At 53.1% G+C, this 98,538-nt stretch carries 92 protein-coding genes and 1 riboswitch (1 of these 93 only partly in view); of the genes, 70 read left to right on the top strand and 22 right to left on the bottom strand.

Features of this window, described 5'->3' with window-relative positions; all coding sequences use genetic code 11:
* The 7 genes from ABE504_RS18395 to ABE504_RS18365 form a co-directional block, all read left to right on the top strand.
* On the top strand, window positions 1-1,006 hold a 1,006-nt coding region (locus ABE504_RS18395), incomplete at its 5' end, for a vWA domain-containing protein (protein WP_430091340.1).
* A gap of 156 nt (window positions 1,007-1,162) precedes the next feature.
* Complete coding sequence (purT, locus tag ABE504_RS18390) at window positions 1,163-2,341, top strand: formate-dependent phosphoribosylglycinamide formyltransferase (RefSeq protein WP_430091338.1); 1,179 nt, start codon at window positions 1,163-1,165, stop codon at window positions 2,339-2,341.
* Window positions 2,342-2,390: 49 nt separating this feature from the next.
* The gene (locus ABE504_RS18385; protein WP_430091336.1) at window positions 2,391-2,864 is read left to right on the top strand and encodes an acyl-CoA thioesterase; all 474 of its coding nucleotides are present in this window, start codon (window positions 2,391-2,393) and stop codon (window positions 2,862-2,864) included.
* 614 nt (window positions 2,865-3,478) lie between these two features.
* On the top strand, window positions 3,479-4,003 hold the full coding sequence (locus ABE504_RS18380; protein ID WP_430091334.1) for a hypothetical protein: 525 nt from the start codon (window positions 3,479-3,481) through the stop codon (window positions 4,001-4,003).
* A gap of 245 nt (window positions 4,004-4,248) precedes the next feature.
* The gene (locus ABE504_RS18375; protein ID WP_430091332.1) at window positions 4,249-4,662 is read left to right on the top strand and encodes a hypothetical protein; all 414 of its coding nucleotides are present in this window, start codon (window positions 4,249-4,251) and stop codon (window positions 4,660-4,662) included.
* A 42-nt stretch (window positions 4,663-4,704) separates the two neighbouring features.
* Window positions 4,705-5,475, top strand: a complete 771-nt coding sequence (locus tag ABE504_RS18370; protein WP_430091330.1) for a DUF817 domain-containing protein — start codon at window positions 4,705-4,707, stop codon at window positions 5,473-5,475.
* Between the two features lie 17 nt (window positions 5,476-5,492).
* Window positions 5,493-5,786, top strand: coding sequence for a hypothetical protein (locus ABE504_RS18365; RefSeq protein WP_430091329.1), 294 nt, complete (start codon window positions 5,493-5,495; stop codon window positions 5,784-5,786).
* A 36-nt stretch (window positions 5,787-5,822) separates the two neighbouring features.
* Here the strand turns inward: ABE504_RS18365 and ABE504_RS18360 are convergent, their stop codons facing one another.
* Genes ABE504_RS18360 through cysT form a run of 4 tightly spaced genes read right to left on the bottom strand, consistent with a single transcriptional unit; the run spans window position 5,823 to window position 9,682 of the window.
* Window positions 5,823-6,947, bottom strand: coding sequence for a sulfate ABC transporter substrate-binding protein (locus ABE504_RS18360; RefSeq protein WP_430091328.1), 1,125 nt, complete (start codon window positions 6,945-6,947; stop codon window positions 5,823-5,825).
* A 32-nt stretch (window positions 6,948-6,979) separates the two neighbouring features.
* A complete protein-coding gene (locus ABE504_RS18355; protein ID WP_430091326.1) occupies window positions 6,980-8,065 on the bottom strand; it encodes an ABC transporter ATP-binding protein in 1,086 nt (361 codons plus the stop codon).
* Window positions 8,055-8,882 (bottom strand): sulfate ABC transporter permease subunit, encoded by an 828-nt coding sequence (locus ABE504_RS18350; protein ID WP_430091324.1) that lies wholly within the window; start codon window positions 8,880-8,882, stop codon window positions 8,055-8,057. The genes ABE504_RS18355 and ABE504_RS18350 overlap by 11 nt, the downstream gene beginning before the upstream one ends.
* On the bottom strand, window positions 8,879-9,682 hold the full coding sequence (gene cysT / locus ABE504_RS18345) for a sulfate ABC transporter permease subunit CysT (protein ID WP_430091322.1): 804 nt from the start codon (window positions 9,680-9,682) through the stop codon (window positions 8,879-8,881). Before cysT ends, ABE504_RS18350 begins: the two co-directional genes overlap by 4 nt.
* A 332-nt stretch (window positions 9,683-10,014) precedes the next feature.
* Here cysT and ABE504_RS18340 point away from each other — a divergent pair, with 332 nt between their 5' ends.
* The 7 genes from ABE504_RS18340 to ABE504_RS18310 all read left to right on the top strand — a co-directional run bounded on the left by ABE504_RS18340 (window position 10,015) and on the right by ABE504_RS18310 (window position 15,786).
* Entirely contained in the window at window positions 10,015-10,803 is a 789-nt protein-coding gene (locus ABE504_RS18340) for an ABC transporter permease subunit (RefSeq protein ID WP_430091321.1), read from the top strand.
* A 12-nt stretch (window positions 10,804-10,815) separates the two neighbouring features.
* The gene (locus ABE504_RS18335) at window positions 10,816-11,592 is read left to right on the top strand and encodes an ATP-binding cassette domain-containing protein (RefSeq protein ID WP_430091319.1); all 777 of its coding nucleotides are present in this window, start codon (window positions 10,816-10,818) and stop codon (window positions 11,590-11,592) included.
* Window positions 11,593-11,604: 12 nt separating this feature from the next.
* Window positions 11,605-13,215 carry an FAD-dependent oxidoreductase gene (locus ABE504_RS18330; RefSeq protein WP_430091317.1) on the top strand — a complete coding sequence of 537 codons (1,611 nt, stop codon included), beginning with the start codon at window positions 11,605-11,607 and terminating at the stop codon, window positions 13,213-13,215.
* Complete coding sequence (locus ABE504_RS18325; RefSeq protein ID WP_430091315.1) at window positions 13,215-13,553, top strand: 4Fe-4S binding protein; 339 nt, start codon at window positions 13,215-13,217, stop codon at window positions 13,551-13,553. The genes ABE504_RS18330 and ABE504_RS18325 overlap by 1 nt, the downstream gene beginning before the upstream one ends.
* Before the next feature lie 24 nt (window positions 13,554-13,577).
* Window positions 13,578-14,621, top strand: a complete 1,044-nt coding sequence (locus ABE504_RS18320; protein WP_430091313.1) for an ABC transporter substrate-binding protein — start codon at window positions 13,578-13,580, stop codon at window positions 14,619-14,621.
* 105 nt (window positions 14,622-14,726) lie between these two features.
* Window positions 14,727-15,557 (top strand): alpha/beta hydrolase, encoded by an 831-nt coding sequence (locus ABE504_RS18315; RefSeq protein WP_430091311.1) that lies wholly within the window; start codon window positions 14,727-14,729, stop codon window positions 15,555-15,557.
* A 19-nt stretch (window positions 15,558-15,576) separates the two neighbouring features.
* Entirely contained in the window at window positions 15,577-15,786 is a 210-nt protein-coding gene (locus ABE504_RS18310; protein WP_430091309.1) for a YezD family protein, read from the top strand.
* A 68-nt stretch (window positions 15,787-15,854) separates the two neighbouring features.
* Here ABE504_RS18310 and ABE504_RS18305 read toward each other — a convergent pair whose 3' ends face one another.
* The gene (locus ABE504_RS18305; protein ID WP_430091307.1) at window positions 15,855-16,211 is read right to left on the bottom strand and encodes a MerR family transcriptional regulator; all 357 of its coding nucleotides are present in this window, start codon (window positions 16,209-16,211) and stop codon (window positions 15,855-15,857) included.
* A gap of 108 nt (window positions 16,212-16,319) precedes the next feature.
* Here ABE504_RS18305 and ABE504_RS18300 point away from each other — a divergent pair, with 108 nt between their 5' ends.
* The 3 genes from ABE504_RS18300 (at window position 16,320) to ABE504_RS18290 (ending at window position 18,504) form a co-directional block, all read left to right on the top strand.
* The gene (locus tag ABE504_RS18300; RefSeq protein ID WP_430091306.1) at window positions 16,320-17,174 is read left to right on the top strand and encodes an SDR family NAD(P)-dependent oxidoreductase; all 855 of its coding nucleotides are present in this window, start codon (window positions 16,320-16,322) and stop codon (window positions 17,172-17,174) included.
* Window positions 17,175-17,294: 120 nt separating this feature from the next.
* Window positions 17,295-18,257, top strand: a complete 963-nt coding sequence (locus ABE504_RS18295) for an alpha/beta fold hydrolase (RefSeq protein WP_430091304.1) — start codon at window positions 17,295-17,297, stop codon at window positions 18,255-18,257.
* 121 nt (window positions 18,258-18,378) lie between these two features.
* Window positions 18,379-18,504, top strand: coding sequence for a hypothetical protein (locus ABE504_RS18290; RefSeq protein ID WP_430091302.1), 126 nt, complete (start codon window positions 18,379-18,381; stop codon window positions 18,502-18,504).
* Between the two features lie 23 nt (window positions 18,505-18,527).
* On the opposite strand, the gene ABE504_RS18285 is transcribed toward ABE504_RS18290, so the two are convergent.
* The 4 genes from ABE504_RS18285 to ABE504_RS18270 all read right to left on the bottom strand — a co-directional run bounded on the left by ABE504_RS18285 (window position 18,528) and on the right by ABE504_RS18270 (window position 22,296).
* Window positions 18,528-18,956 (bottom strand): ester cyclase, encoded by a 429-nt coding sequence (locus ABE504_RS18285; RefSeq protein WP_430091300.1) that lies wholly within the window; start codon window positions 18,954-18,956, stop codon window positions 18,528-18,530.
* 937 nt (window positions 18,957-19,893) lie between these two features.
* The gene (locus tag ABE504_RS18280) at window positions 19,894-20,880 is read right to left on the bottom strand and encodes an electron transfer flavoprotein subunit alpha/FixB family protein (protein WP_430091299.1); all 987 of its coding nucleotides are present in this window, start codon (window positions 20,878-20,880) and stop codon (window positions 19,894-19,896) included.
* Window positions 20,881-20,895: 15 nt separating this feature from the next.
* The gene (locus tag ABE504_RS18275) at window positions 20,896-21,660 is read right to left on the bottom strand and encodes an electron transfer flavoprotein subunit beta/FixA family protein (RefSeq protein ID WP_430091297.1); all 765 of its coding nucleotides are present in this window, start codon (window positions 21,658-21,660) and stop codon (window positions 20,896-20,898) included.
* Window positions 21,661-21,711: 51 nt separating this feature from the next.
* Entirely contained in the window at window positions 21,712-22,296 is a 585-nt protein-coding gene (locus ABE504_RS18270) for a TetR/AcrR family transcriptional regulator (protein WP_430091296.1), read from the bottom strand.
* A 249-nt stretch (window positions 22,297-22,545) separates the two neighbouring features.
* Between ABE504_RS18270 and ABE504_RS18265 the strand changes: the two genes are divergently transcribed.
* From ABE504_RS18265 to ABE504_RS18220, 10 genes are all read left to right on the top strand, one after another.
* The gene (locus tag ABE504_RS18265) at window positions 22,546-24,579 is read left to right on the top strand and encodes a heterodisulfide reductase-related iron-sulfur binding cluster (protein WP_430091295.1); all 2,034 of its coding nucleotides are present in this window, start codon (window positions 22,546-22,548) and stop codon (window positions 24,577-24,579) included.
* Between the two features lie 31 nt (window positions 24,580-24,610).
* Window positions 24,611-27,004: a 3-hydroxyacyl-CoA dehydrogenase/enoyl-CoA hydratase family protein gene (locus ABE504_RS18260; RefSeq protein WP_430091293.1), complete on the top strand. Its 2,394-nt coding sequence runs from the start codon at window positions 24,611-24,613 to the stop codon at window positions 27,002-27,004.
* Between the two features lie 515 nt (window positions 27,005-27,519).
* Window positions 27,520-28,710 (top strand): acetyl-CoA C-acyltransferase, encoded by a 1,191-nt coding sequence (locus ABE504_RS18255; protein ID WP_430091291.1) that lies wholly within the window; start codon window positions 27,520-27,522, stop codon window positions 28,708-28,710.
* A gap of 64 nt (window positions 28,711-28,774) precedes the next feature.
* The gene (locus tag ABE504_RS18250; RefSeq protein ID WP_430091290.1) at window positions 28,775-30,559 is read left to right on the top strand and encodes an acyl-CoA dehydrogenase family protein; all 1,785 of its coding nucleotides are present in this window, start codon (window positions 28,775-28,777) and stop codon (window positions 30,557-30,559) included.
* Between the two features lie 23 nt (window positions 30,560-30,582).
* Window positions 30,583-32,253 carry a long-chain-fatty-acid--CoA ligase gene (locus ABE504_RS18245; RefSeq protein ID WP_430091288.1) on the top strand — a complete coding sequence of 557 codons (1,671 nt, stop codon included), beginning with the start codon at window positions 30,583-30,585 and terminating at the stop codon, window positions 32,251-32,253.
* A 51-nt stretch (window positions 32,254-32,304) separates the two neighbouring features.
* Window positions 32,305-32,721, top strand: a complete 417-nt coding sequence (locus ABE504_RS18240) for a PaaI family thioesterase (RefSeq protein ID WP_126143803.1) — start codon at window positions 32,305-32,307, stop codon at window positions 32,719-32,721.
* A 232-nt stretch (window positions 32,722-32,953) separates the two neighbouring features.
* The gene (locus tag ABE504_RS18235; RefSeq protein ID WP_430091287.1) at window positions 32,954-34,549 is read left to right on the top strand and encodes a PucR family transcriptional regulator; all 1,596 of its coding nucleotides are present in this window, start codon (window positions 32,954-32,956) and stop codon (window positions 34,547-34,549) included.
* A 149-nt stretch (window positions 34,550-34,698) separates the two neighbouring features.
* Window positions 34,699-35,151, top strand: coding sequence for a methyltransferase (locus ABE504_RS18230; protein ID WP_430091285.1), 453 nt, complete (start codon window positions 34,699-34,701; stop codon window positions 35,149-35,151).
* A 100-nt stretch (window positions 35,152-35,251) separates the two neighbouring features.
* Complete coding sequence (gene ytxJ / locus ABE504_RS18225) at window positions 35,252-35,593, top strand: bacillithiol system redox-active protein YtxJ (RefSeq protein WP_430091284.1); 342 nt, start codon at window positions 35,252-35,254, stop codon at window positions 35,591-35,593.
* A gap of 619 nt (window positions 35,594-36,212) precedes the next feature.
* Complete coding sequence (locus ABE504_RS18220) at window positions 36,213-37,094, top strand: DMT family transporter (RefSeq protein WP_430091283.1); 882 nt, start codon at window positions 36,213-36,215, stop codon at window positions 37,092-37,094.
* Window positions 37,095-37,122: 28 nt separating this feature from the next.
* On the opposite strand, the gene ABE504_RS18215 is transcribed toward ABE504_RS18220, so the two are convergent.
* The gene (locus ABE504_RS18215) at window positions 37,123-38,286 is read right to left on the bottom strand and encodes a M20 family metallopeptidase (protein ID WP_430091282.1); all 1,164 of its coding nucleotides are present in this window, start codon (window positions 38,284-38,286) and stop codon (window positions 37,123-37,125) included.
* Between the two features lie 93 nt (window positions 38,287-38,379).
* On the opposite strand from ABE504_RS18215, the gene ABE504_RS18210 reads away from it, so the two are divergent.
* The gene (locus ABE504_RS18210; protein WP_430091280.1) at window positions 38,380-38,664 is read left to right on the top strand and encodes a hypothetical protein; all 285 of its coding nucleotides are present in this window, start codon (window positions 38,380-38,382) and stop codon (window positions 38,662-38,664) included.
* A 93-nt stretch (window positions 38,665-38,757) separates the two neighbouring features.
* Window positions 38,758-39,411: a GDSL-type esterase/lipase family protein gene (locus tag ABE504_RS18205; RefSeq protein ID WP_430091279.1), complete on the top strand. Its 654-nt coding sequence runs from the start codon at window positions 38,758-38,760 to the stop codon at window positions 39,409-39,411.
* Between the two features lie 7 nt (window positions 39,412-39,418).
* Here the strand turns inward: ABE504_RS18205 and trhA are convergent, their stop codons facing one another.
* A complete protein-coding gene (trhA, locus tag ABE504_RS18200) occupies window positions 39,419-40,045 on the bottom strand; it encodes a PAQR family membrane homeostasis protein TrhA (protein WP_430091382.1) in 627 nt (208 codons plus the stop codon).
* Window positions 40,046-40,115: 70 nt separating this feature from the next.
* Here trhA and ABE504_RS18195 point away from each other — a divergent pair, with 70 nt between their 5' ends.
* The 3 genes from ABE504_RS18195 to ABE504_RS18185 all read left to right on the top strand — a co-directional run bounded on the left by ABE504_RS18195 (window position 40,116) and on the right by ABE504_RS18185 (window position 42,675).
* Window positions 40,116-40,886 (top strand): SDR family NAD(P)-dependent oxidoreductase, encoded by a 771-nt coding sequence (locus ABE504_RS18195; RefSeq protein WP_430091278.1) that lies wholly within the window; start codon window positions 40,116-40,118, stop codon window positions 40,884-40,886.
* A 79-nt stretch (window positions 40,887-40,965) separates the two neighbouring features.
* Complete coding sequence (locus ABE504_RS18190) at window positions 40,966-41,814, top strand: DegV family protein (RefSeq protein ID WP_430091276.1); 849 nt, start codon at window positions 40,966-40,968, stop codon at window positions 41,812-41,814.
* A gap of 18 nt (window positions 41,815-41,832) precedes the next feature.
* The gene (locus tag ABE504_RS18185) at window positions 41,833-42,675 is read left to right on the top strand and encodes a DegV family protein (protein ID WP_430091274.1); all 843 of its coding nucleotides are present in this window, start codon (window positions 41,833-41,835) and stop codon (window positions 42,673-42,675) included.
* 121 nt (window positions 42,676-42,796) lie between these two features.
* Here the strand turns inward: ABE504_RS18185 and ABE504_RS18180 are convergent, their stop codons facing one another.
* Window positions 42,797-44,935, bottom strand: coding sequence for a HelD family protein (locus tag ABE504_RS18180; RefSeq protein ID WP_430091272.1), 2,139 nt, complete (start codon window positions 44,933-44,935; stop codon window positions 42,797-42,799).
* Window positions 44,936-45,106: 171 nt separating this feature from the next.
* Here ABE504_RS18180 and ABE504_RS18175 point away from each other — a divergent pair, with 171 nt between their 5' ends.
* The 12 genes from ABE504_RS18175 to ABE504_RS18120 all read left to right on the top strand — a co-directional run bounded on the left by ABE504_RS18175 (window position 45,107) and on the right by ABE504_RS18120 (window position 65,548).
* Complete coding sequence (locus ABE504_RS18175) at window positions 45,107-45,586, top strand: glutathione peroxidase (protein ID WP_430091270.1); 480 nt, start codon at window positions 45,107-45,109, stop codon at window positions 45,584-45,586.
* A gap of 37 nt (window positions 45,587-45,623) precedes the next feature.
* Window positions 45,624-46,157, top strand: a complete 534-nt coding sequence (locus tag ABE504_RS18170) for an MOSC domain-containing protein (protein ID WP_430091268.1) — start codon at window positions 45,624-45,626, stop codon at window positions 46,155-46,157.
* A 137-nt stretch (window positions 46,158-46,294) separates the two neighbouring features.
* Entirely contained in the window at window positions 46,295-46,462 is a 168-nt protein-coding gene (locus tag ABE504_RS18165; RefSeq protein ID WP_430091266.1) for a hypothetical protein, read from the top strand.
* Window positions 46,463-46,475: 13 nt separating this feature from the next.
* Entirely contained in the window at window positions 46,476-46,802 is a 327-nt protein-coding gene (locus tag ABE504_RS18160; RefSeq protein WP_430091265.1) for a DUF1904 family protein, read from the top strand.
* 190 nt (window positions 46,803-46,992) lie between these two features.
* Complete coding sequence (locus ABE504_RS18155; RefSeq protein WP_430091263.1) at window positions 46,993-48,078, top strand: glycosyltransferase; 1,086 nt, start codon at window positions 46,993-46,995, stop codon at window positions 48,076-48,078.
* 187 nt (window positions 48,079-48,265) lie between these two features.
* On the top strand, window positions 48,266-50,353 hold the full coding sequence (locus tag ABE504_RS18150) for an RICIN domain-containing protein (protein WP_430091262.1): 2,088 nt from the start codon (window positions 48,266-48,268) through the stop codon (window positions 50,351-50,353).
* A gap of 305 nt (window positions 50,354-50,658) precedes the next feature.
* Window positions 50,659-52,896 carry a helix-turn-helix domain-containing protein gene (locus tag ABE504_RS18145; RefSeq protein WP_430091260.1) on the top strand — a complete coding sequence of 746 codons (2,238 nt, stop codon included), beginning with the start codon at window positions 50,659-50,661 and terminating at the stop codon, window positions 52,894-52,896.
* A 246-nt stretch (window positions 52,897-53,142) separates the two neighbouring features.
* Window positions 53,143-54,096 carry an ABC transporter permease gene (locus ABE504_RS18140; RefSeq protein ID WP_430091258.1) on the top strand — a complete coding sequence of 318 codons (954 nt, stop codon included), beginning with the start codon at window positions 53,143-53,145 and terminating at the stop codon, window positions 54,094-54,096.
* A 24-nt stretch (window positions 54,097-54,120) separates the two neighbouring features.
* Complete coding sequence (locus ABE504_RS18135; RefSeq protein ID WP_430091256.1) at window positions 54,121-54,984, top strand: carbohydrate ABC transporter permease; 864 nt, start codon at window positions 54,121-54,123, stop codon at window positions 54,982-54,984.
* A 90-nt stretch (window positions 54,985-55,074) separates the two neighbouring features.
* Window positions 55,075-56,655, top strand: a complete 1,581-nt coding sequence (locus tag ABE504_RS18130; RefSeq protein WP_430091255.1) for an extracellular solute-binding protein — start codon at window positions 55,075-55,077, stop codon at window positions 56,653-56,655.
* Between the two features lie 76 nt (window positions 56,656-56,731).
* Window positions 56,732-58,180, top strand: a complete 1,449-nt coding sequence (locus ABE504_RS18125; RefSeq protein ID WP_430091253.1) for a glycosyl hydrolase family 28 protein — start codon at window positions 56,732-56,734, stop codon at window positions 58,178-58,180.
* A gap of 60 nt (window positions 58,181-58,240) precedes the next feature.
* Window positions 58,241-65,548: an S-layer homology domain-containing protein gene (locus ABE504_RS18120; RefSeq protein ID WP_430091251.1), complete on the top strand. Its 7,308-nt coding sequence runs from the start codon at window positions 58,241-58,243 to the stop codon at window positions 65,546-65,548.
* 78 nt (window positions 65,549-65,626) lie between these two features.
* Here the strand turns inward: ABE504_RS18120 and ABE504_RS18115 are convergent, their stop codons facing one another.
* The gene (locus tag ABE504_RS18115; protein WP_430091249.1) at window positions 65,627-66,352 is read right to left on the bottom strand and encodes a hypothetical protein; all 726 of its coding nucleotides are present in this window, start codon (window positions 66,350-66,352) and stop codon (window positions 65,627-65,629) included.
* 86 nt (window positions 66,353-66,438) lie between these two features.
* On the opposite strand from ABE504_RS18115, the gene ABE504_RS18110 reads away from it, so the two are divergent.
* From ABE504_RS18110 to ABE504_RS18100, 3 genes are all read left to right on the top strand, one after another.
* Complete coding sequence (locus tag ABE504_RS18110) at window positions 66,439-67,233, top strand: class I SAM-dependent methyltransferase (RefSeq protein ID WP_430091247.1); 795 nt, start codon at window positions 66,439-66,441, stop codon at window positions 67,231-67,233.
* A gap of 90 nt (window positions 67,234-67,323) precedes the next feature.
* On the top strand, window positions 67,324-69,591 hold the full coding sequence (locus ABE504_RS18105; RefSeq protein ID WP_430091245.1) for a DNA topoisomerase 3: 2,268 nt from the start codon (window positions 67,324-67,326) through the stop codon (window positions 69,589-69,591).
* Window positions 69,592-69,605: 14 nt separating this feature from the next.
* On the top strand, window positions 69,606-70,277 hold the full coding sequence (locus ABE504_RS18100; RefSeq protein WP_430091244.1) for a uracil-DNA glycosylase: 672 nt from the start codon (window positions 69,606-69,608) through the stop codon (window positions 70,275-70,277).
* Between the two features lie 89 nt (window positions 70,278-70,366).
* On the opposite strand, the gene ABE504_RS18095 is transcribed toward ABE504_RS18100, so the two are convergent.
* Window positions 70,367-71,299: a zinc dependent phospholipase C family protein gene (locus ABE504_RS18095; protein WP_430091242.1), complete on the bottom strand. Its 933-nt coding sequence runs from the start codon at window positions 71,297-71,299 to the stop codon at window positions 70,367-70,369.
* Window positions 71,300-71,404: 105 nt separating this feature from the next.
* Here ABE504_RS18095 and ABE504_RS18090 point away from each other — a divergent pair, with 105 nt between their 5' ends.
* Entirely contained in the window at window positions 71,405-72,859 is a 1,455-nt protein-coding gene (locus ABE504_RS18090) for a PAS domain-containing sensor histidine kinase (protein ID WP_430091240.1), read from the top strand.
* Window positions 72,860-72,919: 60 nt separating this feature from the next.
* On the opposite strand, the gene ABE504_RS18085 is transcribed toward ABE504_RS18090, so the two are convergent.
* Window positions 72,920-73,147 carry a hypothetical protein gene (locus ABE504_RS18085; RefSeq protein ID WP_430091238.1) on the bottom strand — a complete coding sequence of 76 codons (228 nt, stop codon included), beginning with the start codon at window positions 73,145-73,147 and terminating at the stop codon, window positions 72,920-72,922.
* Between the two features lie 218 nt (window positions 73,148-73,365).
* Between ABE504_RS18085 and ABE504_RS18080 the strand changes: the two genes are divergently transcribed.
* The 3 genes from ABE504_RS18080 to ABE504_RS18070 all read left to right on the top strand — a co-directional run bounded on the left by ABE504_RS18080 (window position 73,366) and on the right by ABE504_RS18070 (window position 75,561).
* Window positions 73,366-74,022, top strand: a complete 657-nt coding sequence (locus tag ABE504_RS18080; protein ID WP_430091237.1) for a deoxynucleoside kinase — start codon at window positions 73,366-73,368, stop codon at window positions 74,020-74,022.
* Window positions 74,023-74,445: 423 nt separating this feature from the next.
* Window positions 74,446-75,156, top strand: a complete 711-nt coding sequence (locus ABE504_RS18075) for a copper homeostasis protein CutC (protein WP_430091235.1) — start codon at window positions 74,446-74,448, stop codon at window positions 75,154-75,156.
* A gap of 96 nt (window positions 75,157-75,252) precedes the next feature.
* On the top strand, window positions 75,253-75,561 hold the full coding sequence (locus ABE504_RS18070; protein ID WP_430091233.1) for a hypothetical protein: 309 nt from the start codon (window positions 75,253-75,255) through the stop codon (window positions 75,559-75,561).
* A 95-nt stretch (window positions 75,562-75,656) separates the two neighbouring features.
* Here ABE504_RS18070 and ABE504_RS18065 read toward each other — a convergent pair whose 3' ends face one another.
* On the bottom strand, window positions 75,657-76,406 hold the full coding sequence (locus ABE504_RS18065) for an MBL fold metallo-hydrolase (RefSeq protein ID WP_430091231.1): 750 nt from the start codon (window positions 76,404-76,406) through the stop codon (window positions 75,657-75,659).
* Window positions 76,407-76,670: 264 nt separating this feature from the next.
* Between ABE504_RS18065 and ABE504_RS18060 the strand changes: the two genes are divergently transcribed.
* The 6 genes from ABE504_RS18060 to ABE504_RS18035 all read left to right on the top strand — a co-directional run bounded on the left by ABE504_RS18060 (window position 76,671) and on the right by ABE504_RS18035 (window position 82,772).
* On the top strand, window positions 76,671-76,934 hold the full coding sequence (locus ABE504_RS18060; RefSeq protein ID WP_430091230.1) for a hypothetical protein: 264 nt from the start codon (window positions 76,671-76,673) through the stop codon (window positions 76,932-76,934).
* A 230-nt stretch (window positions 76,935-77,164) separates the two neighbouring features.
* A complete protein-coding gene (cyoA, locus tag ABE504_RS18055) occupies window positions 77,165-78,157 on the top strand; it encodes a ubiquinol oxidase subunit II (protein WP_430091229.1) in 993 nt (330 codons plus the stop codon).
* A gap of 34 nt (window positions 78,158-78,191) precedes the next feature.
* A complete protein-coding gene (locus ABE504_RS18050) occupies window positions 78,192-80,159 on the top strand; it encodes a cbb3-type cytochrome c oxidase subunit I (protein WP_430091227.1) in 1,968 nt (655 codons plus the stop codon).
* Complete coding sequence (gene cyoC, locus ABE504_RS18045) at window positions 80,159-80,782, top strand: cytochrome o ubiquinol oxidase subunit III (RefSeq protein ID WP_430091226.1); 624 nt, start codon at window positions 80,159-80,161, stop codon at window positions 80,780-80,782. Before ABE504_RS18050 ends, cyoC begins: the two co-directional genes overlap by 1 nt.
* Window position 80,783: 1 nt before the next feature.
* Window positions 80,784-81,113 (top strand): cytochrome o ubiquinol oxidase subunit IV, encoded by a 330-nt coding sequence (gene cyoD, locus ABE504_RS18040; RefSeq protein WP_126143774.1) that lies wholly within the window; start codon window positions 80,784-80,786, stop codon window positions 81,111-81,113.
* Between the two features lie 177 nt (window positions 81,114-81,290).
* The gene (locus ABE504_RS18035) at window positions 81,291-82,772 is read left to right on the top strand and encodes a L,D-transpeptidase family protein (RefSeq protein WP_430091224.1); all 1,482 of its coding nucleotides are present in this window, start codon (window positions 81,291-81,293) and stop codon (window positions 82,770-82,772) included.
* 62 nt (window positions 82,773-82,834) lie between these two features.
* Here ABE504_RS18035 and ABE504_RS18030 read toward each other — a convergent pair whose 3' ends face one another.
* A complete protein-coding gene (locus tag ABE504_RS18030) occupies window positions 82,835-83,950 on the bottom strand; it encodes an aminopeptidase (protein WP_430091222.1) in 1,116 nt (371 codons plus the stop codon).
* A gap of 185 nt (window positions 83,951-84,135) precedes the next feature.
* Between ABE504_RS18030 and ABE504_RS18025 the strand changes: the two genes are divergently transcribed.
* Entirely contained in the window at window positions 84,136-84,684 is a 549-nt protein-coding gene (locus ABE504_RS18025; protein WP_430091220.1) for a hypothetical protein, read from the top strand.
* A 60-nt stretch (window positions 84,685-84,744) separates the two neighbouring features.
* On the opposite strand, the gene udk is transcribed toward ABE504_RS18025, so the two are convergent.
* Both udk and ABE504_RS18015 read right to left on the bottom strand, forming a co-directional pair.
* Window positions 84,745-85,380, bottom strand: a complete 636-nt coding sequence (udk, locus tag ABE504_RS18020) for a uridine kinase (RefSeq protein WP_430091218.1) — start codon at window positions 85,378-85,380, stop codon at window positions 84,745-84,747.
* A 121-nt stretch (window positions 85,381-85,501) separates the two neighbouring features.
* Window positions 85,502-85,819, bottom strand: coding sequence for a hypothetical protein (locus ABE504_RS18015; RefSeq protein WP_430091216.1), 318 nt, complete (start codon window positions 85,817-85,819; stop codon window positions 85,502-85,504).
* Window positions 85,820-86,125: 306 nt separating this feature from the next.
* Here ABE504_RS18015 and ABE504_RS18010 point away from each other — a divergent pair, with 306 nt between their 5' ends.
* From ABE504_RS18010 to ABE504_RS17955, 12 genes are all read left to right on the top strand, one after another.
* Entirely contained in the window at window positions 86,126-86,506 is a 381-nt protein-coding gene (locus tag ABE504_RS18010; protein WP_430091215.1) for a hypothetical protein, read from the top strand.
* Window positions 86,507-86,518: 12 nt separating this feature from the next.
* Window positions 86,519-88,054: an ATP-binding protein gene (locus tag ABE504_RS18005; protein ID WP_430091213.1), complete on the top strand. Its 1,536-nt coding sequence runs from the start codon at window positions 86,519-86,521 to the stop codon at window positions 88,052-88,054.
* A complete protein-coding gene (locus ABE504_RS18000; protein ID WP_430091212.1) occupies window positions 88,051-89,607 on the top strand; it encodes a DUF3369 domain-containing protein in 1,557 nt (518 codons plus the stop codon). Before ABE504_RS18005 ends, ABE504_RS18000 begins: the two co-directional genes overlap by 4 nt.
* 79 nt (window positions 89,608-89,686) lie before the next feature.
* On the top strand, window positions 89,687-89,818 hold the full coding sequence (locus ABE504_RS17995) for a hypothetical protein (RefSeq protein ID WP_277600980.1): 132 nt from the start codon (window positions 89,687-89,689) through the stop codon (window positions 89,816-89,818).
* A 272-nt stretch (window positions 89,819-90,090) separates the two neighbouring features.
* Window positions 90,091-90,942: a patatin-like phospholipase family protein gene (locus ABE504_RS17990; protein ID WP_430091210.1), complete on the top strand. Its 852-nt coding sequence runs from the start codon at window positions 90,091-90,093 to the stop codon at window positions 90,940-90,942.
* A gap of 49 nt (window positions 90,943-90,991) precedes the next feature.
* A riboswitch (TPP riboswitch) is annotated at window positions 90,992-91,101 on the top strand.
* Window positions 91,102-91,223: 122 nt separating this feature from the next.
* Window positions 91,224-92,243 carry an ABC transporter substrate-binding protein gene (locus tag ABE504_RS17985; protein ID WP_430091209.1) on the top strand — a complete coding sequence of 340 codons (1,020 nt, stop codon included), beginning with the start codon at window positions 91,224-91,226 and terminating at the stop codon, window positions 92,241-92,243.
* A gap of 21 nt (window positions 92,244-92,264) precedes the next feature.
* Window positions 92,265-92,555, top strand: coding sequence for a thiamine-binding protein (locus ABE504_RS17980; protein ID WP_430091207.1), 291 nt, complete (start codon window positions 92,265-92,267; stop codon window positions 92,553-92,555).
* Window positions 92,555-93,322, top strand: coding sequence for an ABC transporter permease (locus ABE504_RS17975; protein ID WP_430091205.1), 768 nt, complete (start codon window positions 92,555-92,557; stop codon window positions 93,320-93,322). The genes ABE504_RS17980 and ABE504_RS17975 overlap by 1 nt, the downstream gene beginning before the upstream one ends.
* A gap of 13 nt (window positions 93,323-93,335) precedes the next feature.
* A complete protein-coding gene (locus tag ABE504_RS17970; protein ID WP_430091203.1) occupies window positions 93,336-94,103 on the top strand; it encodes an ABC transporter ATP-binding protein in 768 nt (255 codons plus the stop codon).
* The gene (locus ABE504_RS17965; RefSeq protein ID WP_430091201.1) at window positions 94,096-94,902 is read left to right on the top strand and encodes a TatD family hydrolase; all 807 of its coding nucleotides are present in this window, start codon (window positions 94,096-94,098) and stop codon (window positions 94,900-94,902) included. Before ABE504_RS17970 ends, ABE504_RS17965 begins: the two co-directional genes overlap by 8 nt.
* 75 nt (window positions 94,903-94,977) lie before the next feature.
* Window positions 94,978-95,529, top strand: a complete 552-nt coding sequence (locus ABE504_RS17960) for a DNA-3-methyladenine glycosylase I (RefSeq protein ID WP_430091200.1) — start codon at window positions 94,978-94,980, stop codon at window positions 95,527-95,529.
* A 109-nt stretch (window positions 95,530-95,638) separates the two neighbouring features.
* Complete coding sequence (locus ABE504_RS17955) at window positions 95,639-96,625, top strand: hypothetical protein (protein ID WP_430091198.1); 987 nt, start codon at window positions 95,639-95,641, stop codon at window positions 96,623-96,625.
* Window positions 96,626-96,792: 167 nt separating this feature from the next.
* Here ABE504_RS17955 and ABE504_RS17950 read toward each other — a convergent pair whose 3' ends face one another.
* From ABE504_RS17950 to ABE504_RS17940, 3 genes are all read right to left on the bottom strand, one after another.
* The gene (locus ABE504_RS17950) at window positions 96,793-97,338 is read right to left on the bottom strand and encodes a GNAT family N-acetyltransferase (protein ID WP_430091197.1); all 546 of its coding nucleotides are present in this window, start codon (window positions 97,336-97,338) and stop codon (window positions 96,793-96,795) included.
* A 70-nt stretch (window positions 97,339-97,408) separates the two neighbouring features.
* A complete protein-coding gene (locus ABE504_RS17945; RefSeq protein WP_430091195.1) occupies window positions 97,409-97,708 on the bottom strand; it encodes a hypothetical protein in 300 nt (99 codons plus the stop codon).
* Between the two features lie 155 nt (window positions 97,709-97,863).
* On the bottom strand, window positions 97,864-98,538 hold the 3' portion of the coding sequence (locus tag ABE504_RS17940; protein ID WP_430091193.1) for a YpdA family putative bacillithiol disulfide reductase. Its footprint extends 309 nt past the window's final position; only the last 675 of its 984 coding nucleotides appear in the window; its start codon lies beyond the right edge, outside the window; the stop codon is at window positions 97,864-97,866.

Raw genomic sequence — 98,538 nt, 5'->3', positions numbered from 1 at the left:
GGGTTCGGCGCCCCGCGAGGGCGATGCCGCCGATCAGGCGCTCTCCTTCGCCCAGGGGCGCTCGCAGCGCACCAAGCGCACCGGCGCCGCCCGCACGGCGCGGCGCGAAGCGGTCGTGCCCGCGAGCGGCGGGCACGGGGAGGCTGCGGCCGCCGCGTTCGCGACGGCGGCCTGGTTGGCGCCGGAACCGCCTACTGCTGCGCAGGAGGCGGGGTTCCGGCTTTTGCGCGAGCGCGCAGCGCCGCTCGCGAAGCCGTTAACGCGTGCGATTCGGCGCACGCTCGAAGTGAAGCGGATCGCGCCGAGCGGCGACCGCCTGTTTGGGCGGCTCGACAAGAAGCTTGTACGAGCCGTTACAGACGAGCAGCCGCGCTTGTTCTACAAGAAGCGCGGCCCGGACCCGCAGCTCGACGCGGCGTTCGCGCTGCTCGTCGACTGCTCGGCGTCCATGTACGACAAAATGGACGAAACAAAACTCGGTCTCGTGCTGTTCCACGAGACCCTCCGCAGCCTGCGAATCCCGCACGAGATCGTGGGATTCTGGGAGGACGCGGACCGCGTGACGGAGCAGGAGGCGCCGAACCTGTTTCAGGCGGCGATCGGGTTCGACACCTGCTTCGCGGTCGGCAGCGGCGCGGCGCTGATGGCGCTCGATCCGCAGCAGGACAATCGCGACGGCTTCGCGATTCGCGAGATGACCCGCCGGCTGCTGCGGCGGCAGGAGCGTCAGCGCATCCTGCTCGTATTCTCCGACGGCGAGCCGTCGGCGGCGAACTACCACGATGTCGGCATCCTCGACACGCATGAAGCGGTCGTCCAGGCTCGGAGGCAGGGTCTTGAGGTGATTTCCATTTTTCTGGCAAATGGAAAGGTTCACGAAACGCAGCGGCTGGCGATGAGCAACATTTACGGGCGCAGCTCGATTGTTGTGCCGAATGTGGAGGAGCTGCATGAGCAACTGGTTCCCATTTTGCGTAAACTATTGTTGAAGTCGATTCAAATGTAGGGACGGCCCATCCCTATCTTTTCCTGTCGAAATCCAGTACAATAGATGCGGAGATTTGACCTCGCATGACGCTTCTGTGGAGAGCGGACGTCAGGTGCGGATGTTTTTTACATAAGTTGAGTTAAATTTGGAAGAGGATTGAGGGGGAACCATCGCGTGTACGGAGCACCATTATCGAAAAAAGCGAAGAAAATCATGCTGCTAGGCTCAGGCGAGCTTGGCAAAGAGGTAGTTATTGAGGCGCAGCGCCTCGGAATCGAGACGATTGCGGTCGATCGGTACGAGGGAGCGCCAGCGATGCAAGTGGCTCATCGCAGCCATGTCATTCCCATGCTGGATGGCGACAAGCTTCGGGCGTTGATTGAGCAGGAGCGTCCGGATCTGATCGTTCCGGAGATTGAAGCGATCGCTACGCCGACGCTGGTTGAGCTTGAACAAGAAGGCTATCGCGTTATTCCGACGGCCACGGCTTCCCGCTTGACGATGGACCGTGAAGGTATCCGCCGTCTGGCTTCGGAAACGCTGGGCCTCCGCACAGCTGCGTATGAATTTGCCGACAGTCTGGAAGAGCTCCATGCGGCGGTGGCGAAGATCGGCACGCCTTGCGTGATCAAGCCGATCATGAGCTCGTCCGGCAAAGGCCAGAGCGTATGCCGCACGCCGGAAGATGTGGAGGCATCCTGGAACATTGCGATGGAAGGCGGACGTGCGAAGAAGGCACGTGTGATCGTCGAGGAGTTCATTCATTTTGAGTCGGAAATTACGCTGCTCACGGTACGTTCGGTATCGGGCACAACGTACTGCCAGCCGATCGGGCATATCCAAAAGGACGGCGATTATATCGAGTCCTGGCAGCCGCATGACATGACGGAAGCTCAGATTGCCGATGCGCAGCATATGGCTCGGACGATTACCGATGCCCTCGGCGGCTACGGCATTTATGGCGTAGAGCTGTTCTTAACGGCGAAAGGCGTCTATTTCAGCGAAGTTTCGCCACGGCCGCACGATACCGGCATGGTGACGATGGCGACGCAGGATCTGTCAGAGTTTGCGCTGCACGTTCGCGCGATTCTCGGACTGCCGATCACAGGCATCCGTCTTTTGACACCGGGAGCAAGTTATACGTTGAAGGCGGATCGTGAGCAAGTCGAGCACCAAATCGGCGGTTTGGCGGAAGCGTTGTCCGTGCCGAATACGCAAGTGCGCATTTTCGGCAAGCCGGAGACGAAGGTGGGCCGCCGGATGGCGGTTGCGCTGAGCAGCGGCGCGACGGTGGAAGAAGCGAGAGCGTTGGCGAAGGAAGCGGCGAGCAAGCTGACGATCTCGTACGAGTAAGAGGACCATGGCGTGGGTCGTGGGTAAGACATCTCAGGAGGCATACACAATGGACGCAAAACCTGCAAGACTCTCCCGAACCGTGTTGACCGAAATCATTTTGCCCGCAGACACGAACTATCATAACACCGTCTTTGGCGGCCGCGTGATGCAGTATATGGATAAAGTGGCGACCATCGCCTCGATGCGGCATTCCCGCAAAGCCGTCGTGACGGCGTCGAGCGACAGCTTGGATTTTTTTGCGCCGGTGAAGCTTGGTGAGGCCATTCAACTCGAGGCGTTCGTGACGTGGACGCATCGCAGCTCTATGGAGGTTTTCGTGAAAATCGAATCCGAGAACCTGCTGACCGGCGAGCGGAAACGCACGGCGACGGCTTTTCTGACGTTCGTGGCTTTGGATGAGCATGGCCAGCCGACGCCGGTACCGGGCATCATTCCCGAAACCGAGGAAGAGAAGAAGCTGTTCGAATCGGCGGAAGCCCGGTTCACAGCCCGCAAGCTGCGGAAGGATACTCGGTTATAAAGTAAAAAGCGCTGCATGGGAACGAGGTTCCGGTGCAGCGCTTTTTTGTAGGCATGGTGGGGAAGGAGAGGCAGCCTTGAAGCAGCGCCATGCCCTCAGTCAATGCTGACGCCATAGAGTGGCGGCGCGGCCAGGTATTTTTTTGCGTAACGGTTCCCACGGGGCTTATTTCCTCAAAAAGTGGGGGGATTTCGCTGTAACGGTTACAGCAGCGCCTATTTCCCTGAAAAGCTGCGTTTTCGGGCGGATTTTTGTGAGATAAGCTCTATGGCATCCGTTACCTTACGAAATTCCGGAAATCTGGGCGAATAGGCGCTGTGATAACCGTTACACGCAAATTCTGAGTCCCATCGGCAGAGTTAAGTAAGGGCGCAGAAGAGTTTTATTTATGAGTGGTGGCGCAAGCAAGCAGTTTGCTATGGTGCCGATGAATGAGTCACATGACAAGTGATTTACTTAGTCGGAAACTGGAGTTTTCAAATATGATCATTGATTTCATAGTACTTGGCAGAATTGCGGAATCTACAAATTTTGGATTTCACTTATATTGAATATTTTGGTAAAATATCATGGGTGTTCCAATATACCATGAATTTCGTTTAGGGGAGAAACAAATGAAGAAGAGGTTTGGATTTACAATATTATTTCTAATCGTTATAGGTTCTCTCTATTTCTGGGGTTCAATGAAATTGAATTTTTCTCCAAGATACTTCTACACGCTTGTTACAAAGGATACTAATTTGAGTAATGAAAATATTAATGGCTTAAAGTTACACCAAAGTATGAAGGATGATTGGTTTATTGTTAAGTACGGTACGGAATATGAAAGAAAAGAAAATGCACTGTTTGACTACTACGAATTAAATGATGGTTTGATGGTTGCTACTCAAAAAGGTAACGATAAAATTATCCGCATTAGTATGACAACTGTAAACACTCAACCACTTCGAACAAACAAAGGAATAGGCATTGGAGAATCAATTGACAAAGTGAAGCAATTATATGGCGGTAGCTATTATACAAGATGGGAACAAGGCTCAAGTATAATTGGGTATGTTGATGGGAAAGAAACTTTGGAATTTTGGTATGCTCAGAATGAGGTAGACCAAATACGATATGATGTTGCTTCTAAGAATTAGTATGGTAACCTGGTGTCTAGGCGACGCCTCCTTATAAATAAAATGGAGGCACTAAGGGATCCTCAGTGCCCCCGGTTGATCGGTCGATGCTTATAAATACAACTAAAACAATCGGATTATAAATATATGAATCATCCTTTTATCACTCCTTTGTCAATAAGAAATTTGGTGAAGCGATCTGTCATCCTATGGTAAGATGGGCAATATCTATCGAGGAGTCATCTTTTTTCAAAAGTGGAGGATGCATGCGACGTAAACTTAACCTTTTGGCCTTATGCTTCGTCTTATTGTTGGTTGCACTAGGCTGCAGCAAGGAGGAGATCAAGCCTAAGCCGAGTCCTACAACGCTTGCCGATCTCTACCCCGGAGACCTGCGGCAAGTAGACCGCATCGAAATACGCAGCGGCTCGACGGGAGAGCTTCACATTTACGATGACGCTGCAGCCGTACAGAAATGGCTGACGACGGTCAGTCAGATTACCCTAACGCCTGATCCGAACCAAGAAGGGCGAGTAGGATTTCTCTATGGCGTATCTTTGTACGAAAAAAAGACCATGAAGCTCGGCTTTACCAACAATTCAATCGCAAGCGTGTATTATTTGCACAACGAAGCGTGGGTGAGGGAGATGCAGGCGTTTTTTGATGCAGGGAAGCCTTAATCTTCGTCCCCAACTCCCTATCCCAATAACCAAGGAGCAAGCATGAAAACTTTCATCCGAGAACTATGGGCTTTTACGTGGGAAGAATCCCTGTGCTGCATTTTTCCCGTTATTATTTTCGCCACGTTAGCTCTATCCAAAGTGTTGCCGTTTCATGGCGCATATCGTTATGATTTCATTCTGATCGTTTGTGTGCTCGCCCAATGGGCGCTGGTCAAGTTCGGGTGGGAGAGCATTGACGAAGTTAAAGTAATCATGCTGTTTCACTTGATCGGCCTCGGCCTGGAGCTGTTTAAAGTCCATATGGGGTCCTGGGCATACCCAGAAGAGGCGCTGACCAAATGGTGGGGCGTTCCGCTGTACAGCGGCTTTATGTACTCGAGCGTTGCGAGTTATGTGTGTCAGGCGTGGAAAAGGCTGCATCTGCGATTTGTGCGTTGGCCGCGCACGTGGCTTGCGGTTGTGCTTTCGATTGCTATCTATGCGAATTTTTTTACGCATCATTATGTGATTGACCTGCGTTGGTTGCTGATTGCGGCGATCGTCGTCGTGTTTTATCGAACGAGAGTGGAATTTACGGTCACGACGCGCAGGTACAGCATGCCGATGATCCTTTCGTTTGTGCTAGTTGCCTTTTTTATTTGGCTGGCTGAAAATATTTCTACGTTCTTCGGCGCTTGGAAGTATCCGGACCAGATGCACGTCTGGCAGATGGTGCACTGGGGGAAAATGACGTCCTGGTTCATGCTTGTCATTATTTCCATCATTATTGTTGCGGAGCTGAAACGGGTGAAATATCCGGATCGCGTATAGAGGAAAGGGGAAAGTTCATGCGAGGCATATCTGTTTTTTTATGCGTGGTGACGCTGAATATTCTGGCTGCCGTGTTCTTCAAAATGGAAGGCATGGTGCTGTTCGATCTTACGCTGATCATCACGCTTCTTATTCTGATTAAAATGGATGCTCAAGCGCTTATTCTCAGGTTGAGTCGCCAAAAAATCCAACGGCACAATGAACAGCACCTCCGGCAAAGCTTGGATGAACAGAAAGCCTCCCAACTCGATGAGAAGGATTTGCCATCTGAGCGTGACGTCAAACGATTAATCGAAGAAGACCCCCTCTGAGCCTCATTGAAGGCCCGGAAGGGGTCTTTCCGCATCTTACTTCGCGCCGCCCTCAGCGAGGACTGTTTCCCAAATAGCGCCTTTGCCGTACAGCTCTTTGTTCACTTTATCCCAGCCGCCAAGGTAGTCGATGTTGAACAGGCCGGCAGGTGTTGTGTAGTTTTTCTCATATTTCTTCGCAACTTCCGGCAGAACAGAGCGGAAGCCTTTCTCTGCAAAAACAGTTTGCGCGTCTACAGAGAACAGGTAGTCATAGAACGCTTGAACGGCTTCACGGTTGCCGTGCTTGTCGACGTATTTATCGACGATCGCAACAGGGTTCTCGATGGATGTTGTGTAGTTCGGAACGACTTCAACGTATTTTTTACCGGATTGAATACGGGAGATGAGCTCGTTCTCATATGTGATGATTGCGTCGCCTACACCTTTATCGAAGGTCGCCAAGGAATCGGCGCCGCTCTTGTCGAGCACTTTGATGTTTTTGTACACTTTGGCGAGCAAATCTTTCGCAGCCGCAGGATCTTGCTTGCCGGTAGCCGCTTCAGACGCTTTCAGCCCGGCGCCGTAGAGGCCGTTAATATCCCATTTCGCGCCGCCGGATGTGCTCGGGTTCGGAATCAGTACTTCAACGCCTGGTTTTGTCAAATCGACCCAGTCCTTGATCCCTTTTGGATTGCCTTCTCGCACACCGATTGCGGTGATGGAGCCCGTGACGAAGCCTTTGAATTGATTGTTTTTCCAGTTGCTTGTAATAAGTCCTTTTTCTACGATTTTTTGGATGTCGCCCTCGAGGGACAAGGGAGCAATGTCCGCTTCAAACCCTTGTATAATCGCGGTAGCTTGCGAGCCGGATGCGACATAGGATTCGTTGAACTCTACGGTAACGCCGGTTTTTTGTTTATAAGCCTCTTTGAATTTAGGTAAGATGACATCAAAGGACTCTTTCAAAATGGAGTATGCGCCAATCGTAATGGTTACTTTGCCGCCGTTAGCTTTAGGCGTCGTGCTTGCTGCTGTTGATGCCGCCGGTGTGGAACCATTAGCAGTCGCGGATGCTGCGGGGGATGATTCTGTTTTGGAGCCAGTTCCGCAGCCTGTGAGCGCAATGCTGACGGATAAGAGTGCTGCAGATACAAGACCGAGTGATTTCAATTTTTTCATCGTAGTTCTCTCCCTTTTAAATCATATATGGTTTATATAAATACAGGCTGTGGATCCTGCATGGCCTGATTGTCGAGCCACGTGGTGCCTGATGTGGTGAAGACGGAAATCTGGTGTATGAGCACGTTGACTTCATCGCCGGGTTGATACACTTTGTCTTTAACCGTTTGGTAGGCAAAAAGCTTCAAATCCCCGATTTTCACTTCCAAGTACCACGAATCTCCGCGGAAATGCACATGCGTTACTTTGCCTTTTTCCCCGGCTGAGGCGAGATGGCGAACGTCGTGAAGTCGCACTTGAATGTTTTCCGGGCGAATGAGCACATGAACATCCGGCTGCCACTCGCCATCCTGCTGCAAGTCGGCCAAAGTGGGGAAACCGATCAGCGGCTTATAGCGTTGGAGCTTGTTGGACTCGCCGATGAAATCCGCGGCAAACGAGGATGCAGGCCGGGTATAAATTTCCCACGGCGTTCCTTGCTGTTCGATGCGACCGCCCTGGACGAGAATAATTTCATCCGCTACTTCGATCGCTTCATCCTGGTCATGGGTGACGAACAGTGTCGTCACTTTAAACTCATTGATGAGGTTGCGCAGCCAGAGCCGCAGCTCTTTACGGATTTTGGCATCGATCGCCGCAAAAGGTTCATCCAAAAGCAGCAACTTCGGTTCAGGCGCAAGCGCTCTGGCGAATGCAACACGCTGGCGCTGACCGCCGGACAGCTGATGAGGATATTTGCGCTCATTGCCGGCAAGACCCATCAATTTAAGTAAGTAGGTGACACGGTCATGAATCTCGGCTTTCGATTTTTTCAGTACTTTGAGTCCGTAAGCGACGTTATCGAATACGGTCATGTGCTTGAACAGTGCATAGCTTTGAAAAACAAACCCGATGCCGCGCTCCTGTACCGGCGTGTGGGTGGCCAGCTTGCCATCGAAATAAATGTCGCCGCCAGACGGAATTTCAAGGCCGGACAACATGCGGAGGATCGATGTCTTACCGCCGCCGCTGGGACCGATCAAACCGACGAGATGACCTTGCTCAACGCTGAAATTCACATCTTTAATGGCGTGAAACTGCCCGTAATGTTTGTTTAAATTTCTCACTTCAATGTGCATGGGGGGAGCCTCCTCCGTTATGTTTGGATTCCGATTGGCGTTTGAGCCACTCCAGCGCGAGCAGTATGGAAATGGAGATGAGTCCCAGCACGAACGCGACGCTGTTGGCAGCTACGAGTTGAAATTGTTCGGCATCTTGATAGACGAGCGTCGTTGCCGTCTGCGTTTGATTGATAATATTTCCGGATACGACGAGAATGGAGCCGAATTCGCCAAGCGATCTGGCGATCGTAAGAATTAGACCGTAGACAACACCCCAGCGGATACTCGGCCAGGTGACTTGAAAAAATGTTCGCAGCGAGCCTGCTCCCAAGGTAGCGGATGCTTCTTCGGATTGTGTGCCGATTTCTTCAAGAAGCGGCACGACTTCCCGCACCATCAAAGGAAAAGTGATAAACATCGTAGCGATGACCATGCCGGGAATCGCGTAGACGATTTTCATCGAATGTTCTTCCATGAAAGAGCCGAGCGCCGTATTCGGACCGAAAATGACGATGACCATGAGGCCGACAATGACCGGCGAAACCGCGAACGGAAGATCGATAATGGCGTTGATCAGCGGTTTGAGCCAGCGGGACAGCCAGGTGCCGCGCACGATTTGGAGGGAGAGATAGACCCCGACAATGGTGTTTAGCGCCGTGACAATCACGACGATGATGGCTGAAATTTTCAAAGCGTGCAAAGCTTCCGGTCTAGTCAAGGCATCAACGAAAGCGGAAGGACCTTCTTCAAAAGCGCCAAAGCCGATTCCGATGAAGGGCAGGATAATGAGCAGAAATACGATAAGAAAGGAGATTCCGATGAGCAGCTTTTTCATGCCAGGCGCCCCTTTCCGCGAGTTACGATGTGTACGAACCAAAGAATGAGCAGAGAGAGGGTCAGCAGGACGAGCGAAATCGCAGCCGCGCCTTCGGGATTGTAGTTCTGCGTTTCACCATATATATAAACGGAAGCGACCATCGTTTTGCCCGGCAAGTTGCCGGATATTAAGGAGATGGCGCCGAATTCAGCCAATGAGCGGGAAAAAGCCAACATGGAGCCTGCCACAATACCTGGTAAAATTGCAGGGAAAACGATTCGGCAAAACGTGTAGAACTTTGATGCGCCGAGCGTTGCGCTTGCTTGTTCTTCGCCGGGATCGAGCTGTTCCAGCAGTGGCTGCACGGCACGAACGACAAACGGGAACGTAACGAAGACAAGACCGATAACAATTGCGGTTTGGTTGTACAGCAGCTTGACGCCAATGTCTTCAAGCCACTTGCCGAGCGGGCTGGAAGGGCCCAGCAGCGTAAGAAACATTAGGCCGGCTACTGAGGTCGGCAATGAAAAAGGGAGATCGACCATGCTGTTCAGCAAGCTGCGTCCGCGGAAATGATACCTGACCAGAACGAATGCAATAAGCGTGCCGATAATCGCTTGTATCAGTGTGGACACGATACTGAGTTTGACTGTCAGCACGATGGATTTCCAGGCGAGAGGACCGGTCACTTCTTCCCAGAAGGGGGTCCAGCCCAGCGAAAAGCCTTTGACATAAATGGCAGCTATCGGGATAAGCAACAACACGATGAGATAGCCGACAAGCACGGATCGAACCGTCGCTCGCAATACAATACGCATGTAGCACCGCCTATTCGTATAAAACATACCGTTTTACTTGGTTTAATGACATGACTATATCAGGGTGTGGTTTTTTTTGTCAACAAAAATTTTTGGAATGGTGGACGGTATTTATCGAACTTTTCCCCTATATTTGAAGCAAAAAAAATCATTGACGCTGCTGGAACTCGGTGCTAACATGATATTCAATACCAAGTAATCAGGTGTGAATTATTAACTTAAATGATTGAGTCGACCAGATCAACTGGAGACTCCCGTTTCCGCCATCTAGATTTTTCATGGCGTGAATTGGGAGTCTTTTTACTTTACTTCATGAGAAGAGAGGGATTTCAATGAGACAGAACAAACAGCGTGACAACAAGACAGTATTGAATTGGCAGCCATGGGCGATTCCAATCTGTATCGTGGTTGTCTGGCAGCTGCTCGGCCTCAGCGGGTGGTTGTCCGATCGTATTTTGCCGACACCGCTCGAGGTTGTCAAAGCACTCATTCATGTGATTCAAGATGGTACGATTTTTGAATATGTCGCGGTCAGCACCAAGCGTGCCTTGCTTGGATTTCTTATAGGCGGCAGTATCGCCTTTGTGTTGGGGCTGCTCAATGGGGTGTTTCCGATTGCAGAAAAGTTTCTGGATTCCTCGCTGCAAATGGTCCGGACGATCCCGCATCTCGCGATGATCCCGTTAGTCATTATGTGGTTCGGCATCGGAGAGACGTCCAAATTGTTCCTCGTATCGTTAGGCGTTGCGTTTCCTATTTATCTGAATACGTTCCATGGCATTCGCAGCGTCGATCCGGGACTCATTGAAATGGGCAAAGTCTACGGGTTAAAAGGCTTTTCGCTGTTCGCCAAGGTGATTTTACCCGGCGCACTGGCGAATATTCTGCTCGGCATTCGTTTCTCGCTCGGGATTATGTGGCTGAGTCTCATTGTGGCGGAGACGATCACGGCCGATTCTGGCATCGGCTATATGGCGACGCATGCGAGAGAGTTCATGCAGATGGACGTTGTTGTCCTGTGCGTCATACTGTATGCGCTGCTTGGCAAATTGTCCGACGTGGTCGCCAAGTTCCTGGAGCAGCGCTGGCTGCAATGGCACCATAACTACTTGAAACGATAAGGAGAGGCGCGTATGAGTATCCATACTGGAGGCGTGCAGCTGCATGTGCGCCATGTCAATAAGGAGTTCGGCAGCACGCAAGTGCTGTCAGGCATCGATCTAAAGATCAAGCAAGGCGAGTTCGTGGCGATTGTTGGGCGAAGCGGCTGCGGTAAAAGTACGCTGCTGCGCCTGATCGCAGGGCTTGATGAGGCCAGCAGCGGCGCGATTATTTTGGATGCGCAGGCGGTCAGCGGCGTTCATGCTGATACGCGGGTGCTGTTTCAGGAGCACCGGCTGCTGCCGTGGAAAAAGAACATCGACAATGTACGCATTGGCGTCAAATCCGGTGACAAAGTGATCGCGGAGCGGGCGTTGGGGCAAGTTGGCTTAGCCCACAAAGCGAACGACTGGCCGGCTGTGTTATCCGGCGGCCAACGCCAGCGCGTCGCTTTGGCCCGCGCTTTAGCCGGCAACCCGAGGCTGCTGCTCCTGGATGAGCCGCTGGGCGCGCTCGATGCGCTGACTCGCATCGAGATGCAGCAGTTGATCGAGAAGCTGTGGCTCGAAAAGCAGTTTACCGTGCTGTTGGTGACGCACGATGTCAGCGAAGCGGTTGCTTTGGCAGACCGTGTTATCTTAATCGAAAGCGGCAAGGTCGGTCTGGATTTGAAAATTGCGCTAGCCAGACCAAGGGAAAGAGATAGTGGGTTTGCCTACTACGAGAAAACGATTCTGGATCGTTTGCTGGTCAAGCGGCCTCATGAGCAGTACGCTTTTGCAGCGACTGCGGATGCTTTTACAATATAGGGGGAATGAACGATGAGCGTATTGGATATTCGGCTTCATGCGGATGTATTGGTAATCGGCGGCGGTCCTTCCGGCGCTTGGGCGGCAATTACGGCGGCCAAAGGCGGCGCCAAGGTCGTACTGGTCGATAAGGGCTACTGCGGAACAAGCGGAGCTACGGCGCCTTCCGGCACAGGACTTTGGTACGTCAACCCGAATCCAAAGGATCGGGAGGAAGCGATGAAAAGCCGGGAAGCGCTGGGCGGCTACTTGGCGGACCGCGGCTGGATGCAGCGTGTGCTGAATCAAACGTACAGCAATACGAATCAGATTGCGGCCTGGGGGTATCCGTTCCCGCTCGATGAGACAGGAGTATCCCACCGGAAGAGCTTGCAGGGGCCGGAGTATATGAAGCTGATGCGTAAGCAGGTGAAGAAAGCGGGTGTGCGGATTCTGGATCACAGTCCCGCGCTGGAGCTTCTCGCTGACACGCACGGCGTAGCAGGGGCAACGGGCATTAATAATCAGACACAAGGCACTTGGCGTGTGGACGCTTCGGCGGTTGTCATTGCAACCGGAGGCTGTGCCTTCCTTAGTAAAGCTTTGGGAACGAATGTGCTGACCGGCGACGGCTATTTGCTGGCTGCTGAAGCAGGAGCTTCCTTGTCCGGCATGGAGTTCTCGACCGCCTATTCGCTCGCGCCGGCTTTCTCGCCGGTGACGAAATCAGCGTTCTACACATGGGCTACGTTCTATTATGAGGACGGCACTGTGATTGAAGGCGCCGGGTCGCAGCGCGGCCGTTCGGTCATTGCGCGAACGCTGTTAAAGCAGCCTGTCTACGCCCGACTGGATAAAGCCGACGATTTGCTGCAAAAAGCGATGCGCGCGGCGCAGCCGAATTTCTTCCTTTCTTTTGACCGGTTAGGCATCGATCCGTTTACGCAAAAGTTTCCGATCACGCTTCGCTTTGAAGGCACTGTGCGGGGAACGGGCGGCATCCATATTGTGGATGAGACCTGCGCAACGGAAGTTCCCGGTCTCTATGCGGCGGGCGACGCAGCTACACGCGAGCTGATCTGCGGCGGATTTACCGGCGGCGGCAGCCATAATGCAGCTTGGGCGATGTCTTCGGGGTATTTCGCCGGTGAAGCTTCGGCGGTGTATGCGAAGCGACTTGGGGTTGGCGCTTCCCAGCGCAATGCCAAAGGCCTGTCAGAGGCATCAGGTCTTCCGAAGCTGGCGACAACGCGGACAGGTACGCTGGACACCAATGACATCGTGAAGGCTGTACAGGACGAAGTGTTCCCATACGACAAAAACTGGTTCCGCACTGGTGCGGGGCTGGAGGCGGGACTCGGCCGATTGAACCGCGTGTGGGATGAACTGAAGCAAGGCGTTCAAGCTGGTGACGGTAACGTGGTCCGTGTACGGGAATCCATTGCGATGACGGCAACGGCACGCTGGATGTTCACCAGCGGTCTGGAGCGCAAGGAAACGCGGGGCATGCACCGCAGAGAGGATTTCCCGGCGATTGATCCAGCCCAGCATTATCGCATTGTGAGCGGCGGACTGGATACGCTGTGGGCGAAGCCGCTAGTTGAATCAACTGCTGTCCAACCTACCAAGGAGGCGATTGTGTAATGATCGAAATTTTAAGCAAAGACCGCTGCATTTCTTGCAACCAGTGTGTATCGGTGTGCCCGACCAACGTCTTTGATGCGGTGGCGGGCGGTATTCCTGTCGTTGCCCGCCAGTCGGATTGCCAGAGCTGCTTCATGTGCGAGCTGTACTGCCCGACGGATGCACTCTTCGTATCGCCGGTGGCGGAAGCGCGCCATCATGTGGAAGAGAAGGAACTGGCGGAGAAAGGGCTGATTGGCAGCTATAAGGCCGATCTTGGCTGGGGCAAAGGGCGCAAATCGACCGCTGAGGCGGACGGTTCTTATGTTATTTTTCAGCGGATGCATGCATCACACTAGGGTTATGAAGTGGAGGAGCTCAAGATGAAGAACAGAACATGGAAACAAAAAGTCGGCTTACGTTTCGCCGGAACACTGCTGCTCAGCGCTTTACTGATTGGCGTGACGGCTTGCGGAGCGAAGGGGAAGCAGACGAGTGCGCCTGCGGCAAACGCTTCGTCAACGACGGCGGCGCAAGGCGAAATCAAGCTGCCGGAGACGCTTCGCATCGGGTTTATTTCCGCGAATAACAATAAAACGATCACAGGGCCGGAAGGTTGGGCGCAGTCGAAAGGCTATTTGGAGAGCGAGTTGAAAAAATACGGGGTCAAGGAGTTTAAATATGTTAATTTCCCGAACGGGCCGAATTTGAATGAAGCGGTCACCGCGGGGACGCTCGATGTCGGCATTTACGGCGATACGCCGGCGATTAACGGTAGAGCGGCAGGGCTGAAGACGAAGCTGATTAACATTTCTCAAATCAACATGAACGTATGGCTTGTCGCGAAGCCGGACGGTCCGAAAACGCTGGCCGATTTGAAAGGCAAGAAGGTTGCAACCTCTCAAGGGTCCTATATGAGCCGATATTTGATCTCTCTTTTGAAGGAGCAGGGGCTGGAGAATGATGTGAAAGTATTGCATCTGCTGCCTGCGGACGCGGAAGCGGCTCTGGCGCGCGGGGATATTGCGGCTTATGCGTATCCGACAGGTTTTGGCCCGCTGATTCTGAAAAAAGGGTATGTTACGATTGACGAGGCATCGAAGCACCCGGATCTGCTAGGGACCAGCTTGACGGTGGTGACAGAGGATTATTTGAAAGCCAATCCGGCGTTTCCAAAGCTGTGGAACGATATTCGGGCGCGCGCTGTGAAAGAAATCAGAGCGAACAGCGAGGAATATTTCAAGCTCTATGCGGATGTTTCAGGCTACCCGGTTGATGTGGTAAAGGCATCGTTCAAGATCGATCAATGGCCGGAGGAAGCGTTCCCTGCGCAAGGCTTGACACTAGTGAATGCGACGAAAAAATTCCTGGTGGATCAAGGTTTGGCGAAAAAAGACTTCACGCAGGATGAATGGATTGTGAAATAAAAAAGTTGATTGACACCCGCAAGTGATGATGCTAAGATGAACTCATCTTTTAATTCCGACAAAACTCATGTGAATAATAAGAGTTAAAGAAAGGGAGCTATCATCATGGAACATGTCATAACGATCCGAACTGAAAAAACCGATCTTGCCGCAACGTTGCATTATCCGACCCAGCAGCCTGGCAAGGCGGAGAAAGATTGCGAGCGCTGGCCGCTTGTCATTATCTGTCACGGTTTTATCGGAAACCGGATCGGCGTTGACCGTTTGTTCGTGAAGGCAGCTCGCGCACTGAGCGCGCTTGGGTATTTGGTTCTTCGGTTCGATTACGGCGGCTGCGGCGAAAGCACAGGCGATTACGGTGCCGGCGGGCTGGATGTGTTGATCAATCAGACGCGCTGCGTGATTGATTACGGTGTTTCCATCGACTGTGTCGATCTGAGCCGAGTTATCGTGCTCGGTCACAGCCTTGGCGGGGCAACCGCCGTCTTGACGGCAGCCAGAGACTCCCGGGTGAAGACGCTCGTGCTCTGGTCGGCCGTCGCCCACCCGCACAACGACATCGTACGCATCGTCGGGAAGCAGGAGTACGAGAGATTGCCTCGAGGCGGAACGATTGAGCATCACGGGTATCAGCTGAGCAGCCGCTTTTTCGAGTCTTTGGCGCAGCATCAGCCTTTTGAACAACTGCGGAAGTTTGCCGGCGATGTGCTTGTGATTCACGGAACGTCGGATGACATCATCCCTGTGGATTACGCGTCGCTCTATCAGAAAATGTTTTGGCTTCGCTCGGAAGGCAGCTGCGAACTCGATTTGATTTATCAGGCGGATCATACGTTTTCTACGGCTGGCGCCCAAGCGGAGGCGATTGAGAAAACGGGAAATTGGTTGAATTTCATTCATAAACGGAGCCACGAGTGGAATGATTGGACGATTTAATGGGCTGGGAGGAATCGGAATGGCAAAACCGCTGGAGTTGGATGAAGTGTGGGTGCAACGTATTATTCAAGTATTGAATGGGCTCGAGTATGGCAACGTGCAGATAGTGGTTCATGACGGGCGTATTACGCAGATTGATAAAACAGAGAGAAAGCGGTTTGATACGGCTTCATCGCAGCAAGGGCAGCTGCAAGCAGTGAAAACCGTTAGGCAAGGCGGAAAAGGGTAGAACCATCGCAGGGGCAAACTAAAAAGCCAAATTCTCAGTAAAAGAGAGTTTGGCTTTTTAGTTTGATGCTATTCGAGCGTTTTTAGAAAATTGATTTTATCATCGAGTTTTACCAGCGTCTGCTCAAGTTTTTTTATTCGATCTTGCACGCTGTCGCGATACTTTTCAAGGTATTCTCTTCTTGCGCTTACATCTTCACTATTCGGCTGCTCAAGGAACTCCTGCATCTCCCGGATCGGCACGCCAAGCGTTCGTAAATGATGGATGATTTGAAGCCAGCCAATATCAGATTGCGTGTACTGACGGTAGCCGTTCTCGTCGCGCTGTATCCCTCGGATTAGCCCAATTTGCTCGTAATATCGAAGCGTGTGAATGCTCAGACCTGTCTCTTCGGCAACTTGTTTACTAGAAAATGTGTTCTCCATATCTTGATTATAGCATGAGCTCGCGACGTATTGCTATGGAGTATACTCTATACCTTATGATGTCTGAGAGAACGCAGGACAAGCATGTAAGAGGAGGCAGATGAGGTTATGCAGGAAGCAAGTATGGAGCTTAAAGATAAGGTGATTCTAGTCACGGGAGGTACATCCGGCGTCGGTAAGGCGATTGCCCAAGGTCTCGCTCGCCTAGGGGCTAAAACGGTTATAATCTCCAGGAGTCACGAGCGCGGACGGCAGGCGGTTCAGGAGATTGCCGCAGCGACAGGCAATGACCAAGGAGAGTATTTGACGGCCGATTTGTCGCTGCAATCTTCGATTCGGAACGTAAGCGACACGTTCAAACAAAAGTATGACCGCTTGCATGTGCTGGTCAATGCGGGAGGGGCCGTTTATTTTGACAGGCAGCGCACGTCCGAAGGGATAGATCGGATGTTTGCGGTGAACGTGCTCAGCCATTTTGTGCTGACGAATCAATTGGTGGACATGCTGACAGCGAGCGGTCCGGCAAGGGTGATTACGGTTGCAGGTAATCCGAGATTTCTCAAGAACGCCGCCATTGATGTAAACGATGTGCAGCTTGACAGCCATTACAGCAGCATGAGAGCATCGACGCAAACGATATTGGCAAGAACGCTGCTGACCTTTGAATTGGCGCGGCGTTTGCAGGGGACCGGCGTCACGGCCTCAGCCTTTCATCCGGGTTGGGTCAAGTCAAATTTGGCACAGAATGCACCTTGGTATGTAAGGGCGTTCGGGCCCCTGATGAATGCTTATGCCAAGGCGGATTGTGAAATCGGGGTTTATTTGGCGGCTGCGAAAGAAGTGGAGGGCGTTAGCGGGGTACTGTTCGATGACCGCAAACGGATCGTACCGATTCATGAAGCGTATGATGCTGGGCTAAAAAGTGGGCTATGGCGCGCGTGTGAGAAGCTTGTGACGGAGTAGGGAGAGAAGGGACAAGGATGGAAGAGGGGCGAATGCTTTTGTATCCAAGCAGGTGGCTATCCTTCCCGTAGTTCAGCGTATATAATGAAGGACAACAACTGATCGCGGAGGGATGATACGATGCGTGCGCAGCATTTTCGAATGGAATATGAGGGCCATTCGCATTACGTATACGCTTGGCTGCCGGCAGAAGCCGAGTCTGTGAAAGGCGTCGTGCAGATCGCGCATGGCATGGCGGAAACGGCGGCGAGGTACGCGCGGTTTGCGGCGTTTTTGTGCGAGCGGGGCTATGCCGTGTATGCGAACGACCATCTTGGCCACGGGCAAACGGCGGGTTCGCCGGAAGCGGTCGGCCGGTATGACAGAGGCGGATTTGAGGCGATGGCCAGTTTTATGGGGGCGCTTACATCACGCTTGCGCGAGCTCTATGACCGCGATGTCCCACTGTTCATTTTTGGTCACAGCATGGGGTCGTTTCTTACCCAGTACTACATGGGGACATACTTGGCGGAGCATCCGGAGCAAGTGCAGGGTATTGTGCTGTCTGGCTCCAATGGAAAAGAAGGTGCTGCCATTCATGTCGCCGTGCGCGTGGCCGCGGTTGAAGCGGCTTTACGCGGCGAGCATCATCGCAGCACGCTGCTGAACGGGCTCACATTCGGGGCGTTCAATCGCAAATGCAAGCCCGCGCGCACGCCTTTTGACTGGCTGAGCCACGATCCGGCGGAAGTGGACGCTTATATGCGCGATCCATACTGCGGCGGCGTGTTTACGTCGGGCTTTTTTCGGGATTTTTTCAGGGGATTACAGGAGATTCATCGTCCCCCGCATATAGATCGGGTGCCGAAAGATGTGCCTGTCTTCGTCTTTTCGGGGGATGAGGATCCAGTGGGGGCTTACGGAAAAGGTGTGCTGAGGCTAGTGGAAGCCTACAGACGGCATGGCCTTGAGCATGTGGAGATGAAGCTGTACCCGGGCGGCAGGCATGAGATGCTGAATGAAGTGAATCGCGATGAAGTGATGGGCGATGTGGCGGCTTGGTTGGAGTCCGTGGGGGGAAGATGGGGTGGCAAAGGGGCGTAAGCAAAGGTGAGCAACGGATTGTGTGATTTTTAAAAAAAGTCGGTCCTCCCAGTTAACTTGAAACATTTTCCATATGACATGCGTCTAATGGAAGTATCAGAGGAAACTGGGAGGTTTGACCATGAAAACGACGTTCATCTTGTTTGCGCTATTTATCATCTGCTTTTTCATCTCGGCAGAAATGCTTCCCGGCCTCCCTATCCGTGAAGACGCATCCTACGAGGAATGGGCTGACAGGCAGCTTTAATCATACTTGCGAGGGAAGTCAGTTTAAGTGTACTGATTGCGTTCCAGTTGTTTGCGAATGCCTTCTCGGTCAATCTGGATCCAGTACTCGGCAATTCTCCCGTCGGCTACGCGATACACGGCGCTGGCAATCTCGATGACGGGCTTGCCGGTCGGCGCGAAACCGTCGACTTCGCCGATATGCGTGCCGGTCTGTTTCCAGCGAACGTACACGCGGTCGTCCTGGCTAATCAGTTCTTGGATTTCGATTTGAAACTGACCGTAGGCGTCGATCATCTCCCGCACATGATCGGCGTAGTTATGCGGCGAGCGCTGAACGGTGGTCTCGTTTTCGGCCGTCACTTGATGGGCGAGGACGGTGTCGGCCATGTACTGCGCTGCTGCGTCGGGATTCGTGCCGGAGCGGACGTGTTGGAAAAAGGCAGAGACGATTTCTTGTGGTAGCTGTGACATAGGCGGGCCCTCCTGCGAGATCATGATTTGTTCCTTGAGTATAGGGGATAAAAGGGGTGGGGACAAGCGGGCGAGGGGGCTAGTCAATATTGTTTGGTTAGTCGCGATGGCGCTTGGACAAATATATTTGGAAAATCAAAGGGAACCAGTGGAAATAGATTATTCTAAGTAACCTATTTCGAAGAGACGCTGGTTTTCCGATGGGGAAACAGACATTTTGCACATATTTTGCCACCTTAACGTGATTCATGGGGCATGGGGCTTACTCGCCGCTGGCCGTTCATCGTTTAGCCGTTGTCGAGCTTGCTGCGTCCACTATTCAATCGTCGCTAGTGCTCGCCACCGCCACGTACCCGTCGTTCCTCCAATGAACTGGAATTTCTCCAGTAAAATTTCGCCTTTTCGCCCAAATTGGGGGCTGAACTGGAATTTCTCCTGTCTAATTGCCCGTTTGGCAGCCATTCTCCGAAAACGACTTAAATGAACTGGAGCTTTTCCAGCTCAGGTGGCACGGGGGCCGTTTGCAGCCGAAATGAGCTGGGGGTTTTCCAGTTCATGGACGAGCAAAGCGGCTTAAGTTGTCTGAAGTCGTCTGGCTCCCCTTGTTGTCGGTTTAAGCGTACAGCTTGCCGGCGTAACCTGACAAGATTGGGGGGACAGCATGGGGACAAGGGGACAAGGGGGCTGGTCCAGGACCAGGTCCAGGTCCTGGATGAAAGCCTGCAAAAGAGCAGGCTTTGTTTTGGTTTTTCTTGGATTGCAGGTGAAAGCCTGCGAATCGGCAGGAATTTTGGGGGAAATGTCCCGATTCGAATGAAATCGGGGGAAAAAGCTGCTTTTCTGCAGGCATTCCGCAGGGGAAGCACAGAACGCCAAAAAAGCCTGCTGTTTCGCAGGCTTTGGGTATGTTAGGGCATCGCAACGCGTGCACGGCACGCTATGCGAGCAGTTTCTTGAATTCCGCCGTCAGCAGCGGAACGACGTCGAACAGATCGCCGACGATCCCGTAGTCGGCGACTTTAAAGATCGGCGCCTCCGCGTCCTTGTTGATCGCGATGATAACGCGCGACGAGCTCATCCCCGCCAGATGCTGGATGGCGCCGCTAATGCCGCACGCGATGTAAATTTCCGGCGTCACGACCTTGCCGGTCTGGCCGATCTGCATCGCGTAATCGCAGTACCCCGCGTCGCACGCCCCGCGGGAAGCGCCGACAGCGCCGCCGAGCACGCCAGCCAGCTCTTCGAGCGGCTGGAAGCCTTCGGCGCTGCGCACGCCCCTGCCGCCGGAGACGACGATTTTGGCTTCCGCCAAATCGACGGCGCCGGCGGCTTTGCGCACGACCTCGCGCACCACGCTGCGCAGGGAGGGCGCCGGATAAGCGACGCTCACCACCGTCGCTTGCCTTGCAATCGGTGCGGCCGGCGCAATGTTGTTCGGCCGCACCGTCACGATCCACGGCGCGCCGCTACCGGCGCCGGTAAACGCTTTCGTCTCGACCGCTTTGCCCGCGTAGAGCGGTCGCGTAAACACCACGCTGTCGCCGGAGCGCCGGGCAGCGGTCACATCCGAAAGCTGCCCAGCGCCCAGCTTGGCAGCGGCATAAGGCGCAAGGTCACGGCCAATCGCCGTGTGCCCCAGAAGTATCCCAGCTGGCGAGGCTTCCGCCACGACCGCCGCCAGCGCAGCCCAATACGATTCAGGCTGGTACACCGCCAAATCGTCATGCTCCACCACATAGACGGCCTCCGCGCCGTACGCCGCCAACTCATCGGCCAGCGCCCCGATGCCGGCCCCGCCAATCAGGCACGCCTCGACCGTGTCGCCGTCCTCCGCGCACAGCGCCGCTGCACGCAGCGCCTCCCAAGCTACTTGCCGCAGCTTCCCGCCGCGGGCTTCCGCCACTACAAGGAATCGTTTGCTCATCGTCCGTTCCTCCCCCTAGATCACTTTGGATTCGTTGCGCAGCGCCTGCACGAGTTCGGTCACTTGCTGGCCAAGCTCGCCTTTCAAAATCCGGCCCGCTTTCCGCGCCGGCGGCAAACTCAGCGATAAGCGCTCCGTGCGTGCGATAATCGCATCGGCGCCATCAATATCGTCCAGCGTGAGGTGCTGGAACGGCTTTTTCTTCGCCTTCATAATGCCCGGCAGGGAAGGGTAACGGGGCTCGTTAAGCCCTTGCTGTGCCGTAAAAAGGGCAGGGAGCGGCACCTCGAGCACCTCGGTGTCGCCTTCCGCATCGCGGTGAACGACAGCCGACGAGCCGTCAATGTCCATTTTTGTAATGGAAGCGACGTGGGGAAGATCAAGCAGTGCCGCCAACCGAATCGCGACTTGGCCTGCGCCGTTATCGACGGAGAAGTTGCCGCCGAGCACAAGATCGACCGACTGTCCCCGTAGATACGCGGCCAAAATCTCTGCCACCTCATACTCATCCCCGCGAATGCGATCGTCCGAGATGAGGACAGCTTCGTCGGCGCCCATCGCAAGCGCGGTGCGCAGCGCCTCGGCCGTGCGTTCCGGGCCGACGGACAGCAGCGTCACTTTGCCGCCAACGTCATCCCGAATTTGAATCGCCTGCTCCACGGCGTACTCGTCGTAAGGATTGATCACGAATTTCACACCGTCCTCCTGAACGGCTCCGTCCACCACCACGACCTTCTCTTCCGTATCAAACGTTTGCTTCAGCAGCACAAAAATGTCCATAGTCAAGCTCCCTTCTGAATATACATGAAATGAGACACTTGAAATGCGGGTTTACTCGATGCCTTTCATGAAAAAATCCAGTGTTTTTCCAACCTGTGCAGAGAGCGAATACTTCTGGCCGGAAATCAGCCAGGACGTGACGACTTCATCCATGCCGCCAAAAATAAGCAGCCGCACCAGCTTCACATCCAGATCGGCGCGAAAGCTGCCGTCTGCCTTGCCTCTTTCTAATATATTTTCGATGAGGATAATATATCTCTTGAGGGCAAGGCCAATCTCCTGGCGGAGCGCCAAATCACTTTGCCGCAGCTCAATCTGCGTGAGGAAGGCGAGGTGGACGTTCTTTTCGAGCACACCGTAATGAATTTCGCACACCTTGTACAGCGCTTCTTTGGCGCTCATCTCGGGCGTGATCTCTTCATTGAATTTCGCGACGAGCTCGCCCAGCTTCTCTTGAAAGAGGCTCGTGAGAATGTCTTCTTTTTTCTTAAAATACAAATAAATCGTTCCGTCCGCGACGCCGGCCTCCTTGGCAATCCGGGACACCTGCGACTTATGAAAACCGTGCTCCGCGAACACCTTCATGGCGCCTTCGAGAATGGCGTAGTATTTGTCAGGCTTTTTGCTACTTGTCAAGGGATCACCTCGGTGCTAGAATAAGGTTGAACCTGAATGAATACTCATTCATTTTTCTTAAGCTCATCATAAAATACGATGTACGCCTTGTCAACGACTTATTCCAGCTTCATGAAGCGAGATAGGAGGTTTGCCGGCTTACGCTGACTTTGAAAAGCACGTTTCAACTTGGACAATACATACAAGTGAGATTTGCTTTTTTGCGAGGTCGTGGTGAAAGCGTTTGCATAATGACTAAGGAGGTCCCCTATGCTCGGTACTCTGATTCAGCTACTCCTGTTTGCAGCCGTGATGGGCTGTGCCTTGGCGCTTTTCTGGCGCGTCGTGTATCACCGCTATCTTTACATTCAATTAGGAAAACCCGTGCAATTGCAAAAACAACTGAAAGACCGTCTCCGCGTCTTCGCGATCCAGGTATTCGGGCAGAGCAAGCTGCTCAAGGATCCCAAAAGCGGCGTCATGCATATCGTCATTTTTTACGGCTTCATCATTCTGCAGTTAGGTGCACTTGATCTCATTTTAAAAGGTTTAATTGGCCATAGGTTAGATTTTTCAGGCTATGACATTTTCACAGTGATCCAGGAATACACGGTTGCCCTTATCCTCATTGCTATGGGCTACGCGACGTACCGCCGATACATTGAGAAGCTCAAACGGTTAAAAAGAGGCTGGAAACCAAGCATCGTCGTCTTCTTTATCTTTTTTCTGATGCTATCGGTGCTGATCTCCGGTGGTTTTGAACGGGCGCGCGAGGGGCTGGCGGCTTCGTTCTACGCACCGTTGTCCTCGGGGGTCGCAAGTCTGGTGGACGGCTGGTCCCACACGGCGCTGACGATCGGGTTCTATATGAGCTGGTGGGCGCATCTGCTAATTTTGTTAGCGTTTCTTATCTATGTGCCGCAGTCCAAGCATTTTCATCTCATTACGGCACCGATCAACATCCTGCTCCGGCGGACCGGCCCTACCGGCAAGCTGGCGTCGCTCGATTTGGAAGATGAGTCGGCGGAGACATTTGGCGTTGGCAAAATCGAAGAGTTTACGCAAAAGCAGATGCTCGACTTCTACGCCTGTGTGGAATGCGGTCGCTGCACCAACGTGTGCCCGGCCAATACCACCGGCAAAATGCTGTCCCCGATGCATCTGATCACGAAGCTGCGCGATCATTTGACCGATAAAGGGGCGGTCATTACGTCCAAATCCCCTTGGGTGCCGGCGTATGCTTTCGGCTTGCATGCAGACCCGACTCCGCTGGAGACGGAGCTGATCGGCGGCGTCATGACCGAGGAAGAGCTGTGGGCGTGCACGACGTGCCGCAACTGCGAGGATCAATGTCCGGTCGGCAACGAGCACGTGGACAAAATCATCGACATGCGCAGGCACCTGGTGCTGACGCAGGGCTCCATGCCGCACGACGGGCAGCGCGCACTGCAAAACATAGAGCGCCAAGGCAATCCGTGGGGCATCAATCGCAACGACCGAATCAAATGGGTCAAAGAAGTCGACCCCGAAGATACGCTGAAAATCCGCACCGTTAAGGAGCAGCCGGATTTTGAATACTTGTTTTTCCTCGGTTCGATGGGCGCTTACGACTTGCGGAGCCGCAAGGTAACGCATGCGTTCGTCAAGCTGATGCGCGAAGCGGGCATTTCGTTCGCCATCCTCGGCAACGAGGAGAAAAATTCCGGCGATACCCCTCGGCGTATGGGTAACGAGTTCTTGTTCCAGCAGCTTTGCGCGGACAATATTGCCACTTTTCAAAAATATAAAGTGAAGAAGATCGTGACGACGTGCCCGCATACGTATCATATTTTCAAAAATGAATACCCCGAATTCGGGCTCACGGCCGAAGTGTTCCACCATACGGAACTGCTTCATGCGTGGGTGAAGGAAGGGCGTCTGTGGCCGCAGCATGCGGTGCACGAGCGCATTACGTACCACGATTCCTGCTACTTGGGCAGGTATAACGAGGTGTATGAGGAACCGCGCGAAATCCTGAAGGCGATCCCCGGTGTCGAGCTGGTGGAGCAGGCGCGATCCCGGTCGAACAGCATGTGCTGCGGGGCGGGCGGGGGCATGATGTGGATGGAAGAGAAGGTGGGAACGCGGGTCAATGTGGCGAGAACCGAGCAGCTGCTCAGTGTTCAGCCGACCGTGATCTCCTCGGGCTGCCCGTACTGCCTGACGATGGTGGAGGACGGCACGAAGCTCAAGGAAGTCGAGGATCAGGTGAAAGCGCGCGATGTGGCGGAAGTGTTGGCCCTTTCCGTGTTTGGCGTCTCATAAATTCAAGTCGTGAAGGAGATGGTATGTTGCTATGACAACGATCCGAAAAGCAGCCGTCATCGGCTCGGGTGTAATGGGTTCAGGCATTGCCGCACATTTGGCGAACGCAGGGCTGTCTGTGGTACTGCTTGATCGCGTGCCGACACAGTTATTGCCGCAGGAAGAGTCGGCGGGGCTCACCCTTGCTCACCCGAAAGTTCGCAACCGCTTGGCGGTAAGCGCCTTGCAGGGGATGGCGAAAACGAATCCGGCTCCGCTTTTCCAAGTGTCGTTTGCTCAGCGTATCCAGCCGGGCAATCTGGAGGATGATCTGGGCAAACTGCGGGACGTCGATTGGATCATCGAAGTGATCATCGAGAATTTGGCGGCGAAGCAGGCGCTTTTTGCCCGAGTGGAAGAGGTGTGGAAGCCTGGTACGATCGTGACATCCAATACGTCGGGTGTTTCGATCAATGCGATGGTTGAAGGAAGGTCGGCGGCGTTTAGGGAGCATTTTCTGGGTACACACTTCTTTAATCCTCCGCGCTATATGAAATTGTTGGAAATCATTCCGAACGCAGACACCAAGCCTGAGATTGTGGCGTTTATGCAGGATTTTTGCGAGAAAAAGTTGGGCAAAGGCGTCGTCGTCGCCAAAGACACACCGAACTTCATTTCGAACCGCATCGGGACTTACGGGCTGCTCGTCACGCTGCAGGAAATGCTGGAGAAGGGCTATACCGTTGAAGAAGTGGATGCGGTGACCGGGCCGGCGATGGGCAGGCCGAAAAGCGCGACGTTCCGCACGCTGGACTTAGTCGGGCTAGATACCTTTGTGCACGTGGCCGGTAATGTGTTCTCGCAAGTGACGGATTCGGCGGAGAGGGCGGTATTCGACACCCCGGCGCTCATGAAGGACATGGTGGAGCGAGGCTGGATCGGCGAGAAGAGTGGTCTAGGGTTCTATAAAAAGGTGAAGTCCGCTGCCGGCTCGGAGATCCAGGCTTTACAGTTCGGCACGATGACCTACGAGCCTAGTAAACGTGTGAGCGGCGCTTCGCTGGAAGCCTCTAAACAGGCCAAAGGTGCGGCCGCCAAAATCAAAGCGCTAATCACCGCCAAAGACCGGTATGCCGAGCTGGCGTGGAACATTTTGAAGCCAGTCCTGCTATATTCCGCTGAGAGGCTGGATGAGATCGCCGATAGCATCGTGGACATCGACAACGCGCTCAAATGGGGCTTCAACTGGGAGCTTGGGCCGTTTGAGACGTGGGATGCCATCGGTTTACGGCGCTCGGTGGAGCGGATGGAAGCGGAGGGCAGTACGGTGCCTGCGTGGGTAAAAGCGTGGCTGGCGGCGGGGAACGAGAGCTTTTATCGCCGGTCGGAGGGGCAGACGTTCGCCTATCTGGGCGGAGCCAGCAGCGAGTTGGCGGTACGGCCTGAGGTGATCTCGCTCGCTTCGCTCAAGGAAATGAAGCGTACGATCCGCAGCAACAGCGGCGCGAGCTTGATCGACATCGGCGACGGCGTTGCGTGTCTGGAGTTTCATTCGCCGAACAATGCGATTGGCGCGGATATTTTGACGATGATTCAGCAAAGCGTTGACGAGGTGCGCAGCAACTATCGCGGGTTGGTCGTCGCGAACGAAGGGAAAAACTTTTGCGTCGGCGCCAACCTCATGCTGCTCCTGATGGAAGCGCAGGATGGGGAGTGGGATGAGGTCGATGGCATCATCCGGCTGTTCCAGAACGCGATGCTGAAGCTGAAAAGATTGGAGAAGCCGGTCGTCGCCGCCCCTCACAAAATGACGCTCGGCGGTGGCGTCGAAGCGTGCCTGCCGGCAGATATGACGATTTTCTCCGCCGAGACGTACTACGGCCTCGTCGAGGTCGGCGTGGGCCTTATCCCGGCCGGAGGCGGCTGCAAGGAGCTAGCCTTGCAGGCGAGCCAGTTGGTGCGGGACCCGGAGGTTGACCTGCAGCCGTGGATCAACGCCGCGTTCGAGACCGTCGCGATGGCCAAAGTGTCCACGAGCGGTCACGATACGAAGCGGCTCGGCTATATGCGTGCGCAGGACCGCGTTGTCATGAATCCGGATTACCGGATTTATGAGGCGAAGCAGGCGGTCCTGCGGCTGGATGCGGCGGGCTATGAGCTGCCCGCCGAAGAAACCATCCGCGTTGCCGGCGAGAACGGCAAAGCTGTCTTGCAAGCTGCCGCCAATTCCATGCGGCAGGGCGGCTACATCAGCGATCACGACGTGAAGATCGCTGGGAAGCTCGCGCACGTACTGACGGGCGGCAGCGTGCCGGCGGGCACGCTCGTGAGCGAGCAGTACTTGCTCGATCTCGAGCGCGAGGCGTTCCTCAGCCTCTGCGGCGAAGTGAAAACTCAGCAGCGCATGCAATACATGCTATCGAAAGGGAAAGCGCTGCGGAACTAAGGGTGAGAGCGGTTGTGTGAGGGGTTCTCCGGGTGCGGTGCTAACTGGTCGGAGAGAATTCTGAGGTATCCGCAATAGTAACTGGCTGGAGCAAGTTCTGAGGTATCTGCAATAGTAACTGGTTAGAGCAAATTCTGAGGTGTCTGCAATAATAGCTGGTTAGCACGAATTCTGAAATATCTACAACACTACATGGTCAGCGCGAACCCGGGGATGTCAAGCAAGCGTGAGTAGGTGGGGATGAAATGGCAGGTTTAGCAGGCAGCTAGTTTGTTATGCAACTTGCCCACTGTGCGGCCGCAGCCTAATTGTTGCAGATACCACAGAATGTTTGATTTGTCGGGATATGTGATCCAGACGCACTGCTTGAACTCGAATTGTTGAAGAATGCTGGGGTGGCAGAGTGGCTTTTCATTAGGTGGGGAGTCAGTTGTTGTAGATTTCACAGGAAGTGTAGTTTGCTCGGAATCCATGATCCAAATCGTTACATCACACTATCGACGAGGTGAAAAGCCATGAAGGAAGCGGTCATCGTATCGATCACGCGCACGGCAGTCGGGCGCGCGAAGAAAGGCAGCTTCGCCCAGACGCGGGCGGAGGATTTGGGGAAGGCCGTACTGGAGGAGGCGGTACGGCGGGTGCCGGGCCTCGACAAAGGCGATATCGAGGACATTATTATCGGCTGCGCCATGCCGGAAGGCGAGCAGGGGTTGAACTTCGCTCGCACGATGGCGCTGTATGCGGGCTTTCCCGTGACCGTGCCGGCGATTACGGTCAATCGGTTTTGCTCCTCCGGCCTGCAGGCGATCGCCTATGCGGCGGAGCGCATTATGCTGGGCCACGCGGAGGTGATCATCGCCGGAGGCGTCGAAAGCATGAGCCACGTCCCGATGACGGGCTTCAAGCTCTCGCCGCATCCGACGCTCGTGGAGACGATGCCCGAGGTGTACATGGGCATGGGCCACACAGCCGAAGCCGTTGCGCAGCGCTTCGGCATCACGCGCGAAGCGCAGGATGGCTTCGCGGTGCGCAGCCATCAAAAGGCAGCGGCGGCCATCGCAGCGGGCCGCTTCACAGATGAGATCGTGCCGGTGAGCACGAGCGTGAAAGGCATTGGCGAGAACGGCAAGCCGTTCGTTCGCGACGATGTGTTTGCCGCTGACGAGGGTGTCCGGCCGGACACGTCGATGGAAGGGCTCGCCAAGCTGAAGCCCGCGTTCAGCTTGAACGGGACGGTGACGGCGGGCAACGCCTCGCAGACGTCCGACGGGGCCGCCGCCGCCGTGCTCATGAGCCGCGAGCGGGCGGAGGCGCTCGGGCTGAAGCCGATGGCGACGTTCCTGTCTTTTGCCCTCTCCGGCGTCGAGCCGGAAATTATGGGCGTCGGGCCGGTGAAGGCGATCCCGAAAGCGCTCCAGATGGCGGGGATTACGCAGGATCAGGTGGATCTTTTTGAAATTAATGAGGCTTTCGCCTCCCAATGCGTGCAGATTATCCGGGAGCTGAACATTAACGAAGAGCTCGTGAATGTGAACGGCGGCGCGATTGCGCTCGGGCATCCGCTCGGGTGTACGGGCGCGAAGCTGACCACGAGCCTCATTTATGAGCTCCAGCGCCGAGGAGGCGGGTATGGTGTCGTGTCGATGTGCATCGGCGGTGGGATGGGGGCGGCCGGTGTCTTCCAAGTTCATGCACCCGACGCTTAACGAACTATCCGACCAGTAAGTGTCATCCAATTCCATGCACTACGAATCGAAGGAGAGATGAACGATGTCAGATAAAGTGATTGGCGGCAGTTTTGTCATTACGGATCAGGACGCATCGCAGATTTTGACGCCGGAGGATTTTACGGAAGAGCATCGCATGATTGCGGAGACGACGCGCGACTTTGTGTCGGGGGAAGTGCTGCCGCAGGATGAGCATTTGGAGAAGCTGGACTATGCGCTGACGGTGAAGCTGATGCGCAGCGCGGGCGATCTGGGGCTGCTCGGCGCGGATGTGCCAGAAATGTATGGCGGGCTCGGCCTCGATAAGGTTAGCTCGACGATCATCAGCGAAAATCTGGCGCGCGCCTCTTCGTTCGCGCTGTCCATCGGCGCGCACGTGGGGATCGGCACGCTGCCGATCGTATTTTTCGGCACGCCGGAGCAGAAGCGCAAATATTTGCCGGACCTGGCGACTGGCGCCAAAATCGCTGCCTATTGCTTGACGGAGCCGACCTCCGGCTCGGACGCGCTGGGCGCCAAGACAACGGCGCGTTTATCCGACGACGGCAAGCACTATATTCTGAACGGCTCGAAGCTTTACATCACGAATGCCGGGTTTGCAGATATTTTTATCGTATATGCCAAGGTTAATGGCACGGATTTCTCTGCGTTCATTGTGGAGAAAGGCGATCCCGGCTTCACGCTCGGCCCGGAAGAGAAAAAAATGGGCATCAAAGGCTCCTCGACGCGTCCGTTATTTTTCGAAGATGTGCGCGTGCCGGTGGAGAATCTGCTTGGCGAAATCGGCAAGGGCCATCTGATTGCTTTTAATATTTTGAACATCGGACGGTATAAGCTTGCGACAGGCTGCGTGGGCGCCTGCAAAGAAACGATTGAACTGGCGGCTAAATACGCGAACACGCGCCAACAGTTCCAGACGCCGATCTCCCGCTTCCCGCTGATTGGCAAGAAGCTCGCCGACATGAACATCCAGACGTATATGCTGGAGAGCATGGTGTACCGGACGACTGGCCTGTTCGACGCGATGCTGAAGGACATCGATCATTCCGCTTCGGATTCCGGCCGGAACGCGGCCAAGGGGATTGCCGAATACGCACTGGAGTGTTCGATTAACAAGGTTTTTGCCTCCGAGGTGCTGGATTTCGTGGCAGATGAAGGGCTGCAAATTCACGGCGGCTACGGCTTCATTCAAGAGTATAAAGTCGAGCGGATTTATCGCGATTCGCGGATTAACCGGATTTTTGAAGGGACGAATGAAATTAACCGGCTGCTCATCCCCGGCACGCTCGTGAAAAAAGCGATGAAAGGCGAGCTCCCGCTCCTGCAAAAAGCCCAAGCGCTGCAAGCCGACCTGCTCTCCTACATCCCGGGGCAGACGTTCGAAGGTACGCTGGAGGAAGAAACGCATCTCGTGTCGATGGCGAAAAAGGTGTTCCTCATGGCCGGCGGCCTGGCGGTCCAAAAGTACGGCTTGACGCTTGATAAGCAGCAAGAGGTGCTGAGTCTGCTCGCGGATATGATGATTCAGATTTTTGCGGCGGAAAGCGGGCTCTTGCGGACGAAAAAACTGATCGAACGGCAGGGCGAGACGAAAGCCGAGCAGGCGATTCAAATGACAACGGTCTTCGTTCACGAAGCGTTTGATAAAATCGAGGCATATGCTAAGGAAGCGCTTAGTACGATGGAAGAAGGAGATGATCTTCGGACGCAGCTATCCATTCTCAAAAAGTTGTCCAGACGCAGCAGCGTGAACACGATCGGTCTGAAGCGCGACATCGCCGCACGTGTCATTCAGGGTGAGAAATATGTGATTTCATCATCGATGTGACTACTTGAAGGGGATGGTATGCGATGAGTGGAGCAAAGCCGTGGCTTCGCCATTATCCGGCGGAGGTGGCGCCGACTTATGAATACCCGAAGCATAATCTTGCGCAGTTCATGATCGATTCGGCCCACCGGTATCCGCAGCGGAACGCCTTGCATTTTATGGGCACGAATGTAACGTATCGCGAATTGCTGGACGCCTCTTATCGATTTGCACATGCGCTGCAGGACTTGGGTGTGCTCCCCGGGGAGCGCGTATCCATTATGCTGCCGAACTGTCCGTCCGCCATTATTGCCTACTATGGCACGCTGCTGATGGGCGGGATCGTCGTGATGACGAATCCGCTGTATGTCGAACGGGAGCTGATTCATCAGCTCTCCGATTCGGAGGCGAGGGTGATCGTGACGCTCGATCTGCTCTTTAACCGCGTGCAAAAAGCGAAAGTGCACACCGCCATTCAACATGTCATCATTACATCGATTAAAGATTATTTGCCTTTTCCCAAGAATCTGCTGTATCCGATTAAAATGCGCAAAGACGGCACTCCCCTTCATGTGGTCTACGGAGAAGGCGTACACGCCTTCAAAAAGCTGCTTCGCACGGCCTCGAACGAGCCGACCTGCGCCGTCGTGGACAGCGACGAAGATATTGCGCTTCTGCAATACACGGGCGGCACAACCGGGTTTGCCAAAGGGGTGATGCTGACCCACAGCAACCTGGTTGCCAACACGATTCAAACCAGCAGGTGGTGCTATCGCAGGGAAGAGGGGGGAGACCGCTTTCTTGGCGCGATCCCTGTCTTTCATGTATTCGGCTTGACGGTGCTGCTCAATCAATCCATGTACCAGGCGGGGATGCTGATTCTAATTCCGCGGTTTGATATCGATATGATTTTGGATACGATTCATAAGCTGAAGCCGACCATTTTTCCCGGTGCTCCAACGATGTATGTCGGCCTCATCAATCATAAGCGGGCCAAGGAGCTTGATCTTTCTTCTATTAATATATGTGTAAGCGGTTCAGCGCCTTTGCCGTTGGAGGTTCAAGAGCGATTCGAAGAACTGACCCATGGTCGATTGATCGAGGGGTATGGGTTGACGGAAGCATCGCCGGTTACCCATGCGAATCCGATCTGGGGCTTCCGCAAAATCGGCTCAATCGGCCTGCCATTCCCGGACACAGATGTGAGGGTGGTCGATTCGGATACCGGAGAGGAGCTTCCCGTCGGCGTCATCGGGGAAATTATTATTAAAGGCCCGCAGGTGATGAAGGGCTACTGGAAACGCGAGAAGGAAACGGCCATGACGCTCAAGAACGGCTGGCTGTATACCGGCGATATGGGCAGGATGGATGAAGATGGCTTTTTCTTGATCGTCGATCGCAAGAAGGATTTAATAATCGCCGGCGGATATAATATTTATCCGAGGGAGATCGAAGAGGTGCTGTATGAGCACCCGGCTATACTGGAGGCGGCGGTTGCCGGCGTGCCGGACGAATATCGGGGTGAAACGGTGAAGGCGTTCATCGTCGTCAAGCCGGGGATGACCCTGACCGTGCAGGAGCTCGACACCTGGTGCCGGGAGCGGCTGGCCGCTTACAAAGTGCCGCGGAAAGTCGAATTCCGCGAATCGCTGCCGAAGACGATGGTCGGCAAGGTGCTGCGGCGGAAGCTGCTGGAGGACGAGACGACGGCGTGACGGTTTATAGCAAAAGGGGAAGCCCTTTACAAGCGAAGTGGGGGGAGTCCGATGGACGATTCAGAAAATGTGATCAATCATAACATGCAGCGATTAGCCGAGGCCGCAGCGTCCACCTTTTGGGGGTATTTAGGCTGTGAGTTCGTCCACATCCAGGATGGGGTGGTGACGATTGCGCTTGAAGCCAAGCCGCATCACCTCAATCCGATCGGGATGGTGCACGGCGGCGTTTTATCGTCGCTGCTGGACACAGCGATGGGCATTGTCACCATGACCGCCAGGCCGGAGGAGAAGGTTGTCACGACGAATCTCAATGTGCATTTCGTTTCTCCGTTATATGCAGGACGATTGCTCGTGACGGCGGAGCTCGTGCACCAGTCCCGTAAAATGTTGACCGCGCAAGGCCGCGTGACGGACAGTGAAGGGAAGCTGGGGACGATGGGAACGGGGACATTTCGCGTGATTTGAGGTGAGCGCATGACACGTGAGGACGGAGTTCCGCTTTTGGCGGCAGCTGCGTCCTTTTTGGCGTGGAGATATATTTATTGAATGTTATATAAACTAACATACAATCTTTAATTTTTCGTGAAATTTTCGAAAAGCCGCCTAATATGTTATATTATATGACATAATAGCATTGACTGAACGAGGGTGATCATCCTATAATCGGTACAAAGGCTAAGGCGAAGGGGGAAGCGAGATGCATCTGACTATTCGAGAAGCATTAACTATATATCCATTAACAGAAGCGAAATTGGTAGCAGGCAAGCAGGGCGAAACCCGCATCGTGAAATCCGTCAACGTGATGGATGCGCCGGACATTGCCGATTGGACGAAATCCGGCGAGATGTTGTTCACAACGGCGTTCGCGATGAAAGACAACCCGCAGGAGACGGTGAATTTACTGCGCAAATTAAATGAGCGCGGCGCAGCCGGTCTCGGGATTAAGCTGGGGCGATTTTGGACGGAGCTTCCGCAGGTTGTGGTGGAGGAAGCGGACCGGCTCCATTTTCCGATTATCGAAATGCCTTTTCAATTTACGTTTTCCGATCAAATGAACGCTTTGTTCAATGCGGAATACAAGCGCAACACCGAGTTGCTGCAAACTGTACTCGAAAAGCAGAAGAAGCTGATGCAATTCGGCCTTAAGCAAGACAACATGGGAGCGATGTTCCACATGATCGGTGAGATTTTGGGATATCCGATGGCAGTTGTCGGGGCGCGGGGCCAGGTTTTATATAATACGAGCGCGTGGAGCGAGGAGCAGCTTGCGCAGAATTGGCCGCGCAAGCGCAAATCCGGCTGGGTTTACGCCGGCAAAGACCGCGCCTATCGCGTTGGGCTGCAGCAGCAGGACGACGAACCGCTCGGCCATTTGCTCATCATCCCGGACGTGATGCTGCTGGCGACGGTGGAAGAGGGGTTGTTTCATCAGGCCGCGGACATCTTAACGTTCCATATGAGCTACACGTTCCGCTCTCATGTGGAGGCGACGGCCGAGCGGGATTTGCAAAATCAACTGATCCGCTACCTGGAGAAAGGGACTTCGCTGGAGGACTTTATTGAGATGGCGGAGGCGCGAGGTTCGTTTATTTTCACCGGAGCCTATCAGTGCGTCATCGGTAAAAGCAAAGTGGAAAGCCTGTCGACCGATTCCGTCGCGCAAAGGCTGAGCGACGTGAAACCGTACATGGACTCGCATGCCAAGGCGAGCCAGCTGCGCGGGTTTCATTTTATGCTGAAAGATCGTCTATTCTCGATTTACTCAACGACGCAAGCGGACGGATTTCCGGAAGAGGAGCTGACGCAACTGCTCAGCAAATTCGATGGGGACGCCGGCTCCCGCGATGACGGGTTCGTATTCTATATGTCTGGCGTCAAAATGAAGCCGAACGCGCTGCGCGAAGCTTATCAAGAATGCGGCGAGACGCAGCGAATGGCGGCGAAGCTGAGCCTGCCCGACCGGGTACTGCAATACGAAACGATCGAGTTCGCGCACCTGTTCCAGCATCTCACTTCCGCCAGCATGGAAGATTATTGCGCCAAAATTTTACGCCCGCTGCTCGAGAAAGACCCAGAATACTCCCAAGAAATGATCCGCACACTTGAGGTGTTCATCCGCAACGACGGCCAAGTGAGCGAAGCGGCGAAGCAATTATTCATTCATCGGAATACTGTCACATATCGATTGGAGAAGATCAGCGACCTGCTGCAGGTCGATTTTAAAAAGGTGAACGATCTGCTGAAGCTGAAAGCCGTGTTTCTTTTCCGTCAGTTTTTGCAAGCGAGAGCTTGATGGAGCGTGTCCCCTGTGCCGAAAGGTGCGGGGGATTTTTGTGCTCGAGTATATCTAGGCCATTGTAACTATTTACGCAGTTCATGGTTATTTGTTAATTTGGGTATGTGGAATTATTTTACAATTTAATTGGAGAGAGGGGGACGTGTATGAAAAGGGCGATACCCTGCTGCATCGTTTTCGTTCTATTTGTTTGGATGCTCGCCGCGTGCAATCGTTCAGGCCAGATGAACGGGGCTAAAGAGATTGGTTATACGAACGCCAAATATCATTTTAGCTTGATGATTCCGAAAGCTTGGGAGGGAAAGTATGAGATTAGTGAGGAAGACAATCGCGTTGTATTTTCAAATCCTTTCAATAAATCTTCAGGTGGCCGACTATTCGTTATTGATGTCTGGACGAAAAGCAAATGGCTGGAGGAAGGGGAGGAGTTGATTAAGCTTATCCATATTACGAAAGTTGGAGAAACTGACGATGCCGTGTTTACGTTCAGTACGCCTACCGATGTTCAATATTCACTTGAAGATGAGAAGAGGAAGAGTGAGTATCTGCAATTATCCAAGGACGTAGAAGCAATTCAATCTTCTTTTAAACTTAACTAAATTTCGTGCTAGCTGGTATCTTGTCTGTAGTTAGATTGCTTCCCTGCCACCTTTACTTTATAATCATTATTAAATAACAAAAATAAAGGAGTGGCGGCACATGGCAGCATGGAAAGAATTAACGTCGTTAAACGAATGGCAGCAAGTATGGGAGCAGTCCTCAGACAAGCCGGCGGTTATCCTCAAGCACAGCACAACGTGTCCGGTCAGCGCAAGCGCGATGGATGAATTCGAGGAATACTTGGCTGGCGAGCACAATGGCGACGTGGACTACTATATGGTAAAAGTGATCGAGTCTCGCCCTGTGTCGAATCAGATTGCCGAAGACTTGGGCATCAAGCATGCGTCTCCGCAAATTTTGTACTTCAAGAACAAAGAGTCGATCTGGAACACATCGCACTGGTCTGTGACGAAGAAGCATATGAGCGCGGTGTTGGACTAAGTTCGTTGGAAAAAACCTATCGATCGCCCTGAGGGGTGGCGGTAGTTTTTTTTTGTAGTTGTGTCACAGCGGGCATCTATATCCAACCCCGGAATTACCCTCCACCGCCTCCACCAACCGACGCACCTGCAAAAAGTACAATAAATTTCGCCAAAATGCCCGATTTGAGAGGTGATCATGCAAAAAGTACAGCAAATTTTAGTGTTTTCCTAGAAAATGGGCTGATTTCGGTGCCAGCGGTTAGATTTAGCTGTACGAAATGCAGGTTCTTCTTCACAAACACGCCGTTTTAGCAGAATTTGCTGTAGGAAATACAGGATTGCAGCAGCAAGCGCGCATCCAGCAGTAAGGCAGCTACTTAAGGGGAGCGGTGGTTGGTAGTAGATACGGATGGTGGTGCTAGTTAAAGAGATTCAGCTAGTTTTAACGAATGTGGTGGGATCGAGGGGGGAGATAGCGTTTGGCGGAAAGAGGATGGCTAGTTTTATTGAGGAAATCGGCGGCGGGACGGCCTCTTAATTATTTGAACGTAGTTCAAATAATCATTGGCAAGCCAAGCAACCTCCGATATACTTATCTGATGACTACATGAGATGACGACTTAAGGAGTTTACTTGTTATGAATGCCATGAACCGCACCAAAATCCCTATTCCGATCTTCATTGTGATTGCGATTATCGCGATTTCGTTTTCCTCGATTTTCGTTCGCTGGTCCGACGCTTCGGCGGCGGTGACGGCGATGTACCGGCTGTTTATCACCAACGTGCTGATGCTGCCGCTGCTATGGGGGCACTTGCCTGAGATCCGGCGCATTCGCTGGCGGGAGTGGGGAAGGCTGGCGATGTCCGGGATTATGCTGGGCCTGCACTTCCTGTTCTGGATGCAGTCGCTCCATTATACGACGGTGGCCAGTTCGACGGCGATTTTGACGCTGGAGCCGATTTTCGTGCTGGCCGGCGCGTTTGTGCTGCACGGCGTGCGGACTAGCCGCGAGGCGCTTTTGGCGATGATTCTTGCAATCATTGGCGCTATTTGCATCGGCTGGGGCGATTTTCGGTTCTCGGGGACGGCGCTCCGGGGGGATATTCTGTCTTTCATCGGGACGATGGCGGTCGCTTTCCACATGCTGCTAGGCAAAAAGCTGCGCGATCACATTTCGGCGTTCGTGTACAGCTTTTTCGTCTTTTTGTTTGCCGGGCTGACGCTCGCGGTGACGAATGTGTACACCGGGGAAGCGTTCACCGGTTACCCGCTGCGCGATTGGATCGTGTTCGGCTTGCTCGCCGTCGTGTCGACGATTTTCGGCCACTACATCTTCAATTGGCTGCTCAAATATATGAAAGCCTCGTCGGTCTCCATGACGGTGCTTGGCGAGCCACTGGGCGCGTCGCTGCTGGCGTATTTCTTGCTCGGCGAAAAAATCACGCTCATCCAGCTTGGCGCAGGACTGATCCTGCTGATCGGGGTCGCGCTGTTTTTGCGCAGCAACGAGGGGGACTAGCTAGTCTGGTAAAAAAAGAAGAATTCGCTCAGCGAAGCCGAGCGAATTCTTCTTTAATGGACGCCAGCAGAGCCGGGTCGGCCAGCACGTCGTATGCCGTATAGGCAAGCGCCTTGGCGGTGAAAATCATCGCGTCCAGTGCAGGCTCTTGCAGCGCTAAATCGCGGAATTCCTTCGTGTGCAGCATATGGCGTTCGCCCACGACTTTGACGAACGGGTGGATCGTCGGGCATTGGATCGACACGTTGCCTAGATCGAGCGAGCCGTGATCCTTCCCGATCTCGATCTCCTCCGGCTTCACTCCCATTTCTAGCAGCTGCTTCGTAAATACGTCGGACAACGTGTGATTCGTACGCAGCTCGTCGTACGAATACTCGTAGTTCGACGTCTTGAGCGTGCAGCCGGTTTGCAGGGCGGCGCCTTCCGCGCAGGCAAGCACTTTGCGGACAAGCTCGTTCGTGTACGCCCGCGAGCCCGAGCGCACATAAAATTGCGCGACCGCATAATCGGGAATAATGTTCGGCGCTTGGCCGCCTTCCTTGATGATCCCGTGAATGCGGGCATCGGTCTTCACCTGCTGTCGCAGCGCGTTCACGCCGCCAAACAACTGAATGACGGCATCGAGCGCGTTGATGCCTTCATACGGCTGGGCGGCCGCATGCGCGGCGCGGCCGAAAAACTCATACTGAATCGCGTCCATGGCCAGCGATTCGCCGGATTTCTCGAACGTGTAGTACGGATGCGCCATCAGCGCAATGTCCACGTCACGGAACAAACCGGCCGCCGCCATCGGCACCTTGGCGCCTTTGGTTTCCTCCGCGGGCGTGCCGTACACGCGGATGCTGCCGCCCGTCTCCGCGAGGGCGGCTTTCAGGCCGACGGCGGCGGCAATGCTCATCATGCAGATGAGATGATGTCCGCACGCGTGGCCCAGATCCGGCAGCGCGTCGTACTCCGCCAAGTAGGCGACGATGGGGCCGGGCTTGCCGGAATCGTACGTCGCGAGGAACGCCGTCGGGATGTCCAGCACGGCGTGCTTAATGGCGAAGCCGTGGCTTTCCAGCGCGGCCGTCAGTCGGGCGTATGCTTTAAATTCTTCATGGCCGAGTTCGGGATTTGCGCCGATGTAGCGGGAAATATCTTTAAACTCATCAGCATATTGGTCAATTTCAGCGGATATCGCGTTTTTCATCAGCAGGACTCCTTTATTGATTGCTTCTACACTCCATTGTAGTATAAAGGAGATCGAACTACCAATACGCACAAGAGAAAGGCGGCAACCCGGATGATGAAATACGGTGCTGAGCACGAGGAACATAAGTTTGACTTGAAGTTTCGAGAGGCGGAGGAGCGTGGGCAATGGCGGGATCTGTATCTGGATCTGACGTTCAAAGCCGGACAAGCCCAGCCGGAAGATCTGGAAGATCCGTCCGTCCTTGTGATCTGCAACGTCCATGGCGATATTGTCCAAATCGTGCTGCACGATGGCGGCTGCGATTGTGAATTTCAATTTACCCCGATGGAAAAGGCGCAGATTGAAGATTTCGTAGCGAACCATGTAAGCGTGTAAAAAAATGGCGAATGTCCACGTAAATGTATCCCTTCCCAATTTGGGCTCTGACGCATATAGTATAGTACGTCACGCTTAGAGGAGAGGATGGCAGTGGAAAAAAGAATACATTATTTGGCGTTTGGCGATTCACTGACCGTTGGTTATGGTGCTTCGGAAGGGCATGGCTTCGTTCCCATTTTGCAGAATAGACTCGAAAGCAAGCTGAACGTGCCGGTTACACTGAAGCATGCGGGCACAAACGGTGCGACTACTGAGCAACTGCTGGAAGCCATCAAGTCCGATGCCGAATTGCAAATGGAAATCCAGAAAGCGACTCTCATGACGATTACAGCGGGCGGCAACGATTTGATCCAAGCGGCGATTCCGTTCTTTTACGAAGGCGACAAAGCGGTGCTTAAAACCGCGCTGCACACGTACGAAATCAATTACCGGCGAATGATTAATGCCATTAACAAAATTCGTGCCGGCATTGCCAAGCCCTTGCTCATTGCGGTGATCGGTTTATATAATCCGATTCCTCAAGTTCCCGATGCGGCGTATTGGGTGCAGCGGTTCAATCTGTTCCTGCGCAAGCTGGAGCAGCCGCATCTGTGTGTTGTACAGGTATATGACGCCTTCGTCGGGCAGGCGATGCGCTATATTTCCGATGACGCCATTCACCCGAACGAAGATGGCTATGAGCAAGTGGCGAACCGGCTGGAAGCCGCTCTTTTGGAGCAGCTGCAGCAGTTCGATTTTGCCTGAACGAATGTTACTTGACATAGCCGAAAACGGATATAAAATGACAGGCGCTGCCAGCAAGTACAAACACGTGCCAGATGGCATGGTGGTAGGGGATGCGCCGCCATACATAGAAGATGGAACCGAACGTATAGAGGAGCCCGCCAGCGACAAGCCAGATGATACCGCCAAGCGCCAGGTTTTCATAAAGAGGCTTGAAGGCCGCGACGATCAGCCAGCCCATGAGAATATAGCACAGGGTTGAAACGAGAACGAACCTTTTGACGTAATACACTTTGAGTACAATGCCGAGGATGGCGAGTCCCCAGATGACGCCGAAATACGTCCAACCCAGCGCGCCGCGCAGCGTAACAAGCAGATACGGTGTGTAGGAGCCGGCAATCAGCACATAAATCGCGGCATGATCGAGTACCTCGAATACATCCTTTACCCGCGGCGTCTGAAAGGCGTGCAGCAGCGTGGAGCAGGTGTAAAGCAGAAGCAGCGCGCTTCCAAAAATACTGAACGAGACGATATGCCAACCGTTGCCTTCCTGACAGGCGATCACGACTAGCAGGACAAGCGCGGCGAGGCTTAGCACAATTCCGAAGCCATGAGAAATGGCGTTGGCTTTTTCTTCCTTAGCACTATAAGTCATTGACATAGGACAACCCTTCTTTCCAATTACTTTAAGGCATTAATTACAACATAGATAGGACGATGCGGAGATGTTTTTACCTTCATTTGAGTTGAAAAATAAAGTTGCGCTTGTGACAGGCGCCGGCCGGGGGATCGGTCGGGCGCTGGCGATCGGCCTCGCGGAAGCGGGGGCGGACGTGGCGATTTTTGCCCGGACGGCAGGCGATCTTGCCGCTGTTGCGGAGGAGATTCGCGCTCTAGGCAGACAAGCCTACCCGATGACAGTCGACGTCACGAAGCGGGAGGACATCGAGCAGGCGGTGGCAGAAGTTATCCAGCAGACCGGCCGCATTGATATTTTGATCAACAACGCGGGCATGAACATCCGCAGCCAGGCGCTGGCCGTGACGGATGAAGAATGGGATAAGATCATGCAAACGAATCTCAAGTCGGCGTTCTTATGCTCCCAAATTGTGGGTGGACATATGCGTGAGCAGTCGTACGGCCGTATCATCAATATCGCGTCTGTCGCTGGGCATGTGGCGCTTCGGACAGGCGTCGTGTATGCCGCGACGAAGGCGGCGATGATTCAGATGACCAAAGTGCTCGCGTTGGAGTGGGGTCCCTACGGCATTAACGTGAACGGGATCGGGCCTTGGTATTTCCGGACACCGCTGACGGAGAAAATTTTGGATCAGCCTGACTATTTGGCCGAGATTATCGCAAGAACGCCGCTGCGCAGAGTCGGCGAGCTGCAAGAGCTCGTGGGGCCGGCGGTATTTCTGGCATCGGATGCGGCCAATTACGTTACGGGTCAGACCCTGTTTGTCGACGGCGGGATGACCATCTACGGCTTTTAAGAGAAGGTCTTTACAGCCTGATCTGGACGTGATAATCTTCACATGAATTTGAGACTTCGGAGATAAGGTGGTAAGTGGCATGTCACGTGTCCGTATTTTTACCGATAGCACAAGTGACTTGGGAGCGGAGCTGCTGCGGCAGCACGAGATTGGGGTTGTGCCGCTCTATGTGGTTTTCGAGGATGAGACGTATAAGGACGGCGTGACGATGCATGTGGAAAGGTTATTCCAGCGGGTGGCGGAAACAGGTAAGCTGCCGAAGACAGCGGCGCCATCGCCGGCCGATTTTGAAAATGCGTTTCGTCCCGTCATCGAGGCGGGTGACGACATTGTGTATATCGGGCTTTCGTCCGAAGTTTCATCCACCTATCAAAATGCCAAAATCGCTTCCGACGCGTTCCCGGAGGGACGCATTACGGTGATCGATTCCCGCAGCCTGTCGACTGGCATCGGTATGCTTGTGCTGACGGCGGCGGAAGCCGCGGAGCAGGGCAAGAGCGCTGGAGAAATTCAGTCGATCGTTGAAGGGATGATCCCCAAAATCGACGTCGAATTCATTATCGATACGCTGGAGTTTTTGCATAAAGGCGGGCGGTGCTCAAGCGTGCAGCATTATATCGGCAGTCTTTTGAAAATTAGACCGGTCGTAAAAGTGATTGACGGCGCGATGACACTGACGGATAAAGTTCGCGGCAAACGCGAGAAAGTGCTTGCGCAGCTGCTTGACAACACTCTGGTCAATATAGACGCCATGAACACGTCGTTTATGTTCATTACGCACGCGAAGGCGGCGGAGGAAGCGGAATATGTAAAGCAGCGAATTGAAGAGCTTACGGGCATGAACAGGGTTTATGTGACGGAAGCCGGCTGCGTCATCTCCAGCCATTGCGGGCCGCAGACCGTCGGAATTGTATACGCCAAAAAATAAGAAATGATGTGGACAGCGATGACAACGATCAAGATTATGACAGACAGCAGCTGCGACCTTCCGGGTGAAATTGTGGGGGAGATCGGGGTTTCGGTCGTTCCGCTCTCCGTACAGTTCGGCGAGGAGTGCATGAAGCCGGATATGGCGCTCACGGATTTTTATGCGCGAATGAAAGTGGAAAGCAGCTTGCCGACAACGGCGAGTCCGTCTCCCCAGCATTTTCTCCATGAGTTTCAAAAGGAGGGCGCTGATCGGGATCTGCTTGTCATTTGCCTGTCCGCTCAGCTCAGTTCGACCTATCATCACGCTGTTATGGCGCGGGAGATGCTGCTCGAAGAGGGGTATACCGGGCGCATTGAAGTGATCGACTCGATGACGACCTCGCTAGGCTTGGGGGTGCTGGTCTATCAAGCGGCACAGCAGGCTGCGGCCGGAGTACCGTTCGAGCACGTGGTGCGCGGGGTGCATGCGGCGATTGCGAAGAGCGACACGTTCTTTTTCTTGGATACGCTGGAAAATGTGATCAAAGGCGGCCGCTTGGATCGCGTTCGCGGTACAGTGGCATCCGTGCTGAATATTAAACTATTAATGAAGAAAAGCGATGAAGGCACGATCGAAGTGGTAGAGAAAATTCGCGGCACCCAGCAGGCACTGAAAAAGTTAATGACGTATCTGGACGCCAAGGTGCACGATTACGACAAGGATGTCATCGCTATCGCCCACAGCAATTGCGAGGCGAGAGGCCGCGATTTCATGCAGGCGCTGCTGCAAAAGCATCCGTTCCGCAACGTCCTGTTCGCGAACATGGGCACGGTCATCGGCACGTATGCCGGCGAGGGCGGCGTGTTGGTGGCGTATTAGGCGGTGGGCTGTTGAATGCCTTCTCGCTCAATCGCCAGGCAAGACCGGTGCCTGGCACAGCCTGCAGGGCACCTTACAGATGAAGAAGCCGCAAGCCCCAGGGGGCAGCGGCTTCTTCTGGTTAAAACGGCGACACTGTTGTCACGATGTCGGGATTATCGGCGGCGACGAGCGGCGAAAGCTCGCCCGGCGCCAGCAGCCACAGCTCGTGCAGCGCGCGCGTGCAGCCAACGTAGAGCAGCTTCGCGTCTATGAGCGAAGACTCGTAGTGCTTGGCGGTGGCGTCCACGAGCAGCACCGCGTCAAATTCGAGTCCTTTGGTCAGATAGACCGGAAGGACGGAGATGCCCCCACGATACACGCGCTGCTTCGCCGTGATCAGGTTGACTTTGTGGCCGGCGGCGGTCAGCTGCTCATGCAGCTCCTGCGCCTGCCGCTCCGTGCGCGTCACGACCGCGATGGTCGACGCGCTGCTGCTCTCGAGCGCAGTGAGCGCCTGCGCGATCTGCGCAAAGCGCTGGGCCGGCGCTACCTGCAGCACGCGCACTTTGTTGCCGCTGCGGAACACCGGCACGGCGAGCAGCGGGTTGTCGACGCCGCGCTCCAGCACGGCGTTGGCGAACTGGATGATCTCCATCGTCGAACGGTAGCTGCGGTCCAGTTCAAAGTAGGCGGTGCCGTTTTCTTCGAAGAGGCTGGAAAATTCCTTCCAGTCATGAATGCCTTGATACGCGTGAATCCCTTGCGAGAGGTCGCCGAGAATCGTAAAAGAATGATTGCGCGTATACATGTCGAGCACGGCGACCTGAAACGGCGAGAAATCCTGCGCCTCATCAATCACAACGTGATCGAACAGCTGCTCTGACGGAACGCCGTTCAGTCTGGCGTGAATATATAAAAGCGGGGCGAGATCCTCGAGCTCCACTTCTTTTTTCTTGAAGCGCTTGAGCGAAGCGGCCGCGATCGGTTCCGGCACGGCAGTTGCGCCGTCTTTTCCGTCGAACAACTGCTTATAGAACGTAAAGGCCGTATGCTCCGGCCAGCCCGTGAGGTAGGTGCGCAGACGCTGCGCGCCTTTTTTCTTGAGTTCTTTCTTCTTGGTCTGCTCCCAGACCTTATCAAGCTGCATCTCCATCCAGCGTTTGATGCGGGCGACGACGCGCTCGCGCCGTTTGATCAGCGGATAATGTTTATTTTCCACAAAAAACCATTCGCGAATCATGGCAAGCTTCAGTCTGGCGCCCTCCCATGGGATGAAATCGTCGACGGGCACGTAGGTCTTTTCAAATTCGGACAAGCGCTCGTCAATCGCACGTTTGAAAGCGACGGCGCCTTTCCAACGGCCTGGAGCGTTGTCGTCGACGATGGGTCTTGCGCTGCCTAGGGAGAACCAGGTTTGCAATGTCAGCGCAGGATCGGCGAGCTTGACTTCGTGATCCAGGACTTCGAGCACCCAGTCGGTGAACGTGTTCTGCTGAATGTTGCCGACGCCGAGCTCTGGTAGAACTCCTGATATGTAATCGAGAAACATCGAGTTTGGAGCAAAAATAATCATGCGCTCTGCGCGAACCTGTTCGCGGTATTGATAGAGCAGGAAGGCGAGCCTGTGCAGGGCGACGGTCGTTTTACCACTGCCCGCGACCCCTTGAATGATGAGTGCGGTGTTTTTAGCGGCACGGATAATGCGGTCTTGCTCCGCTTGAATCGTCGAGACGATGTCGCGCAACTTGTTGTCCTTATTCTCGCCAAGCCGGTAGAGCAGGAATTCATCGCCGACGGCCAAGGAATCGGCTTCCCGGTCGTACGTATCGACGACGCGCTGCAAAATCTGTTTGCGCACCACAAGGTTGCGCTTGAGGTATACGAGCCCTTCGATCAAGCCGTCCGGCGAATCGTAGGATGCCGCGTCCAGCCCGCCGGTGAAGGAATAGAATAAGCTGGCAACCGGTGCCCGCCAGTCAATCACAAGCAATTGGCCGGTGCGTTCGTCTTCGACGCCGGTTTTGCCGATGTAGAGTGGTGCGGGGGATGCAGTGCCGGACTCCTGAAAGTCCAACCGGCCGAAATAGGCCTCATCAATCGCCTTCGCCAAATTTTGACGGCCATGCTCGCGCTGCACTTCCAGCGCTTGCTCCGTCAGGTCGGGCCCGTAGTAGACAGGTGTCTCCCGGAGCCGCTTCAGCTGCTTGTCGATCTCCACATTGGTGCGTTCGAGTCGCTGCAGTTCATCTTGATAGGCACTTTGAGTCTCTGTGTCCAAGATCAGTTACCTCCTAAGAGTTGGAATATATTGCTGTGGAAAAGAAAGCAGGTAAACACTATACCACACCTGACTTCATATATAAAGAGGCGTGATGGCATTTGGGCTCTTCCCGCAGGAATGGTATACTAAGAGAGGAAAGAACCCCCACATGCGAAGGAGAAGATGCAGATGTCGATCTACGATATTGAAGTTCAAACCATTACAGGTGAAACAAAATCCCTGTCCGCCTACCGCGGTCAAGTGCTGCTCATTGTCAACACCGCAAGCGCATGCGGGCTGACGCCGCACTATCAAGGACTGCAGGCGCTGCATGAGCAATATGGCGACCAAGGCTTTACGGTACTGGGCTTCCCTTGCAACCAGTTTGCAGGTCAAGAACCGGGAACGGATGAGGAGATTAAACAATTTTGCGAGTTGAATTACAACGTCACGTTCCCTTTATTCCATAAAATCGACGTCAAAGGCGAGAACGCGCATCCGCTGTACACGTATTTGCTGGCGAACACGCCAGAGCCTTACCGTACAGGCGACATTGAATGGAATTTCGTGAAATTCCTCGTGGATGCCGAAGGTAACATTGTCAAGCAATACAGCGCACGGACAGAACCGTCGGCGATTGAGCCGGACATCGAAGCGCTGTTGGCGTAAGCGGGTTTTGACTAGACGAAAAGGGTGAAGAGAACTCATGGAACGGGTTGGCCGCATTGAAGCGGTGTGCATTGCAGACGGAGAAACGTTTCTTACACGTGACTTGGATGAGATTGAACTGAAGTTCGGAGGCATGGAGGGCGATCGACATTTTGGGCTTTTCGCCAAGGCCGATGTGCGCCAGCCGATGTACAAGCGCGGGCAGGAAATTATGAACCGCCGGCAGCTTAGTCTGGTGTCGGTGGAGGAGCTGCGCGAGATTGCGGAGCGTATCGGTGTGCCCGAAGTGAAAGGAGAGTGGCTCGGCGCGAATCTGGTGGTGAGCGGTATTCCCGAGTTGACAAAGCTGCCGATGGGCCTTCGCTTAATGCTGCCTAGCGGAGCGGGCATTGTGCTCGAGGGCGAGAATGAGCCGTGCTCCGGGCCGGGGCGGGTGATTGCCGAGCATTACGGCGACAAGCTGCTCACGAAGCTTTTCATTCAGCAAGCCCAGCAGAGGCGCGGCCTTGTGGGCTACGTCGAGCGGCCGGGCTTGATCCGGCGCGGGGATCTTTTTCGCATTTTGAGATAAAAAATTAACGCTTGGTTAAAGGAGTTTTGTCGGTTCGCAGCGAAAGAGTTGGAAAAAGCTCGAAAAAGAGCCTCATCGCGGACCTGGAGGGTGTGGAAATGTCACTTGGCAATTGTGAGAGATGTGGAGCTATGATCATGAATCGGCCGGATCAGCTATGTGTGGCTTGTACCCAGTTGATGCTGGAGGAGACTCAGGTTGTGAAGGCGTATGTGCGCACGCACCCGAACGCGACTGTGATGGAGGTTTATCATCAAACCGGCGTTTCGCTGCAAACGATCAAAACTTTCATGCAGGAGCAGTAGAGGAGATCAGGGTATGCCTCATATGGTAGTTAGAGGAATAAGCGCCCCGAGAATGGCTTCGATCAGCCAAGCGCTGATTCAGGAATTGGCCCAGGTGTGCGGCTGTGGCGAGGATAATTTTATGCTGGAATGTCTGCCTACGGTTTCTATCTATGGCGGAACCGTGTGCGAAACATATCCGTTTGTTGAAGTCGGCTGGTTTGAACGAGGACAGGACGTGCGGGACGCTTACGCCGGAGTACTCACCAAGCATATTCATTCACTGGGAATTCCGGAAGTCGAAATCGCGTTTAAAGTGTATCGGGAAGATAGTTATTACTGGAACGGAAAATTGGTTTAGCTTGCAAAGACTGTACGCTGGAGGCGTCTCCGGGTGTATGGTCTTTTTTGTGCTGTATCGGACTTTTCTCTATGCTGCTGCCTCCTAGTCCGGCCTGTCCTTGCGAACGCTTTGCGACCCAGCCACATATAAATTGAATAGAAGGTATGGGAGCCGTGAACAACAGGGGACATCATGAGGGGGCATCCATGTGATTTCGATAAGCTTGTGCATGATTGTGAAAAATGAAGAACAATCGCTTGCCCGCTGCTTGCAGTCTGTAGAAGGCATTGCAGATGAAATCGTGATCGTCGACACGGGATCGACGGATCGGACGAAAGAGATTGCGGCCTCGTTTGGCGCGGTCATTTACGATTTTGCCTGGATTGATAACTTCGGCGCTGCGCGCAATTTCGCGTTCTCGAATGCGACGCAGGAATATATCCTGTGGCTGGATGCGGACGATGAATTGGAGGAAGCGGACCGCGTCAAATTCAAGGAACTGAAACATACGTTGGACCCAAGCGTCGATAGCGTCTCGATGAACTACCATCTTGCTTTCGACGAAGCGGGCAATGTGACGTCCAGTTTGCGGCGTAATCGCTTGGTCAAGCGGTCGCGCGGTTTCAAGTGGGAAGGGCTTGTACACGAGGTACTGCTCGTCTATGGCGAGATGTTTGCCGCCGACATCGCCGTCACACATAAAAAAGACAAAGCGTACACCGACCGCAATCTGCGCATTTACCGCAAGCGGGAAGCGGAAAATGAGAGCTTTTCGCCACGGGATCTGTTCTACTTTGCCAATGAGCTGAAGGATCATGCTTACTATGACGAGGCGATTGCCTGCTACAATCGGTTTCTGGCCACGGATCAAGGCTGGATTGAGGATGTGTATGCGAGCTGCCTGCGGTTGGGCGAATGTTATGCGGCGCTGGGCGATTCGCACAGGATGCTGCAATCGTACCTCCAGGCGCTCATCTATGACAAGCCGCGGGCTGAAATGTGCTGCCGGGTCGGCGCCTATTTCCTGGAACGGAATCGGCTGGAGGAAGCTGTCTTCTGGTATGAAACCGCAGCGAAGGCGAAAATGCCGGAGGGGAACATGGGCCCCATCGATCACGCCGCATGGACATGGCTGCCGCATTTGCAGCTTTGCGTGTGCTATGATCGGTTAGGCGAGCATCAGTTGGCTTATGAGCAGAATGAAAAGGCGTACGCGCTGAATCCGTCGCATCCGAGCATGCAATATAACCGGAATTATTTTGATGCGCGGTTCCAAATGGAGAAGGGTAGCTAGCCGATCGAAAATAATTGTACTTCATTTAAAAACTTTAGCCGTTTATATGGAGGGGAAAATTATTTAAAGTACGGGATGGAAGCGATTTCCTGAATACGAAGTGAGGTGATGCGTCTGGGCCCCAATCCGTCCTACAGGTGAAGGTGAGTGAATCATGAATACGCCGTAAAGGAGATGGTTTTAAAAAATGAAAAAAATAGTTTCGCTTTCCGTAGTTTTAAGTCTGCTGTTAAGCTTGATTGGTTATGTGTTGGAAGACAAACCGGCGAATGCAGCGACCACGTCTTTTGCGCATCCGGGGCTTTTACATACACAGGCGGATTTGGACCGCATGAAACAGATGGTTGGTGCCGGCACACAGCCGTATCTGGACGGGTGGAACCAGCTGGTCAACAGCCCGCTGTCGCAAGCGAACTGGACTCCGCGTGCCACAGCGACAATTATCCGCGGCGGCACAGGCGATAACGTGGCTTTGTTGTTCAACGATATTGCACGAGCGTACCAGAACGCCTTGCGTTGGAAAATCAGCGGCAGCACCGCCAACGGCGACACGGCCCGTGATATTTTGAATGCCTGGTCGTCCACGCTGACAACGCTCTCCGGCAATGCCGACCGCTATTTGGCTTCCGGATTGTACGGGTATGAAATGGCCAATGCGGCCGAACTCATGCGGGATTATCCCGGTTTCAATGTGACCCAGATGCAGAACATGCTGACCAATGTATTTTACAAGCCGCTGAACGAGCGCTTCCTGATCGGCAACGAAAATGGCAGCGATCACAATGACGCGTATATTCAAAACTACTGGGCGAACTGGGATCTCGCCAATATGGCTGCGACCGTTGCGATCGGCATTTTCTGCGACCGACGGGACATTTACGACATCGGCGTGGACTATTTCAAACACGGCGCCGGCAATGGCTCTATCTACAATGCGATTCCGTTCCTGCAGCCGAATGGGCTTGCGCAGTGGCAGGAATCCGGTCGTGATCAGGCGCATACGCAGCTGGGCATTGGACTCATGGCCACGATCAACGAAATGGCCTGGAATCAAGGCGACGATCTGTACGGATGGGCGAACAACCGCTTCCTGCGCGCTGCTGAATACGTGGCGAAATACAATAACGGCGACGACAACGTTCCGTTTGCCACCTATGAATGGGGATCGGGGACGAATGGAGCTGTGCAGACCCAAACCGTCATTTCCAGTGCCAGCCGCAACGAGTACCGGCCGATCTGGGAAATGATCTATAACCATTATGCCAACCGCAAAGGGCTGTCGGTGCCTAATATTGCTGCTCGCGCAGCTCTTTCCAGACCGGAAGGAGGTCCGAACACCCAGTATCCTTCTACCTTCGACCAACTCGGCTTCGGAACGCTTCTCTACACCCGGTCGGCTGGCAGCGGCGGAACCGCGGCGACGCTTCCCGGCGGCAACATTCCGAATGGGACGTACCGTTTTACCGTGCGCCTTGACGGCAAGGCGATGGGGGCGGCCGGCACCTCCAACGGTGCGCAAATCCAGAAGATTACGTATACCGGAGCGGCGAGCCAGCAGTGGAACGTCACCCATCTTGGCGGAGGACAGTACAGCATCAAGAACGTGCAGAGTGGACTTTCCTTGGACATCCCAAGCTCATCGTTGGACCACGGCGCCAAATTCCAACTATGGAGCAGCAACAGCGGGGATAATCAGAAGTTTGCCTTTATCCCGACCGGGAGCGGTTACTATCGCATCACGCCCGTGATTTCGAACAAACCTGCCGACGTGGTAGGCAACTCTACCGCAGAGGGAGCGCTTATTCAGCAGTGGCGATACGTGCTCGGCGCCAATCAGCAATGGCGAATCGAGCCGGTGTCAGTGAGCGTCCGCCTGCAATCGTATAACTTTCCAGACCGCTATATTCGGCACAGCAGCTATCGTGCGCGGATCGATGCCAACGTAGCTCCTGCCCAGGATACACAGTTTAACATGGTTGCCGGCCTGGCCGACGCGACGGGCGTATCCTTCGAGTCTGTCAACTTTCCGGGTCGATTCTTACGCGTCCGCTCCAATGGGGAAGTATGGCTGGATCAGAACGATGGCACGACTGTGTTTAAAAATGACGCTACGTTCCGCCGGGTGGCGGGCTTGGCGGATGCTCAGAAATCGTCCTATCAGATGTGGACGGATTCAACCAAATATTTGCGCCACGCAAACTATTTACTGTACGCCCAGTCCGGCTCCGGAGCGACATTTAATGGGGATGCCACCTTTACTGAGGTCGCTCCATAAGTCGACCCCTGTGCAAATGAGCGGCCTATTGTGAGAAAGAGCTCAATTCCTTCGGGGATTGGGCTTTTTCGCGATTGCAGATGGATCATTGTGTATAAAACGAAAGAAAATGCACGTCATTTAATGATTTTGAAATAGGCCGCGGTGATGGGCTGTGGTACGATATGGAAACAAAGTCAGCCTTTTTCATAATAAAAGGTTAAAAAAGTATAGTTTCTTCTTAAAAAATCGCATTCATGCGTAATGGCTCGTTTAGTATAATGAAAACGTTCTCAAGTTAAAGGAATCAGTTTAGGAGGGGAAATATGGGGAGTCTGTTCCATAAATATAAAACAACGGTTTTTACCCGAATTATTCTTTCGTATACGATTTTGGCTGTCGTTCTGATGGGCTTGGCTGGCGGATATTTGTATGCTCAAGCCAATCGGATGATGGTGGATGAGATTGCCCGTGAGAGCAAGACGCGTCTTGAAGCGACGAGGGATTATATGGAGAAGACGCTGCTTGTGAAATACGAGAACGATTTGCAAACTAGACTGGTCTATACGACAACACATCATAATAACAACAATCTGTATCCACTAATGGACAGCGGTTGGGATGGAAATCTCAGCAAGATTGTGTCGCTGCGTCAAGATCTTGAGTTTTTGAAGGCAGCGAATGAAGGGATTTCAAATCTAACCATTTATTTCAAATCCGGAAATTATGTTGTGGACAGTTTCGGCTTTTTTATGCGGCCTGAAAATTCGACGGATGCGGAATTTCTGCTTTCACTCGACAGCATTCCGATGAAAACTTGGTTTCCACGTTCTTTGGTGGACGGCAAGCAAGTAATGAGCTATGCGGTCATGCTTCCTTATCAATCTGCTGACGCTGCGAAACAAGGCTATTTTATCGTAGATCTGGATATGTCTTTTATTCGGCAATCGGCGGCGAATATTTTGGGCTCTCCGTCCGACCGTCTGTATATGATGAATAAGGCAGGGAAGGTCATCGTGCAAACGGCGGAAAGCCGTGAAGAAGAACTGGCTCTTTTGCAAAACGCCCAGACACAAAGCGCGTCTGTGGTCACGCTCGTCGATCCGAAGTTAGGCAAGGCTGTATTGTCCCATCTGGACGGCACGAAGTCTTCTTACGGCTGGTCGTACGCCATGGTCCGTTCCATGAATTCTTTTGTCCTGTCATCCAAGCAATATCAGACCAGCGTCATCATCGGCTGCGGAGCGGTGCTTCTGCTTGGGCTGTTGATTTCTTATATGATGTCTAGACAATTTTATAATCCGATCAAAGGGCTCATCGCCAATTTGCGTTCCTTGTATCAGCCTCAATCCGAGCATGCGCCGATGAATGAATATGCCCTAATCGACAACGCCTTGCGTTTCATGGGCCAGAAGATCAAATCGTTGGAAATCCAAGCGGATTCCGAGAAATTGAAAAATATTATAACCGGAACAGGCCAAGGCACAGAATTTCCAGAGGCGATCTATCAATGCAAGGGCTATCAAGTTGCCTATATGTACCTGCTGAAAGGGGACAGTGAACAGATCGATTTGTGGTATGAGCGGAACGATCATCCGCCTCAGTGCCATTTTATTGTGCTGAATGCGAGAGAAGGCGCGCTTCTGTACAAAACGAATGACCGCACAGAAGGAAGAGATCAAGTCATCGGCATGGTGCTGCATGAGATGAAGACCGTGCTGCGCGGGCAGGTGGAATTCGGCGCCGCCATTGGGCCGTGGGTCGGGCTGCCAGAGGAGATCCAGATTTCCTATCGCATGGCGGTTCAAGCGTACCGATACCGGTTCCTATATGGGGCGGACGCCGTTATTTTGCATTCGAAGATTACAGGTCTCGATCCGAATCCGCAGTTGTTTGCCTATGACATGTACAAAAATATGTTAAAAGCCGGCGATCTCAGCGGAGCCGATAAGTTTCTGGATGAATTCCTGGACGTCCTCAAGGCTCGCGAGCTGAAGCTTGAAGCGGTGGAAATGGCGCTGCTGCAGTTGGTCACTTCCCTGTATCAAGTCGTCATTGAGCTGGAATTGCAGGAGATGGTATCGCCCTCCACGATCTTTGACGAGCTGAAGAAAAGCACCTTACACGATACGATGAACTCGATTCGCGCCGTATCTTCACAGATTGCGATTCACGTTCGAGATTCCAGCAACAACGGCCACGTGGAAGTCATTATGAAGCTGAAAAGATACATTGATGAACATCTTGGAGATGAGCTTTCCTTGAATGTGATGTCTGACGTTGCATCGCTGGCGCCGGCGTATGTCTCCACATTGTTCGGAGAAATCATGAAGGAATCTTTTACGGAGTATGTGACGAGAGTGCGGCTTGAGCAAGGGGCGGCGCTTCTTCGGGAGGAGGGACGGATGCCGGTTGCAGCAATCGCCGAGAAGGTTGGGTATCGTAACCATAAATACTTCCACAACAAGTTCAAAATGCGCTTCGGCATTACACCGGCGCAATATCGCAACATTCATGCGACGGCAAGCGAGTCCAGTTCCGGCAATGCCTGCCCGCAGGAGTAAGGGAAAAGGTGCAAAGCTTCTCAAGGGATTGAGAAGACTGCACCTTTTTGCCGCTTGTTGACCTTTTCTAAAAATTTTATAACCGGTATTGAAAGAAAACAGAACGATTTGAATGATTTTGCAATTGATAAGCCCCTATTCCGGTTTGTATATTGAGTCCATGGAACCGGCCAAACGCAAGCAATGCTGCGTGAAGCGATTTTTGAAAGGAGACATGTAGCTATGAACCCGGAGGAGGCAACGAGAATGAGCAGCATGGAGCGGGCCGTTAATAAGAAAGTTGCCCGCAAAACAGGCGGTATATGGTCACAGTATGTCAAGAACAGATACATGTTCTATATGCTGTTTCCGGTGCTGGTCTGGTACGGCATTTTTGCTTACGGTCCGATGTATGGCGTTCAATTGGCGTTTAAGGACTATATGATCAGGGACGGAATTTGGGGGAGTCCTTGGGTGGGATTCAAGCATTTTGAGTATCTGTTCTCGCTCTCACCCGATTTCTGGCATATTATCGGTAACACGCTCGTCATCAGCGCCTATCATATTGTATTTGGGTTCCCGGCGCCGATTATATTCGCGCTGCTGCTGAATGAGATTCGAATTCCGATCTTTAAGAAAATTTCGCAAACGATTTCTTACTTGCCTCACTTTTTATCATGGATTGTCATCGGCGGGATTTTGATTACGTTGCTATCTCCAGGGACCGGCGTGATCAACTATTTGATAAAAATGCTGGGCTTCGATCCGATTTATTTTCTGGGCACGGAGAAGTATTTCCGATTTACGCTCGTCACCTCGGCGATCTGGAAAGAAGTGGGCTGGGGCACGATTATTTATTTGGCCGCCTTAGCCGGCGTGGACTCCCAGCTGTATGAAGCGGCCGTGCTGGATGGCGCCAACCGCTGGAAACAGACGCTGCATGTGACGCTGCCGGCGCTTCTTCCGACGATCTGCATCTTGCTCATCATGCGGGTTGGCGGCGTGCTGGACGCGGGTTTTGACCAGATCTATACATTGTATTCCCCAGCCGTGTATGGCGTAGCCGACGTATTGGATACGTATGTATATCGTGTCGGTCTGCAAGGAATGCAGTTCGGCTTAACGACGGCCGTAGGGTTATTCAAGAATGTCATCGGCCTTGTGCTCGTTCTCTCTACGAACTACGTCATTAAGAAAATGGGACAAGAAGGGCTGCTATAGGCGCGCAGAAAGGAGTGAACCAAGATGAGAATGACGCAAGGGGAAAAAGTTTTTCAGACGTTACTTATTATTTTTATATCCGTGTTAAGCATTGCGATGATCTATCCGTTTTTGCATGTACTTTCCATCTCCTTGAGCACCGCTCGGGAGGCGCTTCGTCCAGGCGTACACTTCTACCCGCATGAGATTTCGTGGTACGCCTGGAAGAAGGTATTCAGTACGGAAACGGTATGGACGGCATTCGGAAATACCGTATTTCGTACGGTCATCGGCACCGTATTGTCGTTATTCTTTATGTCGCTCGGCGCGTATCCCTTATCGCGCAAATATTTACCGCATCGCAACTTCTACACGATGGTGATCATCATTACCATGTTCTTCGGCGGCGGTTTGATTCCCACGTATTTGCTCATCAAATCGTTGGGGCTCATCGACTCTCGCTGGGCGCTCATTATTCCTGGATTGATCAGTACCTATTCGATGTTCATTCTTCGGAACTTCTATATGGGCATTCCTTCGGAGCTAGAGGATTCGGCCAAAATGGATGGTGCCAACGATATTCGTATTTTGACCAGCATCATTATTCCGTTGTCCAAGCCGGTTTTGGCGACTTTGGCCCTCTGGTCTGCGGTAGGACACTGGAATGCGTGGTTCGATGCTTTGATTTATATCCAAGACCAGTCCAAGCTGGTTCTCCAGATTTATTTGAGACGGTTGGTCATTACGTCGGAGGGCGATCCCATTTTACCGCTGAGAACGCCGGATATGGAACCTGAAACCGTTAAAGCGGCGGTGATCATGTTTACAGCCATGCCGATTCTAATTTTATATCCCTTCTTGCAGCGTTACTTTGTTAAAGGGGTTATGGTCGGTTCACTTAAAGGGTAGGCTGCAGCATTTGGTTTACACGGTAGGCTTTCGAGCAGCGCCGTCTAAATAAATAGATTAGGGATACATCGATAAGGAGGAAAAAAGGAAATGGGTCAAAGAAAGAAATTTGCAATTACCACGACGGCTGTAGCGCTGTCCGCCTCTCTGCTGGTGGGGGGCTGCAGCTCAGGAAAGGACGCTTCATCGTCCGCATCGCCAGGCGCGAGCGCAGGAACAGAGAAACCGATCGAAATTGTGATCGCCAATAACTACAATGCGCCTGAAACGGACGATAACTTCGTACAAAAGAAATTGGAAGAGAAATTCAACATCAAGATCAAGAATGTCAAATATGAACGTTCCAGTTGGAAGGAGAAGTTCAGCGTATCTCTGGCCTCTGGTGAGACACCTGATTTGTTCCCGGTCGACGTAACGGAAACGGACATGGTGCAGTGGGCGGATCAAGGCATTATTGCCTCGCTCTCTGTCGATGAGATCAAGAAATATATGCCGAATTACGTGAAGGCCTTGGAATCTGTCGATAATACGGCTTGGGACATTGGGCTTTACAAAGGCAAGAACTGGGGAGTTCCCCGGGTATATCCGGGCGGGCTGAACGGCTTCCTTCCTGCTTATAACGAACAGTGGCTGAAGAAAATCGGCTACACCTCGACACCCAAAACATTGGCTGAAGTTGAAGATGTGCTGAACAAATTCGTTAACAATGACCCTGACGGAAATGGCAAGAAAGACACCTACGGTTTGGGAGGCAGGGGTAAGCTGACCAATCAGTTGTTCCCGAGCATTTTCGCTGCCCATAATGTCGCTCCTTATCAATTCCGACTGGCTGCTGGCGGTAAAGCAGAGTATGGCGGAATTTCCGAAGATGCGCGGGCAACGCTTAAGCTGCTGGCCAAATGGTATAAAGCCGGATATATCGATCCGGAATTCATCACTTCCGACAACAATGAAAACAACGTAAAAGTAGCAAATCAAAAAATCGGCATGCTGGATAACGTTCAGCCGGGGAACACGTACCTGGAATCCGGCTATATCGGCAAACCAGCGAATGAAAAAGGCTTAAGCTATATCCCGGGTTCCATCGTGTCCACTGATGGTCAGCTCCACGCCGTTGCCTACGGCGCGCGTCAAGCCCCGATTCTGATCGGCGCGAACGCGGCCAAAGACGAGGCTAAGCGCATTAAGATTTTGCAGCTGCTGGAGTATGTCTCTACCAATGATGAAGGCTGGTTGTTGACGCAATACGGCGAAGAAGGCGTCAACTATACACGTGATGCGAGCACGGGACTGGTTGTGGCTAGCACGGATCCTAACATGGCGGGAACTAAGGCAGGCGCTTCGGGCTTCTACAACATGCTGGGCGGCGTCGACAGCTCCAAATCGAAATATAATACTAAACCGATCTATGCGGAGCTGAGCAAAAAGTATTATACCGAAGCTGGCATCAAACTTATTACAGATCTGATCGGTCCTACGGTCTTGACCAGCAAGCCAAAGTACTGGACGAACTTGCAGACGCTGCAGGACAGCTACTTTATCAAGGCGATTGCGGGTGAAGTCAACACAGACAGCGATTTTGATACGTATAAGAACAATTGGCTGAAATCTGGCGGCCAGGAAGTCACCGATGAGGTTACGAAGGTTTACCAGGAGCGCACGAAAAAATAACGTGTAGGCAAACAGGGCTGGAGCATGTGGGTTGTGTTCCAGCCTTTCTTATTCCAGCGAAGGGAATGTACATGCAATGGAAATGAATGAGGGGAAACTCAAGGTGTATTCGGTTCCGCGCGAGGCGGTCGGCAATTCCGATTTCACGGCCCGAGTCAGGTTGGCGAATGGAGAGTGGAAGGATCTCTTTACCTACGAGGTTCGGGTCGATATGCACGATGTGCGCAGCTCGTCGATGGCGGCGTTTGATTTTGAAGGCGCCGTGGAGGTGGAAATTGTCAGCCATCGGGCGGTTCCCGAACGTGTAGAAATTCGCCCCAACTCTTCGGGTATTGTGCCGGAAGTCGAAGGACGGCGTATTTGGTTTAAGTTGGACAAACCATCCAAGTTGAGTATTGAAGTGAATGGAGAGCGCTTCCACAATCTGCATCTGTTTGCGGGGGAGGTTGAGACAGATGCTCCGCAGCCCGAAAGCCCAGGCGTCGTGGTTGTGCAGCCAGGCACGCATAGTGCCAACGGCCTCATCGGGAAATTGAAGGCGTCTTCGGAGGGGGCGGAACCGCCGTCAATCTTGTACTTCGCCGAGGGATTTCATTGTATTGAAGACGGGCTGCTGCCGATCCCTTCGGATACGACGGTTTACATCGCTGGAGGCGCTATCGTTGTCGGCTCGATGCTGTGCAGACAGGTAGAGAATGTTGTCATCCGCGGACGGGGCATGATTTATTTGCGGGACATTGAGAAGACGACCTATTGGCGCAGCGTACAGATTGATCATTCCAAACAGATCGAAGTTGAAGGTATTATTTCGGTTGATCCGCCGCATTACAGCATTCACCTGGGGCAGTCGGAGCGGGTCAAGATCCGCAATTTCAAGTCCTTCAGCACGCGAGGCTGGTGCGACGGCATCGACATGATGTCATGCACAGACATTGACATCGACGACGTATTTCTTAGGACCTCTGACGATTGCATCGCCATCTACGGCAGCCGGGGAGCATTCAAAGGGGACACCAGGTCTATTCGTGTGAGAAATTCGATTCTTTGGGCTGATGTTGCGCATCCGATTAATATTGGCTGTCACGGCGATCATGAGCTGGAGGGAGATGTCATTGCGGATATCCAGTTCGATCAGATCGATATTTTGGAGCATCATGAGCCGCAGGACGGTTATTGGGGCTGCATGTCCATCAATGTCGGCGATCGCAACACGGTGCGTAACGTCAGCTTCCGCAATGTACGCGTGGAGCCTTTTGAACTGGGCCGACCGATTGACATTCGCGTGCTGCAGAACGAAAAATATAACCCGTGCCCAGGCAATGCCGTCCGGAATATCACATTTGAGAATATCAGCTTCGACGGGGAGTGTGACCATCCTTCGGTGATTGGAGGGTATGACGAGCGCCGGACGGTGGAGGGCGTAACGTTCCGAAATCTCCGTATGAACGGACGTTTGATCTTATCGCCGGAAGAAGGAAACTTTGCGGTCGGGCCACATGCCCATCGGATTGTTTTCGAAGCTTGAGGCAGGGGGCGTGAACAAAGAACGTTCAGCGAATTCGGATTATTTTGAAGGAGGCTCGGTATGAGAAATGGTGGCAGCCGTTTGTGGAAACCGGTGATCGGGATTAAAAAAATGATGTGTTTGCTGCTGATGTGCGCACTCGTTGCAGGATATTGGCCCGCTTGGCCTAAAGCGGTGGCGGAGGACGCGGTGCCGGTTCCGACGAATGCGGTGGTCATTACGGAGCAAACGACCGGAGGCTTCACGCATCCCGGTGTAGGCTTGACTAAGAAAATTTTGGATGATATGCGCGAAGAGGTTGTTGCTCATAAGGAGCCGTGGTATTCCTATTATGTTGCGATGACGCAGTCGTCTTATGCATCCAGAACATTTACTTCCAGCAACCAGACGGATGCGTCCGATCCGACGAAACCGCGCAGCCTGGATTTTAACAGCCAGAGTTACAATTCCCGCTTTATTGCGGACGGGTTGAGAGCGTATACGCAAGCTCTGATGTATTACATCACGGGGGATCAAGTGTACCGCTACAACGCGATGCGCATTATCCGCACATGGTCCCGGTTGGACCCTGCACAGTATCAATATTTTACCGATGCGCATATTCATACGGGAATTCCACTCAACCGCATGGTGACGGCGGCGGAGATTTTGCGCTACAGCACGTCCGAGGGCGAGGACCCGGAGCTGCAGTGGACGGAAGCGGATACGAGCAGCTTTACCGCGAATTTGATCACGCCAGTGATTGAAACGTTCCAACACAGCAATGGCTATTTTATGAATCAGCACCTGTATCCGCTGCTTGGGGCGATGTCCGGGTATATTTTTACGGATAATCTTACCAGATACAACGAAGGGGTCGAATGGTTCACAGTCAACAAAGACGCGGTGGATCAGGGGCAGAATGGATCGATCAAGCAACTGTTCCGGTTGGTGTCGACCGACATCACATCAGGGGAAGCGGTTGTGCCTCCCAGGGTTCAACATGTGGAGATGGGCCGGGATCAGGCGCATGGCGCCGGTGATTTGACCAATGTGGAGATTCTGGGAAGGCTGCTGGAAGCGCAGGGCACCAAAGTCGACCCTGTCGAAGGAACCGTCTCAACCGCGCAGAACGCCGTAAGCATTTATAGTTTTCTGGATAAACGCATTCTCAAAGCGGCCGATTATTTCGCGCAGTTCATGCTGGGCTACGATACGCCATGGACGCCGGTCGCAGCACATACTGATGCAGCCGGGAATCCTACTGTGATTTATAAAATCCTGTCGGGCGCATATCGGGGAAGAATCGGCGGCAATGTGTACGGCCAGTACTATTACTACAAATATAAGCTGGGGCTCGATTTGGAGCAAGAAGCTCCTTATTATGCCGACATGTTCAAGAAGCGCACGCCCTATTATTGGGAGTCGCCGGATGGCGGTGCGGATTACTGGCTCTTTATTCCGAAAGAAGCCGAAGCGGAGGGCGCTTCGACTTTTCCGAAGGTTTCAGCGAGCGCCGATTGGGCCGAGATTGAGAACCGGTCGACCAGCCTGGATTCTCATTCCGCCATCAAGCAGGAAGGGGAAACCTCTTATGTGGAGGTTACTGCCACGGAAGCGGGGAGTCGAGTTTCTGTGGTTGCTTCCAGTACGGCATTAAAGAAAGTTGCGCTGAAAATCCGGACGAACGGGCCGGCGAAGCTGGAGATCAACGGTTGGACGGACGACACCTTGGTGCTGCCGGATACGAAAGGCCAGTGGACGTATGTCACGTACACCCTGAACAGTTACCGTGGCTTGGGTGATCTGATTTATTTCAAAATCATAGGATCCGGCACCGTGGTGGATCTGGATCACCTGCTTCTGGGACCGGCAGCGCAGGTGACGCCTCCCGTCTTCTCAACGGGGAAAGCAGCTTTGACTTTGTATGGCTACGTTGGATCGCAGGCTGCGCTCGACTACGATTTCTCGGCCAGCGATGCAGAGGCGGGGGATACCGTTACGTATCAGATAGACAACAGGCCTGCGGGCGCTGTGTTCGATGAACAAACCGGTGTCTTCTCCTGGAAGCCTGACCAGGAGGGAACCTACACGTTCGTTGTGAGCGCGACGGACGGAACGTCTGTTTCGGCGAAGGAAGTGACGGTCACGGTGGCCTCGAGCCGGCAAGGGGCTGTGAATGCTGCTATAGCTTCCTATAGTCCGGCGACGAGCTATATTTCGGCATCGTTGGAGGCTTACGAGGCCAAGTATGAGGAAGCTCTTCAGGCGCTGTCGACAGCGTCGGATGAGGATTTTTATCAGGAATTAGCTGACTTGAATAGTGCGGTTCAGGGGCTGCAACTTTTAACGCCGTTGATGGCGGATGGCAGCATGGATTATATGAAGATGGGGGTGACCTCCACGTTCGCTACAGAAATTGCTAAACTGGCGGATGGCGCCCCCGATAGCTTTGCAGGGTATTATCTGGCCGATAACCTGGGCTATGTCGTCGATTTTGGAGCCGACTATAAAGTATCAGCGAGCGCGTTCGAATTCCAGGTCAGGGCCGGCTTCCCTGAACGGATTGGCGGGGCGGCCGTATTCGGCTCCAACGATGGGGAAACGTGGACCCGCTTGACGCCGGGACTCACCAAGCGGTCGGACGATTTGCAGCCGCTAGCGGTCAGCGATGCGTTTAAGCAGACGCCGTATCGTTTCTTGAAAATCCAAATGCTGGAGTCCGAAGTCGGCATGTTCGAGATGTCGGAGATGCGGATATATGGCACACGCCATGAGGCCAACAACAAGCTCGTGTCGGTTTCGCTCAGCTCCCCGCAAAGCGTGCAGAATAGGGTCGGCGCGGGGGATACGGTCGCGTTGTCCTTTACTTCCAGTGAGCCGATTCAAGATGTGCAGATATTGATTCAAGGTCAGCCGGCGGCGTTATCTTCGGTGGATCAGATGCATTGGACGACGTCCATCACTCTCTCCAACCTGATGCCGACAGGGAAGATCAAGTTTGCCATTGACTACAAAACGGCAAAAGGGCTGACCGCCGATACGGTCATTTTCTCGACGGATAATTCGGTCTTGTATTATGTAGACAGCACCAAATATTTGGATATAGCCAAGCTTGCGGCAGTGACCGCCTCAAGCGCCCAATATGGCAGCGGCGGATTGCCGGCGGATAAAGTCGGCTATCTGCTGTTCGACGGCAATACGAGTACGTACGGAGATCTGGCCAGCGGCACCGGCGCGTATTATACGGTTGATTTTGGACCGGACGCAACGGTGAGGCTCAGCGACGTCATACTGATGCCGCGTTCCGGTTATGCAGGACGCATGAACGGTGTTGTTGTGCAGGGCTCCAATGACAATGAGCATTGGAGCGGGCTGACCCCTTCCGTCTCGGGTTCGGCGGACAACACCTGGTCGTACATCAGCGGCGATCAAATCAAAGATAACAGCGCCTACCGCTATTTGCGGATCTACAACAGCACGGCATGGAGCGGCAACTTGGCGGAGCTGGAATTGTACGGAGTGTACGATATTCAGCGTATCGATTCCAAAGTGGTGGGGCCAGAGGGATACACCAGACTCAGCTACGATCAGTATCGTCAGGAGGTTGACCGCATTCAGGCGGCTATCGGATTGCCGGGGGCTGACAAGCTGGCGCTGCTGCAAGCGCTGTTCGCTGCGGAAAAGCGGTTGGTGCCGGTCACGACGCTTCCCGCCGATCCCATTCCTATCACCGCGTCCATGGTGACCGCTTCTTCCACGCTGTACGGAAACAGCGGCGTGAGTAAAGAGGCCAACGGCTGGCGGGCCTTTGACGGCGATATCAATACGTATACCGATACGTCTGCCGCTGCGGGATGGATCGTAACGGACTTGGGCGCCAATAACGAGAAGTCGCTGGTCAGCTTCAAATTCTACCCGAGAAACAGCAGCAAAGCTTCCGAGTACACGCGCGTCAATGGGGCGATTCTTCAAGGCTCTAACGACGGTGAAAATTACACGAATCTGTATACGATCAGCGGAGTGAATGCCGTGCAATGGTACACGGCTCCCCTGGCCAATTCGGCGGCGTACCGTTATCTGCGGTACTATTCTCCAGCCGGTTATGCCAACGTGGCAGAACTTCAGTTTTATCAAACGCCTGTAGATAAAACGCTGCTGGCCTATCTGCTGGAGCAGGCTGAAGGGGTGGCCCCCGATCTGTATACGCTGGAGAGCGTTCAGACATTCAATCAGGCCCAGGCTGACGCCGCTGCGCTGAACAGCAGCGCGACAGCGACGCAGGCGCAAGTGGATGCAGCGGCATCGGCCCTGCAAGCGGCGCTTAATGGGTTCGCTTATTTACCCGGCGTTCCGGTGCTGGCCCCGATCGGCGATAGGGCTTTGGACGCAGAAAGTGCGCTAAGCGTGACAATCCAAACCGTGAACAGTGTGACAGGCACGGTCTATGCGGCCGAGCAGCTTCCTGCCGGAGCGGTATTCGATCCGAATACACACACCTTATCATGGATGCCTTCCCGAGAGCAGGGCGGCGTGTATACGATCCGCTTTACCGCGACGGCAGGCGGCTTCTCCACTTCGAAGACGCTCAAGCTTACGGTGAGAGGCGTGCCGCAGATCGCCCCGGGATCGAGCTTGGTCTTGACGGCAGGGCAGCAGGCTGCCTATCAAGTCGTCGCCTCGGACCCGTCAGGTACGAAGCTGATTTACAGCGTCAGCGGATTGCCGACAGCCGCTTCCGTGAATGCCGGTACCGGATCCTTTGTCTGGACGCCGGGTCAGGCGGATTACGGCGATTATACGGCAATTTTCAGTGTAAGCAATGGCAAGTTTACAGCTAATCAAACCGTCACTGTCCATGTTGACTTGAAGGTGCTTGCGCCAGTGGCCTATACCAAAGGAAGCTACTACTTGTATACCAAGGAAGTCGAGCGAATTCGCGCGGCGATGGGGAAAAACGGCGCCAACAAGGCTGCTTTAGCGGCTGAACTGGATCAGGCGGAAAAGAAGCTAGTGCCATTGATGTCACTGCCAGCCGAGAAAATCGTTCCCGACCCTTCCGGTGTCATTGCCTCCACGGTCGTGTATGGCAATGCCGGAACGGCGGAGGCTAACGGTTGGCGGGCGCTGGATGGCAACGTAGGCACGTTTACCGATACGACGGCGAATCCGTCCTGGATAACGGTCGATTTGGGAGCAGGTCATGAAACCTCCCTTGGCTCCTTCAAGTATTATCCGAGAAGCGGCTTTGCCACGCGTGTCAACGGCGCGATCGTGCAAGGCTCTGTCGACGGCTCCGCTTTTACGAATTTGTATACGCTTAGCGGTGCAGTGGACGTGAAGTGGTATCAAGCGCCGATTGACGATGCGGGTGTTTACCGGTATTTGCGCTATTATGCGCCTTCCGGCAATGCGAATGTGGCTGAGCTGGAATTTTACAAAAAGCCGATCGATCGTACACTGCTTGATGTATTGTTGGCGCAAGCGGATGGCTTGAACGAAGAAGCTTATGAAGAGGCCGGATTCTCCGGCGTAGTTGCAGCCAGAGCCGCTGCCCGGACTGTCGCGGAGGATGCCGCAAGCACACAGGCGCAAATGGACGAGGCGGCCGACAGCTTGCTGCACGCGCTCGATCAGTTAGTGGCGAAGGCGATCATCGTGAGTCTCGACGCTGTTGAGGTGGGGACTGTTGTCAGCATTCCGCCTGATCTGCCAACGGTCGTTAACGCGGTTTACAATACGCAGGAGGTTGTGCCTGTTCCGGTCGTTTGGACGGCTATCGATCCGGTCCAATACAGCATTGCCGGTCACTTTAGTGTAACCGGAGCTGTGTACGGCACAGCGATCCCGGCGATGGCGAACGTGACCGTTGTCGATCCGGATGCGCCGCTGCTGCCGACGCAGCTTCATGCGTCGTCCATCACGACAACCTCTCTGATACTGAACTGGACGGGAGCCACAGACAATGTGGGAGTGACCGGGTATGACGTATTCCTGGATGGACAGCTCGCGGGAACGGTGACCGGGAACACGTACAGCTACAGCTTCACGGGGCTTGCGCCGGACACGTCCTACACGTTCAAGGTCGTCGCGTTCGACGGATCGGGGAACCGGACGCCGAGCGCCGATTACACGGTGAGGACAGCCGCTATTCAGCAGAGTGAGGTGCCGAGCGGCGGAACGAGCACGACTACGACTACTGCTTTCAACGGTGTCAAGGAACCGGTGGTGACCGGCAGCCGCATTCAGGTGACGCCTGTCGTGAAGGACGGCGCAGCGCAAACTTCGTTGAGCGCGGAAACCATGCGTGAGGCGATTGAGAACGCTGTGCAGGATAGGAAGAAGACGCTGGTACTTGATTTGCAATCGGAGGATGAACGCCCCTCTTCCATTTTTCTGGAAATTCCTGCTGACAGCTGGCGGAATGCGCAAACGGCGGGCGTGAAGTCGATTGCAGTACAGTGGGGGCAGATTACGCTGACTTTTTCCTCGGACGCAATGCCGGATCTTTCCGACCGGAGCAAAGTTGCTTTGACGATTGGCCCCGTCGATAGCTCCGAAGTGCCTGTCGCTCTCTCGCAGACGCTCAAGGATAAACCTGTGTATGAATTCACTTTGACGGCCGACGGCCAACGTATCGGCAGCTTCCAGGGCAACAACGCAGTAGAAGTTCGCATTCCGTATACCCGCCAAACCGGGGAATCTCCGCTCAGTCTGGTTGCGGCTTACCTCAACGAGCAAGGGCGATTGGACATCGTCCGCAACTCGAAGTATGACGCTGCGGAGGGAATGCTCGTCTTCTACGCCAAGCATTTTTCCAAGTATGCGGTAATCTCCAATCCCGTGACGTTCACGGATCTGGCTTCGCATACCTGGGCGCAGAGCAGCGTGAACGCACTGGCTTCCCGCCAGATTGTAAACGGGGTGGATGATCACCGGTTTGCGCCGGAACGGGCCATCACCCGGGCTGAATTCCTCACATTGCTGATGCAAGCTTACGATTTGGTGAAAACCGGCTATACCGCTTCCTTTACCGACGTCACCAACGGTCAATGGTATTCCGATGCAGTGGCAACGGCGCAAGCGATGCAGATCGTTGCCGGGTATGAGGATGGCAGCTTCGGCTTGGAGCGACAGATTAGCCGGGAGGAAATGGTGGTTATGGCCGTGCGCATTGTGAAAGCGCCGGGCATCGAATTGTCTCACACACATCCTGCTGTATCGTTCAAGGATGCTGCAGAGATCGCCGATTATGCGGCGACTGCTGTGAAAACTTTATCTGAATCCGGTTTTCTGGAAGGGCAGGGCGCTGGTAATTTCGCGCCCAAATCATCCGCGAGCAGGGCGGAAGCGGCAGTGCTGATTGCTAGAATGCTGGGGCTTAATTAAATGAAAAGAACCTTGCTGCCTTCGCGCAGCGAGGTTCTTTATATTGTAGAGAAAGTTAACTGCAAGAACGCCGCACCGCTACTCCACCTTAACCTCCTCCAACCTCACCTTATCTGTCTTTATTAACTTCATCTTATGCTCCTCGGCGATATATTGAAAATGATACACCTCCACCGCATCCTGCCCTGCGCCGTAGCCGCCCGTCCAGAGCAGCTCTTGCCTGTTCACTTGCAAGCGGGTGTGCGGAAATAGGCCAAGATGATCGAGCGTTCGATCCGCGCTCATTTCGAAAGCGATGGGGAAGGCGTCTCCCTCGCTGATTCCGAACAAATACGTCTCAAGCGCATGGCAGTCAGTATAACGAGGTTGAAATACGAACAGCTCCGCCTTGTCGACAGTGAGCTTAGACATCTGGACGGGATCTGCCGCAGGCTGAATAATTTCAAAATCCGAAGGAAATGCGAAGATCCGTTTTGTATCTCCGGCTGGCGTTGTCCAGACCGCTTCATAGTCACCCGACCACCGGATGTCCGTGTCCAAACCGTAGCAGCTAGGCGCACCTAGCACGGCTTGAAAAGCCTGGCTGGCCGGTTGCACGGTAAGTCGTCCCTCTTGGCGGGAACCGACGGCGCGCACGCTCGTATCGATCTGACGCCCATCGTCAGGCAAAGCGCTGGGCGCGGGCGCAGCGGTTGCGAGAGGAGGGATGCTCCCAGCCGCCAAGCCTGCTATGTTCGTCTGTTCATCCTCGCATGCGGTGAGTGAAACCACTGCCATTGCAAGCAGCAACCATGTCCATTTCATCTTCCTAAACCCCTTTCACTTATGTTAAAATAGACGACTGATCATGATTGAAAGTTGTATGGATTTTACTGCTGAGGAGGAAGGGCATGGGCGAGTGGAAGGAGCTTACAGCATCATCGCAGGAACGATGGAATGAGATCGCGGGCTTCTGGGACGACTTTATGGGCGAACATAGCAACCGTTTTCACCGAGAGATTGTCAGGCCGAAGACGGAGGAACTGCTGGCACCGCAGGAAGGGCAACAGATTCTTGATATCGCCTGCGGGAATGGCAACTTCTCGCGCAGATTGGCGGACTTGGGCGTTAAGGTTACAGCCATCGACTACAGTTCTAACATGATTGATAGAGCGGTTGGGCGGTCGTCTGCGTATCAGGACGCGATTTCCTACAAGGTCGTGGATGCGACGAAATCCGAAGAATTGCTTGCGCTTGGCAAGGGCAGTTTCGATGGGGCAGTGGCGAACATGGCGCTGATGGATATCGCCGATCTGAGCGGCTTGCTCGAAGCGCTGCCTCGCATGCTCAAGCCAAACGGCGTTGTCGTCTTTTCCATCCCGCATCCCTGCTTTCAATCGCCGAATACGCGGAGAATTCACGAATCGGAGGATGTTGGCGGGCGGGTCGTTACCAGAAACAGCGTGCAAGTATCGAGCTATCTGCAGCCTGAACCGATGGAGTCGATCGGCGTGAAGGGACAGCCTGTCGCCCATTATGTATTCCATCGTCCGCTTCATTATTATATTCAGCTGTTCGTACGTGCAGGCTTCGTGCTGGACGGCCTTGAAGAGCCTGCATTCGCTTACGATGCCACTAGAGCGGAGCGGTTTGATTGGTATGAGCTGCCGCCGGCGGTTATTTTTCGCTTCAGAAAGTTAGCCTAACGACATATTGCAGGCATGCGGAAAGTGGGATAAACTGAGTCGACAGCATTTTGTGTGCTGAGCGAACTCAAGGTTAGGAGCGATTCACGTTTGAAAACGTTAATTATTGCGGAAAAACCGGATATGGGGCGAAATATTGCCGCCGCAATAGAGCCGAAAGCGAAAAATATGAGGACGCATCTCGAAGGCGAGCAGTATTTGATTACTTGGGCTATCGGACACCTCATTGAATTAGCGGAACCCGATCGTTACGATGAAAAATACAAAAAATGGAATATTGGCGATCTGCCGATTATTCCGGATGAATTCAAGCTCATCCCGAATCCGCGCACGTACGATCAGCTCAAGGTCATCGACGAGCTGGCCAAGCGCTGCGATCAGCTCGTGAACGCTTGCGACGCCGGGCGGGAGGGGCAGCATATTTTCTCGCTGATCCAGCGACATCTAAGGCTGAAGCAGCCGGTGAAACGGCTGTGGATCTCCGATCTTACCGCGGAGACGATTCGGGGCGGCTTCGCCACGCTGAAGGACGGCGCCGAATACGAGAATCTCACGCGGGCAGCGCGCTCCCGCAGCGAAGCGGATTGGCTGATCGGCATGAACGGATCGCGCGCTTTTACGACGAAACACAACGTGCTGCTCTCTGTCGGTCGCGTACAGACGCCGGTACTGGCGCTCATTTACGACCGGCAGAAGCAGATTGAGGCGTTTTCGTCACTGAAGTTTTTTGAGCTGGAAGGGCATTTCGAGCAGGGGGCCACGCTGTACCGGGGAATGTGGCAAGGGGAGCGGTTTACCGATAAAGAGAAAGCGGATGCGCTCGCCGCCAAGGTCAAAGGGAAACCTGCGAGAATCGCGTCGTATGAAGTGAAAGACACCAAGGAATATCCGTTCAAGCTGTACGATTTGACGTTACTGCAGCGTGAAGCGAACGGCAAATATGCCTTTTCCGCCAAGAAAACGCTGGATACCGCCCAATCGCTTTATGAGAAGCATAAGGTCATTTCATACCCGAGAACGAACTCCAACTACGTGACGGAGCAGAACGTTCCCGATATGCACAAAGCGCTGTCCGCGCTGCAAGGAACGGCTTATCATGAGCTGGTGCAGGGGGCGAATCGCAGCCTGGTACACACCGGCAACAAATTCATTTGCAACCCGTCGAAGGTCGAGGATCACCACGCGATTCTGCCGACGAATAAGAAGGCCACAGGGCTGACACCCGACGAACAGAAATTATACGATCTCATTGTACGCCGGTTTTTATCTCAATTTTATCCGCCAGCCGCTTATAAAGTACATACGGTGATCACCGAAGTGGAAGACGAGAAATTCAAAACCACAGTGAAAGAGCTGCTCTCCCTGGGTTGGAAAGTGATCTACGCCGACCAGAAAAAGGAGAAGCCGAAATCTTCCAAAGGCAAGGACAAGGAAGAGGAAGAAGAGGAAGAGATCGAGGTCAGCGAGCCTTTCTCCTTGGACGCAAACGGAGACGTGCTCTGCAAGGACGCGATTGTGAAAGAGAAGGAAACGCAGCCGCCGAAGCATTACAATGAAGGCTCACTGCTCAAGGCGATGGAGAGCGCAGGCAAGCAGATCGAGGACGAGGAGCTGCGCGATGCGATGAAAGATTCCGGCCTCGGCACGCCGGCAACACGCGCGGCGACGATTGAGCGGCTGAAGAAGGTCGGCTACATCGATATGCAGGGCAAAAAGATTATGCTGACGCAAAAAGGACGCACCGCCATTGAGCTGATCCGCGGCGCCGGCGTCGAGCTGCTGACGTCGCCGGAGATGACCGGCCAGTGGGAGCGCCGGCTCAACGAAATTTCGCGCGGCACGGCCTCGGACGAGCAGTTCATGCACAACGTCAAGCGCTTCGCGACGCTGATCGTAGAGAAGGTGCGCAAGCAGGCGCGCGCGGCGAAGACGTCGTTTGAAGGCGATCCGCCTGCTGCGGAAGCCAAAGGGAAGCGGGGCGCTGGCAAGGCGCCCTCCTCCGAGGGCAAGGCCGTGGCCGCGAAGTCGGCGCGGGCCAAGGCTGCGCCGAAGCAGGCCGCTGCGGCGGTCTCGAGCGACGGCCCGGCCATCGTCGCCGCGTGCCCGCGGCCGGGCTGCGGCGGCTCGCTGTTCATGGGCCGCAAGGGCTATGGCTGCTCGCACTATAAGACGGGCTGCACGTTCGTCATTTGGAAAGAGAGCTTCGGCCGCCAGCTGACGGAAACCCAGGTGCAAAGCCTGGTGAACAAAGGCCGTACAGCGAAACTTCAACTGACTCTGCCAGACGGTACGGCAGCGGAAGGGAAGATCGTGCTCGCGAACCCTGAGACAGGAGAACTGGGCACGGAGCTTGTATAAGGAAAGGAGCAATCATGCAACACCTGACGAACGATTGGGCTTCCCGTTTGCAGGACCAATGGGAAGCTCCATATTTTCAAGCTTTAATGGCGTTTCTGGAGGAGGAGTACCGCACGCAGACGGTCTTTCCTCCACAAGATCGGTTATTGGAGGCGCTTCGCCTGACGTCCTATACGGATACGAAGGTCGTGATTCTCGGTCAAGACCCGTACCATGGGGACGGGGAGGCGCACGGCCTCAGCTTTTCCGTCGAGCGCGGTATGGCCATTCCGCCTTCGCTGCGAAATATGTACAAAGAGCTGGAAGCCGACATTGGCTGCCCCGCACCCGCTCACGGCAACCTAACGTCTTGGAGCCGGCAAGGTGTGCTGCTGCTCAATACGGTGCTCACGGTGCGGAAAGACATGGCGAACTCGCATAAAGGCAAGGGCTGGGAAACGTTTACCGACGCGATTATACGGGAGCTGGATCGACGCGGTCAGCCGGTTATTTTTATTTTGTGGGGAAAAGGCGCGCAAGCAAAAACACGCCTCATCGACACGACGAGGCATGTGGTCATTGAATCTGTGCATCCGAGCCCGTTGTCCGCATATCGCGGATTTTTCGGGAGCAAGCCGTTTTCTCAGGTGAATGCGCACCTTGAAGCGATGGGAAGCTCCAAAATCGATTGGCAGATCAGCGATTAACTATTTTTCAATAAGCTCTGTCCACAATGGACGTAAAAGGCTAGCAGCCGCCGAAATCTGTAATTAACCTTTGCCACTTGCGAAGAGGATTAGAGGATCGGTTGTACATACTTAATTTCGGCACGACTGTCGCAGTCTTTGCCAGTTTCATAGGAGCGGTTCCCCAGCACGGCAGCCAGCGCAGCGTAGTCGCTTTCCGACCCGCGCTCGATGGCCCCAATGGCGGCTGCAACGACGGTTTCGCCATCTTGCATGGCAATATCCCATAAGTCCCACACGCTGTGCGAGTAGGTATCGCTAGGATCTGTCGGACAATGCCATGAGGATCTGGCTTCGTTCAAATAATCGAGCGGAGCTGGTTTCTTTTTAAAAACAAAAGGCGATATTTGACCAAGGGTTATCGTGCGTTTGATGCCTTTCGGATCGTGAAAAAGCTTCTGGGCCTGAATCATATCCATGTAAGCCGCCTGCCAATCTTGTTCGGTCAACCTTTCGGCGATACCGGGATAATGACGGCGGGCCGCTTGCATAAGCGCATGGATGATGCCAGGCGGCAGCGCCGGACCGACATAGATTTCTTTCCAAACCGGCGTTTTCCAGGTTTCGATGCCGCGCTCCCGTTTGGCAATTAACGTATCCATAATAATTTCAAAACGTTGATGATCCCATTTTTTAAATCCGGATTTATAGAAGACATAGGGATGCATATTGCGGTCCAGGATATGATGGGTGATAAAGCCGATGACATACAGGGCTGCGGCATTGTAAAGTCCTCGTCCCTGCACGCCGCGCACGAGGTCCAACAGAAAAGGGCCGCACGCCTCCTTATGCATCAGGCTGCCGAGTTCGTTTAAGTGTTTTTCTTTTTTCCACGGTAAATAGTTGTGATAGAACAAAAAGTCCGGTCCTTGACACCCGAGTGAGAACACCTGGCGAAGCTGCTTATCGTTCATTGGCGCTGCATGCCCGAGCCTGCTCATGAGCTGTTGTCCGAAGATGAAATGCGTCCAAATGTTAGGCAAAGCTGAATTCCTCCTATGTATCACAAATAGGTATGGCAACCTCCTTATCTTATCATAGACTTGGACAACTCGCGTATGCGGAAATTTTTATGGAGGAGATTTTCCATGGATATGAACATGGCACGCAAATTGGCGGAGAGCGAGCAGCGGTACCGCTCGCTGATTGAGCACAATCTGGCGGGAATTGTGACCTGCGATATGCAAGGGCATATTCTCAGCATGAATCAAGCAATGGAACGCATTCTCGGCTACACCGAACAGGAGCTGACCGGCCGGAGTATCCAAGAGCTTGCTGTCATCGACAGCAGTGCCGAATCGCCGGTCACCTCGGACAGCCTCCTCAAGCAAACGGACAATTTCATGCTCCGGGCGCAGCATAAGAACGGCGAGTGGATCGAGCTTGGCGTCAAGAATGTGCCGATTATTGTAGATAGCGGTCAGGAAGGCGTCTATCTCATCGCGAGAGACATTACGCAGTTAAACCGTGAGAGAGAAGAACGTATGCACATGGAGAAGGAGCTTCGTGAGACGAAGGAGCTGCTGGAGTCCTTGATTACGCATACGACAGATGCGATCTGTATGATGGATACGCAAGGATGCGTGATTTCCGTCAATAAAGCACATGAGCAGATTTTTGGGTGGTCGTTTGAAGAGCTGCTACATAAGCCTCTGCCGATCTATCCGGCGTTTCTGGAAGAACAGCGCACGGAAATGTACGACATGCTGCGTGCCGGGAAGCAGATTACCGGACTGGAATCCGTGCGGCTGCGCAAGGATGGTCAGGTCATCCACGTCAGCGTCACGAAGACACCGATTCGCAATGCGCAAGGCGACATTATCGGATTCTCCGCGATAACGCGTGATATTACCGAGCGAAAGCAGACGGAGGAGCTGTTGCGCAAATCCGACAAGCTGGCCGTTGCCGGACAGCTCGCCGCCGGTCTGGCGCATGAGATCCGAAATCCGCTGACTTCGCTTCGCGGGTTCCTGCAGCTCCTGCAACATGATATGAAGGATAAAAAGCACTATTTTGACATCATGCTCTCGGAACTGGATCGGATTAATTTCATTGTGAGCGAATTTCTCGTCATCGCAAAGCCGGAAGCCATTCAATATAAGAAAGGGAATTTGACGTCCATTCTGCACAGCGTTACCGCCTTGCTGGAAACGCAGGCTGTGCTGGGAGGCGCCGTCTTAACCTTAGATTTCGAGGAGGATATTCCGGACATCGTCTGTTCGGAAATGCACTTGAAGCAGTTGTTCATCAATTTGGTGAAAAATGCGTTGGAGGCGATTTCTAAGGATGGGCGGGTGCATATCACGGTTTCCATGGCGGGGCCGGACTTGATTCGGGTGCGAACCGAGGATAATGGGTGCGGCATTCCGGAGGAGCGGGTGAAGCAGTTAGGGGAGCCGTTCTATACGACGAAGGAAAAAGGTACGGGCCTGGGGCTTATGATGTGTTTTAAAATTGTCGAAGCACACCGGGGCCAATTGCATATTGAAAGTACGGTGGGCCATGGCACGACGATTGATGTGCTGCTGCCGGTTACAGAGTGAATAGGGGAGACTTTCATAAACCGCCGACAGGAGAGTTCCGGCACGGCGGTTTTATTGTGGCTAGAAACGGATGCTGAATTCCGACGTTTCTCTGGAATACCAAGTTGTGAGCCCGTTGTCTTCATGCAAAATCTGCACTTCATCCGCTGTATACTTCAAAATCGTTCCTACGTTGACTTGATAATAGACGCCCAATGGATCCATCGACCACACGAGGACGGGAGTCTTGCTTAATGCTGCGGCAAACATTTCGGTATCATGATCGAGCAGCTTAGTTCCATAAATCATGCATTACACCTCTGTCGTAGTTAGAATGGTTCATCTTCACTATTATAGACAGCTTATCTAAGGCAGTCGTCACGAAAACAAATATTTTTTTGTGAATTTCCGTTTTCAGACCCGCAAAAATAAAGGTTCCCACGAATGCGAAATCCTTGTATAATAGGTAAGCTTTGCTGATTTGACATAAGGTTAATTAAAGATGGGCAGAAGGAGAAAGGGGTTCAATGGCAGTGATTGTGGTTGGGGGAATGATAGGCCTGGGGAAAACGTCGGTTTCCACGTTACTTGGACAGGCATTGCATTCGGAAGTATTTTATGAGAGCGTGGACGATAATCCGATTTTACCTTTGTTTTATACAGCTTCACCGGAGGAAATCGAGACGAAGCGATACCCTTTCTTGCTGCAGCTGCACTTTTTGAATACGCGATTTAAGGCGATCAAGCAAGCGCTGGTTCATAATCGCAATGTACTCGATCGAAGCATCTATGAAGACTGGTATTTTGCCAAAGTGAACCGCGAGCTGGGTCGAATTTCACAGTTGGAGTTTGACGTATACGAAGGTCTGGCCGATAATATGATGGAAGAACTCGCCGAGTTGCCGAAGAAGGCGCCGGACTTGATGGTATATTTGAAAGCTTCGTTCGAGACGGTGTTGCACCGGATCGGGCTGCGCGGGCGGAGCTTCGAACAGGATGCCTCACTTGTCGAATATTATCGATTGCTGTGGTCCGGCTACGATGAGTGGGTGATGAATCATTACCATGCGTCCGAAGTGCTGATCGTGGATATGGATGTGATCGATGTTGTGAATCGCGAAAGGGATGCGGCGTTCCTGGTCGAGCAAGTGAAGGCGAAATTAGCGGATTTAGCGATTGCATAAAAAATGTCGAAATGTGGGAAGAGGCCCCCTCAAACGAGGGGGTCTCTTCGAATTGGTGTAATATCGCATATGCAGAAGGTATAAGTCTTAGGACATAGCGCCCGGCAACGCCCCGTATATGTTGTATCTATTTTAGAAGAGAAGGTGATCGAATTGTTGTTTGTCATTTGCTACAAAGGAAAGGCGATCTGTCCGCCGCTTCCTCAGCTTGCCGCCACGGAAAAAATGTCGAAACTTAGCCGCTCGTTCTCAAATCTGGAACTTGTGGAAGTACCGCAACAATCGCAGAAAGCTTCCAATATCTAAAAGCATACAATATAGGCTGCGATGGTTGTTGTCGGTCGGGGACTCCTTCTACTCGGAAGGAGTTTTTTCATTGCCCGGCGAACTGTGGTACCCTGTTTGAAAATGAGGGAGAGGCAGGTGACTGCGCATATGCTGCTGGAAGTGATTGCGACGAGCGTGCGGGACGCGGTGGAGGCGATAGCGGGAGGAGCGGATCGGCTGGAGTTGATCTCGGCCTTCGAGCAAGGCGGACTGACGCCGGACCTTGCGCTAGTGGCGCAGGTCGTGCAGACGGTCGCGATTCCCGTACATGTGATGATTCGGCCGCATAGTCGAACGTTCGAGGTGTCCCGGGAGGACCTCGCGCACATGACGGAATCGATGAAAGCTGCGGAAGCCGCGGGGGCGTCAGCGTTCGTGCTGGGGGCCATTACCGCGGATAAAAAGATTGACGAAGCCGCGCTTGACCGGCTGCTTGCGGTCTCCAGCCTGCCCGTGACGTTTCACCGGGCATTTGATGCGGTGGTGGATCAAGAGGCGGCGCTGGCCGTGCTCCAGCGGTATCCGCAGATCCGCTCGGTCTTGACATCAGGCGGCGCCGAGCGCGCGCCGGATGCCGTGGCGCAGTTCGAGCGGCTGCTTCCGCTCACCCGCGGCGGCACGCTGCGCCTGCTTGCCGGCGGCGGTTTGACGCCGGAGAACGTGCAGGCTTTCGCCCTGGCCACCGGCGTAGGGTGTGTGCATTTGGGCACAGGTGTCCGGGCGGGCAGACGCATCGATGGCGGCGTGGATCGGGCGCTGGTGAGGCAGGTGCGAGAGCGGCTCGATGCGATCGGACGCGGGGAATAAAATTTTTTCGCAAATTGATGAAAAAATCTCTCGTATACACGTCCGATTACGAATATAATTGGAAGTGAAAACTTTGAGAAAGAGTGGTGCTTTCCAATGTATGATTCGACGGATATTGAGAGCAATAAGGGGATGGCCATATTGGCGTACATTTTATTTTTCATCCCGCTCATCGCAGCGAAAGATTCCAAGTTTGCGATGTATCACGCCAACCAGGGGCTGACTTTATTCTTGTGCGTAGTTATCGTCAACGTTGTACTTGGCATCATTCCTTTTATCGGTTGGATCCTGCTGCCGCTCGTGAATCTTGCTTTGCTGGTATTGGCGATTCTAGGGATCGTCGCCGCGGCGCAAGGGCAAGTGAAGCCGCTCCCGATTATTGGCGCGTATACGCTAATCAAGTAAACACACCACACCATAGACGCTGTATACATAACAAAAAGCAGGCTGACCTCGAGATGCGAGGAATGGCCTGCTTTTTAGGTTCAGAAATTGGAAGTTTAGCTGCCGGCTTCCGCCGCCAACTCGGCAATCCGCTGATTGACGTTATCGGCAAACTCGCCACCGTGATAGCAGATGACCTTGTTCACGTCGAACGCTGTGAGCTTGCTCAGCGACTGTTGTGCCTGGGGATAGTCGTAGCAATATGCGGGAATCGGCCCTTGCAGCTGCCCTTCGGCGACGACCATGGCGTCTGCGGCAAGCAGCGTTTTGCTCGCAGCATGGTAAAGTGACATATGCCCGGGCGTATGGCCAGGCGTTAGAATGACGGTCAGTCCGTTAATCACTTGACCGTCTTCCAGCAAACCGGTAACCGGCGCCTTCGGCGGATTCTCCAGCCGATTGCGGAATGCTTGACGCTGCTCCTCCGTGACGGAGGCGGGAAGGTTCGCCATCGCACGTTCGACGGACTCAGGTGTCACTTTGATCAGCCTTTTATCCCCTTGGATATAAGGCTTTTCGCCTTCTGTCGCAAAGACCGCGACCGGGTGCGGGATCGCCTCAAGCAGAGCGGGCAGGCTGCCGATGTGGTCGATGTCCTGATGTGTCAGGATAATCGAGGTCACTTCGTTCAGGGTAAGCCCTTGCTGTTCCAGCGCTTGCTGAATGAGCGGGACGTTGCCGGGGTATCCGGTGTCAATGAGCGTCGCTTGTCCCAGATGGACAACCACAACGGGGTGAATGACATTGATTTGTCCCATGGCAGGAACAGACAGCGGAAGGCAATAAAGCCCATCGGAAACTTGCATGACAAAACCTCCAATGTGAAATGATAAAAGAGAACAAATTCCATTCTACTCACATTGGTCGTATCAGTCAATTAAAAGTTTTATTATATCATAAATATTATAAAAAGTCAACATTTAATTTAATGGGCATGCATGCCGCCAAATCTAGACGGAAATTTGTCCAAATATCGAGCATCATGTGAAAATTATATGAACAAACCGAAAGTTTTGTGTTATAATAAAAACAAGGAAAGCACTTTCAATGAAGTCAGGAGCGGTGATGTCATGTCAAATAGAACTATGTCTGTGAAACCGATGGAGCGTGTAGAGCAGCGCGATGTTTCTCCACTTGTGAAGTGGATGACGATTGCAGCGTGGTCGCTGCTGGCGATTGGTTTAGTTCTCAGTTTGATTAGCATAGAGCAATTCAGTGATAAGAACTATACCTTGATGATTGGCGTTGGCTTTATGGTCGGAAGCGTGCATGTCTACGTGATCCGCACAGCCATTCACTTGGTGCACTCAAGAAATATGGCGAAAAGTGAATGATGTAAAGCTCCAGGACGAATACTAATGTAGCCTTTCAAGGCATTAACTTGAAAGGCTTTTTGCTTTTCATATTTTTCCTACATAGTCAACAAACGTTCTGTGACATTTGTTTTACAGTAAAACGTCGAACCTTTGACGTATTTGTTAAGTCAGAGGGTAACATGTGTACTTTTGTATGGAAGATGGTTATGTTGGTAGTAGGTTGGATTTGTTGATTGGGAGGTAGTGAAATGAAGAAGAGGAAGCTTGTTCGAGCGCTGATGCTCTTCATGATGGTTGCCATCATCGTCGTGCTGTCAGGCTGTTCCAACGCCATGGTGCTTGACCCGAAGGGGCCTGTGGCTGAGCATCAAAGAGATTTGATTTACATCTCCAGTATTTTATGTCTAGTTATTCTGGTGCCGGTGCTGGCATTGACAGCATGGATCGTGTGGCGGTATCGGGATCGGCAAGGCAATAAAGCCAGCTATAAGCCGGAGTGGTCGCATAATACAACGATGGAAATCGTCTGGTGGACGATTCCGATTGTGATTATCGTGACGCTGGCTGTCATCACTATTAAGTATACGTACAAGTTGGAGCCGTCCAAAGCACTCGAGACTTCAACGAAAAAGCCGATTACGGTTCAAGTCACGTCGCTCGACTGGAAATGGCTGTTCGTATATCCGGAGCAAGGAATCGCGACTGTGAACTACTTGCAGATTCCGGAAGATACACCGATCAAATTTGAATTGACGTCCGATGCGCCGATGAACTCTTTCTGGATTCCTCAGCTGGGCGGTCAGATTTACACCATGTCGGGCATGGCGATGACTTTGTATCTGCAAGCGGATGAAATCGGCCACTATTTTGGAACCGGGGCGAATTTCAGCGGCGAGCATTTTGCAGATATGACGTTCGATGTCAATGCGACGTCACAGCAGGATTTTGACGCTTTCGTTGATAAAACGAAAAAAGTGCCTGGAAAGCTGACGCAAGAGACGTACGAGGAGTTGGCGGCACCGGGCAAATCGGGCGTGCGCTATTATTCTTCCGTACCGGACGGGCTGTTTGAGCAAACGGTCACGAAGTATATGAAAGGCGACATGGGTCACGGCGGTCACAGCGGTCATGGCACATCGGATGCGGGAAGCGAGAAAGCGGCCGCGACCGAACCTAAGGCGGCGACCGATCACAGCCAAATGAGCCAAATGGATCACAGCCATATGAATATGGCCAAATGATTTGATCAACGTTTCATGAAAGGAAGTTCTGCTCATGTTCGATAATATCAAACAATTCGCATCCGAGTTTTTCGTCACGGGCGATCCGCTCATTCTGGGTGCACAGGTTAGTATCGGACTTTCGATGGTTGCCATCGTTTTCGTTCTAACTTTCTTTAAAAAATGGGGCTGGCTCTGGCGCGAATGGCTAACCAGCGTCGACCACAAGCGGATCGGCATTATGTATATCATCTGTTCGATTCTGATGCTGTTCCGCGGCGGCGTTGACGCGTTGCTCATGCGGATGCAGCTGGCGATGCCGGATTCCAACTTTTTGCAGCCGGATCACTACAATCAGATTTTCACAACGCATGGCGTTATTATGATTTTGTTCATGGCAATGCCGCTCATGTTCGGGTTGTTTAATATCGTTGTGCCGCTGCAAATCGGCGCGCGCGACGTTGCGTATCCGTTCCTGAACTCGCTTAGCTTCTGGATGTTCTTCTGGGGCGCGATGCTGTTCAACGTTTCGTTCATTATCGGCGGTTCGCCGGATGCGGGCTGGCTCAGCTACCCGCCGCTGTCAGAGTTATCGCATAGCCCTGGCGTGGGACAAAACTTCTACATCTGGGGCATTCAAATTTCAGGGATCGGCAGCTTGGCGACGGGCATTAACTTTATCGTTACGATTCTGAAAATGCGTGCGCCGGGCATGAAGCTCATGCAAATGCCGATGTTTACCTGGTCCGTGCTTTCCAGCTGTATCACGATTATTTTCGCATTTCCGATTTTGACGGTAACACTTGCGCTGCTCTTCCTGGATCGGTTCGCGGGAGCGCACTTCTTCACCTTGGACGGCGGCGGCAATCCGATGATGTATATCAACTTGATCTGGATGTGGGGACACCCCGAAGTGTATATCGTCGTCCTGCCGGCGTTTGGGATTTTCTCTGAAGTCGTGGCGACCTTCTCGCGTAAAAAACTGTTCGGCTACAAGTCAATGGTATTCGCGATGCTGATTATTTCGATCTTGTCCTTCTTTACATGGGCGCATCACTTCTTCACCATGGGTTCGGGCGCAGACGTCAACGCTTTCTTTGCGATTACAACGATGACTATTGCGATTCCGACCGGTGTCAAAATATTCAACTGGCTATTCACGATGTATCGCGGGAAAATTCGCTTTACAACGCCAATGCTGTGGACGATTGCCTTTATTCCTTGTTTCGTTGTCGGCGGGATGACGGGGGTTCTGCTCTCGGTTGCACCGGCGGACTTCCAGTTCCATAACAGCTACTTCCTGATTGCTCACTTCCATCAAGTGTTAATTGGCGGTGTTGCGTTCGGTTACTTCGCAGGCCTGTATTATTGGTGGCCAAAGATGTTCGGCTTTAAACTAAACGAAAAAATCGGCAAATGGGCGTTCTGGCTCTGGAACATCGGCTTCTACGTCTGTTTCATGCCGCAATACTTCCTTGGTCTCGATGGCATGACACGCCGTACGTACGTGTACAGTTGGGATATGGGCTGGGGCCCGCTCAACATGGTATCGACCATCGGCGGTTTCCTGATGGGAATCGGCTTCCTGTTCCAAGTATGGCAAATTGCACACTCGATTAAATTCAGAGAGGCGGATACCACGGGCGATCCATGGGATGGCCGTACGCTTGAATGGTCGATTCCTTCGCCTGCACCGATCTACAACTTCGCTGTTCTGCCTAAAGCAGATAGCATTGATGTATGGTGGGAGCAAAAACAGGGGAAAGTGGCGAAAACACCTGTACCGAAACAATACGAACCGATTCATATGCCGAAAAATTCCGCCATTCCGTTTATTAAATCGGCACTCTGGTTCTTCGTCGGCTTTGGCTTCGTCTGGGATTGGATGTGGCTGACGATCCCAGCCATGATCGGCATCGCTATCTGTATGCTGGCTCGTTCCTTCAGCTATGATACGGACTACTATATTCCAGCTGACGAAGTGAAGCAGACAGAGGCTGCTTGGAAAGGAGTGAAAGTCTAATGGCGCACGCAGCGGCAAATCACGCACATCACGGGCATGATCACGCGCATGATCATGAACACGAGCACGAATCGCTCAAAACGTTCGGCTTTTGGATTTTCCTGATTACAGACTGTATCCTGTTCGGATCTTTATTTGCAACTTATATGGTGCTGCACGGCAATACAAACGGCGGTCCTACGCCAGAAGAATTGTTTAAAATGCCCGGCGTCATCGCCGAGACGTTCATTCTCTTGACGAGTTCGTTCACGAGCGGCATAGCCGTTCTGGGGCTGCATAAAGGGAATATGAAGCAACTAATTGGTGGCTTGATCGTAACGGTGATTCTCGGGGCTTCGTTTATCGGCCTGGAGCTTTCGGAATTCATTAGTATGGTTAATCATGAGGGCGCTACGATTTCGACAAGCGGGTTCCTGTCGGCGTTCTTTACCCTGGTCGGCACGCACGGACTTCACGTATCCGTCGGTTTGATCTGGATGATCGGCTTAATCTTCCAGCTGCGCCGCCGCGGCATTACAGCGGTGACCAAACGGAAAGTCGAAGTCATTTCCTTGTATTGGCACTTCCTCGACGTCGTGTGGATTTTCGTCTTCACGGTCGTCTATCTCATGGGGGTGATGTAAGATGAGTCAATCGCATTCGAACGTTCATAATAAACATGAATCGCACGGCTCTCTGAAGTCGTACACGATCGGCTTCGTGCTGTCGATTATTTTGACGATCATTCCACTTGTCGTTGTGATGAACCACATGATGGGCAAAACCGGCACACTCGTGCTGATTCTCATCATGGCGATCCTGCAGTTCGTCGTTCAATTGTTCTTCTTCATGCATATCCGGGAAGGCGAGAACTCGAGATGGAACGTCATGGCGCTCTTACTGGGGCTTGTCATTCTGATTACGGTTGTCGGCGGCTCCATCTGGATTATGACGTACAATCAAGTTGCACATTAATCGCATAGTATGGCGCCCTTGTCGCGAAGACAGGGGCGTTTTTGTTTGTGATCAGGCGAATCCTCAAGAAAGGGTTGTCATTCTATCGTTCGCATGATACATTATGTATCAGAGATACTAAATGTATCAAGCAACAGAGAGGGACAAGCTAATCTATCTTGAACGGAGAGGAGCCGTATGATCCGCCGAAAAGAGCGATTTCGCAACCAACTTGACGACCATCTGATTCATTTGCACAAAAATCTGTACATCTCGCAGTCCGATCCGCTTTATTACGAGAAGGTGATTCGGTATCTGGACGCAAGCTCGCCGGAGGCGCATTATAACCTAGGGCAGAAATTCCAGCTAAAAGGGAACTGGAAACGGGCGTTTTTCCATTACAAGGAAGTGCTCAAAACGTACCCGTCTCCGTTCTATTCCGCAGCCAACCGGGCGCTGCATCAGATGAATCAGCAGCAGGCTGCTCATACGGCTAATTTAAGCGCAGTGGGTGCGGTAAGGAAGCCGTTGCTTCCGCCTTTTATGAAGAAGCTGCTGATTGTGTTGGCTGTCATCAACATGCTCTTGCTGCTGGTTCTTGCACTAGGTGGGGGCGCGATGCATTCGTCGGTGTCCAAAATGAAGGCATGGGGCGTAGGCCGCGAGGTGACATATGAAACGGTCGATGCGCCTTTCGTGCTGTACGTCTCCGAGATGACGTCGCAAGCCGATCTGGAAAAGGCTCTGCATAAGCAGGCCGTCCAGCTAGCGAAGGATATGCCGAAGACGAGTATCCTGCTCTACGGTGTCGTGACGCAGGACAGTACCAGCCTGGGGAAAACGATGCGCCTGACCAATGAGGATCTGATCAAGCAAGCGATCGTCGTCGCCAGGTATCAGCCGGAGACGGACGACGCCGTTCAGATTCGCTTTCTGAACGCAGCCTGGAAAGAGCACCAACCGCTAACCGCGATTGGTGCTAATTTAGTTCGTACGGCGCTCATGGCTTACCGCGGAGACAAAGGTCAGGCGCCAGAGAGCCTGGATATGCTGCTGCAGGATTACCCCAGCAATTACCTGAGCTATATCCCGAAGGAGGCGAGCAGCGGTTCTAACGTCGTTGCAAAGGCCTATACGGGAGCAGGGGGATGGGTCTATAACCCGCAGGCGCAGACCCCTGAGGAGCTGTTTTACGCGAATACTGCAGGAGCTAAGGCAGTGCCCTATGCGCCTATCCATATTGAAATCAATAAGGCTGAGCATCAGTTGAAGCTGTTGGCCGGCAATCAGCTCCTCTGGGACAAGCCGATTGGACTCGGACAGCAGGACAGCACGCCGGTCGGCGACTTCATCGTGACGGACCGGGTTCTTCAGCCGCACGGGAAAACCGCGGCCAGCTACGGCGAAGCCGGGCTGGGACTCGGCGCGATCGCTTTGCACGGCACCTACGATGACAGCTCGATCGGAGGAAACGCTTCGCTTGGCTGTGTGCGGCTTTCGAACGCGGACATCGCGCAGTTGTACCCGTTTGTGCCGAAAGGAACGGCGGTGCATATCCAGGCAGCCGGCTGGCCCAGCCTGCAAGCGGAGCTAGCGAGCCCGCCGGACGCGCTGCAGCCCGCTGCGCTGCCCAAGCACGACGAATCCCCCGAGCATGTGGTTTTTCATTGGCTCGGCTAATAAAAAGCAACGGCACCGTCAGGGAGTCCCTGGCAGATGCCGTTGCTTTTTAAGATCATGAATTATTTCAAGTTCTCCGGATTCAGCTGCTCCAGTTCAGGAATGACGAAGCGACCGTCTTTGCGAATCAACACATCGTCGAAATAGATCTCCCCGCCGCCGTATTCCGGCCGCTGAATGAGCACCATGTCCCAGTGCACGGAGGAACGGTTCGTGTTGTCCGCTTCTTCATAAGCTTGCCCTGGGGTGAAGTGAATGCTGCCGTCGATTTTCTCATCAAATAAAATATCTTTCATCGGGTGCTGGATGTATGGATTCACGCCGATCGCGAACTCGCCGATGTAGCGCGCGCCTTCATCCGTATCCAGAATCTCGTTCAACTTCTTCGTATCGTTGCTGGTCGCTTCAACAATGCGTCCATTTTCGAATGTGAGCACAATATTCTCGAAGGAGGTGCCTGCATAAATGGTCGGCGTGTTATAGCTGATAACCCCGTTAACGGAGTCCTTGACCGGAGCCGTGTACACTTCGCCGTCCGGCAAGTTGCGCAGGCCGGAGCAAGGTACAGCGCCGATGCCTTTGATCGAGAACGACAGGTCGGTGCCTTTCGCGACGAGTCGAACGCGGTCTGTGCGGTTCATGAGATCGACCAGTGACTCCATCGCTTTCGCCATTTTGCTATAGTCGAGGTTGCAGACGTTGAAGTAGAAGTCCTCGAACGCTTCCGTGCTTTTGCCGGCGAGCTGGGCCATGGACGGGTTCGGGTAGCGCATGACGACCCACTTCGTGTTGTTGATTCGCTCGTCGAAGATCGGACGTTGGTAATGCTTGAGGAACATCTTCATCTTCTCGTCCGGAACGTCGGAGGACTCGGTGATGTTATCACCGCTGCGGACAGCCACATAAGCGTCCATCTGCTTCATCCGCTCCAGCTCGAACTTGGACCAGGTGGTCAATTGCTCTTCTTTTCCGCCCATTTGCAAGCTTCTTGTGATCATAGGATCGCGCAGCTCGATAAAAGGATTCCCGCCTACCGCGTATACTTCCTCGATCAAGCATTTCGCCAGTTCTGGATCTTTGACGCCGATCATTTCAATCAATATGTTTTCACCAGGTTGAAGGCTCACGGAGTAACGGATGATGTTGCGTGCAAAAGTCTGTAATCGTGGATCTCTCATTGGTATTGGTCTCCTTCAGGAAAATAACTTACGCTTTATTATAGCGCAGTTGGCAGGGCAAGCCAAATAGGAGTCACATTATTGACATGAGGTCAATTGCCAACTTTACTCGTGACAACGCGCAGCTGCAGGGTATACTAAAGGAAGAAAGGCTAAGCCAACACGAGGTAACGAGGAGGAGAGGTATGGCCAGACAGCAGATCCAGGTGCCATTCGGTTATGAGCCGCCGGAAGAGAAGCGCAAGGGGACGGTCCTTGTGTTCGAAACGTTTGAGGATTGGACAGAAGAGGACGTGCGTGCACTCATTGCCTGGGCGGAAAATAAATCCTTTACGCGGTTAATCTTCTATCCGCAGCACGAGGAAACGCTTCGCCGTATGGACATCCGTTCGGAGATGCCATACCACGCGCGCGTGAAACAGCTTCAAGCTTTGCTGAACGAAGTGGACACCACGCTCCGCGTCGAGGTCGATCAGTGGGAGGGCAAGCGGAAGAAGTACACCCCGCTGGATACGTCACTGACTTTTTTGACGGATAAATCGCCGGATCCTCACTTCATGTGCATGAGCGACCGCTACGCCAACCAGTTCGTGACCTATCCGTCGTTCAAGGAATGGATCAGGAAGGCGCGGCTCGTCATCTTGCGGCAATTTCAGGTTCCTTTGAACCCGCAATTGCAGGCCTATGAAGGCCGGTGGGAAGTAATCGAGCTTGGGGAGACGCAGAGAAGTTAAAAAAAGACACCTCAGCCAGCTTATCGGGCTGGTAAGGTGTCTTTTTTGCTTGACTGCCGTTTATCCGATCTCGCCGCGAGCCGCCTGATCTGTCAAATAGCGTTCCGTCAGCACAGTCAGCATCGAGATGCCGATCTGATTCTCGCCGCCTTCGGGGATAATGATGTCGGCGTATTTCTTGGACGGCTCGATGAACGCATCGTGCATCGGTTTCACGGTTGTCAAATACTGATCGAACACCGATTGCAGCGTCCGGCCGCGCTCGTTGATGTCGCGGGACAGACGGCGAAGAATGCGCACGTCGGGGTCGGTATCGACGAACACTTTAATGTCGAGCGCACTGCGCAGCTCCTCATCCGTCAGGACGTGTATGCCTTCAATCAGCACGATCGGTTTCACATCAACGCGAATTGTTTCTTGTGCGCGCGCATGCTGGGAGAAATCGTACACCGGGATCTGGACGGCGCGGCCGCCGCTCAGTTCCTTGAGGTGTGCCAGCAGCAGGCTGTTTTCGAAGGCGTTCGGGTGGTCATAATTGATGCGTTCCCGTTCTTCAAAGGAAAGACCGCTATGATGAAGATAATAATTATCCTGAGAAATAAGTGTGACGTTCGCCGGACCGAGCTTGGACATAATCGATTTGGCGACGGTTGTTTTTCCGGAGCCGGTGCCTCCGGCAATTCCAATGACAAGCATGCGAGCAAGTTCCTCCCCCAAATACTAAAAGACTATTCCCGTAGTGTATCACACTGTCCGCTCAAAAGAAAAAAGCGAATCGAAATTCGATCGCTTTTTCCGGGAAATATTGAAACGGGCGTTACCGAATTTGCTTCGGCATATGGGATTTCGCTTCGCTGGCCGTCAGATCCTGTGCGGCTTGGGAGAGCTGCTGCGCGTTCTGAGCCGTTTGTGTGCCGAATTCGTGTGCAGGGAACGATTTCAACTGCTCCTGCGCCTGCTGAACGTTAATCTTTGCTTGTGCAAGCGCGGCTTGCGCCGATTGAATGCGCTGCGGATCGGCTTGTTGGAGAGCGCGTTGGAGCTGATGTTCGGCGTCCTGTGCCTGCAGAATCGCGTTATCGGCTGCGTCGATTGCGTGCTGTAAAGGCTGTTGGTGTTGGCGGGTGTCTGTCATGGGGCGATACCTCCTGATAAATAGAAATTGCGACTATCCTACCTTGCGCGAAAAGCCGGGAAATCATGCTTCGAGCGGGAAATGAAATTATTTCCTGGGGAAGCGCAGGATGTGAGCGGTATCATGATTTTTCGACATTAATTGTCTGAAAATTGAGAATAAAACACCAACTCCGGCACGGCGCTCTGGATATGACACTTGTTGCCAAAATAACAGTAGACAAACCGCCTTTTACTTCTTAAGCTAAAGAGGATGACGCTATCTGACAATGATAGACAAAAGATTTTCTTTTCTGGAGGATGACACATGAAGAAGATGAAAGGGATATGTTTGATCCTTGCTGTAACAGCGCTTTTGGCGGGCTGTGGATCAGCCAAAACCAACTCACAAGCTGCCAGCACCTTTACGCCGACTCTCGACGTTACAGCGACCGTTAGCGGCGACACGGCGACACTTCATATAAAGACTGACCTCAAGCTATCCAAAGAGCATTACGATCATGCGCGAGTGACAGGAGAGGGGCATATTCACTTATCCGTAGATGGAAGTGAGAAAATCATCGTAACTGAGCCTGAGAAGGTGCTCGAGCATTTAAGTCCCGGTAAGCACGAAGCGAGGGTCTCGCTTCATAATAACGATCATACGCCGTACGACGTCGGCCAAACGGTCACATTTGAAGTGAAGTAGGTGTCTTACGGAATGCCTATACGACGCAAAAGACTGAGTTTGCAGAAACGCATCGTCGTCTTGATGACGGCCGTCTCCGTCGGCATGATTTCGACCATGATGATCTTCGATACATATAGCCTGAACCAATCGATTAAAGAAGCTTACGTGAGCCAGATCAGCGGCATGACGATTGCAATTAACGGAAGATACGAGGAATCGCGTTCGGTTACCGATGTGCAGCAGATTTTTGACTATATCCGATACAAGAACCCGCATGTGCTGGATATGAAGCTTTACAACAAAGAAGGATTCATACTCGCCGCGTCCAATCGGACCGAAATCGGGAAGCAGCTCAGAGCTGCAGATGTGATGATCCCTTATCAGGATCATACGATCGTCGATCGGGTGCCAATGGCAGCCCATGATCGTCCTGTGGTGCGTCTAACGGCTCCGCTTCAGGAGGATGGGAGCGTAGTTGGGGCGGTTGAAGTTTTCTTCGACGCTACCGAAGAGCAAGTGCTGCTCGAGAAAAGAACGAAGTTGATTCTGGTTGTCGGGATCAGCATTGCGATTATTTTATCTATATTAATATGGTTAATCTTGCGAAGTATTGTGATTCGTCCGCTCGGTAAGCTGCGGGAAGCGGCCAATGTCGTGAAGCAAGGCGGGGAGCTGCCCAAGCTGCAGATGGCTTCTTCACCGGAGATTGAGGAGGTGGCGGACGCTTTTAACGGCATGGTCGCGAATCTGGACGAGCGCTACCAACAGCTCCAGCAAGCGCTGACGACGCTGGAAGTGGCGAAGGACCAACTGGTCCAGTCTGAGAAAATGAGTGCGCTTGGCGGCCTTGTCGCCGGCGTGTCGCACGAGATCAATACGCCGATCGGCATCGGCGTTACCGCGATCACGTATTTGGATGACCGCACGAAGCATTTTACGGAGATGTTTCAACAAGGTAAAATGAAAAAGTCGGATCTCGAGCAATTCCTTGCCGTGACCCATGAGACGAATACCATGGTGCTGACGAATCTCGAGCGCGCGTCCGCGCTTATTCGCAGCTTCAAGCAGATTTCTGTGGATCAGAGCGTCGAGATTAAGCGGACCATTGAGCTGAAAGACTATTTGGACGGCATCGTCGCGAGCCTCAGACCGGCGCTCAAGAAGACGCATTTGCGTATGGACATCATTTGCGACGAAGCGATTCAGCTCTATACATATCCGGGCGCCATCTCACAGATTATGACGAACCTGGTCATGAATTCTTTAAATCACGCGTATGCGCCGAATGAAGAGGGGACGTTGACCATGCGCGTTCGCGATTTGGGCGCCCACATTGAAATTGCATACTCCGATGACGGCAAAGGAATGACGCAAGAGGTGCTCGATCATATTTTTGATCCGTTCTTTACGACCAGCCGCGGCAGTGGAGGTACGGGACTCGGGATGAACATCGTGTACAATGTCGTGACGCAATCGCTGAACGGCATGATTCACTGTTACAGCACACGGGGGCAAGGCAGTCTGTTTTCGATCACAATCCCCAAAGAGGAGGAAGCTTTGTTATGACGAATGAAGCCGGACAAGCTGACGTGGATGAGCTTCTGTTTGCAGATGAGGAAATTGGAGATGAGCTGGATTTATCCGACGGCGAACAGGAGCCTTGGCTGCTCTTGATTGTCGATGACGAAAAGCAAATACATCAGGTGACCCGGATGGTTTTGCATGATTTTGAATTTGCAGGCCGCAAGCTCGACTTTCTGAGCGCCTATTCCGCGCGCGAGGCCAAACAGTTGCTCCAGGAGCAGCCGAACATCGCCGTGGTGCTGCTGGATGTCGTGATGGAGGTGGAGGACGCCGGGCTGCAGATTGTGAGATATATTCGCGAAGAACTCAAGAATCAGGCGATTCGGATTATCCTCCGCACCGGTCAGCCGGGGCAGGCTCCCGAGCGCACGGTCATCATGGAGTATGACATTAACGATTATAAAGAAAAAACGGAGCTGACCTCGCAAAAGCTGTTCACGACGGTCGTCACCGCCCTTAGATCGTATCGCGATATTAAAACGATTGAAAAAAGCCGTGTCGGCTTAGAGGAAATTATTAAATCATCCGCCTCTTTATTTGAATTGCAATCCTTGAAAAAATTCGCCTCCGGCGTTTTGACGCAGATGACGTCGATCGTCAACGTGCACAAAAACGCGCTTCACTGCTCGTTCGCCGTGACCAAGGGCGTTGAAGATATTTATATCCTCGCGGCGAGCGGCGATTATGCGGCTTCCCAGGACGCGCGTGCGCGCGACGTTGTGCCGATTGACGTGCTCAGCGAAATTGAGCAGGCGTTTCTGCTCCGGAGAAGCAGTTTCTCCGCGGACCGGTTTTTGGTCTATTTTCAAAGCAAAATGGGCATGGAAAATGTCATCTATATGAACGGCTTCCAGGAACTCAGCGAGTGGGAGCGCTATCTGATCGATATTTACTCCGCGAATGTTTCGGTCGCTTTCGAAAATCTGTATTTGAATGAAGAGCTCGAGAGCACGCAGCAGGAAATCATCTATACGATGGGGGAAATTACCGAGACAAGATCGAAGGAAACCGGCCATCACGTGAAGCGTGTTGCGGAATATTCCCGCCTGCTGGCGCTGAAATACGGCTTGTCGGAAAGCGAAGCGGAGGTGATCCGGCTCGCGACGCCGATGCACGATGTTGGGAAGGTCGGAATTCCGGACGCGATTCTGAACAAACCGGCGGCGCTCACCCCCGAGGAATTCGAGATCATGAAGACGCATGCGAATCTCGGCTATGAAATGCTGAAGCATTCGAATAAAAAAGTGCTGTACGCCGCGGCGATCATTGCCTGGCAGCATCACGAGCGCTACGATGGCACTGGGTATCCGCAGGGACTGAAAGGCGAGGACATCCATCTATACGGCCGTATAGCGGCACTGGCGGACGTATTTGACGCGTTATGCAGCGATCGGGTATATAAGAAGGCATGGGAGCTTGACCGCGTGCTGGAGCTGCTGCGCACCGAGAGAGGGAAGCATTTTGACCCGCAGATTGTGGACTTGTTCCTGAACCATCTGGATGAATTCTTGCAGATCAAAGAAATGTATGCCTGATTGATGTCATGAAGGATCGGCAGGCATAAGAACGCTTCCGGCTTCTCATACTACGGTGGAGATGACGGAGGTGATTCACTTGAGCAAAGCGGATAAGAAGAACAATCAGCAGAACGAGGCGCACTTCACCGAAGAGGCACAGACGCTGTCCAAGGAAAAGGCGGACAAGCTGCCTCCAAGCCTCAACAATATTAGTAAAACAAGCACGTAATGCGTGTGGGAGGCATAATCTCCGAGGAGGCAAGGCAGTTTCTTGCTTCCTCTTTTTCATTTTCGCCAAAACTGTAAATTAGTTGAGGACAGTTTCTTGAATTTCCGCAAAAACGCGCCTAAACTGCCTTTTTCCCGCAATCTTATCGCGAAAAATAGAGAAAATCTGCGTGTTTGTCCCATTTTCGAAGGGAAAGACACGTTTATTTTGATTTACATTTCCTGTATGCTAGACAGTGGTGCAGTTAGACAGTTAGAAAGAGGGTGCCTCCCATGGAAGGAATAGGACTCGTACTGGAAGGCGGAGGTATGCGCGGGGTATACACTGCGGGAGTCTTAGAATACTTGATGGAACAAGATTTATATTTTCCTTACGTTGTTGGCGTATCGGCGGGGGCTTGCAATGCCATTTCGTACATTTCGAGGCAGCTCGGCAGAAACAAGAAGGTGACGCTCGATTACATTGCCGACCATCGCTATTTAAGCTATCGGAACCTGATTCGACATAAAAGCATTTTTGGCATGGACTTTATATTTAACGTCATTCCGAATCAACTGGTCCCATTTGACTATGAGACCTTTTACAAGTCTGAGCAGCAATTTGCGATCGGTACGACGGACGCGCATACGGGGGAACCGATTTATTTTACGAAACACGAGCTTATGGAGCAGACAATTCCGATCATACAAGCTTCCAGCTCACTGCCATTCGTGGCGACGCCGATGCAGTATAAAGGCAGGACGCTGTTTGACGGCGGGTTGGTCGATCCGATCCCAGTGCAAAAATCCTTGGCAGACGGCAATAAGAAGCATTTAATTGTATTGACCAAGGAGTTTGGGTATCGGAAACGGCCATTCAAGCAGGGGTGGCTGGCACGATCTTTTTATCCGCGGTATAAGGGATTAGTGAATGTGTTGGTCAACCGGAGTGAAATTTACAACAATACGCTGCAAATGATCGACACGATGGAAGCGGACGGCAGCGCGCTGATTATTCGTCCTTCGCAGAAAGTGACCGTCGGCCGGATGGAGAAGGATCCGAAGAAGCTGCAAGCGTTGTTCGAACTGGGCTATGAGGATGCCAGACGGCTCGGCGTGAAGCTAAAGGAATGGATCACCAAATAAGGAACATTTGCCTTTTGTCGAAATTTGCGGTATGGTAAGGATTGACCAATAAGAACGACACGGGAGCTTGTGAAGTCAGGCTGAGATTGTGACCGTTATGTCACTTACCGTTTATCTGATCTGGGTAATGCCAGCGTAGAGAAATATAACTACATGCAGGTTCTTCGGCCGCTGTCCGCGGTTGAATCAGCTTGTCAACTTACATTTTCTACAGATGGCGCTCCCGGATTCCGGGGGCTTTTTTCTTTTGGTACAACGAGAGAGCGGAGAGGGGAAACAACATGAAATGGACGAAAATTGCACCGGCGATGCTGGTTGGCTTGACGGTGCTGATGGCGGGCTGCGGGAAAGCGCCGGCGGATGAGGCGAAGCCTGCGGGAAGCGCGAAGCCGCTGACAGATGTGAAGGTCGTGCTGGACTGGACGCCGAATACGAATCATACAGGCCTCTATGTCGCGAAGGATCAAGGCTTCTTTGAGCAAGAGGGCTTAAACGTGCAAATTATTTCCCCAGGGGAGAGCGGGGCTGATGCGATGGTCGCCTCCGGCGCGGCGGAATTTGGCGTATCATATCAGGAGAGCATTACACAAGGCCGCATTCAAGGCGTGCCGCTTGTTTCCATTGCGGCGGTCATTCAGCATAATACGTCCGGTTTTGCATCGCCGGTTGCGAAGAATATTAAGACGCCGAAGGATTTTGAAGGCAAAACCTACGGCGGTTGGGGAGCGCCGTCCGAGAGCGCAATGATCGAATCGTTGATGCAATCCGAGAAAGCGGATGCGAGCAAGGTGAAGATGGTCAATATCGGCGAGGCGGATTATTTTACGGCAGTGAAGCGGGATATTGATTTTGCCTGGATCTACTATGCGTGGACAGGCATTGACGCTGAGCTGCGCGGCGAGCCGATGAACATGATTTATTTGAACAAATACTCGGATAAACTGGATTATTATACGCCGGTGCTGGCTACGAATGAAAACATGATCAAAACCAAGCCGGATGTCGTGAAGGCTTTTGTTGCCGCTGCGGCGAAAGGGTACCAATTCGCGATTGCGAAGCCGGAGGACGCGGCGAATGTTTTGATTAAAGCTGTGCCTGATCTGGATCCGAAGCTGGTAACAGCGTCCCAAAAATGGCTCGCAACCCGCTATCAGGACGACGCGCCGCGTTGGGGCGAGCAAAAGCGCAGCGTCTGGGAGAACTACGCGAACTGGATGCTGGATCATAAGCTGCTGGAGAAGAAGTTGGACGTCGACGCAGCTTTTACGAACGACTTCCTGCCGGCGGCAGGCACGAAATAATCTGAGGGAGGCGGCAGGAGCATGGCAAACGCGCTTGTAAGTATTCAAATTTTGCCTAAAACGGTGAATAACGAGGACGTCATCCCTTATGTGGATCGCGCAATTGAAGTGATTGCGGCATCGGGCGTCAAATATTTCGTATCTCCACTGGAAACGACGATGGAAGGGGACCTTCCGCATCTGCTGCAAATCATCCAAGATATGAACGCAGCGATGATCGACATGGGCAGTCCAAACGTCATTTCCCAAGTGAAAATTTACTTCAATCCGTCCGGCGCGTCGATGGACAAGCTGACGGAGAAATATCGGTAATGCGCAAATCGCGCTGGTTTCGAGCAGGATGGCCGCCCCTTGTGGTGGTTATCCTGCTTCTGCTCGTTTGGCAGCTGGCCGTCACTTGGGGCGGTACAGCGTCGTGGCTGCTTCCCAGCCCGCTGAAAATACTGCGCGACGGCACGACGGAGATGCCGCGCGTGTGGATGCACACATGGGCGACGCTCAAGCTGATGCTGCTCGGTTTTGGTGTTGGCAGCGCGATCGGCTTGCTGGTCGCGTGCGTGCTGCACCGGATGCCGTTCGTGAAGGCAGGCTTTTATCCGCTGCTCATTCTTTCGCAGAACGTCCCTGTCATTGCGATCGGGCCTTTATTAATCATATTGTTCGGTTTCGGCCTAATGCCGAAGCTTGTCCTTATTTCACTTGTTTGCTTTTTTCCTGTGACGATGTCGACGCTCGATGGCTTGACGCAGACGGATCGAAGTATGCTCAGCTACATGCACATGATCGGCGCGAGTGCGCGTCAAATTTTTTACAAACTTGAGCTGCCGCATGCGCTGCCATTTTTATTTACGGGGTTAAAGATCTCCGCCACGTACAGCGTCATGGGTGCGGTGATTGCGGAGTGGCTCGGCGGGAACGGCGGGCTGGGGTATTATATGATTTTGCAAAAATCTGCGTTTCGGGCGGACCGCGAGTTCGTGGCGATCGGCATTATTGTGATCTTGAGCTTGCTCTTTTTCTGGTGCATTGCCGGGCTTGAGAAACTGGTCATTCGCTGGCAGACGAAGCGGTCATCTTAAGGAGGCTAGTGCGATGGCGAATTTGGAATTGAAAGAAATCCGACACAGCTTTCCGGTCAAAAAGCAGCTCCAGCCCGTGCTCGGCGATATTTCCCTCACCGTCGGTGAAGGGGAGTTCGTGTCGCTCATCGGCCCTTCGGGGAGCGGGAAGAGCACGCTGTTTCATATTATCGGCGGGTTGATCAAGCCGACAGCCGGGGAAGTATGGCTGGACGGCAAGCAAATCACTGGTGAGAAAGGCTTGATCTCTTACATGCCGCAAGTGCCTGCACTGTTTCCGTGGCGCTCGATTGAAGCCAATGTCGCGTTGGGCATGGAAGTGGCGGGGGAAGGCCGGAGTAGTGCGCTGGAGAAAGCGCGTGAATGGCTGCCGAAGGTCGGATTGGGCGGCTATGAGCGGGAGTATCCGCATGTCTTGTCAGGCGGCATGCAGCAGCGTGTGGCTTTTCTGAGAGCTTTGCTAAGTCCTCAGGAGCTTATGTGCCTGGACGAGCCGTTCGGGGCGTTGGACGCGCTGACGAGGCTCGAGATGCAGGCGTGGCTGCTCAATATATGGGAGCAGAATAAGCGCTCGATTTTATTTATTACGCACAGCATTGAGGAAGCGCTCTTCTTGTCGGATCGCATTTATGTGCTTTCGGGCAAGCCGTCGACCGTGCTGGAGGAGATTCGTGTGCCATTCGTTAGGCCGAGGACGGAAGCAGTGATGCTGGAGCCGGTATTTATTGAGCAAAGGCAGAATATTCGGCGTTTGTTGAGAGGGGAGAGAGCTTATGTTTGACGCGATCGATGCGCATATCCACTTGGATATGTACCCGGAGGAGCGGGCTCGGCAAATGTGCGAGGAGCTGGCTAGCGACAGGGTGTTAGGGCTCGTGGCGGTGTCGCGCCATTTGGTGTCCTGCCAAGCGACGCAGCGTCTGAGGAAGTCATTCCCGGATCGCGTGTGGGCGGCGTATGGCTATCATCCCGAGCAGGCGCTGCCTTCGGCTGAAGAACTTGCTGAGCTGCTGGCATGGATTCGGGAGCGGAAGGATGAAATGGTTGCGATCGGCGAAGTCGGGCTGCCTTATTATACGCGCACGGAAGTGGAAGCGGAGGGGCGTCATTTTGAGGTGGAGCCGTATGTGGAGATGCTGGAGCAGTTTATAGCGCTGGCTGCGGAACTTAATAAGCCTGTCGTGCTCCATGCCGTGTACGAGGATGCCGATGTTGTGATCGACTTGCTTCAACAGCATGGCGTGAAGAAGGCTCACTTCCATTGGTTTAAAGGGCCGGCGAGTACGGTACAGCGTATGATCGAGGCGGGATATTTCATTTCAATCACACCGGATGTGTGGTATGAAGAAGGGGTTCGAACACTTGTTCGTGAATATCCATTGACGCACATCATGGTGGAAACTGACGGGCCTTGGCCGTTCGAGGGGCCATTTGAGGGACAGGAAACGCATCCGCGCATGGTTCATGCTGTTATTGAGCAGATCGCTTTGTTAAAGGGACTTTCTATGGGGGAGACGGCGGCGATTGTGCGTGGGAATACGGAGCGGTTCTATGGATTGAGCGAGCCTGACAAAGACTAGCTGGACAACCGGTTAGTCTTTGTTTTATAATTGGCATAGAACATTTGTTCTATTATCAGTGAGGTGAAGACGAACATGCATCGTTGCAGTTGGGTAAATGAAGATCCGCTATATATACACTATCACGATCATGAATGGGGCGTACCCGTACATGACGACCGCAAACTGTTCGAGATGCTCAATCTGGAGGGCGCGCAAGCAGGCTTGAGCTGGTACACGATTCTCAAGAAGCGCGAGAGCTACCGCGAAGCGTTTGATGGATGGGACCCCGAAGTGGTCGCACAGTACGACGATGCGAAAATGCAGGATCTGATGCAAAATCCGGGCATCGTTCGCAACCGGCTCAAAATTGCCGCGGCCGTGCAGAACGCGAAGGCGTTTCTGCAGGTGAAGGAAGAGTTTGGCACGTTTGACGCCTATATTTGGCACTTCGTTGGCGGCAAGCCGCTTGTGAACCACTACGAGCACGGTCAGCGGCTGCCAGCGAGCACCGACGTGTCGGATGCGATGAGCAAGGACCTGAAGAAGCGCGGCTTCAAATTCGTCGGATCGACGATTTGCTATGCGTATATGCAGGGCGTAGGTATGGTGAATGATCATATGCAGGGATGTTTTAAAGCGAATTGAGCAGGGGCCATCGAAACGGGAGTGAATGCCGTTTCGGTGGTTTTTGAACATTGGGAGGCGTAACTGCGTCTAACTTTGAAAGCGATCTGCTAAGGAGGTAATGAGTTCATTGAAGATGAAACGACGTAAGCCCCTATATGGCCTTGTACTTGTGGGGATGTTAGTCAATGCGATTGTCAATGTGCCGGTCCATGCCGCTGCCCCTAGTCCCAATATCCGAAAGTTTGAGCCGCCTGCGATTCCGCCCGTTATCACATTATTCGAGCGGACAGATCTTTACGCCGAGCCTGATGATTCATTCCGTCCGATTGCGGCGCTGACACCTCAAGATGTGGTAACGGTCGAGGCGGAGCAAGAATGGTACGCTAAAGGGCGCGGTGAGAAAGTATGGATTCAGATCAAAACCACGTGGGCAGGTGATCTTTGGATGCACCTAGACTACGAGAAAATCGGCGTCGTCAAGCCAATCGACACCAATATTGCCTTGCTGTGGTCGGCGTCACTGTATAGCCAGCCGGCTTTATCGGCAACGACCGATGCTGCGCTTACCCCGCAAACGGTCCATGCCAATGCCATTTTCGAATCGCCTGCCTCCTATTTGACGAACTCTTATCGAATCGAAACTACTTGGCTGGGAGATATGTGGCTTGTGTCCAATCCTCATATGCTGACGGACATGGAAGTCTTGAATCAAGCTATGGATCTGCCGACAGAGACGTTGTACATGGAGGACTACGATACAGCGAACCGCTTGCAGCGTCCTTCGGATGCCCAGTTCATTCCACCGCAGCACGTTGTTGCTTTTGAAAAAACGCAAAATGGCGTTTACCATGTGCGTACGAAAGATGACAGCACCTTCTGGATCAATCCGGACTATGCGCAGCCAGTTGGCGCAGAGCCGTTTGAACAGAAAGTCACGCTCAGCAAAGAAACGGTGCTTCATCTGTTTCCAACAATGTCGTTCCCGACGTTCGGCATCCTAACGCCGCAAACCGTTACGGCCTTTGAAAGATGGATCGCACCCAATCATCAACATTGGTATCATATTCGTACGTGGGCTGGCGACATGTGGGTTCAAAGCGACGAGCAGACGTAGAGCGGGCAGATTGACCGGATTGGAGAAAACAAGGAATAACGGCAAGCATCGAAGGAAAAATGTCTCGATGCTTGCCGTTATTTGTTCATGCGACAAAAAAAGAGACGAGTTCTTCCCCTCAATGGGAGGTATCGCCTCTTAGTTCTAGTTTGTCTAGTCGGACTATACTAAATGCCCAACCGCCAATTGTTGCACTGCATGAAGTGACCTGGCGGATACTCGAACGAGCACGGATGCATCAGCGTGAAGCCGAGCTTCCGGCAAACGGCATTGGAAGCTGGGTTATCGATGCTCGGAAAGGCATGAATAAACTTGATCTGCTTGCTGGCATCGGAATCGGCACCATCGTCTGTAGCCGCTTTGGCGAGCGCAATAGCTTCCCGAACCGCTGCAGTCGCAAAGCCTTTTCCTTGAAACGCAGGCAGGATGCCCCAGCCCATCTCGTAGATGTCCTCCTCCTGCCATTTGCTGTTCCAGTAGCCTACACTGCCGACGACCTGGCCGTCTGGCAGCGATACAACGCTGAACATGCAGCCGGCCCTGCGTTCAGTAAGGGTCAAATAACGCTCGTGCCGTGAGACAAGCTGATCTTCCGTTTCTGGGCCACCGAGATGCTCCATCATGTCGGGCGCATTGAGAAGATGGAGCAAATTCAGACCTGCAGGGGACCAAGGTTCAATGCTGACTTGAGGGAACTGTTTTTGTTCAGACAATGGACGTGGCTCCTGTCTATTTAAAATAAACTTCTAAACATAAGGGTTCATCAAATGGGCAGCAGCGCCATCAGGCATACTGCAGTTGCTTCTCAATCAAATTCTGCTTAATCAAGTAAATCCGTTTACGCACATAGAAGTCGTATACTGCTCCGGTAAGCTCGCGGGGCTTGATCAGATTGTTCGTATCGTTATCAATAATAGTGACGGAACCGTCGTCGTAAAACTTGAATGTATAGTCAGCGTAATGCATGGAAGCTTCATCCAGCATGTCATCGATTTGTCCAGGCAGCAGGTGGTCAGTTTCACACAATGCCTTCTGATACCAATAATCCCGCTCAATAAAACGAAAATTGTGAGTAGTGTTCATCGTGATAACAACCTCCTCTGCGATATAGAACATTTGTTCTTTTTTCTATTATAACAAACAAATGTTCGTAATGGAAGGGGTGAAAGCAGATATTTGGAAAATATTTTCATAGAGTTGGAAAGAAAAAAGCGAGCCCACGGCCCGCTTCTTATCCGTTATTTGTGCTGCATGCCATCCACAATGTGCTTTGTAATGCCAAGCCCGTGCAAGCGCCCGGACTCAATAAAAATTTCGTTCGCATCATACTTCGATGCTGCTACGACACCTGCTACGTACAGGCCCGGGATGTTCGTCTCCATCGACTCGGGATTCACGATCGGCGCGTTCGTTTCCGGGTGGAAATCGACGCCGATGTCTGTGAGCAGCTGCCGATCCGGTCGGAAGCCGGTCAGCGCAAGCACAAAGTCGTTCGCCAAGGTGACGTGTTCATCATCTTTACGAACAACGATATCGTGTTCGCGAATCTCCCCAACCTGAGAATTAAACCACATCTGGATACGGCCTTTATTAACCATACTTTCAAATAAGGGTCTGACCCACGGCTTGATACTGGCGGAAAAGCCGCTCCCGCGATAGATGACCGTCACGTCGGCGCCTACGCGAAGAAGGTCCATCGCCGCATCGACTGCGGAATTGTTGCCTCCGATGATGGCAACTTTTGCCCCGGCGTAAGGGTGGGCTTCCTTGTAGTAGTGTGTCGTTTTCGGTAAATCCTCGCCAGGAATCCCGATCAGGTTCGGATGATCAAAATACCCGGTTGCTACGACGACTTTGCGCGTGTCATATTCAGTTTTTCGGCCAAACTGGTTGACGGTATGGACTTTAAAATA

Source organism: Paenibacillus oryzisoli (assembly GCF_050467285.1).
GTDB lineage: Bacteria > Bacillota > Bacilli > Paenibacillales > NBRC-103111 > Paenibacillus_E > Paenibacillus_E oryzisoli_A.
Note: the sequence above shows the minus strand (reverse complement) of the source record. Positions and strands in the feature narration are given on the sequence as shown.

Coding starts and splice junctions, on each gene's coding strand:
- ABE504_RS18385 (WP_430091336.1), top strand. CDS start 2,391: ATGGACGCAAAACCTGCAAGACTCTCCCGAACCGTGTTGACCGAAATC.
- ABE504_RS18380 (WP_430091334.1), top strand. CDS start 3,479: ATGAAGAAGAGGTTTGGATTTACAATATTATTTCTAATCGTTATAGGT.
- ABE504_RS18375 (WP_430091332.1), top strand. CDS start 4,249: ATGCGACGTAAACTTAACCTTTTGGCCTTATGCTTCGTCTTATTGTTG.
- ABE504_RS18370 (WP_430091330.1), top strand. CDS start 4,705: ATGAAAACTTTCATCCGAGAACTATGGGCTTTTACGTGGGAAGAATCC.
- ABE504_RS18365 (WP_430091329.1), top strand. CDS start 5,493: ATGCGAGGCATATCTGTTTTTTTATGCGTGGTGACGCTGAATATTCTG.
- ABE504_RS18360 (WP_430091328.1), bottom strand. CDS start 6,947: ATGAAAAAATTGAAATCACTCGGTCTTGTATCTGCAGCACTCTTATCC.
- ABE504_RS18355 (WP_430091326.1), bottom strand. CDS start 8,065: ATGCACATTGAAGTGAGAAATTTAAACAAACATTACGGGCAGTTTCAC.
- ABE504_RS18350 (WP_430091324.1), bottom strand. CDS start 8,882: ATGAAAAAGCTGCTCATCGGAATCTCCTTTCTTATCGTATTTCTGCTC.
- cysT (WP_430091322.1), bottom strand. CDS start 9,682: ATGCGTATTGTATTGCGAGCGACGGTTCGATCCGTGCTTGTCGGCTAT.
- ABE504_RS18340 (WP_430091321.1), top strand. CDS start 10,015: ATGAGACAGAACAAACAGCGTGACAACAAGACAGTATTGAATTGGCAG.
- ABE504_RS18335 (WP_430091319.1), top strand. CDS start 10,816: ATGAGTATCCATACTGGAGGCGTGCAGCTGCATGTGCGCCATGTCAAT.
- ABE504_RS18330 (WP_430091317.1), top strand. CDS start 11,605: ATGAGCGTATTGGATATTCGGCTTCATGCGGATGTATTGGTAATCGGC.
- ABE504_RS18325 (WP_430091315.1), top strand. CDS start 13,215: ATGATCGAAATTTTAAGCAAAGACCGCTGCATTTCTTGCAACCAGTGT.
- ABE504_RS18320 (WP_430091313.1), top strand. CDS start 13,578: ATGAAGAACAGAACATGGAAACAAAAAGTCGGCTTACGTTTCGCCGGA.
- ABE504_RS18315 (WP_430091311.1), top strand. CDS start 14,727: ATGGAACATGTCATAACGATCCGAACTGAAAAAACCGATCTTGCCGCA.
- ABE504_RS18310 (WP_430091309.1), top strand. CDS start 15,577: ATGGCAAAACCGCTGGAGTTGGATGAAGTGTGGGTGCAACGTATTATT.
- ABE504_RS18305 (WP_430091307.1), bottom strand. CDS start 16,211: ATGGAGAACACATTTTCTAGTAAACAAGTTGCCGAAGAGACAGGTCTG.
- ABE504_RS18300 (WP_430091306.1), top strand. CDS start 16,320: ATGCAGGAAGCAAGTATGGAGCTTAAAGATAAGGTGATTCTAGTCACG.
- ABE504_RS18295 (WP_430091304.1), top strand. CDS start 17,295: ATGCGTGCGCAGCATTTTCGAATGGAATATGAGGGCCATTCGCATTAC.
- ABE504_RS18290 (WP_430091302.1), top strand. CDS start 18,379: ATGAAAACGACGTTCATCTTGTTTGCGCTATTTATCATCTGCTTTTTC.
- ABE504_RS18285 (WP_430091300.1), bottom strand. CDS start 18,956: ATGTCACAGCTACCACAAGAAATCGTCTCTGCCTTTTTCCAACACGTC.
- ABE504_RS18280 (WP_430091299.1), bottom strand. CDS start 20,880: ATGAGCAAACGATTCCTTGTAGTGGCGGAAGCCCGCGGCGGGAAGCTG.
- ABE504_RS18275 (WP_430091297.1), bottom strand. CDS start 21,660: ATGGACATTTTTGTGCTGCTGAAGCAAACGTTTGATACGGAAGAGAAG.
- ABE504_RS18265 (WP_430091295.1), top strand. CDS start 22,546: ATGCTCGGTACTCTGATTCAGCTACTCCTGTTTGCAGCCGTGATGGGC.
- ABE504_RS18260 (WP_430091293.1), top strand. CDS start 24,611: ATGACAACGATCCGAAAAGCAGCCGTCATCGGCTCGGGTGTAATGGGT.
- ABE504_RS18255 (WP_430091291.1), top strand. CDS start 27,520: ATGAAGGAAGCGGTCATCGTATCGATCACGCGCACGGCAGTCGGGCGC.
- ABE504_RS18250 (WP_430091290.1), top strand. CDS start 28,775: ATGTCAGATAAAGTGATTGGCGGCAGTTTTGTCATTACGGATCAGGAC.
- ABE504_RS18245 (WP_430091288.1), top strand. CDS start 30,583: ATGAGTGGAGCAAAGCCGTGGCTTCGCCATTATCCGGCGGAGGTGGCG.
- ABE504_RS18240 (WP_126143803.1), top strand. CDS start 32,305: ATGGACGATTCAGAAAATGTGATCAATCATAACATGCAGCGATTAGCC.
- ABE504_RS18235 (WP_430091287.1), top strand. CDS start 32,954: ATGCATCTGACTATTCGAGAAGCATTAACTATATATCCATTAACAGAA.
- ABE504_RS18230 (WP_430091285.1), top strand. CDS start 34,699: ATGAAAAGGGCGATACCCTGCTGCATCGTTTTCGTTCTATTTGTTTGG.
- ytxJ (WP_430091284.1), top strand. CDS start 35,252: ATGGCAGCATGGAAAGAATTAACGTCGTTAAACGAATGGCAGCAAGTA.
- ABE504_RS18220 (WP_430091283.1), top strand. CDS start 36,213: ATGAATGCCATGAACCGCACCAAAATCCCTATTCCGATCTTCATTGTG.
- ABE504_RS18215 (WP_430091282.1), bottom strand. CDS start 38,286: ATGAAAAACGCGATATCCGCTGAAATTGACCAATATGCTGATGAGTTT.
- ABE504_RS18210 (WP_430091280.1), top strand. CDS start 38,380: ATGATGAAATACGGTGCTGAGCACGAGGAACATAAGTTTGACTTGAAG.
- trhA (WP_430091382.1), bottom strand. CDS start 40,045: ATGACTTATAGTGCTAAGGAAGAAAAAGCCAACGCCATTTCTCATGGC.
- ABE504_RS18195 (WP_430091278.1), top strand. CDS start 40,116: ATGTTTTTACCTTCATTTGAGTTGAAAAATAAAGTTGCGCTTGTGACA.
- ABE504_RS18190 (WP_430091276.1), top strand. CDS start 40,966: ATGTCACGTGTCCGTATTTTTACCGATAGCACAAGTGACTTGGGAGCG.
- ABE504_RS18185 (WP_430091274.1), top strand. CDS start 41,833: ATGACAACGATCAAGATTATGACAGACAGCAGCTGCGACCTTCCGGGT.
- ABE504_RS18175 (WP_430091270.1), top strand. CDS start 45,107: ATGTCGATCTACGATATTGAAGTTCAAACCATTACAGGTGAAACAAAA.
- ABE504_RS18170 (WP_430091268.1), top strand. CDS start 45,624: ATGGAACGGGTTGGCCGCATTGAAGCGGTGTGCATTGCAGACGGAGAA.
- ABE504_RS18165 (WP_430091266.1), top strand. CDS start 46,295: ATGAATCGGCCGGATCAGCTATGTGTGGCTTGTACCCAGTTGATGCTG.
- ABE504_RS18160 (WP_430091265.1), top strand. CDS start 46,476: ATGCCTCATATGGTAGTTAGAGGAATAAGCGCCCCGAGAATGGCTTCG.
- ABE504_RS18150 (WP_430091262.1), top strand. CDS start 48,266: ATGAAAAAAATAGTTTCGCTTTCCGTAGTTTTAAGTCTGCTGTTAAGC.
- ABE504_RS18145 (WP_430091260.1), top strand. CDS start 50,659: ATGGGGAGTCTGTTCCATAAATATAAAACAACGGTTTTTACCCGAATT.
- ABE504_RS18140 (WP_430091258.1), top strand. CDS start 53,143: ATGAGCAGCATGGAGCGGGCCGTTAATAAGAAAGTTGCCCGCAAAACA.
- ABE504_RS18135 (WP_430091256.1), top strand. CDS start 54,121: ATGAGAATGACGCAAGGGGAAAAAGTTTTTCAGACGTTACTTATTATT.
- ABE504_RS18130 (WP_430091255.1), top strand. CDS start 55,075: ATGGGTCAAAGAAAGAAATTTGCAATTACCACGACGGCTGTAGCGCTG.
- ABE504_RS18125 (WP_430091253.1), top strand. CDS start 56,732: ATGGAAATGAATGAGGGGAAACTCAAGGTGTATTCGGTTCCGCGCGAG.
- ABE504_RS18120 (WP_430091251.1), top strand. CDS start 58,241: ATGAGAAATGGTGGCAGCCGTTTGTGGAAACCGGTGATCGGGATTAAA.
- ABE504_RS18115 (WP_430091249.1), bottom strand. CDS start 66,352: ATGAAATGGACATGGTTGCTGCTTGCAATGGCAGTGGTTTCACTCACC.
- ABE504_RS18110 (WP_430091247.1), top strand. CDS start 66,439: ATGGGCGAGTGGAAGGAGCTTACAGCATCATCGCAGGAACGATGGAAT.
- ABE504_RS18100 (WP_430091244.1), top strand. CDS start 69,606: ATGCAACACCTGACGAACGATTGGGCTTCCCGTTTGCAGGACCAATGG.
- ABE504_RS18090 (WP_430091240.1), top strand. CDS start 71,405: ATGGATATGAACATGGCACGCAAATTGGCGGAGAGCGAGCAGCGGTAC.
- ABE504_RS18085 (WP_430091238.1), bottom strand. CDS start 73,147: ATGATTTATGGAACTAAGCTGCTCGATCATGATACCGAAATGTTTGCC.
- ABE504_RS18080 (WP_430091237.1), top strand. CDS start 73,366: ATGGCAGTGATTGTGGTTGGGGGAATGATAGGCCTGGGGAAAACGTCG.
- ABE504_RS18070 (WP_430091233.1), top strand. CDS start 75,253: ATGTATGATTCGACGGATATTGAGAGCAATAAGGGGATGGCCATATTG.
- ABE504_RS18065 (WP_430091231.1), bottom strand. CDS start 76,406: ATGCAAGTTTCCGATGGGCTTTATTGCCTTCCGCTGTCTGTTCCTGCC.
- ABE504_RS18060 (WP_430091230.1), top strand. CDS start 76,671: ATGTCAAATAGAACTATGTCTGTGAAACCGATGGAGCGTGTAGAGCAG.
- cyoA (WP_430091229.1), top strand. CDS start 77,165: ATGAAGAAGAGGAAGCTTGTTCGAGCGCTGATGCTCTTCATGATGGTT.
- ABE504_RS18050 (WP_430091227.1), top strand. CDS start 78,192: ATGTTCGATAATATCAAACAATTCGCATCCGAGTTTTTCGTCACGGGC.
- cyoC (WP_430091226.1), top strand. CDS start 80,159: ATGGCGCACGCAGCGGCAAATCACGCACATCACGGGCATGATCACGCG.
- cyoD (WP_126143774.1), top strand. CDS start 80,784: ATGAGTCAATCGCATTCGAACGTTCATAATAAACATGAATCGCACGGC.
- ABE504_RS18035 (WP_430091224.1), top strand. CDS start 81,291: ATGATCCGCCGAAAAGAGCGATTTCGCAACCAACTTGACGACCATCTG.
- ABE504_RS18030 (WP_430091222.1), bottom strand. CDS start 83,950: ATGAGAGATCCACGATTACAGACTTTTGCACGCAACATCATCCGTTAC.
- ABE504_RS18025 (WP_430091220.1), top strand. CDS start 84,136: ATGGCCAGACAGCAGATCCAGGTGCCATTCGGTTATGAGCCGCCGGAA.
- udk (WP_430091218.1), bottom strand. CDS start 85,380: ATGCTTGTCATTGGAATTGCCGGAGGCACCGGCTCCGGAAAAACAACC.
- ABE504_RS18015 (WP_430091216.1), bottom strand. CDS start 85,819: ATGACAGACACCCGCCAACACCAACAGCCTTTACAGCACGCAATCGAC.
- ABE504_RS18010 (WP_430091215.1), top strand. CDS start 86,126: ATGAAGAAGATGAAAGGGATATGTTTGATCCTTGCTGTAACAGCGCTT.
- ABE504_RS18005 (WP_430091213.1), top strand. CDS start 86,519: ATGCCTATACGACGCAAAAGACTGAGTTTGCAGAAACGCATCGTCGTC.
- ABE504_RS18000 (WP_430091212.1), top strand. CDS start 88,051: ATGACGAATGAAGCCGGACAAGCTGACGTGGATGAGCTTCTGTTTGCA.
- ABE504_RS17990 (WP_430091210.1), top strand. CDS start 90,091: ATGGAAGGAATAGGACTCGTACTGGAAGGCGGAGGTATGCGCGGGGTA.
- ABE504_RS17985 (WP_430091209.1), top strand. CDS start 91,224: ATGAAATGGACGAAAATTGCACCGGCGATGCTGGTTGGCTTGACGGTG.
- ABE504_RS17980 (WP_430091207.1), top strand. CDS start 92,265: ATGGCAAACGCGCTTGTAAGTATTCAAATTTTGCCTAAAACGGTGAAT.
- ABE504_RS17975 (WP_430091205.1), top strand. CDS start 92,555: ATGCGCAAATCGCGCTGGTTTCGAGCAGGATGGCCGCCCCTTGTGGTG.
- ABE504_RS17970 (WP_430091203.1), top strand. CDS start 93,336: ATGGCGAATTTGGAATTGAAAGAAATCCGACACAGCTTTCCGGTCAAA.
- ABE504_RS17965 (WP_430091201.1), top strand. CDS start 94,096: ATGTTTGACGCGATCGATGCGCATATCCACTTGGATATGTACCCGGAG.
- ABE504_RS17960 (WP_430091200.1), top strand. CDS start 94,978: ATGCATCGTTGCAGTTGGGTAAATGAAGATCCGCTATATATACACTAT.
- ABE504_RS17945 (WP_430091195.1), bottom strand. CDS start 97,708: ATGAACACTACTCACAATTTTCGTTTTATTGAGCGGGATTATTGGTAT.